Source organism: Paenibacillus sp. J31P190 (assembly GCF_059692075.1).
Window position 1 is genome coordinate 1 of record NZ_JCAUAS010000026.1, and the last position, 83,381, is coordinate 83,381.

At 45.4% G+C, this 83,381-nt stretch carries 58 protein-coding genes and 1 pseudogene; 10 read left to right on the forward strand and 49 right to left on the reverse strand.

Annotated elements, in window-relative coordinates; translation table 11 throughout:
* Positions 1-571 precede the first annotated feature (571 nt).
* The 8 genes from AC58U0_RS30760 to AC58U0_RS30795 form a co-directional block, all read right to left on the reverse strand.
* Complete coding sequence (locus tag AC58U0_RS30760) at positions 572-3,967, reverse strand: SGBP N-terminal domain-containing protein (RefSeq protein ID WP_497382614.1); 3,396 nt, start codon at positions 3,965-3,967, stop codon at positions 572-574.
* Positions 3,968-4,460: 493 nt separating this feature from the next.
* Positions 4,461-5,759: an alpha-glucosidase/alpha-galactosidase gene (locus AC58U0_RS30765; protein WP_497382615.1), complete on the reverse strand. Its 1,299-nt coding sequence runs from the start codon at positions 5,757-5,759 to the stop codon at positions 4,461-4,463.
* A 49-nt stretch (positions 5,760-5,808) separates the two neighbouring features.
* Positions 5,809-6,705, reverse strand: a complete 897-nt coding sequence (locus AC58U0_RS30770) for a carbohydrate ABC transporter permease (protein WP_497382616.1) — start codon at positions 6,703-6,705, stop codon at positions 5,809-5,811.
* A gap of 12 nt (positions 6,706-6,717) precedes the next feature.
* Entirely contained in the window at positions 6,718-7,695 is a 978-nt protein-coding gene (locus AC58U0_RS30775; protein WP_497382617.1) for an ABC transporter permease, read from the reverse strand.
* Between the two features lie 84 nt (positions 7,696-7,779).
* Complete coding sequence (locus AC58U0_RS30780; RefSeq protein ID WP_497382618.1) at positions 7,780-9,459, reverse strand: type 2 periplasmic-binding domain-containing protein; 1,680 nt, start codon at positions 9,457-9,459, stop codon at positions 7,780-7,782.
* A 331-nt stretch (positions 9,460-9,790) separates the two neighbouring features.
* The gene (locus AC58U0_RS30785) at positions 9,791-10,828 is read right to left on the reverse strand and encodes a LacI family DNA-binding transcriptional regulator (protein WP_497382619.1); all 1,038 of its coding nucleotides are present in this window, start codon (positions 10,826-10,828) and stop codon (positions 9,791-9,793) included.
* Between the two features lie 26 nt (positions 10,829-10,854).
* Positions 10,855-12,645 carry a glycoside hydrolase family 36 protein gene (locus tag AC58U0_RS30790; protein WP_497382620.1) on the reverse strand — a complete coding sequence of 597 codons (1,791 nt, stop codon included), beginning with the start codon at positions 12,643-12,645 and terminating at the stop codon, positions 10,855-10,857.
* A gap of 169 nt (positions 12,646-12,814) precedes the next feature.
* Entirely contained in the window at positions 12,815-13,840 is a 1,026-nt protein-coding gene (locus AC58U0_RS30795; RefSeq protein WP_497382621.1) for a LacI family DNA-binding transcriptional regulator, read from the reverse strand.
* Between the two features lie 303 nt (positions 13,841-14,143).
* Here AC58U0_RS30795 and AC58U0_RS30800 point away from each other — a divergent pair, with 303 nt between their 5' ends.
* Positions 14,144-16,597: a glycoside hydrolase family 27 protein gene (locus AC58U0_RS30800; RefSeq protein ID WP_497382622.1), complete on the forward strand. Its 2,454-nt coding sequence runs from the start codon at positions 14,144-14,146 to the stop codon at positions 16,595-16,597.
* A gap of 260 nt (positions 16,598-16,857) precedes the next feature.
* Here the strand turns inward: AC58U0_RS30800 and AC58U0_RS30805 are convergent, their stop codons facing one another.
* From AC58U0_RS30805 to AC58U0_RS30840, 8 genes are all read right to left on the reverse strand, one after another.
* Positions 16,858-17,826 carry an ROK family protein gene (locus tag AC58U0_RS30805; RefSeq protein ID WP_497382623.1) on the reverse strand — a complete coding sequence of 323 codons (969 nt, stop codon included), beginning with the start codon at positions 17,824-17,826 and terminating at the stop codon, positions 16,858-16,860.
* Between the two features lie 52 nt (positions 17,827-17,878).
* Positions 17,879-18,649, reverse strand: coding sequence for a GNAT family N-acetyltransferase (locus tag AC58U0_RS30810; protein WP_497382624.1), 771 nt, complete (start codon positions 18,647-18,649; stop codon positions 17,879-17,881).
* Positions 18,650-18,842: 193 nt separating this feature from the next.
* Entirely contained in the window at positions 18,843-21,224 is a 2,382-nt protein-coding gene (locus AC58U0_RS30815) for a glycoside hydrolase family 95 protein (protein WP_497382625.1), read from the reverse strand.
* Positions 21,217-21,906, reverse strand: coding sequence for an SGNH/GDSL hydrolase family protein (locus AC58U0_RS30820; protein WP_497382626.1), 690 nt, complete (start codon positions 21,904-21,906; stop codon positions 21,217-21,219). The genes AC58U0_RS30815 and AC58U0_RS30820 overlap by 8 nt, the downstream gene beginning before the upstream one ends.
* Positions 21,899-23,068 carry an SGNH/GDSL hydrolase family protein gene (locus AC58U0_RS30825; RefSeq protein ID WP_497382627.1) on the reverse strand — a complete coding sequence of 390 codons (1,170 nt, stop codon included), beginning with the start codon at positions 23,066-23,068 and terminating at the stop codon, positions 21,899-21,901. Before AC58U0_RS30825 ends, AC58U0_RS30820 begins: the two co-directional genes overlap by 8 nt.
* A gap of 21 nt (positions 23,069-23,089) precedes the next feature.
* Positions 23,090-23,920, reverse strand: a complete 831-nt coding sequence (locus AC58U0_RS30830) for a carbohydrate ABC transporter permease (protein ID WP_057302032.1) — start codon at positions 23,918-23,920, stop codon at positions 23,090-23,092.
* Complete coding sequence (locus AC58U0_RS30835) at positions 23,920-24,792, reverse strand: carbohydrate ABC transporter permease (RefSeq protein WP_497382628.1); 873 nt, start codon at positions 24,790-24,792, stop codon at positions 23,920-23,922. Before AC58U0_RS30835 ends, AC58U0_RS30830 begins: the two co-directional genes overlap by 1 nt.
* An 86-nt stretch (positions 24,793-24,878) precedes the next feature.
* Complete coding sequence (locus AC58U0_RS30840) at positions 24,879-26,213, reverse strand: ABC transporter substrate-binding protein (RefSeq protein WP_497382629.1); 1,335 nt, start codon at positions 26,211-26,213, stop codon at positions 24,879-24,881.
* 175 nt (positions 26,214-26,388) lie between these two features.
* Between AC58U0_RS30840 and AC58U0_RS30845 the strand changes: the two genes are divergently transcribed.
* Together AC58U0_RS30845 and AC58U0_RS30850 are read left to right on the forward strand one after the other, a co-directional pair.
* Positions 26,389-28,194 (forward strand): sensor histidine kinase, encoded by a 1,806-nt coding sequence (locus tag AC58U0_RS30845; RefSeq protein ID WP_497382630.1) that lies wholly within the window; start codon positions 26,389-26,391, stop codon positions 28,192-28,194.
* A 21-nt stretch (positions 28,195-28,215) separates the two neighbouring features.
* Positions 28,216-29,736: a response regulator gene (locus AC58U0_RS30850; RefSeq protein WP_497382631.1), complete on the forward strand. Its 1,521-nt coding sequence runs from the start codon at positions 28,216-28,218 to the stop codon at positions 29,734-29,736.
* Between the two features lie 79 nt (positions 29,737-29,815).
* Here the strand turns inward: AC58U0_RS30850 and AC58U0_RS30855 are convergent, their stop codons facing one another.
* The 8 genes from AC58U0_RS30855 to AC58U0_RS30890 form a co-directional block, all read right to left on the reverse strand.
* Positions 29,816-30,421, reverse strand: a complete 606-nt coding sequence (locus tag AC58U0_RS30855) for a pentapeptide repeat-containing protein (RefSeq protein ID WP_497382633.1) — start codon at positions 30,419-30,421, stop codon at positions 29,816-29,818.
* A 238-nt stretch (positions 30,422-30,659) separates the two neighbouring features.
* Positions 30,660-33,692 carry a beta-galactosidase, LacZ type gene (gene lacZ / locus AC58U0_RS30860; protein WP_497382634.1) on the reverse strand — a complete coding sequence of 1,011 codons (3,033 nt, stop codon included), beginning with the start codon at positions 33,690-33,692 and terminating at the stop codon, positions 30,660-30,662.
* Positions 33,693-33,768: 76 nt separating this feature from the next.
* Positions 33,769-34,593: a carbohydrate ABC transporter permease gene (locus tag AC58U0_RS30865; protein ID WP_057302037.1), complete on the reverse strand. Its 825-nt coding sequence runs from the start codon at positions 34,591-34,593 to the stop codon at positions 33,769-33,771.
* Positions 34,586-35,425 (reverse strand): carbohydrate ABC transporter permease, encoded by an 840-nt coding sequence (locus AC58U0_RS30870; protein WP_497382669.1) that lies wholly within the window; start codon positions 35,423-35,425, stop codon positions 34,586-34,588. The genes AC58U0_RS30865 and AC58U0_RS30870 overlap by 8 nt, the downstream gene beginning before the upstream one ends.
* A 187-nt stretch (positions 35,426-35,612) precedes the next feature.
* Complete coding sequence (locus AC58U0_RS30875; RefSeq protein WP_497382635.1) at positions 35,613-36,926, reverse strand: ABC transporter substrate-binding protein; 1,314 nt, start codon at positions 36,924-36,926, stop codon at positions 35,613-35,615.
* A gap of 189 nt (positions 36,927-37,115) precedes the next feature.
* A complete protein-coding gene (locus tag AC58U0_RS30880) occupies positions 37,116-38,891 on the reverse strand; it encodes a cache domain-containing sensor histidine kinase (protein WP_497382636.1) in 1,776 nt (591 codons plus the stop codon).
* A 3-nt stretch (positions 38,892-38,894) separates the two neighbouring features.
* Positions 38,895-40,472 carry a response regulator transcription factor gene (locus AC58U0_RS30885; protein ID WP_497382637.1) on the reverse strand — a complete coding sequence of 526 codons (1,578 nt, stop codon included), beginning with the start codon at positions 40,470-40,472 and terminating at the stop codon, positions 38,895-38,897.
* Positions 40,473-40,513: 41 nt separating this feature from the next.
* A complete protein-coding gene (locus AC58U0_RS30890; protein ID WP_497382638.1) occupies positions 40,514-41,416 on the reverse strand; it encodes an ArsR/SmtB family transcription factor in 903 nt (300 codons plus the stop codon).
* A gap of 157 nt (positions 41,417-41,573) precedes the next feature.
* Between AC58U0_RS30890 and arfA the strand changes: the two genes are divergently transcribed.
* Positions 41,574-43,085 carry an arabinosylfuranosidase ArfA gene (arfA, locus tag AC58U0_RS30895; protein WP_497382639.1) on the forward strand — a complete coding sequence of 504 codons (1,512 nt, stop codon included), beginning with the start codon at positions 41,574-41,576 and terminating at the stop codon, positions 43,083-43,085.
* Positions 43,086-43,254: 169 nt separating this feature from the next.
* On the opposite strand, the gene AC58U0_RS30900 is transcribed toward arfA, so the two are convergent.
* From AC58U0_RS30900 to AC58U0_RS30930, 7 genes are all read right to left on the reverse strand, one after another.
* Entirely contained in the window at positions 43,255-44,865 is a 1,611-nt protein-coding gene (locus AC58U0_RS30900) for a cellulase family glycosylhydrolase (RefSeq protein WP_497382640.1), read from the reverse strand.
* A 15-nt stretch (positions 44,866-44,880) separates the two neighbouring features.
* Positions 44,881-45,705, reverse strand: a complete 825-nt coding sequence (locus AC58U0_RS30905) for a carbohydrate ABC transporter permease (protein ID WP_497382641.1) — start codon at positions 45,703-45,705, stop codon at positions 44,881-44,883.
* Entirely contained in the window at positions 45,702-46,583 is an 882-nt protein-coding gene (locus tag AC58U0_RS30910) for a carbohydrate ABC transporter permease (protein WP_497382642.1), read from the reverse strand. The genes AC58U0_RS30905 and AC58U0_RS30910 overlap by 4 nt, the downstream gene beginning before the upstream one ends.
* A gap of 38 nt (positions 46,584-46,621) precedes the next feature.
* Positions 46,622-47,941, reverse strand: a complete 1,320-nt coding sequence (locus tag AC58U0_RS30915; protein WP_497382643.1) for an ABC transporter substrate-binding protein — start codon at positions 47,939-47,941, stop codon at positions 46,622-46,624.
* A gap of 114 nt (positions 47,942-48,055) precedes the next feature.
* The gene (locus tag AC58U0_RS30920; protein WP_497382644.1) at positions 48,056-49,141 is read right to left on the reverse strand and encodes a response regulator; all 1,086 of its coding nucleotides are present in this window, start codon (positions 49,139-49,141) and stop codon (positions 48,056-48,058) included.
* Entirely contained in the window at positions 49,116-50,906 is a 1,791-nt protein-coding gene (locus AC58U0_RS30925; RefSeq protein WP_497382645.1) for a sensor histidine kinase, read from the reverse strand. Before AC58U0_RS30925 ends, AC58U0_RS30920 begins: the two co-directional genes overlap by 26 nt.
* Positions 50,907-51,531: 625 nt before the next feature.
* Positions 51,532-53,505, reverse strand: coding sequence for a glycoside hydrolase family 127 protein (locus tag AC58U0_RS30930; RefSeq protein ID WP_497382646.1), 1,974 nt, complete (start codon positions 53,503-53,505; stop codon positions 51,532-51,534).
* Positions 53,506-53,652: 147 nt separating this feature from the next.
* Between AC58U0_RS30930 and AC58U0_RS30935 the strand changes: the two genes are divergently transcribed.
* Positions 53,653-54,516: a helix-turn-helix transcriptional regulator gene (locus AC58U0_RS30935; protein WP_497382647.1), complete on the forward strand. Its 864-nt coding sequence runs from the start codon at positions 53,653-53,655 to the stop codon at positions 54,514-54,516.
* A 31-nt stretch (positions 54,517-54,547) separates the two neighbouring features.
* Here the strand turns inward: AC58U0_RS30935 and AC58U0_RS30940 are convergent, their stop codons facing one another.
* The 11 genes from AC58U0_RS30940 to AC58U0_RS30990 all read right to left on the reverse strand — a co-directional run bounded on the left by AC58U0_RS30940 (position 54,548) and on the right by AC58U0_RS30990 (position 71,204).
* Positions 54,548-55,069 carry a Gfo/Idh/MocA family protein gene (locus AC58U0_RS30940; RefSeq protein ID WP_497382648.1) on the reverse strand — a complete coding sequence of 174 codons (522 nt, stop codon included), beginning with the start codon at positions 55,067-55,069 and terminating at the stop codon, positions 54,548-54,550.
* Entirely contained in the window at positions 55,023-55,370 is a 348-nt protein-coding gene (locus tag AC58U0_RS30945) for a hypothetical protein (protein WP_497382649.1), read from the reverse strand. The genes AC58U0_RS30940 and AC58U0_RS30945 overlap by 47 nt, the downstream gene beginning before the upstream one ends.
* Before the next feature lie 97 nt (positions 55,371-55,467).
* The gene (locus AC58U0_RS30950) at positions 55,468-59,280 is read right to left on the reverse strand and encodes a GH32 C-terminal domain-containing protein (protein ID WP_497382650.1); all 3,813 of its coding nucleotides are present in this window, start codon (positions 59,278-59,280) and stop codon (positions 55,468-55,470) included.
* Positions 59,281-59,374: 94 nt separating this feature from the next.
* On the reverse strand, positions 59,375-60,883 hold the full coding sequence (locus AC58U0_RS30955; protein ID WP_497382651.1) for a glycoside hydrolase family 32 protein: 1,509 nt from the start codon (positions 60,881-60,883) through the stop codon (positions 59,375-59,377).
* A gap of 29 nt (positions 60,884-60,912) precedes the next feature.
* Positions 60,913-61,881, reverse strand: a complete 969-nt coding sequence (locus AC58U0_RS30960) for a PfkB family carbohydrate kinase (RefSeq protein WP_497382652.1) — start codon at positions 61,879-61,881, stop codon at positions 60,913-60,915.
* A gap of 39 nt (positions 61,882-61,920) precedes the next feature.
* A complete protein-coding gene (locus AC58U0_RS30965) occupies positions 61,921-62,757 on the reverse strand; it encodes a carbohydrate ABC transporter permease (RefSeq protein ID WP_047687484.1) in 837 nt (278 codons plus the stop codon).
* Between the two features lie 90 nt (positions 62,758-62,847).
* The gene (locus AC58U0_RS30970) at positions 62,848-63,765 is read right to left on the reverse strand and encodes a carbohydrate ABC transporter permease (protein ID WP_497382653.1); all 918 of its coding nucleotides are present in this window, start codon (positions 63,763-63,765) and stop codon (positions 62,848-62,850) included.
* 25 nt (positions 63,766-63,790) lie between these two features.
* Positions 63,791-65,638, reverse strand: a complete 1,848-nt coding sequence (locus tag AC58U0_RS30975) for a GH32 C-terminal domain-containing protein (RefSeq protein WP_497382654.1) — start codon at positions 65,636-65,638, stop codon at positions 63,791-63,793.
* 684 nt (positions 65,639-66,322) lie between these two features.
* On the reverse strand, positions 66,323-67,942 hold the full coding sequence (locus AC58U0_RS30980; RefSeq protein WP_497382655.1) for a response regulator transcription factor: 1,620 nt from the start codon (positions 67,940-67,942) through the stop codon (positions 66,323-66,325).
* 8 nt (positions 67,943-67,950) lie between these two features.
* Entirely contained in the window at positions 67,951-69,705 is a 1,755-nt protein-coding gene (locus AC58U0_RS30985) for a sensor histidine kinase (RefSeq protein WP_497382656.1), read from the reverse strand.
* Positions 69,706-69,851: 146 nt separating this feature from the next.
* Entirely contained in the window at positions 69,852-71,204 is a 1,353-nt protein-coding gene (locus AC58U0_RS30990) for an ABC transporter substrate-binding protein (protein ID WP_497382657.1), read from the reverse strand.
* A 325-nt stretch (positions 71,205-71,529) separates the two neighbouring features.
* Here AC58U0_RS30990 and AC58U0_RS30995 point away from each other — a divergent pair, with 325 nt between their 5' ends.
* A complete protein-coding gene (locus AC58U0_RS30995; protein WP_497382658.1) occupies positions 71,530-72,639 on the forward strand; it encodes a DUF5667 domain-containing protein in 1,110 nt (369 codons plus the stop codon).
* Positions 72,640-72,795: 156 nt separating this feature from the next.
* On the opposite strand, the gene AC58U0_RS31000 is transcribed toward AC58U0_RS30995, so the two are convergent.
* The 3 genes and pseudogenes from AC58U0_RS31000 to AC58U0_RS31010 form a co-directional block, all read right to left on the reverse strand.
* Positions 72,796-73,200: a MepB family protein gene (locus AC58U0_RS31000; RefSeq protein WP_497382659.1), complete on the reverse strand. Its 405-nt coding sequence runs from the start codon at positions 73,198-73,200 to the stop codon at positions 72,796-72,798.
* Positions 73,201-73,246: 46 nt separating this feature from the next.
* Positions 73,247-73,396: pseudogene (locus AC58U0_RS31005) on the reverse strand (TetR family transcriptional regulator C-terminal domain-containing protein); the annotation flags it as partial.
* A 169-nt stretch (positions 73,397-73,565) separates the two neighbouring features.
* Positions 73,566-74,342, reverse strand: a complete 777-nt coding sequence (locus AC58U0_RS31010) for a pirin family protein (RefSeq protein ID WP_497382660.1) — start codon at positions 74,340-74,342, stop codon at positions 73,566-73,568.
* A gap of 713 nt (positions 74,343-75,055) precedes the next feature.
* Here AC58U0_RS31010 and AC58U0_RS31015 point away from each other — a divergent pair.
* The gene (locus AC58U0_RS31015) at positions 75,056-76,534 is read left to right on the forward strand and encodes a S8 family serine peptidase (protein WP_497382661.1); all 1,479 of its coding nucleotides are present in this window, start codon (positions 75,056-75,058) and stop codon (positions 76,532-76,534) included.
* An 82-nt stretch (positions 76,535-76,616) separates the two neighbouring features.
* Here the strand turns inward: AC58U0_RS31015 and AC58U0_RS31020 are convergent, their stop codons facing one another.
* Positions 76,617-77,837 carry an ABC transporter permease gene (locus tag AC58U0_RS31020; RefSeq protein WP_497382662.1) on the reverse strand — a complete coding sequence of 407 codons (1,221 nt, stop codon included), beginning with the start codon at positions 77,835-77,837 and terminating at the stop codon, positions 76,617-76,619.
* A gap of 14 nt (positions 77,838-77,851) precedes the next feature.
* Positions 77,852-78,565 (reverse strand): ABC transporter ATP-binding protein, encoded by a 714-nt coding sequence (locus AC58U0_RS31025; RefSeq protein ID WP_497382663.1) that lies wholly within the window; start codon positions 78,563-78,565, stop codon positions 77,852-77,854.
* Between the two features lie 139 nt (positions 78,566-78,704).
* Between AC58U0_RS31025 and AC58U0_RS31030 the strand changes: the two genes are divergently transcribed.
* On the forward strand, positions 78,705-80,846 hold the full coding sequence (locus tag AC58U0_RS31030; protein WP_497382664.1) for an ATP-binding cassette domain-containing protein: 2,142 nt from the start codon (positions 78,705-78,707) through the stop codon (positions 80,844-80,846).
* Here the strand turns inward: AC58U0_RS31030 and AC58U0_RS31035 are convergent.
* Entirely contained in the window at positions 80,810-81,418 is a 609-nt protein-coding gene (locus AC58U0_RS31035; protein WP_497382665.1) for an SET domain-containing protein, read from the reverse strand. The genes AC58U0_RS31030 and AC58U0_RS31035 overlap by 37 nt on opposite strands.
* Before the next feature lie 92 nt (positions 81,419-81,510).
* Entirely contained in the window at positions 81,511-82,485 is a 975-nt protein-coding gene (locus AC58U0_RS31040; protein ID WP_497382666.1) for a helix-turn-helix transcriptional regulator, read from the reverse strand.
* A gap of 185 nt (positions 82,486-82,670) precedes the next feature.
* Here AC58U0_RS31040 and AC58U0_RS31045 point away from each other — a divergent pair, with 185 nt between their 5' ends.
* Together AC58U0_RS31045 and AC58U0_RS31050 are read left to right on the forward strand one after the other, a co-directional pair.
* Positions 82,671-82,805, forward strand: a complete 135-nt coding sequence (locus AC58U0_RS31045; protein WP_497382667.1) for an SRPBCC family protein — start codon at positions 82,671-82,673, stop codon at positions 82,803-82,805.
* Positions 82,789-83,226, forward strand: coding sequence for an EVE domain-containing protein (locus AC58U0_RS31050; RefSeq protein ID WP_497382668.1), 438 nt, complete (start codon positions 82,789-82,791; stop codon positions 83,224-83,226). Before AC58U0_RS31045 ends, AC58U0_RS31050 begins: the two co-directional genes overlap by 17 nt.
* Positions 83,227-83,381 lie beyond the last annotated feature (155 nt).

Sequence of the window (83,381 nt, forward strand, 5' to 3'; positions counted from 1 at the left end):
ACGAGCGTCGAATTCATTCGAGCTTGTATGACTATTCTCCCAAAGAATTTCTCGAGAAGTTAAAGAAAAATGAAGTAAAGCCGTTTAAACTCGCAATTTAATAAGTAATCTATTGCTTTAGTCGACTAGTGTCCAGTATTAGGGGGTTATACCGAATTGTTGTACATTATGCAACAACGAAGGAAGAAAGGGGAGAACTTGGCAGCAATTGTTGCACTTTCTACAACATCAAAAATATGGATTCATTTATTTAACATCCGGCAACCTCACGTGAGAATGTATGACGATATTCCAATTAAGACACATCAATATATAACTAGATTGGATGAAGGAATCGGTGGTCTCATTATTCCAGTATTTTAGACACCTGACTGGCCTCTGTGTCTAATTCCTTAGACACTTTGTCATACTACTGATTGCACCAGCAAATAAGAAACAAGATCCCCTTCAAACGATATGCCAGCTGCATCTTGTTCATCCTCCCTATTCAAGTACACAAAAAGCTGCTGATAAACTAAATATCAGCAGCTTTCTATGCTTAAAATTTGCCTTTTACACACGCACCGCGAGTTTACTGATCATTTTGATCGTCATTTTCATGGTGCCCGCCCTTTTTATTTGAAGGTACTGCAGTTACACTATGCCCTACTGGTACTTTGACTTCTGCATAGCTAATAGTAACACCGTTAACTGTTTTGGTTTCTGCCTTTATAGCTGACCCATTCACTTGAATATAACGGTATGAACCCGCAAACTGTGCTTCCCAGTTGATCCCTTTTGTACCGGAATTGTTTCTTAAAGTACTCTTCGTCGCACCGTCGTGTCTCAAGTAGACATCGTGATCTCCCAAAGCAATATGGTTGAGTTCCAACCACTGAATGTCTTGCGGCAGACGGGATAGGGTAGACAACTTGTTTTGAGGCGCATTCGGAGTCATTCCCATCAATCCTTCAACGGTTTGGCTGATTAATGTAAATGAGACTTCCGGATAATCGCCGTTTGTTCCTTGGCTGCTTACCTCATGCGGTTCGTTTAACCTGTCGATGATATACTTCATCCACTTCCAACCGAGTTCATTTTTTCCATAAGGGAAAAAGGTATCCGGCAAGTACGTGAATGCTTCGATATTTACCGGCGCCTGTCCGGGCGTCTCACTCATACTGTCGATCAGACCAAGGAATTGATCTGTCCGCTCGCCAGCTTCGGTAATTTGCTTCATCGGCATGAACCAGCTCGCTTCTTTTCCAAAGCTGCTGTAAGCTTTGCCCCCTGCTTCATAGCCACGCACATAACCGGACTCAATTCCTTTGACTCCCCAGTCCGAGTTAAAGTATTTTTTAGACGCTTGTGCCTTTTCTTTAAACTCCTGGTACTTTTTCATGTCGCCTTTTTCTTTGGACAAATTGGCATAAGCAAGCAGCGCTTGATACTGGGATGCGATGCCATCCCCCGCTTCCACAACAGCCTCGCCGTTGCGTTCATCATAAGAAGCTGCGCCATCGAAAATGCCTTTTCCTGTTCCTTCAGCCACTCCGTTCTTTATTTGCCCGTCATGCAGCGCAATAAAATCCGTCACTGCTTTATCGTAGTAGGTCCAAAGTGTTTCATCGGTCAAATAGTTCTTGTCGCCGGTCCATAAATACATGCTGTAGGCTTTCTCAACAAGCTCGAACACAGCGGGAACTTCTCTGACAAAACTATTCGCGTTACGATAGTCCAATTTGAAAATAGAACCATCGAAATTGAGCGCCCATGCCGGGTACCATTTATGCGTTTCGTTCGCCGTTCCAGCAAATGCCTTCAACATGGAGAAATTTTCTCGATCCAGTCCCAATAAATGAGCGCCCGACATCTGATGAGCCATATCCCTGGAATAGAAGGCGTATCGGTGTGCATACCCCGCCCAGTAGGATGGCATGTAATCCTTGATTTCAGGTGAGTTTCTATAGGTTTCATCCCTATTAATCAGGCCTTGCTTACCTGTTCTTACATATGACTTTGCTTTTGGCTTAGCCCAATTGAAAGCATCTTTTATTTTCGCATTGGAGGAATCGATCGTGATTTCTTTGTCAGCTACTGAACACTCCACTGTCCACAGCTGTGTCGTGCCGTTCTTCCCTTTAATCTTATAGATCAACGGATTGGTAAAATCCTGCACTCTGCCTGTTGACGGAGTAACAGAAGCACCTTCTGAAACGGCGATTTGCGGGGCAATCGTTTTCACATTCGTTCCATAAGGCACTGTAAACGAAACCTTCTTAGCTGCTCCATCTACCCTCGAAAAGCCGATCTGATTCGGTACCGTGAGGGAGACGATATTGGCAAGTTCAGGCAGTGGATTCGTATTCCCGGAGTCATACAACAAATAAGAGTCGTCAATTTCAACCCATTTGTCGTTAGCGTTAATGCCTGTGAAATACACTTCAACAAGAGCGCCTTTTTCCAGTAATATGCCATTAACTGTCTGTGTCACAGGTAGACTGCTCTTAGTTACGTCGCCGCTTTTGATATCACTGCCCTCAGGGAACCTGATGCCGAACTTTGCACCGTTTTCATCAGCCATGTTGAATATGACCTGTAATTTATAATACCCTGTAGCAGGCACTGTTACGGTTTGGAACAAGTACGTAGCCGCCCCAGGATCCAAGTAGGCAATAACATTATCGCCTGACTTATATGTAAACGCACCATCATAAAGCCAATGTTGTTTCGCAGCATCAAAATTCGAGTTTCTGATCAAATTCTCAGCTATTGGTCCTATCGGATTGCTCATGGCTGCTTGCCCCTCCTTACCAAACAAATCTACGGGAGTTATTTCAAATCTCACATATTTCCCATTAAGTCCAACTGCTGGAACAAACGTTTTGCTTACTTGTCCATTAGTCTCCTTGTATACACCATCCCGAGTATCTGAAACCAACCATCTAAATCGGGTAGCTCCCTCCTTATGCCCATCTGGATCTGTGAAGGTATAGCTGCCAGCTAACTTCTGTTCGGTCCATGCGTTGCCTGAAACTGAAACATTTGAAGCTAGAGGAGCCGTATTAGGAAAGTTGTTAAAATCAAATTGAAAATTGAAGTTATCCGCCTCTATTCTTTTATTTGCTGATGATAAATAGATTTCGACTTCATCGTTTGCCTGAAGCTGGATACCTGTTACAACTTGCTGCTTGTACACACTTGCCGTCACCGACACGCTTTTGATATCCGTACCTTCTGTTCGTTTCACGCCAAAGCTGCCTCCACCCTCTTCAACATGGAGCATTGCTGAAAGATTATAGTTTCCTGTTAAAGGGACTTTGATTTTTTGGAAAACGGTGCTGCCCGCCTCAATGTATACAGCGTTCGATACCGTATTGTTATAGGCGATTGTCGTAATTCCTGCCTGGCCCGAATGTGCCCAATCGCCCATTCCACTTTCAAATCCGGGATTAACAGCTAGGTTCACACTTTTGGTATCATCGCGAAGAAGTTCGAATTCATCGACATTAACCCAATTCGGTTGAGCGTTACCGCCGGTTACATAAACCTCCACTTGATCGCCTGCGTTGAGAGTGATATCTGGTATCTCGTATCGCGTATAACTGGATTTACCTATTGTTGTAACACTGTTTATTTCGCTTCCGCCAACTTTTTTTACGCCTAATTTACCTCCGGGTCCCCCTGTAGAAAACCAAGCAGATAGGTTATAACTTCCTGTAACTGGGATGGTCACCTGTTGAGAAATCGTATTACTGCTGCCCGGATCTAACCAGGCTTGGTTCTTTCCAGATTTAACATTATTAGAAGCAACGCCGGCACTTCCGCTTTTTGTCCAGTCAACAATCCCCGATTCAAAACCAGCGTTTTTAATCAGATTTTCCGCGTCCGCATGTACGTTAGAAATAGGAATAAATAATTCATGAAATGTCGCAAACAAAAAAGATAGAACCACAAGTAGCGGCATAACCCTGCTGTTTTTTCTCATAACTTCCCTCCCACATGCAGCTCGAATATAGCTCCAATTATTAACCCTTCACCATTGAAATACAACAGAGCCGTAAGGACCGACCTCGTCGTCGACACCTTCCATTGCGGCAAAACTCTTCACCCTCTTATTTGTAACAAAATCCATAATGTTCCATACCATCACACAAGATAAACCTAGCCTGCGACTAGGTCCTTAAGATAGCGGATTAGGTAGAACTGAGTAAGCAAGCTCAGTTTGCTTATTCATTCTAATATCATGGCATCTTGTCATATTAAGAGCACAGCACATGCTTATTAGTTATTAAACGTTACTTTCAAGGCGTATTTGCCAACAATAAGCACGACTAGCTTGCTTATGCAAGCATAACAGGGACTATGAAGTGAAATAAGCAACTTTAGTTGCCTTACTCACTTCTTGAACCACGTGCTTACTCCATAACCCAAAACATATTAATTCTGGCTTGTAAAAAGAGGGGAATCCCCCTCCTTTTTTACTTGAACGAGGGAAGCCAACTTCCATGTGCTTCGATGAGTTCGTCGCATAGCGCAACGGTATCGTCGATAGACAGTTCAGCAGCTGTGTGCGGATCCAGTAATGCAGCATGGTAGATATGTTCTTTCTTCCCAGTCATAGCAGCCTCAATTGTAAGCAATTGCGTATTGATATTCGTTCTATTAAGTGCAGCGCATTGAGGAGGCAAATCCCCCACATAGGTCGGAGTCACGCCACTTGAGTCAACTAGGCACGGCACCTCTACGCAAGCTTCCTTCGGCAGGTTCGTAATCAAACCTGTGTTCATGACGTTTCCGCCAATTTTAAACGGATTGTTCGTTTCCATCGCTTCAAAGATGTAAGACGCATATTCTAGCGTCCTCGTATGAGTCAAGTTTTTATTGCCTACAAGCTCTTCACGCATCGTTTTCCAACGCTCGATTTGGTTTACGCAGCGGCGAGGATATTCGTCAAGCGGAATATTAAATCTGTCAACAAGTTCCGGATATTGCCGCTTGATGAAATACGGATGGTACTCAGCATTGTGCTCGGACGACTCCGTAATGTAATACCCGAAACGAAGCATCATTTCAAAACGAACCATATCATCATGCTTCTCTTTTTGTTTCTCGCGCGCACGTTGTTTGATTTCAGGGTATAAATCGACGCCATCCTTCTTCACTTCAAGAAGCCATGCCATATGATTGATGCCCGCAATTTTCCACTGCACTCCAGTGTGATCCATGCCTAAATGCTCAAATATATGCGGCACACAGACTTGAACGCTGTGACACAACCCAACCGTCTTGACTCCGCCATAGGTGTTCATAACATTGGTCAACACAGCCATCGGATTCGTATAATTCAAAAACAACGCATCCGGACACACTTCCTGTATGTCTTTAGCAAAATCAAGCATGACCGGAATCGTACGCAGGTTGCGGAAAATCCCTCCAATTCCAATCGTATCCGCGATCGTTTGCCGTAAATCGTATTTCTTAGGAATTTCAAAATCGGTAATGGTACACGGATCGTATCCACCCACCTGAATGGCATTGACAACATAAGCGGCTCCGCGTAAGGCTTCCTTACGATCGGAATAGGCTTTAACGACACACGTGCTCCCCATTGTCTGTTTCAAGTTATTGAGCATATTTTCGGAATCCTTCAATCGCTCCGCGTCGATATCAAACAGCGCCAGTTCAAATCCTTGAAGCGCTGGTGTGAGCATACAATCCCCTAAGACATTTTTTGCGAAAATGGTGCTTCCCGCACCTAAGAAAGTAATTTTTGACATGTATGGTTCCTCCAATATGATCGTTTTATCTTTTATTTATTAAGCACAACTAGCCTTTGACTGCGCCAAGCGTAAGCCCGCCGACAAAATATTTTTGCATGATCGGATAAACAAAAAAGATCGGTAATGTAACAATCATCGTTAAGGCGGCACGCAGTGTAGTTGGTGATAAATTTCTCAACTTTTCGCTCAGTGCTAGCGGATTTCTTAACTCTTCGAACGCTTCTACTTCTAGAAGCAGTCTTTTCAAGTAAATAGGCAGCGTATCCCAGTTCCCGTTTGAATTGTAGATCACCGTATCCAGCCAATAATTCCAGTGGCTTACCGAACTGAATATGGCGATTGATGCAAATACAGGTATCGAAACCGGGACCGCAATACGGACAAATATGCCAAGCTCGCTTGCACCATCAATTCTAGCCGATTCAAATAAGGAGTCAGGTATACTTTCCATATAAGAAGCCATATACAGCATCCAAGTCGCATTAAACATGGCCGGAATCCAGTAAACATTGAACGAATCCGTCAATCCGAGGCCAAGAAAAACCAGATAAGTTGGAATTAAACCGCCGCTGAAATAGATCGTTATTATGAAGATGACTTTCATCATCTTTCTTCCGGAGAAATGCTTGATCGTAACGATATAAGCCAAGAGTCCAGTTGAAAGCACACAGGTAAGCGTGCCGATAACTACTCGCATAATGGAAATCGATAAACTGGAAAGTAGTCTCTGATCCTGAAATAGAAACTGATAGGCGCTGAACGATAATTTGCGTGGCCATAAATAGATGCCGCCTTTCAATGCATCGGTTCCATCATTGAAAGAGAGTGCAAGCAAGTTTAAAAAGGGATACACTACAAGCAGGCCAAAAATTAATAAAACCATTACATTTAAGACATCGAATATTTTGCCGCCTAGCGATTGTTTTGAGAATGTAGTGACCATGTAGGCTTCCTCCTAGTAGAGTGACGTATCCATCACTTTTTTCGTAAAGCGATTGGCCCCGAATACTAAACTAATCGCAATGATTGATTTGATTAATTCAATGGCGGTTGCAAATGAATAGTTCCCCAGTTGAAGTCCATATGTGAACACATACGTGTCTATGACTTCCGAATAGTCTCTAGTTTGAGAATTTCCGATCAAGAGAGGGGCTTCCAGACCTGCCGTAAAAATACTACCCAAGCTCAGAATCCACAATACGACAATCGTGGGGCGAATAGCAGGCAGTGTAATGTGCCACATGCTTTTGAATCTGCCGAGGCCATCCACTTTTCCTGCATCGTACTGCTCAGGGTCAACACTAGTAATTGCCGACAAGTAAATGATGGAGTTCCATCCAACATTTTTCCACACGCCGAGTCCCGTGATAATCCCCCAGTAATATTTCCCGCCGTCACCCAGGAAGGATATAGGTTGATCACTGAATCCGAAACGCAGCAAAAATTCGTTAAAAATCCCTTCATTACCAAATAGGGTAAAAGTAATACTGGCAATGACTACCCATGAAAGAAAATAGGGCAAGTAAGAAGTAGATTGGATAAATTTACGAAAAGGCTTACTGCGAACTTCATTTAGCAGTAAGGCCAAAATAATTGGCGCCGGGAATCCAAACAAAATATTCAGCCCACCGATGGCCAGCGTATTCCGCATAAGCATGGGGAAATCCGGCGAAGCAAAGAACGTTTTGAAATGCAGTAAGCCTACCCACTCACTCTTGAATACAGAAGTTCCGGGATTGTAATTCATGAAGGCTGTAATTACGCCTAACATAGGTAAATACTGCATGACAGCAATAAAGATGAGAATGGGGATGCAAAGCAACCAAATTTGACGCTCTCTAACAAATCTTCTCTTAAACAATTGAAACTTTGTCTTCTTTTTCGCCATAGAACTTGTTCCATAGTCATTAAGCTCATGCACAGTGCTCTCCATAAGTACCTCCATATCCGACTGTTTTGATTCACTGAGACAATTCGGACAAAGGAAAGGAAGGAGTGACCCTTCCTTTCGTTATTGTTATTTCCACTCTTTTAATCTTCTTTGGTATTCATCGGTTTTATATTTCTCGATCTTATCCAAGCCTGCCGCATTCAGCTTTTCTTTCAGGGCTGCGTAATTGCTGCGGCTCTCTTCTTCCGTCTTGCTCATAACTGCTTTAGCCCACTGCGACTCAAGCAAATCTTTCACTTGCTTATCGGTTATTGCCAGCGGGTCATTGGCAGGAATTTTGATATCCCCAACGGTATTGTCATAAATCGTATCTTTCAAATTGTCGTTCATCATCTTTTTCCATTTCGCATTATCGTTGAAGTTTTGATCAAACCAATATGCGCTTTTACCGTCATCTTTTGTAATGCCTTGGCTAGTAACCAGATTATACATATCCATGCCGAGTAGATCACCAGCATCGTAATCAAATTTGGAATCGATAATTGCTTGTTTCTGTGATTCAACAAAACTGGCTTTCCCGTCTTTGAAGTTCCACACTGATTTGTCGGTATTCGGAACTCCCCAACCGATTAATCTTGTACCGGTATCTGTCACAGAGTAATTTAACCATTTCACAATTTCTTCCGGGTTTTTGGCTTTATTCGTTATCACCGTCATACCTGTGCTTCGCGAATTCTTCCCTGACAAGTAAGCTTTATCAGCAGTCGCAGCTTTTGCGCTCACTTGCATAAAACGCTTCTCTTCATTCCAGTTCGGATCGCTCTTCTGCCACACTTCGTGTCCTGCGTTCCAACCAATCCACCATGCGCCAATGAAGCCCATAACACGATCCGTGGACATTTTAGCTTTCATATTCTCGTACTTGTTAATAAATGTATCTGGATCGAGCAAGCCATCGCGATAAATCTTGTTCATGAAAAGCGTAAGCTCAAGACCTTCAGGCGTGTTAATCCAATGCGTAATCTTGCCGTCAGCGCTGATTTTATTCCCGTCTTTCAGTCCCCACATGCCAGCCAAAGTCGGAACGATCTTCTCCGCAACCGGTGCAAAACCAGAGAGCGCATACGTCTTTTCACCTTTATCATTCTTCGGATGCTTCTCCTGAATTTTCTTCAGCACATCATAGTATTGATCTGGCGTTTCAAACTTCGGAGTCCCAAGTTCTTTCCAGTAGTCATAACGAATATGTGCTGAGAAATCCGGGATTGGCAGTGATCCCCAATAACCTGGAAGGGCATACAATTTGCCGTTCGTTAAGTATGTTTTATACAGATCACCCAATTGTGTCTTGACGTTCGGCGCTAACTTGTCGATAGTTGGACCAAGTTCAAGCACTTTACCTTGTGCGACCCACTTGGCTACCGTCGCCTCGTCCATATTGGCAATCACTTCTGGATAATCGCCTGAAGCAAGCATCAAATTCAACTTATCTTCTTTCTTAGCATCAAAAGTAATTTTATTAATGTTGACGTTAAATTTCTCCAATAAGAATTTATGCATCAAATCGCTATTCTTTTTGGTCTTGTCAGGGTTGATCGCATCTGCATAGTAGTAACTAAACTCAATTGGCTTACTAGGCACTTCCCAGCCAAACTCGTTCGTTGCGGCTTTTGCTGTTTCTGTTTTTGTTTCAGTCGTAGCTTTTGGTGTTTCAGATGCTTTGTTGTCAACCTTCTGTGTGGAGCATCCAGCAACAACACTCATCGTTAGTGCCGCAGACAACATAACTCGCAATGTCTTTTTCAAATCCGACCCCTTCTTTCATTTAAATTAGTTTAAAATGATTGCGCTTTCAAAACCGTCCTTTAAGATTTCCTCCTGCATCCCAGCATCCCCATTCTGTGACCATACATTCTGTTGTAAGCAAGTTGTCTTTGCAAATTTGATTGGTGAATCACTCCACTTTTTTATTTTACTAATTATTTTCTAAAAATACAATAGTTTTTACTAAAATACTTTGATTTAACCCCTAGTATTTGATTATATTTACTAAACATACGCGTTATTCAAAAATTAATGTAATGAAAAATGGTAAAGCGACAGATTCACCTATTCGCTTTACCACACCTTATTCGTTCTATTTTGCGTCTGCAGTGTGCGCACCACAACTCTTTCTCACCATAAGCTTCGTTGGAATGGTTACATGCAGCGGCAGTTCTCGCCCTCTAAGGCGGTCGACCATCAACTTAACCGCTGTTTCCCCCATTTCTTCCATAAACACTTTGATACTCGTTATTGGAGGAGTCACAAACGAAGCTAGATGAATGTCGTCAATACTAACAATTGCTATATCGTCAGGCACTTTATAATCAGATTCGCTCACTGCTTTAAGTGCAGCAATCGCCATAGGATCGCTGCCAATCACGAAGGCGGTAGGCACATCTTCCGCTTCCAGCGCTTGTTTCATTAGCTCATACCCAACTTCGGCGCGCCAATCACCGACAAACACATAATTAGGATTGAATAAGTCCATTTCTTTCAAAATGACTTCAAACTCTTTTTGCCGAGCATCCGTATTGAACATTTTGCCTTCCGAGGTTCGGATATAGCTGATACCGCCAATATAACCAATTTTTCGATGACCTAGTTGAAGTAAATGATCCAAAGCTTGCCTGGTCGCTTTGGGCAAATCGAACATCACGGAATCAAATTCATCACTAAGCACATAATCGATAGAAACGATGTTTGGCGTACGGGTCGATTGGTTGATGATATCGATATGCACCTTTCCAATGACGAATAATCCATCCAACTGATCCACATCGATGTTCGTGTTAGATTCATCCATAAATCGGAACACTCTGCTAATGTTAATCCCGTACTTTACGCACTCCTTCTCGATGCCTTGCCGGATAGACAAGTAGAAGGGATCCGAATATTCCATCTGCTCGGAACACCAGATTAGTAAACCAAACTTTAGCTGCTGCATGTCACTTGGTTCCGTTTTCTGCTTCCGCTCATTTCTGCGATAGTTCAACTTACCTGCCGTCTCCATAATTCGATGCCTTGTTTCGTCAGGTACATTGAACGTCGTATCGTTGTTTAACACCCTCGAAACCGTAGCCGAAGAAACTTGAGCGATTTTGGCAATATCTTTAATCGTGGCTATCATCATCACATACTCTCAATACATTTTTGAAGCTATTCGTATACCGTTGCCACGCCGCAAGGGGGAATATCCAAACGATGAATGCCAGCATTCAGTTCCAAACGTTCCTTAGTCATCAACTGACCCTTACAATCTCGAACCTCCACCCATTTGACGCCCCAATCCTCTTCCATCTCCACATATATCCGCGAATTCAACGTTCCGTTCACGAACAGAACAAGCTCGGGATGATTGCGTCCTGGTTTGACAGTTACATCGCCATAGGCGCAAACAATCCTTTTATGCCCGTTATCCGCGATGACTAATGGATAAAGAAAATCTGGATGCTGAGGTCTCAACTGGCCGTCTAACAGCACATCGCGATGCTCCCTCCAAAATGATAACCAATAACGCACCATTTGAAGATGCTCTACCGGTAGGCGATCCAGCAGAACTGAAATTTGCGGAACGGAAAATAGCGTGTTTACGATCTGCAGCGCAGAGCTTTCAACCGGTTCTTGCGGATGCCACATTACCATATCGGAATGAACAACCGTATCTCCGCTAATTAACCGGACATCGAGTGTTCTAATTCTATTTTCGATCGCATCATTTGGACAATCCGTTGCCCTAAACATGTTTCCGTATTTTCTCATTAAAGGGCCGATGTAATTTTGACGAAATTCGATCATGACATTAGGCTTTATGAGCCTCAATCTCTCGATAATATCGCTCATTAAGCGGTCTACAGCCTCAGGGATTGAGATATAGTCCATCGAGCTGTCTTCCTTATAAATCGTCTCTTCCGTTCCAACGAAGCTATCTATAAAATCAAGCTTAAAGCCATCAAGATCCCACTCCACCAACGCTGTTTCATACAAGTTAATAATGAATTCCCGTACATCAGGATACCGCGGATCCAGCACGCCTGTTTGCAAGCTATCAATCGTCTTTAGCAATTTGTCTTTAAAGCGATCCCAATTCTTACTCCTGCATCCAACAAAAGGAACCGAATACCATAACAGATATTTCAGACCCATCTGATGTACACAGTCAACATGAGCTTTCATATTGGGAATTTTCTCTTCACATACTTCCCAGTCTCCGCAATAAGCGTAGCCGCGCGTGTTATCAGACGTTTGCCAGCCATCGTCAACAATGACGGCTTCGCAGCCTAATTGTTTAGCTAGCTTACACTCTTGCTCGATCTCTTCCGAAGTAAGTTGCTGATGGAAGCTGTACCACGTTGAATACATGGGAAGTTTAGCTGATTCAGGTACAAGTGCAGGCGTATAACCGGGAAGGGAAACCCACCACTTTTGAACATCATCCAAGCATTCATAATACGCCATCTCTCTCGTGTCCAAGCGCAAAGTCGCTTCGTAAACAGACATGGGTGCACTAGGTTCAAAAAACAGCTTGACCCCGCAGCGGAAAGTTGCTGTCTCCTCATTGACACCTGCTGACAAGGCTACGGAATTGAGCGCATCAGAGAAAGCGAACGTGAGTCGGTTGCTTCCCTGTATGTTAAATAAACTAAAGACTGGCGCAGAATACGTTGATTTGGAAACGACTCCTTCTTCCCAATCCACACGAAGTCTCTTGGAACGATAGGCGCTAGGGTACCAACTGCCCTGAATATCTATGCCCGGATGATGCCAAATTAATTCGATCGTAGGCGGTTGTTGCGGGTTCTCCCCTTCCAACTTGATGTGAATAAGTTCTACACCCTCCTGAACGTTCGCCCGAGTCATCGAGCCGCGAAACTGCTCGTTGCAGCCCGATAATTGAAAATGGTAAGGACCTACCTGTAACGTGCAATTGTTCAAAGCTTCCTCTTTCATGTTGGTTCCTCCATCACAAATACATATATTTACTAAATGTTTACTTGATTTTAGCATTTAAACGATACTTTCTCAATCGTTTTTATTCGGAATTCAGTAAATTTCACTAAAGTAAAAAAAGCCATCCCTCAAATCTATACAGATCTGAGTAGATGGCTTCTTCCTATTTTTACGATTCTATTTTTGTCCCACAACTCTCACGAATGATAAGTTTTGTTGGTATGGTCACATGGAGAGGAACATCACGGCCGTTGAAACGATCAACCAACAGCTTCACAGCCGTAACCCCCATATCTTCCGTAAGCACTCTTACGGTTGTAAGAGGAGGGGAAACGAACGAAGCTAGGGGAATGTCATCGAAGCTTACAATGGCAATCTCGTCCGGTACTTTAATGTCAGATTCCTGCAATGCTTTGAGCGCGGCTATAGCCATTGGATCACTGCCGATCAAAAAAGCAGTTGGCCGATCATCCAATTCTAAGGCTTGCTTCATCAAAAGGTAGCCCTGCTCTGTGCGCCAGTCGTCCACAAACAGGTGGGCGGGTTCGAACCATCCTTTTTCCCGCATGATCGCTTCGTATTCTTTTTGACGTACATCAATGTTATAAACTTTGCCCTCTAGTGTGCGAATATAACTGATTCCGCCAATGTAGCCGATTCTTTCGTGACCAAGCTGAAAAAGGTGATCCATAGCATGTCTAGTCGCTTTGCGCAGGTCGAACATAACGGAGTCGTATTCGTCATCTAACACATAATCGATCGAAACAATATGCGGTATCTGAGTCGATTGTCTCAGCAAATCGATATGCACTTTGCCGATGACGATTAAGCCATCCAGTTCCTCTGCGATATTCATATCGAAGTCATCCATGAACATCACCTTGTCAACGGTAATACCTTGCTTTGCACACTCTTTTCCGATCCCTTGACGAATAAACATGAAATACGGATCTGAGGACTCCAACTGTTCAGAGCCCCAGATAACTAATCCGATGTTTTGCTTTTTTTCAGCTTCTGCCTCAAGGTTCTTATTTGCACGTGATTTCGTTTTTTTATAGTCCAGTTGCTTAGCAACTTCAATTATTCGCTGCCTGGTTTCCTCTGCCACTTGCAAAGTCATGTCGTTATTTAGAACGCGTGAAACAGTAGCACTTGAAACTTGCGCTTTATTGGCTATATCCTTGATCGTTACCAAGCTATCACATTCTTTCGCCATTTAAATAAACAGATATTTACTAAACATTCTACAGACTAATGGCAGCAATGGCAATAATTTGACATTCCAAAAAAAACTGTGGGTTTCAGCATTTCGAGTACGGTCTATAGAACAAACACGGAATATTGTACGCGAAACTGCTTAAATGTACCTTGCTATAGACTTCGAAAACCCTATATGATCAGATTCGAGAAAGCGCTATCATTTCAGAAAGGAGGTAATGGCTCGGTCCGCTAGTTCATGATTTCCACGATTATCTATTATTGAAAAGGAGATGGATTTATGTTGAAATGGTTGAAAAAAACAAAATCTGTTGTGTTCGCATTTTTACTTATACTCACGGTACAATCGGGCTTTGGAGTTTCAGCGGGACAGGTCGCGCATGCCGCTAACAATGGGTTAGCACTGAAACCTTTAATGGGCTGGAGCAGCTACAGCATGCAGGTGTACTCGGGCAATTCCGGATGGATAACAGCAGCGCAACTTAAAGCACAGTCCGATGCCATGCATACAAGTTTACAATCGCACGGCTACAATTACATCAATGTAGACGCAGGATGGAACGGAGGCATCGATGGGTATGGAAGGCCCGTCCCGAGCAGCACCCTGTACCCGAACGGAATCACTGATGTTATTAACTATGTTCATGCGAACGGGCAAAAATTCGGTCTATATATGATACCCGGATTATCGCCACAAGCGTACAACGCTAATTTGCCGATCTTTGGAGCCCCCGGCTGTACGCTGCATGATATCGCCGTCCAACCGCTAACTACGGCAGATTATTGGAATTTAGGCTATAAAATCAATTTCTCCAACCCTTGCGCTCAAAGTTATATAAATTCGATTTCAGATATGTTTGCATCCTGGGGCGTCGATTTCGTGAAGTTCGACAGTGTGACCCCCGGTTCCGGGCATAACGATACATCGATCGATGCACGCGGCGACGTAGCCGCCTGGTCTCAAGCGCTGAGTTCACACAACATTTGGCTCGAGCTCTCTTGGGCTCTGGATCATAATTACGTCGATACGTGGAAGCAGTACGCAAATGGATGGCGCGTGGACTGGGACGTCGAATGTTACTGCACGAATACCGCTCTTACCACTTGGGCCAACATCGCAAGGCTTTTCCCAGATGCCGCTACATGGTGGCGCGATGCTGGACAAGGAGGTTGGAACGATTTCGATTCACTGGACGTTGGCAATGGCGCAATGGACGGCTTGACACAAGATGAACGGCAGACAGCCATGTCGTTATGGGCGATGTCTTCGGCACAATTGTATACGGGCAACGATTTAACCAATCTGGACTCCTTCGGCCTCTCTCTGCTTACGAACGACGAAGTCATCGCTGTCAATCAGGCGGGTAGACCGGCCCATCCGGTATCCACCGCCACCAATCAGCAGGTTTGGTATGCCAATAATGGAGATGGGAGTTACACTGTCGGACTTTTCAATCTCGGTAGTTCCGCTGCGACGGTTAACGTCAACTGGAACGATATTGGTCTGAACGGTGCTGCTACAGTCCGGGATTTATGGAGCCATATCGATTTGGGGACTTACAATTCCGGCTATAGCTCTGTCAATTTGCCATCGCATGCATCGCGGCTGCTCAAAGTAACAGCCACGGGAGGATCCGTGACGGCCAACGACGACGATACCGGTATCAAATACACAGGGGCCTGGCAGCGCAGCAGTAATCGGGGGCTCGGGGACTATTTAGACGACGTGCACTTCACGCAAACGAACAACGATTATTTTGAGTACACGTTTCAAGGCTCGGGAATCGACCTGATTACGGAGAAAGACAACGCTCAAGGCAATATCGACATCTATATCGACAATGTGTTCAAGCAAACGGTCAGCACTTACAACGCTACCCGGCAGCTACAGCAAACCGTCTATAGCATTAGCGGGCTTTCCAACGGTCCACACACCCTTAAAGCTGTCAAAAAAACGGGCACCTATATGTTACTGGATAAATTGCGTTTCAATGTACCGTCTCCGATTCAAGTGAATGACACGGATCCGGCTGTTACTTATACGGGTTCATGGACGCTCAGCAACGGCCGAGGATTCGGTGATTACCAGGATGATGTTCATTACACGCAGACGAACAACGACTATTTCCAATATACTTTCAATGGAACAGGGATAGAGTTCATATCGGAGAAGGATTCTTCTCAGGGCAATATCGATATTTACATCGATAATGTGTTCAAACAAACAGTAAGTACTTACAATAACTCGCGCTTGGCTCAACAAACTGTCTTTAGCATCAGCGGGTTGCCGAGCGGAACGCACACCCTCAAAGCAGTGAAAAAGTCGGGTACCTTTATGCTTTTGGATCAGTTGCGATTCAAAAGCTCCCAAATTCAATACAACAATACGGATTCCGGCATTTTGTACGCCGGGTCGTGGTCGCTTAACAGCAACCGTGGTTACGGGGATTACAACAACGACGTACATTTTACTCAAACGAATAATGATAATTTCCAATTTACATTTACTGGAACAGGCGTGGAATTGCTCACCGAAAAGGATTCGTCCCAGGGCAACGTTGATATTTACCTGGATAATGTATTCAAGGGAACGGTGAATACCTTTAACGCCACCCGATTGAGCAATCAGGTCGTATATAAGATTACGGGACTGTCCAATGCAACTCACACGCTCAAGGCTGTGAAGCAATCAGGCACCTATATGTTACTCGATTCACTCAGGGTCAGCCCATAATGTGAATGATTCTTGCCCATCTTAGTTGTACTGAGCATATTAAAAGGAGCTGCCGCGGCAGCTCTTTTCTCGTTTGTAGAGATTATTTGCGAGCCCTAACACAGCTTCAACGATAAACGTACTTGGAGATCCCAAATATCAAAGCAGGCTATTCCTGTAACTGCCCCATTAGCTCAACAGGCTGCCGATAATTCCGGCAGCCTGTTGTTATAGTGCTCTCGTTGTTCGTTAGCTCAACCTCTTTACAAATACAGGTTAGATTATGAAGGCATCTTACTGTTTGCATATGCAGCCGCCCCGATCATACCAGCCTGTCCGCCTAATTTCGCTTGTTCTATCTTACAAGCATGGGAAGAAAGCTTTAAAGCGTGATTTCGGGCGGTATCGCGTACTGAATTCAGCAAGCGGTCACCAGCTGCCGACATTCCGCCACCAACTATAATTACTTCTGGATTTAATAAGTTGATTACATTCGAAAGACCAAAACCAAGAATCTTTCCTGTTTCATGCATCACCTCAATTGCAAGTGAATCTCCCAGATCGTATGCCTCTGAAATCATCTGGGCAGTAATTGCCGTCCGATCGTCTCCCACCCATTGCAATACGGTACTTGACCGACCTTCCTCAAGCTTGTCTGTAAAGGTTTTAACCATTCCTATCGCAGACGCGTATCTCCCAAGACAGCCTGAGCTTCCACAACGACAAGGGCGACCTTCCCGGTACATATTCATATGCCCAATTTCGCCCGCGCTAGATGTTGTACCGTAGAAAACCTTTCCATCATTTACAATACCAGATCCTAGACCCGTACCTAACGTGATCAATACCAAGTTTTTGTAACCGATGCCTGCACCAAACAGCCATTCACCATACATATTTACCCGCACATCATTGTCGATAAAAACAGGAAAGTCAAAATTGCTTTTCATTTGATTCACAACATGAATGTTTTCCCAATTTGGAAAATTTGGTGAAAATATGGATAGACCTTCATCTGGATCAAGTAAACCAGGGATTCCCATACCCATGCACTTAATAGAAGTTTGATTGATTCCTACGAACGACATCATCTCTTGAACAATTTCTTTCATCTTGTTTAACACATGACTAGGTCCTTTTGCGGCTTCCGTGGGGTCACTTCTTTCGTGAATGCTTTGAAACTCCGTATTGAAAATTGCGGACTTCACATTGGTTCCACCAAGGTCAATTCCAATAACATATTTACTCATAACTATCTCCGCTCTCATATATTATCCGAATGCATATAAATCAGTGTCATTCTTAAGTTACTTTGATTTTCAATAGTCTGGTTTTCGTGACCATACCTGCACGCTCCAGAGTCCTCTTAGAAGCTTCGTTATAGTACCAACATCCACTTACAGGCTTAATACCCTGCTTCTCACACCATTTCCTTAATTGTAAAATGATGACTTTCCCGATTCCTTGCTTTCTATATGCCTCATTAGTAAACATACCTATGCTTGCTAATCCTTTGAACATCTTAGACTTCTCAACTACTCCGATTCCAAGCAACACAGAACCTCTATAGTAGGTGAAGAGTTCTCCACTTGCAATCCGCCGTTCGTATTGGTCAAGAAAATCTCCACAGATTTGTTGTATCTGCTGCAGATCTTCTAAATTAGCAGGGCGGAATGATTCATCACCAGATACATTACTCTCTATGATGTCTGCCTGATTGTCTTGGAAAAAGTAAGCTTGTTTGTTGATCGTGAAGTCCTTATCTATCGCTAGGCTTACAAATAGTTCATCGCAGGTCGGAATGAAAAGGGAGTTCACTTTATTACTTTCAAGTACTTGGCTAAACATCTTCTGAGCGTACATTTGGTAGGGGCGACTGATGTAGAATTGGGTAAGAAGTTCGTTATTGTGAATAGCATAGTAACCCACTACGTTTGATCCCTCTTGGATCATGTAAAAAGTCGATGCTAGAATATGCTCCTCCAAGAAGGAATCAAAAGGTGAAGATAGAGAGCGGATGTATTCTTCAATAAGAAATTGAATTTCATGGATAAGACATTCTTTTATAATCATCCCAAGCCATCCTTTCATGAGAGACTAACATTAATTCCATAGTAAATGATGCATTTCATAAATTAAAGGGAAAGTATTCGTTAAACGAACCTCTCGTTAGCTCTGCCCGACGAACATACTGCGTCCTCCATTAACGCCAAAAATAATAAACGTTCACCCAATAGAGTGAACGCCTACTTACTATCTGCCAACGTTAACGCTTCGCCCCAAATGACCGCAAAACGTAGATACCGCCTTCCTCTGTATCGAATTCAATCCGGTCAGCATCAATCGTACGACAATCAATGATAACGCCCTCCGACACAACGGTATCAACGGGCTGCTTGCTTCTTACTCTGCATAAACCTCCGTGTCGGGATTGCAGGCTCACTTCTGTCCATTCCCCCTGCTCCCACCGGATCTCCACCTCGAATCCACCTCTGGCCAGCAAGCCTTTCACGAACCCGTCAGCCCACGGTGCGGGTAATGCGGGAAGTAGGCTAAGTTCATCGGCATGACTTTGAAGCAGCATCTCGGCGATTCCTGCCGTACCGCCAAAATTGCCGTCAATTTGAAATGGTGGATGCGCGTCGAATAAATTCGGGTAAACGGATGTCTCCAGCAGCTGCCGTACATAGTGATAAGAAGATTCGCCTTCTTCCAACCTCGCGAACAAATTAATGATCCAAGCACAGCTCCAGCCCGTGTGCCCGCCCCCCTGCTCCAATCTTCGCCGAAGCGAGGTACGCACCGCTTCCGCCAACTGAGGATGCTCATGAAGCAAAATTTGATTCCCCGGGTAAAATCCATACAAATGAGACATATGCCGATGCCCAGGTTCATTTTCCATGAAATCCTCTATCCACTCCTGGAGTTGTCCGTACTGCCCAACCTGCAGCGGATAAAGTCGTTCCCTTGCCTGACTCAGCGCAGATTGGAAGTCCTGATCAACCTCCAAAACTTCGCAGGCCTGCATACAATTATTGAATAAATCCCAGATGAGCATGAGATCCATCGTTACCGCTTTGCTGACAGACGATACATAGCCATTGGACGAAATAAATTGATTTTCCGGCGAGGTGGACGGATTCGTAACCAGAAATCCTGAGGCGTCCTCCACCAGCCAATCAAGCGCAAACATGGCTGCTCCTTTCATCAAGGGATAAGCCTCGTTGCGTAAATAGGAAGTATCTTGGCTAAAAACATAATGATCCCATAAATGCCTGCAAAGCCAAGCTCCCGACATCGGCCAAAAAGCCCAATGGATGCCTCCATCCTGCTCGCCAACCGGATTGGATAGCTTCCAAATATCCGTATTATGATTAGCAGCCCAACCGCGGCATCCAAATGTTTCCGATGCAGTAGCCGCTCCTGTAAGGGCTAATTCTCCGATCATCTTCAGCAGAGGCTCATGGCACTCGCTCAAATTACAAATTTCAGCAAGCCAGTAATTCATTTGAACGTTAATATTGGTCGTAAAATTGGAGGACCATGGCGGTCGGAGCTCCCGATTCCAGATGCCTTGCAGATTCGCCGGCTGGGAACCCGGTCTAGAGGATGCGATCAATAAATATCTGCCGAATTGAAAGAATAGCTCCACCAAACCGTGATCTTCCGCGCCTGCCCGAAATCTTTCCAATCGCTTGTCTGTCGGTAATTCAGACTGCTCTGGGTCGCCAAGCTTTAATTCCACTCTATGAAACAAGCCTTGGTAATCTTCTATATGCCGCTCAAGCAGCTGGGCATATCCTCTGGAGCTTGCCGCTTCAATTCTGCTGAGGCAGGTGTCTCTTAGCTTCTGCTGCCGGTTCGGGTCCTCAACTGACGGATACGTCGTCGCAGCAGTGATCAGCAGAACTGCGTTCTGCGCCCCCTGCACCGTAATCTCCCCTTGATGGGTAACCGAAACCTCACCTTCATCGGCAAGCACTGCCAGATGCAGCTCGAACTCAATGCTCGGCCGTTCGTCGTAGAGAATAGGAGACTCCACTCCCACACTCCTGTAGTTCGGCTCCACGTGACTGGGGCATCTTCCCTTAAACACCAGATGGTTGTCCGTCAGCCTGATCACCCCTCCCTGCAGCATGCCCTGCAGCGAGGCTGTAAAGATCAGCTCCTGCTGCTCCGCTTCGAGCCGTACAACCATCACCTGATCTGGGCTACTGCAAAATGCCGTCTGCAACAAGCTCCGCTCACCGCTGGACGTCATAAGTACTTGTGTAACGGCGTTATCCAGTGACAGCTCCCGCTTATACGCCGAAAACTCTCCCGGAAACTCGCGCTGGATGATCAGGTTGCCCAAGGGCAAGTACGACTGCGCATACGAGCTCAATGCTTCTTGGTGGATCAACTGCTCTGCTTCTTCATAACTGCCTAGATCAATGAGACTTCTGACTTTGGACAGGCTCGGAAATGGCCGCGGCCACTGAGCATTATGCGGAGTCCCTGACCACAGCGTATCTTCGTTTAATTCAATCCGCTCCACAGTCTCTCCGCCGAACACCATGCCGCCCAATCGCCCGTTACCGATCGGAAGCGCCTCTTCCCACTGTACCGCCGGTTGCTCGTACCAGAGCTTCAATTCTTTTTCACTCACACGCTTGCCCTCCTCCTGATATTCCACTATCAGACATGAATCGTTTGCTATAAAAGTCCATCCAACGATTTTTTATTAAGGCATGGCCAGCCGGTGTCGGGTGAATCCCGTCCCAAAGCCAATAAGCCGCGGGCGCCAGCTCGCAGGCATCAGTAAAGCTTTGCTGCAAATCGATATAGTCTAGGCCATATTCATCCGTAATCTTACGAATTTGCTCCTGTTTCCGGCTCATTTCGGAATGCCAAGCTTGCCAAGCTTGCCCCGCCTGACCTGCTGGAAGCAGAAACGGCTCGCAGATCACAATCGCTGTTGAGGGCAGCAGCTCCTGCGTATCCTCAATCAATCTGCGATACGTTCGCACAAACCTGTCCTGAACCAAATCCTGCTTCCCGTTCACGTATGCGTGTACATCGTTGACCCCGATTAAAAGACTGATCAGATCAGGATGCAGCGAAAGCGCATCCTCCTCCCAGCGTCCGTACAAATCGGCGATGCGGTTCCCGCTGCAGCCGCGGTTAAGTATATGCGGCGCATGCCCGGCTGCCTGCAAGCCCAGCTCCGCAGCAAGCAGAAACACATAACCGTGACCCAAGATGTGATTCAAGTCATCATTTCTTCCGCGATTACCGTCGGTAATCGAATCACCCTGAAACAATATGGATGAAACCCCAAATTTATTCATATCTAACCTCCTTTAGATCAGCAAGGTTCCCATACCATGCTAGGAAAGCATCGGCTATAGCTAAGCCCGCCTCCCCATTAGGATGCGGGTCCGAACTTGAGGCCATATAGGCTGGATTAAGCAGATTCTCGTTTGGTGCTGCTTGGGAAAGCACCTCTGCCATATCAAACACGTAATCGGCACCAAGGATGGCATGTTGGCGTATTGAGTCATTGACCTCTCTCCAGGCTAATTCCTGCGAATCGGTGAAATTAAATGTAGGAACTGTGCATAGGATAACCGTCTTTGCAGCATTGTCCTGCTTAAGCTTGGCAACGATAGTTTGCAGGTCACCCAGTACTTGAGCCGCACTTCGGCCGGCAGTACCAATATCGTTAACGCCCAATGCAACGACAACCACATCGCATTGCTTGGCCTTGTACAGCCAGGCCCCGTCGCTTGCAGCATCATAGGCTCTTGCCCATCCTGAACCGATATTCCAGACGCTTCTTGAATCCCCTAGACCCTCCGCAATGTGTGCAGCCCAGTATTCATAAGCATCCAAACGTGTCCGCACACCTTGGGTAATCGAATCCCCCAGAAAAGCAATGCGTTTCGCACATGCACGCTCATAGCCTATAAAATCCGGCAGCACCAGGCAGTTGGCAGATCTGCCGTATAAATCGGATGACGCTTGATCAGCAGCATGTCCCGGCGCATCATAGGCAGACACCAGCAAGCCTTCCGTATTGAAGGGAATGCTGTTCCCCGCATCCATAGTCGTAATCGTCCATGTGAACGCCAAATAGTTTCCTTCCGGGATCGTAAAAGTTAAGGCATCACTCCAGAACGTTTCGCCCGATATGACAAGTTTGGAGAACGAAGAATCGTAAGTTAACGGTACTTGAGTGTCCGAAACGACACTTCCATCGGGAAGTCTCCCACCGTCAGCTATGTAAGCCGCCTCAATTTTCCATGAACCCCCTTGCAGATTTGCCCTGGAAACAGCCCCGTCCGCCCATGTGGAGTCCACGTTATTGCTGCACCAGAATTTCATCTTCAGCTTTCCGTATTCCCTCGGCTTGATGTAAGTTCTGTAAGAGTGCGTAAAGGTTGAATCGCTAGTCATGATATAATTTTTAGCCGTTGAAAGAACGGTGGCTGACCTATAGAAAGCCCACATCGCTGAAATGACATCCTTTCCTTAGCCTTTGACGGCTCCGGCTGTTAAGCCGCTGACGATATATTTCTGCGCCATTAGATATAAGACAAGAACAGGCAATGAGGTCAGTGTCAAGTCGGCGAAAACGAGATTCCAGTCCCTGCTGAATTTTCCGTAAAAGTTATATACGGATAAAGGCATCGTCCAATTGGAGCTATCCGTTAAGAAATAAATAGGGATCGTAATGTCGTTCCAGACAGACATAAACACCATAATCGCCACGGTGGCATTTACCGGAATAATTAACGGGAAAATCACTTTTATAAATACGTCGAACATATTGGCGCCTTCCAGAAAAGCTACCTCATCCAGCGCCCTTGGTATCGACCTCATGAAACCCGTGTACAGAAAAACGCTAAAAGCGCTGTTCATCGCCGCATAAATAAAAATTGCGCTCGTAATGGTGCCGTAAAGGCCCAACCATTGGACAACACGAATCGTCGTAATAATCGAGACCGGGGCAATTAGCCCCATAAAGAAAAACAGGTAGATCAGATTGGAAAGCTTTGTATCCCGGCGCACAATAATAAAAGCAGCCGCAGAAGTCGTGATAATGTTCAACACGGAAGATACACCGGAAATCAGGATGCCATTCCAGAAAGCACGAAGCAGCCCTCCCTGTTCAATCACTTCCTTGTAATTGGAAAACATCCATTTACGAGGCAGCTTTAAAGAGAAATCCAATACCTCTGAGCTTGTTTTAAAGGAACCTAACAGCATAATGAGCAACGGAGCTATTATGGCAAGCGCAAGGATCAGCATGAGAGCTTCCACAACGAACGCCTTCCAGTCGGTTTTACGCAATGAAATCATTATTCCTGTACCTCCTTGCGGCGCATATACATAAGCAGCGGAATGGAAATGAGAGTTACGGCTATAAACAGTACGGTATTCACGGCCGTTCCAAGCCCCCAGTTGCCTTCGCCGAATGCTTTTAAAATCATGGTCCCAATGACCTGAGAAGAATTCCCGGGACCTCCTCCTGTCAGAACGAACACCTCGGAGAACACCTTCAGGCCTCCGATTAAGGTCAGCATGACATTGATATTGATAGCGGGCCACAGCAGCGGAAGCGTAATGTGAAGGAAGCTCTTCCAGCCTCCCGCTCCGTCGATTCTGGCCGCTTCGTAATAATCTTTCGAGATGGATTGCAGCCCTGCCAAATAAATAGCCATTTGAAATCCGGTAAATTGCCAGATCGCTAGTCCGCTAATCGTGAACATAATAACGGAGGGATCCGTCAGCCACGCTTGCTTCAGAACACCCAACCCTACGGTATCAAGGATTTGATTAATTAAGCCCTCCGAACGAAGCATAGGAATGAACAAGAGACTGATGACCAGTACGCTTATAATGGAAGGTGTGTAAAATATGGCTCTTAGCCAATTTCTGGTTTTTAAATTCATATTCAGTGCAACTGCAAGAAGGATTGCCAGCACATTTTTGCCAATGACGGTTACAATAGCGAAGATAATCGTATTCTTGATGGCCAGAAGCAGCGTCTCATCCGTGAAAATACGTTCAAAGTTATACAGCCCGTTGAAGTGGATCTCTTCCGTGTCCAACCGCCAATCCGTAAAGGAATAAAACAAACCAATAACCGTAGGCAGCACATAAAAAACCAAATAGAGAAGCAGAGCCGGCAAAATTAAATAGTAAGAATAAAGACGTTTCGTAATTCTCATGTTATCACGCTCCATAAAAAACTTCGGCAGAATAAAGCCCTGAAGCTTCATTCTGCCTTTTGGCGAAACCTTTTGAAACCTTATGCTTAGAAGCCCGGCATTTTCTTGTCTTTCATCAGCTGAGCGAATTTTTTATCCCAGGAAACATAAACGTCTTTTGGAGTCTTACCGCCCGCATACATGTCTTGGTAGCCTTTCCATAGCTCTGAGATATCGACTGATAGGTACGCGTCCATTGTCATCGTCGTTTTATTCGTTTTCATATAGGTATCAACGATCGCCTGCTTATATGGAGGCAGTTCCGGCGTTTGGATATCTTTGAAATTGGAAATATATTTGTTCGCTGTTACAATTTTTTGCCCTACACTTTGGGATGCAAGGTAATCCAGGAATTTCTTGGTTTCTGCAAGATGCTTAGCTTTTTTAGGGACGAACAATTGGCCGCCTAGCGGGCTTATGCCCAAATCCGCTCCGTCTGCATACGGGATAGCAAAGAGTCCAAGATGAATGTTTGGATCTTTTTGATAGGCGTCATTAATGAGCCAATCCCCCATAGCCATCATAGCGACTTCCTTCTTCAGGAATTTATTGACCGCCATGTCATAGCTATCGCTTAATACGTCCTTGTTCGTATATCCTTTCTTAAACAGGTCCAGCTGCTGCTGCGTAACGGTTTCAAAAGCGGGAACTTCGGTCCATTTGCGCTTATTCGCGTTCAAATCTTCCCACAATTTAGGATCATTTTTCTTTGCATAGTCAGCTAAAGCAGCTGCAGTCCAAATATTAGTAGCCCAGGAATCTTTAAAAGGCATGAAGATCGGAGTGATACCGCTAGCCTTAATTTTGTCACTAACCGCCAGCAGTTCAGTATAATTCTTTGGAATAGACAATCCCAGTTCCTTGAATATATCCTGGTTGTAAACCATTCCCTGCTGCCCTGCGTCCTGATTCAGGTGAAACGCGTAAATATGCCCGTTAGAAGAAAGTACATCCTTGTTAAGCAATCTGGAAGCCCACGGCTCATTATCCAGCTGTTCAAAATTTTTATCCAAATTTAGTTCTCTTTCAGCACTGACGAGGTTATATAGAATCAGGTCAGGCACTTCTCCCACAGCCAGCTTCGTCTGCATGATCGTGGAGATTTGCTCGGAAGGAAGCATCTGGATGTTGACGTGAATATTCGTCTGCTTTTCAAACTCCGCCAGCATTTCTTTATTCGCATAAGCTGCGTTCTCAGAACTTTTCCCCAATGCAAATTCAATCGTTACTTTGGCAGACTGCGAGGGAGCCGCTTTATCAGTGCTGCTTGGCGTGCTGCTTCCGCCCGAATCTGGATTGCTTTTGGATCCACAGCCTGTCAGGGAGAGCGCTATCATAAGCGTAAGGGAACTAAATAATATTTTTTTATTTATTTGTTTCAAACTGAACCCCTCCATCATGTTGGTTTGATGAAACCCGTTGCAACTGGTTACAATTACGATTATAGGTATCTATTCCTGCAAAGTACATGTTCGTGGTTGACTCTTCCTGTGTAATATTATGAACCAATTTTGGGGGTATTAACGATTTCATTCCGGTGTTATAGTAGGGTTATTCATGACACTACAGGAAGGAAGGTGCGCAGAAGTGAATAACTTGATCGGCAAAAAGCCGCTCCAGATCAACCTCCAGACTAAGCTGTTTGCAACCTTTTTCATTCTGCTTATCTTCATTCTCGGCTGCTTCCTGATCTATGTGAATATGCTGGTCGTCAAGCCGCTCAAAGAAAGAACCATCCAGGACACTCTCTTGACGGCCACCAAAGTTGCTAGTCAACTGGACAGCTACATCGCTATGCAAAACCAGCTTTCGCAGCGCGTATTGTCCAATCGGGATATTTTCTCCTTTTTGTATGAGTCCTTGAGCAAAAAGTCAACTTATTCGATTGATGATTTGAATCAAAAACGTGTGCTTAGCGATATTATGTTTCGTGCCGTAGGCCCAAGCCTAAATATCCATGATATGATCATTTACAGCCTGCAAGGCGATGAGTTGGCTTCCTATATCGGATATACGGACTTGCCTTCGCTTGAGCCCGTATTAAGTGATGAGACGGCAAGAAGGAAATTGGAAAGCAGCAGCTACATTCTCTATGCGCCCAAGGGCCAGCCAATTTCCTTTATACGTTCCATCGTGGATGTGAATGGCACCGTCTTCGGCTATCTGTCCATTCAGATGGATAATCGTGAACTACAATCCTTGGCTGACGCTGGCAACACCGGAAACGTATTTGTAACAGAAGGCAACGGTGAGGCGGTTATTAAGTCCTCGGACACGGAGTACAAGACACCTGTCGGAAGCAATGATTACCTTTCCAACACGAACGGCATTTATAAAGATACTTCTGAGAACTATGTCGCCTTCCAGAAATCTTCGTTTACAGGATGGACGGTATATGTGATCACACCAAGCAAATCTGTTCTTGGTTCTGTCAATTCTGTTAAAAATATTGCGATAATCATCATTGTCTCACTAACGTTATTCTCGTTTCTGTACATCTATTTCACGTCCAAAAGTCTAGTGCTGCCGATCAGGAAGCTTCGCAGTCAAATTCTTCGCATCAACTATAGCAACCTGAGCATGAACATGGATAGTCGGCTGTATAACAATGAACTGCTGCTGCTGAACGAAGCGTTTCGCGAGCTTTTTGATCGGCTGCAAGAATCGATCGAAAGAGAGAAGATGGCGGTTCACAAAGAGGCTATGGCTCGGAACTCGGCGCTGCAAGCACAGATCGCTCCGCATTTTATTCACAATGTGCTTTATTTGATCAGCATTGCAGCTCAAGAGAACAAGGTACAAGTCGTTAGTGAAATGTGCAAGCATTTATCCGAAAATCTGAGATATGTCGTTTCTTCGCCGTATGAGCATGTCACTTTATTGGATGAAATCGAGCATACCAAGCATTACTTATCGCTGATTGGGCAGCAATACGAGGATGATCTCATGTGGGAAATAGACATCGACCATTCCTCTGAATCCATACTGCTGCCACGCCTAGTCATTCAACCATTTGTGGAGAACTGCATCGAACACGCCTTCGATCGATCTGATCCTCCGTGGAAAATCCAGATTAAAGCCAAGCTGTACAACGGGCTGTGGGCTATTGAAATCACGGATAACGGCGGGGGGTTTGCGGAATCCAAGATCAAAGAAATTCTTAGCCATATCGACGACATGAATCCCGAATCTCAGGAGCAGGAGAGTCTTGCGGCGGGAATTGGCAATATGGGGATAGTGAACACCGTAAACCGCCTCAAGCTTATGTACAGGAACCGGTTATTTTTTAATTTGTACAACAATTCCGGCAGCCAGGGCGCTACGATCCAAATTATAGCTTCGTTAACCAAAGACTTTTACTAGATTCATGCGGGAGGGACAACGATGTTTCAAGCTCTCATTGCAGAGGACAGCAAACCGATTCTACGGAACCTCAAAGCGCTCATTCAAACTTCCGGTCTTCCTATTCAAGTCGCAGCCGTCGCAACGAACGGCGAGGAAGCGCTGAAGTTTTGTCAGCATAACGCAATCGACATTCTCATTACGGATATCAGAATGCCCAAGATGGACGGTCTTACGCTGATCGATCAAGCCAAAAAAATAAACAACAAGCTGAAGGTCGTTCTCATCAGCGGGTATAACGATTTCGAGTACACACGAAAAGCCATTAATTTGCAGGTATGCGACTACTTGTTAAAGCCTGTAGAACGCAGTCAGATGATGGAGGTTATGGAACGAGTCGTCGCCCAACTCGAAGAGCAACACCATACAGAAAGCTCCGTATTCGATGGAATTCTGGATCTATCTTCCAGCCGTCTTATGAAACTGGAACCGGCTTTCTTTGAGCAATCCAAGCTGTTATGGGTGGTTCGCAAGCAAATCTTTACGCCACTTTCGGATCACTGGAATTCGGAGATTATTAAGTTGAGACTCAAGGAGGCTTTGGAGGGGCATCCCTTCTGGCTTTTTCCAACTCAAGATCCCCTGCAGCTTCTTATCCTGACGAATGCTTCTTTCATTGAGGGCCACAATTACAAGTTGAATATTATAGAAATAATACACAATTGCTTTGTTACACTGGGCCTCGATGTCTCTATAGCTTGCAGTTCCAGATCGGTAGTGCCCAAGAAGATTCCCGAGTCTTACAGGGAAATTTCACAGACACTCAATGAGCAATTAAACTTCTCCAAGCCGATCCTGCTGGATGTCAGCCTTCCTCTGCACATACAGCAAGCTTCCCAAGAGGAAATAATCCGATTAGGCGACAACTATACGGGCATGATACAGAGACTTCAGAAGGACCGCTTTCTTCTGCAGCTCTCCGAGCAGTTGAGTAAATGGCAGCAGGCTGACCTCCCCGTCGCCCTGTTGGAAAGCTTTGTATCCCGGCTTGTAGGAGCATTCGAATCCTCCGTAAACCCGCATACCGAATGGAAAAACTGGGCGGTGCTTGAACAAGCCAGGAAACTATTTGAACAATCAAGCTATGCCGATTTTTGCTCTGAACTTCTTGCATTTTCGGGCGAATGCTTCGACTTTTTGCTGACTTCTAACAAAAAAAGCGGCAATGAGTTGTTTATGAAAATCGATGAGCATCTCAGAACAAACTTGTATGCCCAGGTGTCCATGAGCGATCTTTCCACGAAATTTCATGTAAGCTCTTCCTATATAAGCCGGATTGTAAAAAAATACTCTCAAAACACGTTCGTACATCACTATTTGGATTTGAAAATTCGTGAAGCAAGAAGACTTATGGAAACAAATCCCGATATGAAAATCAAAGAATTATCGGATGCGCTCTGCTTTCACGACCAGCATTACTTTTCAAAAGTGTTCAAGGAATATGTCGGATGCAGTCCATCGGAATACAAAGCAGCAATTCCCTTTAAGCCTCAAGATGTATAATGAAGCCGGGGCAAGAATTGGTCAATTGAAACGAAAAATCCGACTTGCCTTTTGAAAGGAAAAGTCGGATTTCTCAGTCTCAATCTATCTTTGCACCGTATGAACGCAAAAAACTAACAGCTTGTTCTCTGTCCATCCGTGCTCCTTTGACAACAAGCGTTTTAAAATCGATTCCATCCATAATAGCGCCACGCAAGTCAGCCCCCTGCAACTTTGCTTTTCCAAAAATTGCACTTGTCAGGTCGCAATCTCTTAGATCAGCCTTCACCAGATTAGCATCAGAAAGATCTGCTCCATGAAAACGAACTCCTCGCATAACCTGTTTTGCTAATCTAGCTTGTCTCAAATTTGTATAGGACCAATCCCCTCGAACCAAGGTAACACCATCCATTTGCGTGCCTGCAAAGTCTGAGCCTGTCATTTTACAATGGTTAAATTCTGAAACGAAGAGATTAGCTTCAGCAAAATTGCAGTTTTCAAAAGCAGATTCTGTGTGAATCGAACCATTCAACAAAGCTCCGCGAAAATTGCATGCTATGAACCGGCATTGATTTATCGTGATTTCCTCCATCGAACTACTGGTAAATGTACAACGTTTAAAAGTGCAGCGAATGAGTTCACCATATCTTAAATCCCGCCCGCTAAAATCAACTGCCTCGTAGTGTTGATCTATATACTGAAACATATTGGCCTCCCTCAAACAAACAACAGTATTACCCCTATAGACCCTACTAGTTATTTTTTAATATATCATATGCGTGTCAAGTACCTGTCTACTCTCAATCAATAGTCAAGAATTATATTTTTATACCTTTTGGCTATTCTATAATTTGATAGGAATGAAAAATTGGTTGAGAGGGGTATTAGTCCCCACTCAACCAATTTTCTTTGTTTTCACCGATCAAAGTACGTCGAATGTGCTATCATAGCCGGTGAATATTGAATTCAAACGCTAGGTCTTGGTCGGCTTTGATCAGATACTCATCATGTACCGGCGCCCCCCAGCTGTCGTCACCGCCAACGCCCATCTGTCTGCCTGCTACCGTGACGACCGTGTAATGAACGTTCGGCAGCTCATAATGATGGTAGGCATTTTCCAGCTCGAATGCCGTAAACGGCGAAATGTTACATTCCACCGGCTGAACAGCTGGTGCGGTTATCCGAATACCGTGGCCATCGTTGTTCGTAATGTTCACACGGCGGACGCCTGTGCGGTTCCCCGACTCTTGCGGCACGACATATCCAGACACATTATCTGCAGCGACATTCTTGAACACCCCGAGCCTTGCTCCAAAGGCGCGATCGATATAGTTCTCCTCAGGTCCCATCGCGTACCAATCCAAATGGAAATAATCAGCTGGAACCTTGAACGACAACGCGAATATCGGCAGTTTCGGAAGACCGGTTGCTCCCTCGTAGCGAGATTTGACGTTCAAACTGCCGTCGGCATACACCGTGTATGCAACCGTCACTAGAACGTCCGCGCTAATGCTAAGCTTGTATTGAAACGTTACTGTTACGCTTCCCTCTTGCTTCGTTAATTCGACTCCGATACATTTGCGCGTTAAGCTGGCCGCATACCAAGCACCCGAGTCAAAGCCAAGCGAGAATCCTTTATCGTTATCCGTTGTCGCACGCCAGAATAACGGCGCTGGCGGAATGGCGATCATCTCTCGGCCGGCATAGTTCAGTGAAATCAGGCTTCCCGCCTGCTTCGAGAACATGATACTAAAATCTCGTCCATGAACCCCTATGTTTACATCGCCATCCACGACTCTGAATGATCCTTCAGGTTGTGCAGGCGCAGCCAGATCATCAACCAGAAATACGTGCTGCCCGAACGAAACTTCATATCCAGCTTCAGCCCATAGGGTACTCTCCTTCAAGTTGAGCGACGCATGTACGACATACTCACCTGGCTCATCCACAGACGGCAGCTCAAGCGGCACATAAGCCTCGCTTTGCGCCGGAACGTCGATATTCCTCTTGCCTCGGAATATCTCCTTGCCTTCTTTATGCAGAACAACTAGCAGATCATAGGCCTCAGTACCTTCGAACAGGTTCTCATTCGTCACCTTCACACTTTGGCGATCTGGCACGAGCTTGATGTTCTGGTAGAGGAACTTCACTTCCTGCATCTTTGGCGACACCTTGCGGTCCGCGTAAACAATACCGTTCGTGCAGAAATTATAGTCAGTGGCGCGGTCGCCGAAATCGCCGCCGAATGCGAGAAACTTTTTACCGTAACGGTCTTTCTTGACGATCACCTGATCGATATAATCCCAGATAAAGCCACCTTGATACATCGCATATTTCTGTTCAAGCTCTGTATATTTATGCATGCCGCCTACCGAATTGCCCATCGCGTGCATATATTCGCAGCTTATATACGGCTTCTGCGGGTTATCATTTAAATAGGCCTCGATGTCCAACGGCTTCGCATACATACGGCTCTCCATATCGCTCGTATCGTTATACTTGCGGTTATGAAAAACCCCTTCATAGTGAACTAGCCGACTAGGATCCATCTTCCTGAAATAGTTCGACACGTTTAGCAGGACTTCGCCCGCATAGGCTTCGTTACCGACCGACCAGATCAGAATAGAAGGATGGTTTTTGTCGCGCTCGACCATCGAAATTGCCCGGTCCATCACGATATCCTGCCATTCTGGCTTATTCGCCGGAATATTCCAAGACGGCTCTACTGCGCCCATCTTCTGCCATGAACCATGTGTTTCCAAATTCATCTCATCAATGACGTAGATGCCATAGATGTCACACAATTCGTACCATAACGACTGATTCGGATAATGTGACGTCCGGACGGCATTTAAGTTATTGCGTTTTAACGTAGCAATATCCCACAACATATCTTCCTTCGTAATGGCCCGTCCCCTGCGACTGTTGAATTCATGACGGTTGACACCCTTGAAGACGATTCGTTTGCCGTTAAGGTGCATAATTTTATTTATCATTTCAAACTTACGGAAGCCGAGCCTCTGAGAAATAACCTCAACAAGCTTGCCTGCTTGATCATAAACGCTGACATATAGAACATACAAATATGGCTTCTCTGCACTCCAGGGAGTAACTTGCCCCGCATCGATAGACAACGATATAGCTTCGATGGTTGACACTTCGGAGCGAGCCGTCCCAACAGTATGCCCCGCCGCATCCTTCAATTCAAGGTAAACAGCAGCTTCTTGCCGATCAGCAAGCTTAATATCCGCACGAAGGCTGCCATTCTCATATGCGGCATCCAGATCAGCATGGACAAAGAGATCGCGAACGTGAATGCTCGGTACGGTATATAAATAAACGTCACGGAAAATGCCTGAGAAACGCCAGAAATCTTGATCTTCCAGCCAACTGCCTGTGCTTCTTTGATACACTTCTACAGCAAGCTTATTCTCACCCTCCTGCAGGAACGGCGTCAGGTCGAATTCCGCTGGCGTGAAGCTATCTTCGCTATAGCCGACAAATTCACCGTTTAACCACAAGTAAAAGGCTGACTCCACACCTTGAAACGATATGTAGACGGGCCTGCCCTTCATATGATCAGGCAGTGTGAAGTACTTCACATAACTGCCGACCGGATTATCATGTTCCGGAATAGCTGGCGGACGAATATCATGATGTCCATCCCATGGATACATCGTATTTACATACTGCGGCTTTCCGTAACCCTGCAATTGAATGTGTCCTGGCACTTCAATATTGCTCCAACTGGCGCAATCGTAATCGAGCTGGTGGAACAGCTCAGGACGATCAGCAGGTTTCCCGGAATAGTTGAATTTCCAACTACCATTAAGGTCGTGCCGCAGCGCCATAGGCGCTATTGCTTCTGCTTCCTCTAATGTTTCGTAATAACGGTGATCTGAGTGTGCCGGCAGACGGTTCACCGCAAATACGCCTACATCTGTAAGCCAGCTTAGGTTTGGCTTCGTCAATTTCATTACATTTTCCCCCATAAAGTTATTTAAAAGCCAGGTGATATGCGCTCTGTGCGTAATCACCTGACTTTCTTTTTTTCTATTTCACCGAGCCTGTCATACCTGCTACAAAATGCTTCTGCATGAGGAAGAAGACAAGTGCAGTCGGAATCGTCGAAATCACGATTGCCATCATAATAATGCCATAATCAGGCGAATAGCTTGATCCCAAATTCGATATCAGCATAGGTATTGTTTTTTTCTCCGGTGATTGCAGAACGATGAGCGGCCATAAATAATTGTTCCAGCTCGACATGAACGTAATAATACCCGCTGCGGCGTATGTCGTCTTCATCGTTGGCATGAAAATACGGAAGAATAGACTTAATTCGTTCAGCCCGTCAATTCGACCAGCCTCCAAGAGCTCTCTCGGAAACATCTTCGTATTTTGACGGAAGAAGAAAATAAGAAATGCCGTGGTGAATGTCGGCAGCACAACGCCGGATACGGTATCCAGCCCGATAAATGGAATAACGCGTGAGATACCACCGAACATTTGAAACAGCGGTACCATGATAGCCGCGAACGGAATCATCATCGACAGTAACAGAATGTTAAATACGACGTCCTTCGCCTTACTTCTATAAATTTCAAAGCCGTACCCGGCTAAAGAGCCGATTAACATGGCCAGTACGGTCGTTGTAATCGATATTTTAGCGGAACTCAGTAAAGCAGGTACAAAGTCTACCTTACTAAATAAATTTGTAATATTATCCACAAGGTGGCTTCCGGGAAGTAATCTTCCCTTCGTCACATCGGCCGACTTATTGGTGGCGCTGATAATCATCCATAGAAACGGAAATATGGAAATAAACGCAGCGACACTCAGAAATATATAAATAAAGATACGTTTCCATTTATCCATTTTTATCACCTGCTGCTTTAAACTGAACAAACGCCAATATAATGATCATGATCACGATGGAATACGACACCGTTGCGGCATATCCGAAATCCGCTGAATATTTAAAGGATAAATTGTAAATATACTGGGAAATAGACATCGACGCGTTCCCCGGTCCGCCCTTCGTAATGTTAACAACTTCATCAAATAACTGCAGCGTACCAATTGTCGATGTAATGGAAGTAAATAAAATAATGGGCTTGAGCAGAGGCATCGTGATTCCAAAAAACTGTCTCGTTGAGGAAGCTCCATCAATTTTTGCAGCCTCGTAAATCGATGGATCGATATTTTGAAGCGCTGACAAGTAGAAGATCATATTATAGCCTGTCCAGCGCCATGTGATTGCAATAATAACCGTCACTTTCGCCCAAAACGGATCCGTGATCCATTGAATCGGGCCTGCAATAAGATGAATCTTGATCAGAAGTTTGTTAACCAAGCCCTCCGTGGCAAACAAATATTTAAAAATAACGGAATACGCTACAAGCGAGGTAACAGCCGGCAAGAAAATCGCCGTACGGAAAAAGCCTTTCAATTTCAACTTACTGTCGTTCAATAACACAGAGATAAACATAGCTAGAACAATCATCACTGGAACTTGGATAATCAAATAAATAAACGTATTTTTAACCGCGGTTATAAACGTTTTATCGCTAAACAGACGAGCGTAGTTATCAAAGCCGACGAAGGATAAATTCATTCCCTTACCCGATTTAAATGATAAAATAAGCGCTTGAATCATGGGATAGAAATAGAACACTGCAATCATGATGACCGCCAGGATAATAAACATCCAACCAGTCAAATTAGCTCTTGTGCGAATATTTACGCCAGGCCTCGCTGCTTTCACGTTAGCCTAACCCCTTTCTTTACGGAAATAAAACCATGGAACTTCCTCCAACTCCTGCCAGCCGAAACGTTGACTTAGGAATCAGGAGAAGGCGAAGCCCCAGGTTTTATTAATTACCGTATGATCTAAATTATTTGACTTGTGTTTCTGCTTGAGCTTGAGCGTCGCTTAACACTTTGTCGATATCCGCACCCTTTAAATAATTTTGCATTTGGACGACAAGAATATCTTCAATCGCATACGTATGCATACCATAGTTCACTTTTGGAATTTGCTCTGTCCATTTGGCGAAATCGGCAATTACTTTTTGACCGCCGAAGAATTCGTCAGCTTGTGTGTACGCAGGTCCAGATGCTGCGGCTTTTAGCGTACCGATTGCACCAATCTCCGTAACAAGCTTCTGATACAAATCAACGTCAGATCCAAATGTCTGTTTCAAGAAATCAGCCGCAGCTTCTTTTCCATCGACATTCATGACGTACCACGAGCTGCCGCCAAGGTTCGATGCATGAACGGATTTTGGGTTGTTTGTCAGTTTAGGAAACGGTACGACAGCCCATTTGCCGGACTGCGATGCTTCTTTTTTAACCGAAGCCGTAATCCAGTTACCGGTTGGAATCGTAGCTACATCGCCACTGTTGAATGCGCCAACGAATTGGCTCCAATCCGATGTTGCCTTCACAATGTCCGCTTTCATGATTTCTTTATAGGTTTCAGCCGCTTCCTTCAAGGCCGCGTTGCCTGCCAAGTTAGGCGTCGTTCCATCTTCTTTTAAATACCATGAGCCTGCGGACTGAATCATCATGCGAATAAGCCCAAGATCGTTCGGATCTTGTGTTAGCAGTTGCTTGCCTGTTTTGGCTTTCACTGCTTTACCGATCTCAATTAGCTTCTTCCAGTCGATATCCTGCAGATCCTCAACCTTGTAACCCGCTTGCTCCAAGTAATCTCTTCTTACATACAAACCAGCAACGCCGGAATCGAATGGAACCCCGTATTGTTTGCCATTTACACTTGTAGGTCCGATTTTGTAATCGGCGAAATCAGTCGGTTTAATCACATTTGTTAATTCAAAGAACGAATCCGGATAAGCTTGCAGGAAGCTTTGTGCACGATAATCTTCGATCAATACGATTGTCGGCAAGCTTTTTGTCGTGCCTGCATTCAATCCTGCGTTCAATTTCTGAATGATATCGGCTTGCGCGTTTTCCACAATGTTGATCTTCAAACCGGAATTGGGATTTTTCGCCTCGTAAGCTGCTTTTGCACGTTCCATAGCACCAACATTAAATACTTTATCCCACGCCCATACTGTAATTTCCTTCGCAGCTGCAGGCGTAGCTTCAGCGGTTTTTCCACCCGTATTCGGCACATTATTCCCTTTGCTCGAGCATGCCGTCAGTAGTACTAAGCTGGCCAATAGGATGGCGAGTACCTTTTTCACAAAAATTCAGCCCCTTTTAAATTACTAGAAAATTAATTTTGAAAGCGTTTGCTCCGCTGACAATTGTCATTATAACAATTCGTTAAAATGACCCGTTAGTAATATATTTGTGTGGATTTGTCATTCTATTGTTAGCTTTCTATTGGATCTTTATGTAAATAGTAATTAATTTGTTTATTGGTATTTTTTTTAGGTATGAAGGAGTGGAAGCTTTATTTTCACTCTCGTTCCCTCGCCGATGTTACTCACAATAGTAACGCCGTATTCTTCTCCGTAAAGCAGTGCTAAACGGTCATGCACATTTCGAATGCCAATACCGGAGAAAAAACGACTGCTGCTAAACGAGCTCTGCGAATTATTCCCATTATCAAAGCCTTTCATTCCAATACCATTATCGATGACCTCGCAGACCAGTGCATTTGCCTCGCGCGACACCAGTACATAAATGTACCCTTCGTTCCTTTCATGAAAGGCATGAAAAAATGCATTTTCGATAAAAGGCTGGATGATGAGCTTGGGAACATGATAGGACATACAATCTTCGGCTACAAAATAATCGACTTTGATCAGCTCACCGTAACGCACATGATTAATAAATACATAATTTTTCAAATTAACAAGTTCTTGCTCCACGGTTATCGTTTCACTAATGTTGCTGACGGTATTCTGGAGAAGGGAGATAAGGGAGTTGATGGTAGCGGCGGCTTTCTCCTTATTCCCCTGCTGGACCAAAATTTTCACGGATGCCAGCGTATTGTATAGAAAATGCGGGTTAATCTGCATTTGTAGAGCGGATAGCTCCGCGTTGCGCTGGTCCTTCTGTGTCTGAATCAGCTTCTTTATATAATCGTTAAGCTCGTCCAGCATGTAATTGTATGCATGTCCGAGCTCCTTGATTTCGTAGCTGCCAGTAACTGTTATATAATTATCGAAGTTATTTGCCGTAATGCCCGACATTTGTCTGGCTAGCAGGGTCAATGACTTTGTCAAACGTCTTGAAATCATAAATACAATAAGCAGAGCTGCGAACACGATAGCCATACAAATAAGCGCAACCCTTTTGACATCAACCATCTGGCTAAGCACCATTTGTTTATCAATGAGATTGACTAGATAAAAATCATACGTAGGAAGGTATTCCGAAAGCACTAGACTGTTTTTCCCCATTACACTTACATCTTTGACATTTATTTTTTTTTGTTCCATTTCTTTGGCATAGCCAAGTAAATCAGGTGCCTCTTCGCCAATTAACTCATGGCGGTTACTTGATACGACGTTGCCCGAACGATCCAATATGATAACGTCGTTGCCATCGCTGGTGAAATTCGTGAAGAATCGCTTAAAGTCACTTTCTCGTATGGCAAAATAAAGAACACCATATGGATTGCCGCTCGTTCTCTCCATAAGTGCCCTAGAAGCGACAATCACCGGGTCAGCTTCAGACGTATTGGTTATGCTTTCTTTATCTAATTGATAGATAAGCCTCTTTGGCGTGGCCAGGGTATTGACGGTTAACCTGCTGTTTCTCAGCTTTTCCAATGAGCTCGGCCAATAATAACTATCCGTCGAGTGGCTTTTCTTATTCATTCCGCTGATCGTAATTGTAACTGGGTAGGCGGCTACATTAGACTGAATCCGTTTCATCTGCTGGCTAGCCTCATACTGACTTCGCACCGTAGAAAGTGTGTCCATATCCGGATTCGTCAGAAATTCTTTGATCGTGCCGTTCTGCAGCACATTATTTGATGCCGTAACGATAGAATAATTGAACGATTCGAAATTCGCTTGAATCTGGCTAATGATTTTTGAGTTCGTGATACTGAACGTATTCATGAAGAGTCGCTCCGACATTTGAATCGTGACAACTGAAGTGAAGAGCGACACGGAAATAATACTAACCACCGTGACGATAAACATTTTAATAAAAAGACCGTGATATTTAAATTTGTCCAGAAGTCTCCTCATAACCTAGTTCCTTTTCTTGTTGAGATGAATTTTTTTGTATTGGCTCGGCGATATGCCCGTTAATTTCTTGAATACTTTTGTAAAATAACTATGGTCCGAATAGCCTACTTTTCCGCTAATTTCGGATATAGATGCGAAATCCTGCTTCAGAAGGTCCGCTGCCTTCTCGACTCTGATCTTGTTCAAATATTCGCTGAAGCCTTCTTTATTATGCGATGTGAAATAACTCGACAAATAAGAAGGATTAAAATGAAAATGCTTAGCTATTTCCGTTAGGCTGAGTGGCTCTGCGTAATGCTCGTGGATATAATCAAGAAGCATCGTCATATTCGGATTTCCGCCCGTTGACCGCTTCGTTTTTATAACAGCGTTTGTTTCCTGTATAAATGTCTCAAGAAGCCTGATCGCTTCGCTGACATGTGACGCTTCGCCTATCGATTTGAAATAAGCATATTTCGCTTCTTCCAAATTCTTCATATCCAATTCCAAACGACCAAGCACAATGGTTATATTAAAAATGATGTTTCCCAAAAAGGACTTGAACTCAAACACATCCGTTTGATAATGGTTTGACGCGGCCTGCACGTACCTGAGTAACTCCTGAAAGGCCTCTTCGAACTGTTGCCGATTCATTTGTTCGGTAAAACGCGTCATATTAAATTTAGAAACCTCTTCAGAACGTTTCGGCAGTTCCCCATAGACAATTAAATTGTTGGAGGTAGGTAAAAAAAAGCGATAAGCGTTTATTTTCAGGAACCCATCCCTAAAGTTCGTGCCGAGCTGTCTCAAATCGCTAAATGCCTCACCGACCGTCCAGCCAATTTCCGGCTGCTGATTCCTTGTCCAAGCGGCAAGCTTCCGAACGATAAATGTGAAACGATCCCACTCGCTCTTGTCCATGTTTACCAGCACAAGAACCATGTTAGGATCAGTGGGAACGGGATAATAAACCGCATGATCTAAGCCACTATCCAACTCAGCAGCAATTTTCGCCATCCATTGTGCAGCGGTATGTTGATCCTTGCTCTTGCTCGGCAATTGCTTGAGATCAGCCCCCAGCAGGATGTAGCTAGGATATGGAAAAGCAGCGGTGATATCTTTAAAATCGTCATCGACCTCATAACCGGAAATAAGCTTATCGATGACAAGCTTAATGGACAAGCTGCTATCGTCATTGGACTCTTCCAGCTTTAAAGAGGGAATCTTACGCGCGGTGCGCTTTAATATGTCGAGCAGCTGCTCAGCTTCAAGCTTTGGCTTTAATATATAATCAGCAACCCCGCTTTGAAAGGTGGACCTCACATAATCAAACTCACCAAAACTGCTTAAAATGATCACTTCTATTTCCGGGAACTTCGACTTTATCACACGAGTAAGCTCCGCTCCTCCCATAACAGGCATCACGATATCGGTAATAACGATATGCGGCTGTGTGCGCTCTATTTGTTCAAGAGCATCTTTGCCGTTGGAAGCCTCTCCTACGATCTGAAACCCCTCTTGTTCCCAGTGCAACAAGTGCTTGATACCCTGTCTGACTAAAATTTCATCATCTACAATAAGTACACGACAAGAACGAGCCATCCCTTTACCTCCGCAATGAATTTCTATGGCCTTCTTTTAAATCATTCGTAATAACTTCGAATCACAATGTCTTGATCGTAGTTGCCGAATCCCCTTCCGAATAAGGTTAATCCACCTCGACCTCGAGCCGTATCTTCAGCACTTATTCGCAATGTCCACTGTGTGCTATCCCATTGTACATCCTTGATCGTGACATCAGAAATTTGCTGACCATCTATGAATGTACCGTTTGCATTTATTCGAAGTACTTTCATTAATCCGTATTGATTGACGTCAGAATGCCACCAATCCGGTGAGAATCTGCCTCTCATTCGACCGAAATCTCCGGGACTCGTCCACATTCCCAGTAATTTATCATTGATTGTAAATTGGATGTCCGAAGGCCAGTTTTCGTTAATATGGGGAGCTTCGGAACCGATTTCCATGGAGATTTCAATTTCTTGTACGATTTGATCTTTGAAGAGATAGTTTGGTAATTTATATTCGACAAACCCTCTAGCAAACCACAAAATGCCTGCATGAACGCGTTCAGGATCCAAAAAGTAGGTCGGATTATCGTAATAACCAATCATCTTTTCCGTTGTTGCAATTCCACACGTAGGGGAAGCCGCGAAATCCGTGTATTGGCCAACAGGCATAGCAACCTCAACGAATTTTCTTTTCAAAAAAGAAGAACGAGATAATTTTATTTGTAGGTACTCCGTTGACAACGAACAAAACTTATAGGTCCCGCCGTTAACCCTTTTCATTTTATAGCTTACAAGCCCTGCTCTCTGCAGTTTGGTAACGTGCGTACTGACAATTGCACTGCTTAAGTAAAGCTCAGAAGCCAATTCTTTAATATGCATCTCTTTTGTATATAATAAATCAATAATTTGCAGCCGCACCTCGCTCGCCAATGCTTCGTAGACCCGAAGCGATTCCGAATCCGTTGATAAATACATGATTACACACCCATTCTTGAAATAGTAATTTAGTTAATCCTAGGCTTTTTCACATCCAACGCATTGAAAGTATTTATCTATTATGATAAATATTATATACAATATCAACAATTATGATTTAATCATTTCATTAATTCAACTAGGAGGATTATATGCTATGTCCATGAAATCGACTATGCTTATTGATAAGAATTTTACCATTTCTGAAGTAGATCCGCGTCTCTATGGGTCATTTATCGAACACCTAGGACGTGCCGTATATGGCGGAATTTATGAGCCAAACCATCCAACTGCAGATGAGAACGGCTTCCGACGCGACGCTCTGGAGGCTATTCGTTCACTGAATGTTCCTATCATTCGCTATCCAGGGGGAAATTTTGTATCCGGCTATAACTGGGAGGACGGTGTGGGTCCAAAGGCCGAGCGGAAGCGTCTATTGGATCTAGCGTGGTGGACAACAGAAACCAATGAGATGGGAACAAATGAATTCGCGGATTGGGCTAAATTAGTCGGTTCAGAAGTCATGATGGCCGTTAATCTTGGTACCCGCGGCGTTGACGCAGCTAGAAATCTCGTCGAATATTGTAATCATCCTTCAGGTTCTTACTGGAGTGATCTGCGAATATCCCATGGTTATAAAGATCCGCATAATTTCAAAACGTGGTGTCTCGGGAATGAAATGGATGGCCCTTGGCAAATCGGAGCAAAAACGGCTGTCGAATATGGCAGATTAGCGAATGAAACGGCCAAAGCTATGCGGTGGGTCGACCCATCCCTAGAGCTTGTGGCATGCGGCAGCTCATCAAGTGGAATGAGTACATTCGCTGATTGGGAGGCTACCGTGCTCGATCTTACCTACGATCAAGTGGATTATTTATCATTGCACACCTATTACAATAATAATGAGAGTGATTCTTCTAATTTCTTGGCAAAATCGCTTGATATGGATCAATTCATTTACAGTGTAACAGCGATTTGCGATTACATGAAAGCGAAGAAGCGGAGCAAGAAAAAGCTCATGCTTTCATTAGATGAATGGAATGTTTGGAATTCCATCGGAACTAGCCGTGCTACTGAACGCTGGCAGGTGGCACCGCCGGAATTCGAAGATGTTTATACGTTGGAAGACGCTCTTGCAGTAGGCTGCTTCCTGATTACACTGCTGAAACATGCGGATCGTGTTAAAATGGCGTGCATAGCCCAATTGATTAATGTGATTGCGCCGATTATGACTGAAAATGGGGGCCCTCTTTGGCTGCAAACCACTTACTATCCGTACCTTCATGCTTCTTTGTATGGTAGAGGAACGGTGCTTCACCCCATTACTTCATCACCTAAATACGATTCAAAGGATTTCACCGATGTCCCTTATCTAGAGGCAATCAGTGTTTTCAATGAAGAGCAAGGTGAAGTTACGATCTTCGCTGTAAATCGTCATTTATCAGAGGGTCTCGAGCTTAACATTGACGTCCGCAGCTTCGGCGAAGTCAGCATTATCGAGCATCTAGTATTGGAGAATGAAGATTTAAAAGCGACCAATACAAAAACGAAGCCCGACAATGTCGTCCCTCATAAAGGCGGTAACGCCAAAACCGACGACGGATATGTAAAGGCTGATCTCAGCAAAGCTTCATGGAACGTTATTCGACTGCAAATAAAGAACACCTAGAATAAATAATCGTAACTGATCCAAGATATCCGCGTGGGCGTACCCAGATTCAATCAAAAAGAGTCTGCCACCATACAAAAAAACGCAGCCGAGTTGACTGCGTTTTTTTGTATAGTGGAGCCTAGGGATCTAACCCCTGACCTATCCCTGCCAGTGAGGTGCTCTCCTGTCATACCGATTTCACTATACTAGTCGGAATAATTTCCAGCCATTCGAGCCGAACGGGAGCACCTTTAGCTTGAACTACAATACGATGTGTTCCTGGCTCAAGCTTGAACGGTTCTTTGATATTTGTGTTCTCGTCATCTATCGAGATTGCCAAACTTCCGTTTTCATCGAGCTCGTTAAGTTGTACGTTGATTTCAAAAACCATAGAATCCATAAATCTAGGAACATAAATTTCGTAGGCAAGCCAATCTCCTTCAGCTAAGTGTACTTCCAGGCGCTCATCTTCCTGCCATGCCTCTCCTCTACCATGTTCGAAGTTTGCTGTCTCCCTGGCGCTTGCAACAAACCGAATGTCCGTGTGGTCATGGATGCGAAAGCCAACATTCTGATTCGATGGCTGCTGGATGCCATAACTAATACCTTCTCCCCGATACCCATAGAAAATAGCAGGTAGGCGGACAGGCGGCCTGCTTAACAAGGCGTCAACAACATCGCGGTAATACATACATTGATCGAAAGCTAAATTAGTTAGATATTCCCATAGGATCCGTTGAGCTGTCATCTCATCTAGCTTCGCACCGCCTTGTAAGTACTCCGCCAGCATCTGCCAATCGCGGGGAATCTTAACGCTGCAGGGTGAATTATCCTTACCCATCTTTTTCCAAGTCCAGAAATTCCATGAGATGTTATGATCTTCAAAAAGGCGGAAAGCCCCTGCGTACCATCCTTTATTGTTCTCGCCGCCTTCACCCATATAAATGGGCACGTTCCACTCTTCACGCTTATCTAAGTAGACTCTGATGCTCTCCGTATCTGGATTATTCCAATATTTATGGAACTGCAGCATCAGATTATCATCGATTTTCTCCGTAAAAATCGACCAGTCCGTTGCCCAATGGGCACCTTCTAGAATAATCAGGTGGCGTTCGTCTACTTCTCGGATCGCCTTGACGATGTCCTGATAAAGCGGCATTACCTCACCGTTATAAGCAGAGAACCAGTTGGGCAGCGGCTCATTGAGCAGATCATAGCCTGCAACTATCCACTCATCCTTATAATGCTCTGCGAGAAAACGCCAAAGCTGAACCGTAAGTTGCCTATTATGTTCTTCTGTAAACAGCTCCGGCAAGTCGCGTTCAGAGTCGTCTATATTCGTACCCGTCTGGCCCCCAGGTGCCCCGTGCAGATCTAGAATCACATAAAGGCTGTGCTTACGACACCATCCGATAAGACGATCAATGAGTTCCAATCGATGCTCTTTCACCCGAAGAGGCTCGCCGTCTTCAATTAAAAATCTCGCGTTTATTGGCACCCTAACCGAATTGAATCCTTCAGCGGCAATCTGCTGAATATCGGCTTCCGACGTGTGAACATCATAGTAAATGTCCCAAAATCTTTCGGCCTCCCGTTCGCCGATCAGCTCTTGAATCATCTTTTCAATACGCCGCGGACGATCTCCTTGCTCTGGAAACATCCACATGTAGCCCTCTGGGAGCAGCCAGCTTCCAAAGCCGACGCCTCTCAGCAGCACCTCGCGACCTTCTCCGTTAACGAGTCTCTTTCCGTCAGCTCTAAGAAAACCGACAACTTCGTTCTCACGCTCTGAATTCATTCTTATTCGTCACTCCTATCCCTTTATCGCACCGTCTGCAATACCCTTCATAATGTATTTTTGCAGTAATAAATAGAAGAGAACGACCGGCAGCATGGCCAAAATTAATGAAGACAAGATGGCAGACCAGTCATTATTCCCGTATTGACCGAACAGCATGTTGGTGGATAATAGCAGGGTATACGTCTTATAGTTTGTTAACATTAGTAACGGCAGAAGAAAGTCGTTCCATATCCATAGCAGGTTTAAAATCGCAATCGTAGCCGTAATCGGCAGTAATAACGGAAATATGACGACAAAAAATAATCGGAACTCACCGCATCCATCGATGACAGCCGCTTCATCCAGATCGCGGGGGATCGACTTCACAAAACCATGGTACAAAAAGATCGCAAAGGCGACACCCGTGCCTATATATATCAACCCTAGACCCGTCGTTGAGCCTTGCACCGATAGCGCTTTAGAAATTTTAGTCAGCGTTATCATAATAGAGTGAAATGGAATCAACGTGGACATAACGAACAGCAGAAATATAAATGCACTTAACTTCCCGGGTGTCCTAGATAGTTTATACCCAGCCATCGACGCGCAAATGATAATGCCTAACAAGCCAACCGATGCGATATATATCGTATTTCCTAAGCTTCTAACAAAATTAGTCTTATGGAATGCGCCAATATAATTTCCTACTTCCAAATGGGTAGGCAGCGACAACATATTATTCATCATGGCGCCTTCCGTCTTAAAGGAGTTCAACAGTCCCATGTAAATCGGAAATAACGTAAATATGGCAGCAGCAATGAGGATTAGCAGAATCATAAAGGAACCGATTCGCTTCATGATTCCACCTCTCTTCTCTTCATCAACCACAGCTGAATCAAGGTGATCAAGAATACGACTAGAAACAAGATCATCGCCTTAGCATTGGCGTATCCGTATCGATTGCTTGATTTAAATGCTTCTTCGAAAATGTTCAGCGCGATGACCTGCGTTGATCTGCCTGGACCGCCGCCGGTTAACGAGTAGACGGCATCGAATGCTTTAAACGAGCCGTTAAGAGTAAGAAATACACCAATCGTCAGGGCCGGATAAATCATCGGAAGCGTCACATAACGAAACGTTTTAAAAGCATTCGCTCCATCCATCGCAGCCGCTTCTTTCAGATGCTGGGGCACACCCTGCAAGGAGGCAATATAGATCACCATCAGGTAACCGACACCGCCCCACAGGGACACGATGACGATGGCGAAGAACGAATAAGCCGGATCACCGATCCAGGATTTATCCAAAAAGGCGAATACCGAATGTTCGGCTATATACGGGAGTACTTTGGTGAAAATAAATAACCACATAAAGCCGCCTATGATTAAACTGATCATATTGGGCATGAAAAAAATCGTTCGGAACCATACCTTGCTGCGCCGTCTGGATTCCACGAGAACCGCCAAAAGCAGAGCGATCGCGTTCTGAAGCACAACCATGAACACGACATATTTAAGGGTGAAGCCTACCGACTTTAGGAAGAACGGGTCCGCCGTCAATGCCTCGATGTAATTCGCCAATCCCACCATCCGATACGTGCGATTCAGTCCGTTCCAATTCGTAAGGCTGTACCATGCGCCCCCGAATGCGGGGGCGAGTACGAATACAGCGTAGAATAATAGAGCGGGAAACACGAAGGCTAATAGGATGACCGTCTTTTTTCGTATCGTTGTCATTAGCCTATTCTCACTCCCGGTTACCATATATCGCCATGCTATTGCTGAGCCTTAATCGCGTCTGCCCATTTCTTATCCAGCGATTTGATAATCTCGTCTTTCGTTACTTGCTTCGCGTAGTAGCTTTGCAGAAGCTTCGCTTGTTCATCTGTGACGCCATTAGGAAGAGACAGATCCTGATAAGCCTTCCCTTGAGAAACGTAGCTCATCGCTTCATCGATCCAAGGGAACGATTTATACGTGTGTACCTTAGATACGGGATTGAACTTCAATTCTTGGAACAAGGCTGACGAATCCTTCGGATCAAGGATGTAGTTTAGAAGATCCATGGCAACCTCTTTGTTCTTGCTTGTTGGAGATACCGCTAGAGACGTGGACGTTGATAGGTTAATCATCGTACCTTTCGGGTTATTGCTCACTGGAAGCGGTGCGACGCCGAATTCGATTTTTGGGTTAACCTTTTGAATTGCTTCTGCTTGCCATGGACCTTGAACCCACATTGCCGCTTTTCCGTTAGCGAAATCGGTAGAGCCCTGAGCGCTGCCTACTTCGAATGGCTTATCTGTCCCATTTTGCATAACCATATCAATAATATTGAATACATCCTGTACGTCTTTGTAGGAGGCTTCACCCTTGTTCATCTTTTGGATCCAATCCGGATGCTCCGAAGTTACAATCCCGCCGAGCGACAGAGCCATAATCAGCTGCGGAATCCATGCCTCTTGGAAAGACAACTCGAAAGGTGCCACTTTGTTTGCTTTCAGCTTTTCTACAACCGCTTTCATTTCATCTATTGTTTGAGGAGCTTTCATACCTAAATCATTGAACACCTTCTTATTGTACAAATAACCCCATTCCAAGCTTTCAAGCGGTAATGCGACTATTTTTCCGTCAAAAGTTACCGTCTTTTTAACGTTATCGAACAAGCCTGCCGCAAATGGCTGATTGGATAGGTCACTCAAGTAACCGGCTTTGTAATAACTGGGGACGTCTGCTACAGCGTGCAGGGTGAACAAATCCGGCGCATCATTGGAAGAAAGGCGAGTCTGCAGGATCTGCTTGGCTTGATCAGGATTCGGCATTTCAAGATTGATGGTGACATCAATATTTTTTTCAGCTTTTTCCTTTGCCTTAAATTGCTCAAAATACTTGTCAAATTGATCCTTAAACCGCGGAAAGCCCATAAATACTTTCAATTCTACTTTCTTAGCTGGAGCAGGAGCAGATGCTGCCGGTTTTGAATCTGCCGGAGCTGGCGTTGCCTCTTTTCCGCCATTACTTGAGTTGGTGTTCGTGCCACAACCGACCATTGCGCCCAATAAGGTAACACTCAGCATTAAGTGAAGCGCTTTCTTCATTCTTCATTTCCCCCTAAAGAAGATTAGTAACTACAATTTCAGTATAGAGGAGAAGGCTTTTATGAATCATTTGATGTTATTAGCATTCGTTATTGTACTTTATTGATCTCCGAGCTAATCCTTACGCATTTCTCCTGGTGTGAGTCCGAAATGTTTCTTAAACACCCGATAAAAGTAAGCAATATCGATATAGCCAGTTAGCTCTGCTACTCGTTTGATGGCAAGTCGTTGATCCATGATTAATTCCTTAGCTTTCTCCATCCTCTTACGAACAATATAGTCGGATATATTTTCCCCGATGGAAGCCTTAAATGATCGACTTAGATGCTCCTTGCTCACAAAAAAGTGATGAGCGACCGTCTCAAGGGAAATTGCTTCTTGGTAGTGGCGGTCAATGTAAGCCTGTACGTCCTCGGGGGCCAATCGATTTTTATTTTTGCGGTACGCCTCCATGGCGTCTATGGCATCAATTAACCAATCACGCAGGATGGTATGAATTTCTCCCAAAGAGTACCCACTTAACAACGCTGCACGTTCACGTCGCTCTTCGATCCAAGCTGAATCCAAACCATAATCCGTACCAGCCGAAAACTCTTCCAGCAAGTGCAGAAAATCATGCGCAATTCTAGCCGGTAATCTCCCATCTTGCGTCTCTGTATAACCTTCAGATAAGAGGTCCTCTATCTTTTCCATTGTATGGAGCACAGCGGATCGATTAAGTTCCAAGAGATATTCATAAACCTGCTGCCGGTAATTCAAATAGGTGTCCAGCATCTTTTTATCGGTAAAAACGTGCGTATCCCATGATGCTGGTATTTGCAGTGAAGCCTGCAGCTCCTCTACACACCGAGATAGGGCAGCGTTCAATTCGACTGGATTAATCGGCTTCAATAGATATTCGATGGCACGGGAACGTATCGCCTGCTTCAAATAAACGAAATCGTCAAAGCCGCTCATCACGATAATTTTAACTTCAGGGTATCGTTCATTTAATACCTTCAGGAGCTCCACACCGTCCAGTCCCGGCATTCGCATATCGGTGATCACAATGCTCGGATGCAGCGTCTCAATCAGAACGATTCCTTCCCGCCCGCCATCTGCTTCCCCAATGATATTCAGTCCAAGCTTGTTCCAAGCTCCCAGTGATCTAACGACTTGTCTGGCCCATAGCTCGTCATCGATGATCAATACGTTCAGCATCCGTTTTGCCCCCTTCCTCTTGCGTAACAGCAGCCATTACCAATACAACCAAAGTCCCTACCCCAATCTTGCTAAATATTCGAACACCACAGCCCATGCCGTATTGCAGCTTGAGCCGTGCATGCACATTCCTTAATCCGATTCCCCTTTTCTTTCGTACATCGTTGTTCCTTGCTCGAGGCGCCAGTCGTCCATCTCTCAAATCCGATCGCAAATCGCTTAGACGCTGGTTGTCAACGCCTACCCCATCATCCTTAATGAAGATATAGACTCGTTTACCAATCAGCCTTATCCGAATCTCGATATTCCACTTGCCTTCCTTACGTTGCAGTCCGTGTTCAAACGCATTCTCCAGTATCGGTTGGAGTGTGAATTTTGGAAGCCTTGCAGGAAGTGCCCTCTCATCTGTAGATACATGCATAAAGCAACGATCTGCGAAGCGTTGTTCCTGAATATATAGGTAGTTTCGCATATGCTTAATTTCGTCTTCGAGGGGTACCAAATCACCGTCTGCACTGATGGAATAACGTAAAAGCTCCCCCATTACCCGGGTAATTTCATAAATTTCAGGCGCATCCTTCACCAAGGCCATCCCCCCCATCAAATTCAGGGTATTATTGAGAAAATGCGGGTTGATTTGCGCCTGCAGAGCCATTAATTGCGCATTCTTCAGATCGATTTCCTGTTGATATTCAACCTCGATCAATTCCTTAATTCGCTTCATCATGGAATTATAGCCGTTTTCCAGCAATCCGATTTCGTCCCTGCTTTGGACCGGAGACATTTTAAAATTATGAATATGTGTCATCTTCATCGTTTTGGCAAGCTTGACAATCGGCCTGCTAATCCGAAGCGATACGAAAATGGAAAGCAGAATAGAGGCTATAGCAAATAGAGTTCCTGTTAAAATCCCTGCTTGGATCGTCGGTTGTGCGCTTTGGTTGACTGTGCGAAGTGGAATAACCTTCACGACCGTAAGTTGACCGTCTCCGATTCGTTTCAAGAAATAGAAATCCGTCTTGGTTCTACGAAAGGCCAATTCAAAATCATTCATGTCGAGGCTTTGAAGTTGGGACTGAAGCTCTACGGCATTCATTGTCTCCGTTGAACCCGACAAAAGCTCCCCTTGATCGTTAATCAAGTAGACCGAGCTTTCTGATTCTGATTTTAAAATATCGCTGACTTCCCTCCACACTTGCTTGTTTATACGGACGGAAATACCGCCTAACAGCATACGATCCTCAAATCGGTTCATACTGTGATATGCATAGATGGCACTGCCGGATTGTTTAAAATACATATTGATAGGTGTTTGAAGCATACGTCCCCAGTTGCCTTCCTGAATGTTTAAGGAATAAATGGTTCCGCTGTTTGCATAACTAACTGAAAATGCCTTCTGGATCGGATGAATATATAAATTCAACTCGTCTATCTTTCTGGAGTTTGCATGAAAAGCAGACGTTAGTGTGTTTTTGATATAATTTTGCGTGCTAAATTGGACCCCGATGTCAGGATTGTTCATATCATTAAGTCCAGCCATGAGCGTTTGATTAATTTGTAAGGAATAAAAGAGAATATCGATTTGCTGATGGAGCTCCTCCAAATATTGATCGGCCCATAACATCCTCGAGTTGTTCGCATTAATGATTTCCTTTTCTACGGAACTCCGTGTATTATTCGTGGCAATCCATGTGACGGTTACAACCGGCAGCGTCGTTAAGCAAATCATGAGTACCATCAATCGAAGACGTAGGCTTGTTCGCATCGTAGTAGAATTCCTTTCTGAACGAAGATAGCGCTTACCTTCATGTTACTTTATCTTTTAAGGAATAGCATTCCTAATTCATAATCTTCAGGCAAAATGGAATAAGCGCAAGTATCTCTTGCGCTTATGAATCGAAAGTTCTTATTTATTAAGCTCCCATAGCTTAATTTTAGAGTTGCTACATGCCGATGTCATTCTAATTTATTGATTAACACGATTAGAACATATTGATTTCGTAAAAATAATAAGGAGCTGTCCAAAAGCAAATATAGGGACACAGAAAACAAAAAAATGAGAAGGCAAGGTTCTTACCTTCTCATTTTTTTCTGTCGACTGCCAGGGAAAGTCACCACATCTTTCATTGGCGGAACGTAGAGCCGTTATTTCGGAAATTCTGCACGTGAAATCGAATAAGAGGAACGTGAGGACGCTATTTGATCAAAAAAGAACGATTCAAAGGCAAAAACCGCGAAATAACGCTTCTACGTTCCTCTTTATCCTGATTTCGGGGTTTTTCGTCCAAATAGCGCCTCCTCGTTCCCCCTCTACAGCAAGCATGATCGCCGATTATGAAATCACCGGCTTATGCATGATTGATTTCGAAACGAGACGTTTCGAAGATCATTCAAACACGAATCCAGACCGTCATTTCGCCCGGCTGCCGGTTACCCCACAAATAATACGGTACAGCTTTAAGCTTTACCGGCTCAGACACTTGCTGCTGCGCAAGCGGACGGTACGCCGTATTCTCTTGCCAGGTAGCTCGTTCATCAGCGTGACCCTTCGCTTCAACGACGACCGCTCCACCGAGCAGTTCGGAATCGTAATACGATTGCAGCTCCGTTTCACGATCTAGAGACAAATTCGGAAGCAAGCTGCCGTTGTCCATTTCTTCCAGACAATAAACAAGCGGACCGCGTTCAATAGCAGCTTTGCCCGCATTGGCTCTGATCTCCGGATGCGAGGAGATCAACTGCGCCTCAAGCACGGGCTCCCATTCCACGATGTCTCCCTTTGCCCATTGCCTATTTACGGCTGCATATCCATTCTCAACCTCGTACTCCGAAATCTTGCCGTTAATTTTCATAACAGCTTGCCCATAGCACCAAGACGGAATGCGCAGCGCAAGCGTGAATCCGGCATCCGGAACAGCAGTTAATTCAAACCGCACATAACCTTCCCAAGGAAGACGCGATTGCTGCTTCAGCGCCACTTGACCGACAGCTAATTCGAACAGCGCTTCGCTGCCGATGAAGAGATGCGTATAAACTTTGTTATCCTTAGCAGAAGTTGTATAAATATAATCGTTCAGGGAGGTGAGAAGCCGTGCCACATTCGGTGGGCAGCAGGAGCAGCCGAACCACTTCTGCCGCACTGACTTCACGTGCCTGCGGTCCGGGTTATTTAATGATGCCTTCGGCCATACTTCCAGTGGATTGACATAAAAATAATGCTTACCGTCCTGCGACATACTGCCTAAAACATTGTTGTACAGCGCCCGCTCTAGGACATCAGCGTACTCGCTCTTCGCCTCCAATAGCAGCATGCGGCGGGCGAAAAAGATTAGACCGATGGAAGCACACGTCTCCGCATATACGGTATCGTTGGGCAAGTCGTGGTCGAAGGTAAACGCCTCACCGTGATGCGTCGAGCCGATGCCTCCTGTAATGTACATCTGTCGCTTCGTCGTATTATCCCACAAACGACGGCACGCCTCGAGCAGCTCCCGGTCATCTGTCAGGCTTGCAAGGTCGGCCATCGCCGTATACATATAGACCGCCCGTACAGAATGGCCTATTGCTACGTCCTGTTCACGAACTGGCACATGCGCCTGATTATAGGCTATTTGTTCGATGGTCGGAATTGGCAGCTCCTTCTTCGCCCAATGACTGTACCCACCTCTTTGCTTGCATTCCTCAATCAGAAAGTTCGGCGATTGGCCGCGCTCGTCGATGAAGAATTGCGCTAACTTCAAATAACGCTCCTCTCCCGTCGCATGATACAGCTTCACTAGCGCCAACTCTATTTCCTGGTGGCCGTCATAGCCTCTCAGTTTGCCCGGCTCACGACCAAATACGATGTCGATATAGTCGGCAAATTTGCACACGACATCAAGCAGCCTCCGTTTTCCCGTGGCCTCGTAATACGCAACCGCTGCCTCTATCATATGGCCCGCGCAGTAGAGCTCGTGCGCTTCATGAAGATTCGTCCACTCATTGCCCGGTTCTTTGATCGAGTAATACGTGTTCAGATAACCGTTGCCGTGTTGGGCCTTGGCAATTAGCTCGATCAACTCGTCCGCAGTTCGCTCCAGCTCGGAATCGGGTTGGCTTGCAAGTGAGTATCCGACTGCTTCAATCCACTTCGCCACATCGCTGTCCTGGAAAACCATCCCACCGAATTCGCCTTCTTCCATCCCGGCCGCAATCCGGAAATTACGAATCGCATAACTCGGCTCAGCTTCTGGAATACGGTCGTTAAGCGCCTCCCATTGATAGGGAATAACCGTCCCTCGCACCAGCTCTGTAAATTGATTCCAAAACCCGTCCTGTATGCGTACACGCCTGCTACTCTGCCGCTCGCTCATTGATATCCCCATCTGCATATCCTCCTAGAACTGTACCTGATTTATATGACATTTGATTATCACTCTCATCCAGTTTATCCTTGTATATATGGATGAACTACGAATAAATCAAACCTATTTTTTATAAAATTTCACACAACACTTCGGAGGGGATCGGGAATGAGCAAATCGGGAATCATTTGGATGGAGCTGCCGCCAGTGCCCTATTATATTACGACCGGCTTATCGACCTTAAGTCCGGGAGAGCAGCACCCGAGCCGGCGGAATATCGGCATCTTCGATCTGCTTTGGGTTGTCAAAGGGACGTTATTCATCGGAGAAGAGGATAGTCAGTGGGAGGTAACGGAAGGACAGACACTGCTGCTGCTGCCCGACCGTTATCACTATGCGGTGAAGCCCTGCGAGACGGAGACCGTTTTCTATTGGAATCACTTCGACTTTAAAGGGAGTTGGCTCCAGACGGCGGACAATGCTGCAAACCCAGCCTACCCGGTCCAGCATGCATGGGCAAACCCCTATACGATTCGGATTCGGCAATATGCCTCGCCGCCGGAGTTTACCCTTGCCGAGTGCCACCTTCGCAAAATGCTCGCGTCGTCAGGCCAACATCGCTCGGCGACCTTTTGGAACGAGCAGCAGCTGTTCATGGAGCTGCTGCGTTTATTAGAGGAAGGGTATAGTGGAAGCGACTCTTCCCCTGCCTTAAAGCTCGCGGAGAAAGCTGAAGCTTACCTTCGGCAGTACTTTCAGGCTGACGTGACGAATGAATCGCTTGCGGAGGCCCTTCATTTTCACCCGAACTATATTGTTAGGTGTATGAAAGAGATCTACCACTGTACTCCGATGGAATATCTGCACGAGTATCGACTGGAACAAGCTAAGCTGCTGCTAATCAAAACCGATTGGCCGATCGGGCTGATCGCCGAACGCGTCGGTTTTGGGTACGCCCCCTACTTCTCCAACTGCTTCAAACAGTATGCCGGCACCTCACCTCTGCGTTTCCGCAAGCAGTATTCACATTAGTTTTACTAATTGTGGACCATCGCAGTTTAATTCAAGAACGAGCTGATTTCATTTCTGCTAGAACCGTATCTTCATAGGCATGCTTTTCACCTCGAATGATGTCTTGGACATTTACAGGCTGACCCGTATGTCCGGACTCCAGGGCGGCAAACACGACTCCCAATGCTTCGAGTCCACGTTCAGCGCTGGAAATAGGCTGCTTTTGCTCAGCAATCGCTTCCCACAATTCAATGTAAGAGTGGGCAAAAGGGTTTTCTACAACTTCAGGCGCGTAACGCTGGATGATTTCGGAATGGGTAACAATTGATTTGTCTTCAAGTGTTACGTGCTGACCAGGACGCAAACATCCTTTGCTCCCATAGATCCATACCCCATCAGTCTTCTCGCCGTGGGCTGCTGTGCTGCACATCCAATGACCCAGACCTCCATTCTCAAAACGGAATACAGTGACAGATGTATCTTCTCTGGTAGGGTGAATGGTTGTTTCTCCGTTGTTTAATTCCTTTTCAAAAATTCGCGTATAGGAGAACACTTCTTGGATAGGCCCATTCACTTCCGTGAAGAAATGAGTGCGGTGAACCCCCGTGATCGTTAATCCAGCCTGCGCCCGCTCGGCCTTTCATATGACGCCAAGCAGTTCCAGCAAAAAACGAACGTCCCAGTGTGACCGTTGCGTAATCCATGATCTTATATACATGCCTCTCCACCTCTGCGGCAAAAGTCTCCGCTCTCTCTAACTTAAGATCGCAAACAGCCGTCAGCTGAAAGGTCAGCTTGTTCTCAGCTTTTAATTTCTTCAAGCCTTCCAGATGCGCACTGGAAATCACTCCGCAGCCTATGAACCCGATTTTCATCCAAATCGCCCCATTCCTTTGAACAATGATATAGATAAACTTCTTCGTATCTTAACAAAGGATTGATGCAAATGATTTCAATACACTCTGTTCCTGATTAATTCGCGATCCAGTTCACATTCTGATAATAAGCTCTGCCTCCAAAGAGATTAAGACCGAAATTACCACTGCTGAAATGCGAGTCGTTGACATCCATTAACGGCATGGAGCCACCGTCAAAGTAAATTTTGATATTCGTCCCGCTGGTCACAATTTTCACGTGATAAGTTTTACTGGACTGCAACAGCATTGGCACGCTGCCAATGATTTGCGAGCTGGTAAAGCTGCCGTTCAGCTTGTAGAGTAAACGCAGTGTTTTCAGACTTGGATCGACATTAAAGTAATAGCCGTTCGAGCCTGCAGCATCACCTCGGAAGATGATCGATCCGGCTCCTCCCAACGCATCCAGCTTCATATCAGCTTCATAAGTGAAATTGCCGCCTGTTACCGTGGACATATAGTTGCTATCCAGATCAAAATAACCTGCAATCCCGTCAGCCGTCGGAATCCAATGCGCTTGGTTGGTTAAAGTCCATCCTGTCAAATTCGTGCTGAATGCAGGACCTACCTGTACGACTGTTGTACCCACAATCGAGCCGGACTGTGTCGTTGCTGTAATTACGGCGCGTCCTGGACTAACCCCGGTGATATTGGCACTGCGTGCATCCACAGTAGATACAGTCGCAATTGCCGTATTGCTGCTGCTCCAAGTCAAATTCTTATTCGTTGCGGTACGCGGCAATACAGTCGTGTAGAACTGCTGCGTCCAACCAACGCCGATTTCCAGCTTGGGTTTATCCATCACAACTTTTTGCGGAATGGTTCCGCTAGTCGGTTCGTAGCGCCATGTATTAGCTAGCGGATACACACTCATAGAAACTACAGTCACATTACCGCCTGTCGCATAGAAATTCAAGCCGTCACGGGCCGAATCCGGTAGTATAATGTCGGAGAAGACGACCTTGCCGTCATTGCCGAATACCTCTACGGAGGATTCATCGACATAGATGTGCATTTTCACATGGTTGCTTACTGGGCTGACGACTACATCATTTCGCGAAGCAAAATTAGCTGTGAAATCAGTCCTGCCCGCATTCACACGGTCCACGAACATTTTGGAAGAAGGCGGCTGATAACCTACAACGGTTTTTTGATTGCCAAGCTCTCTAAGGCTAAGCCCAAACTCGGAGGCTGCGCCCGATGTAGGAATCAGGAAATCAGCATCGATTTCGTAAGCGTTGCCGGATAAGCCGGACAACAAATTCGTGCTCGTCGGTGTGATGGTTACGTTGTTAAATGTAGTCGCTGCGCCTCTTAGATTATTCATCTCAGTAACTGGTTTCTGGGCAAGCCGCACACCCTCCGGATACGTTACCAGTATAAGCTCGCGCGGTATCGACAATTGCCCGTGGAACGGGAACGTTGGCTCACTAAATGGATGATCCCAGTTGCTCATCCAGCCGATTTCAATTCGGCGCGCATTCGAAGGAATGTCCGAGAAGGTTATAGCCGCATACATATCTTTGCCATATTCGCTTCTAAGCACGGTGCTGGCCGGATTGTCGCTGGTAAAAGTCGACCCGTCGAAGGAACCTACAAAATATTCAGACGAGGAACCATTCGTTTGCGTCGCTGGACCTGTACTAATCGAAAGCACCCATTTCTTGTTCGTTGTTGATGCGTCTACCCCAAGCAGAAAGAAATCAGGGCATTCCCATGTACCTCCGTGCAGATAAGCGCCAAAACCAAATGAACTTGTGTATGTCCAGGTGAGCAGGTTAGTGGACGTGTAGAAACGGATATTATCCCCGCCGGATACCACCATGACCCATTCATTGTGGTCGCTGTCCCAAACAACCTTAGGGTCACGGAAGTCCCATCCGCCGTTCACGCCGCCGGGATTTTGCACAATTGGATTGCCTGAATACTGCAGCCACGTTCTCCCTTTGTCGGTGCTGTAGGCGAGACTGATTTTCTGATTGCCGCCGACTTTGTCGGGATCATAATTCGTGTAGTAAGCAACGAGTCCAGAGCCGCCGCCAAACAATCCTGTCACATTGTTCGTATCCACGACCGCCGAACCTGACCAGGCATTGCCCAAATCATTGAAGGGAAGCGCGATAGGGAGACGTTTCCAATGCGTAAGGTCCGTGCTGACCGCATGCCCCCATCGGCCTTCGTCCTGATGAAACAGATGATATTCACCCGCATAATAGACAAGTCCATTGGGATCGCTTGCCTTGCTTGCTTCCTGCGTATAGTGATACCCAGGACGGTACATTTCATTCGAATATGCGCTTAAATCGGTCAAAGTCACATTCTGAAAGTAAGCTGTTCCATTATACGTATTCAGTCCAATTTTACCTGTGGAATAGGTGCTGTCAGTCGCATTAATCGCCAAAGTTGCATAGCCATCTACATATACTTTGATGGATGATCCGCTTGCGATGATCTCAACATGGTACGTTTTTCCTGTATCAATCGTACGTGTTGAGGTGGCGATCGTCGTTCCGACGCCCACTTTAATTAAGCGGATTTGATCCAGGTTAGGATCAATGTTGAGTACATAACCGCTGGCAGCGCTTGCATTCGCACGGAAAAGAAGCCCTGCTGTTGCGAAAGGTGTACCGGCATCCACTTTCAAGTCGCCTTCAAGCACGAAATCGGACGCTGTGTTCGCTGCGATTCGGAACGCGTCCGCCGCCCCGGTGCTAATGGCTTTTACACCGTCCAGATGCGGAGTCCAATTTCCATTGATGGCCGTCCATCCAGCTAAATTCGTATTCGCGTCACTGATCAGAATTTTTTGGAATTTTGCGCTTCCGTTATAGACATTGAGCCCGACAAAGCCTGACGAATAAGCTGAATTCGTAACCGTCATAATCGGATCATAGCCATCCGCCTGCAAGTAATTGGTTTGCAAATAGACCCTCATCACATTGCCTTCAGCTTTCACCTTTATATGATAAACTTTGCCGGTATCCAGGGTGACTGTTTGCGTACCGAGCGTTACATCGCCGCTGATATTGAACAGACGAAGCCTGTCCAGATTCGGGTCTATCTGCAGGCCGTATCCCTGTGTTGCGCTGGAATTCGTACGAAAAAGCAGCGTGGATACCGCGTAAGTGTCTTCAATAAGCACATCCGCCTCATACGTAAAATTATCCGAGCTCGTAGATGAGATTGCATATGCATTTTGCCCGCTGGAAGCCGTCCCTCTCCAGCCTTGTGTCGTAGGCGTCCATGTCCCTGATGTCACATTCCAGCCTGTTACATTCGTCGTTGTTTCGTACTGATAAACATTCTGGAAATAAGCCGTTCCGTTATACACGTGGTAGCCCAAGTTCCCTGTGGAATACTTCGTATCACTGACAGAAATCGCCAGCACGTTTCCTAGATATACTTTGATTTGCGCTCCATCAGCCGTGACCTTCAAATGATAAGCAGTACCTGTATTAATCGTTGTTGCGTACAGTGTCCCCACATCGGAGCCAGTAGCATAGTCGAAAAGCCTTACACGATCGAGATTCGGGTCTATGCTGACCACGTACCCTTTGGTACCGTCTTCGCTGGCTCGGAAGACTAGGGAACCTACGCCGAATGCAGAGGCGCTGTCTACCGTCACATCGGCTTCGTAAACAAAATTAGTCCCTGCTGTTGTTGTCGACATGGCAAAAGCATTCGTATTCGCTGCGCTTACTCCCTTAACTCCGCTGCCTGACTGGATAGACCAGGTTCCGGATATCGGTGTATAGCCTGGCATATTTGAATTGAAGCTTGAAGCGTAAGCTGTCGTAACGCCTAATGACGCCGTACATGCAACGAAAAGAATTAGAAGTGCTTTCAACATCCATTTAAACCGTATTTTCATAGATACTCATCTCCTATTCATTGTACATGTAAGCGCTTTCTGTTTAGTAATGAGAAAAGCGCTTCACGCGCTCATCTTTCTATCCATGACCTGCTTACCCTTGCATTGTTAACTTCCATGCGTCCAAGCTTTCCAGAGATACTTCCCCATTCCTCGCGAACAGCTTGATTCCCAGGCTGTCAGGTTTCGGGTAAATGCGGTTCGTTACGGTTTTCAGCCCGTTATTAGCAAACAGCTCAACAGAAGAGCGATCAATGAATATCTGCAGCTTAATGCAGCCATCCTCCAGTGGATTCAGATCCACTTCACACACACCTTTTTCGCCCGAACCAGAGTGATTACGATCCACTCTAAGCTTCCGGTCAGCAGCCGAATAGCTCACTTCCGTGTACTCGGAACCATCCTCTGAACAGCGAAGAAGCAGACCGAACTCAGCATCGCCAGCTGATTGATTCGTGTTAAAAACGGCGATAAGTTCAAGCGCATCTCCATGAATTTCTGGCAAAGGTACTTCCGTATCCGCACAGATGGACAGATTGCTGACACGCTGATGAGTCCCGCGCATGGCTCTCACTTCCTCCACAGGCAGTATCCGCAGCGTTCCGTCGTCATCAGAAAGTTTCAGCTCGCGAGGCAGGGTAAAAGCCCCCATCCAGCCATGCTCCTGCTCCGGCATTTGAGCGCCCCAAATATTCATCCAGCCAATGAGAATACGCCTTCCCTGTCCGTCCACGAACGTTTGCGGAGCATAGAAATCGAAGCCATAGTCTAGCCGCTCTGAGTAACGGTAGTCGAATATTCCGGTCTCATAGCTAAGCCTGCCGATTAGATACATCGTCTTGGTCATTCCCATATTCATAGGGGAAATCACCAGCACGTGATCATCCCCGTTCCCTAGCGGAAACAAATCAGGGCATTCCCACATATCCCCCATCGTGCCATCGCTTTCAGCTGCGACTCCGATATAGCTCCAATCCCGCAGATCAGAAGACTTATACAGCAGCGCTTTGCCTAAACCGTCTTTCCCGTATCCAATAACCATGTACCATACATCATTATGCTGCCAAACCTTCGGATCCCGAAATCCGAAGCCACCTTCCTCTGGCGCGCCAGCAATAACTGGGTTATAGGCAGCTTTGTTGAAAGTAACCCCATCTGTGCTTGTTGCAATGCACTGAACCTCAGTGGGAGTGCGTCCATCAACATGCCCCGAGTAGATCAACGTCAGCACACCGTTATCGTCCACAGCGCTGCCCGACCAGCAGCCGTATCCACCGCTTTCTCCCATATCGTAAATTTCTGATGGAGCCAACGCTACGGGCAGATGCTCCCAGTTCACCAAGTCTTTACTTTTGGCATGCCCCCAGTGCATCGGCCCATTCTTTGGCTCATAAGGATTGTGTTGATAAAACACATGATATTCATGATTAAAATAAATCAGGCCATTCGGATCATTCATCCAGCCCGATGGAGGCATCAAATGATAGTAAAGCCTGTAGTTCCCCTCTGCCACTGCTGCAGTAGCTTGCTCCAACGCCTTATTGGCTAGATCGACTCTTTCCTTATGAACTCTGTTCCGTTCCATATCTACTTGATGACTCATCCTATCTCACCCTCGTTCCTAATCTCTTATTACACATTTCCTACTTTGATTAACGTATGAATTTCTTCTATTGTACCAAGGGAAGGAATGGCGCCTTTTCGAGTTGTTGCTAAAGCACCCGCTGCATTCGCGAAGCTAAGTGCGTTACATAATTCTGTTTCGCTCCAAGCCTGCAAAGGTTTTCCCAGCTTTAACACTTCATGTAGAAAGGCTCCGAGAAAGCCATCCCCTGCCCCTGTTGTATCAACGGTATGAACAGAATAGCTATCCACCTTCCCCCACCAATCGTTCATTCGATAAAATGAGCCTTTGGGTCCCGCTGTTACTAATAGCAGCCCAATTGAATACCGCTCCATTAACTGTTTGGACGCAATTTCTATATCCTGCTGCCCTGTCAAGAAAATGATCTCTTCTTCGGATACTTTCACGAGGTCAGCCAATCTCAAGCCCGCATGAATAGCCTCCCTAGCATGCTGTTCGTCCTCCCACAAAGAAGGACGCCAGTTGGGATCATAAGAAATAAGCGCACCTTTCTCCTTGGCCTTCTGCGCGGACTTTATTGTGGCTGAGTAGGAAGGCTCCGCCGTCATCGAGATGGATCCAAAGTGAAAAATCCGCGTTCCCTCCAGCATGGCCAGATTCACTTCATCCTCTCTCAACAGCTGGTCAGCACCAGGCTTTCGTGAGAAATGAAAGGATCTCTCGCCTTGCGAATCCAAATGAATGAAGGCCATTGTCGTATGGGCCTCGTCAGATGTGATAAGCCCGCTATCTGACACACCCTGCTGCAGTAAAGCTTGCCGCAAATACCTACCAAAGGGATCATTGCCCACCTTCCCAATGAACCCGGTCTTCAGGCCGAGCTTAGCTATAGCGGCCACAACGTTCACAGGAGCTCCTCCCGGATTGCGCTCAAACATAGGCTGCCCGGCGTCTGATAAACCTTGAGGTGTAAAATCAATTAAGTACTCCCCTAGTGCAACCGCATCATAATTCATCTTAAGTTTCCTTTCTCCTCATTATGCAAGCTCCTTGGATCAACCCTTAATACCTGACATCGTGATCCCCTGAATATAGTAGCGCTGTAAGAATAAAAACAGCAGCAGAATCGGCACTGTCGATAACGTGTTCGCCGCTAACACTTTTGACCAATCCGTCCCTTCGTTAGAGGAAAACGTGGAAATACCTACTTGGATCATTTGCATCTTCTGATCATTGATGACAATGAGCGGCCAGAGGTAGGAATCCCAATTGCCCAGGAATGTCATAAGGCCGAGTGTAATTAATGCAGGAACTGCTGCCGGAAGCACGATGGATACGAAAGTGCGCGGTAGACTAGCTCCATCTATGCGTGCCGCTTCCATCATTTCATTCGGAACCTCTGCGAAAAATTGCCGCAGCATAAAAATGCCAAACACGGATAACATCGAAGGTACGATCAGCGCTTTATAAGAATTAAGCCAGCCCAGATCATGCATGAGCAAATAGTTTGGCACGAGCGTAACTTCACCCGGTATAATCATCGCGGACATAAACAGAGCGAAAACGACTGTTTTAAAGCGAAACCTGAGTTTAGCAAACGCAAAAGCCGCCATCGAATTAATGATTAGCACTAGCGCAGTTACGATCGAAGCCACGAATAGAGTATTCCAGATATAACGAAGAAACGGATTGCGTGCATTGAAAATGACATTATGAAAATTACGTCCCGTCCATTCCACAGGGATCAGCAGATGAATATTCAGAGACGTATATTTAAAAAGCTCCTGGTACGGACGAAATGAGCCGGCGACCATCCATAGGATCGGAGCGACAGAAATCAGAGCGATCACAATCATGATGATCATTCTTACGATGTTGGTTACCCTCTTCACAGCGATTCCCTCCTAATATAGGGATCTTTGAGCGGTGCTCAAAGTCTCTCCTCTTTGGGATCTTTGAGCGGTGCTCAAAGTCTCTCCTCTTTAATCAGTATCTTTGTTAAAAAGCTTCATTTGGATAAGTGAAATGGTCAACACAATCGCAAAGAGCACAAAAGCCGCCGCTGTCGCATACCCCATTCTCATTTGCGTAAAAGCCTGCTTATAAATATAGAAAACAACCGTCTCCGTCGAGCTGTTAGGTCCTCCATTCGTCAACACGAATACGAGCCCAGAAAGTTTGATCGCATCTATTGTGGTCATAATGACAACGAAGGCCATGGTCCGATTCAACAACGGAAGCGTAATCTTGAAAAATTGCTGAAATCTCGATGCGCCATCCACTCTGGCAGCTTCGTAAAGATCGGGGGAAATATTGTTCAGACCTGCCAGGAAGATAATCATAAAAAATCCGGCGCCTTTCCAGATCCCGAGCACAATAATGCCATTCATCGCCGTGTCCGGATCAGAGAGAAAGCTCGTAACCGGCAGGTGCAGAGCCTTGAGAATACTGTTCAAGAGCCCAAACTCTTTGTTGTAAATCAGCTTAAATACCGTTGCAGCCACCGCTGTCGAAATAATAACCGGGATAAAATAAAGCGTCCGGAACAGTCCTGCCGCCGCTGTTTTCTTCTGGATCAATAATGCTAACCCCAGAGCGATGCTCGTTTGAATCGGAATCACGATAATTGCAAAATAAAACGAATGCTTCAGACTGTTAAAGAAGGCGCGGTCCTTCATCAGATGAGCATAATTATCCATTCCGACAAATACATCGCCTGCGCCTACTAACGAATAGTTTTTAAAGCTGATGATGAAGGCTTGCAGCATTGGGTAGAACACGAAGACAAGCAATAAGGCTATCGCCGGTAAAATAAACCAGAATGCAGTAGCTTGCTCATGTCTTCGGAAGCTTTGCGATTTTTTTGTGGTTTCTACCACTGTTTGTATCGCAGTATCCATGGTACATCTCTCCATTCCACTTCTATCAATTTGTATCGTAAACAAAAACCTTGAAGCTCGAAACCACACCGCCATCTGGGCTAATCGCTTTGATCTCCGCCTGTCCGGCCTGAACGCCCTTCACCATAACTCCTCCGTCAACAGCTGAAACTGTAGCTATCGCATCGCTGCTAGACTGCCATTTCAACAGCTGCGGAGCGCTTAAAGGAATGACCGAAGCTTCGACCAGCTGACTGCCATTCACTGGCATATCGAGTGTACTCTTACTTAGCACAATCCGCTGCGGCTTGGCAGCATCCACATCTTCATTGCGCCATACCGTTTGCATCGGATAATACTGCGTACTCTCCAGCGTGACGCTGCCTTCCAAAGCAGTTAGCTCCAGTCGGTTACTCGTCGGATCCGGGAATATCAGGCTGGAGATGACAACCTCGCCATCGTTCCCAAACACCTCAAGACTAGATTCATCTACGAAAAATCGGAGCTTAAGCTTGCCGTCCTTCAGCTTCAGCGGCGCCGAAACTTTCTCAGCGAAGCCCTTCTCGAACGAGGTGATGCCAGAGTGTGTTCGATCTACCGTCAACTGCTCCGTCTTGGCATCATAGCTAACGCCTGTTTCTTGGTCGCTTCCTTTTCTTAGCTTGAACGCCAATTTCGCATTCGGCTGAACAGATAGTTCGGTAACCAACTCATAGGATGTTCCTTTGATGACGTCGAACGGATTATGTCCTGCAGATAACGCCTGCTTGGACACAATTACTTCCTTACCGCGCAAAGTCTGAAGTTCCTTAATCGGCTCCTGAATCAGCCGCAAACCTAGATCAGGGATATTCCTCAGCCTAAGCTCGCGGGGGATGGACATGTTCCCCTTCCAGCTGCCCGTTGGCATCGCGAATGGATAACGCCAATTCGACATCCAGCCCAGCCAGATGCGGCGTCCATCTTTGGCCGGGATATCTGAGTAGGACACAGCCGCATAGAAATCTTTACCGTAATCCGTCCAAAGCACATCCGATGGCTTATTATCATTCTTGAACGTTAGCCCGTCGAACGTACCGACGAAGTATTGCGCAGTGGAACCCTTCGTTGTGTTGTTACTGCCGATACTTACCGCCAGTACCCACTTCTTTGCTTTGGAGCCCTCTACCGGCAGTTCGAACAAGTCCGGGCATTCCCATACGGCCGCGTGCGAGCCTTGATCGCTTCCGAATTCGCTGGTCATTTTCCACGATTTGAGGTCGGGTGATGTATAGAAACGAACACGGTTATCCACAGACACTACCATCACCCAAGAATGGGTAGGCGCGTGCCAGATGACCTTCGGATCTCGAAAATCCTTCAATCCCTGATTCGGAATCACTGGGTTTCCTTCATATTTGGTCCAAGTCCGGCCTTTATCCGAGCTGTAGGCAATGCTTTGCGACTGAACGCCGCCTTTGAAATGGGTAAAAATCGCGACCAATCCCGCCTTGCCGCCAAAAAATCCGCTTGTATCCTTGCTATCTACCACCGCGCTACCAGACCAAATTTCTCCCAAGGCATCCCGAGCCAGAGCTACCGGGAGATGCTCCCAGTGGATCAGATCTTTACTTACCGCATGTCCCCATTGGCCACTGTTTTGATAAAACTGGTGATACTCACCTTCGAAATAAACCATCCCATTCGGATCACTCATATTCCCGGATTCCGGTGATAAGTGATACTGCGGACGGAACTTTTCTGTATAATAATTCGGATCACTCGCATACGTAAAAGCTGAGCTTTCTGCAGCATCCGACGACCTACCATACTCTTTAACCAGAACAGCCACCCCCAATCCTAGAAGTACGACCGCGGCAGCACCAACTGCCCATAACCCTAATTTCTTCCGCATACTTCCTCCTTGTGCATGTCGCCATCATTTTCTGTATGGCTATTGTACCGAGTCCGAACGAAGAAAGATTTCAAAATCATCGGGAGTTGCCTTTCAATTTTATTTGCAGTAGTTAAATACTTTCAGGTAGCTAGCTTTTCATCCTACCAACGACAAATAAGAGCCTCTAAAGGCTCTTATTCCGCTCCATTTGCCACTTTCCGCGCAAATAGAAGCTCCCAAAGGCTCTTATTTCTCCAAGAAGCCAGCTTTTCATCATGTCAGCGACAAATAAGAGCCTCTAAAGACTCTTATTCCGCTCCATTTGCCACTTTCCACGCAAATAGAAGCTCCCAAAGACTCTTATTTCTCTCAGTAGCTTGCTTCCCACCATACCAACGACAAATAAGAGCCTTTAAAGGCTCTTATTCCGCTCTTTTAACCACTTTCCAAGCAGATAGAAGCTCCCAAAGACTCCTATCTCTCTCAGTAGCTTGCTTCCCACCATACCAACGAAAAATAAGAGCCTCTAAAGACTCTTATTCCGCTCTTTTTGCCACTTTCCACGCAAATAGAAGCTCCCAAAGGCTCTTATTTCTCCAAGTAGCTAGCTTTTCCCTTATGCGACAAACGCATATAGGACTGCTCTCAAGGTCTAATTGATCTTTTGGAACAGCCCTATTTCAAATCTGCATCTGTTAGCTGCTACACTTTCTTACTTAGTAGTTCTTCCCGATACTCCTTTGGTCCTTTGCCATAATACTTCTTAAAAGCGGTGCTAAAGTAACTCGAGCTGGAATAGCCAACCAGCGTAGCAATATCCGTAAGCTTCAGTTCATTTTCTTTCAGTAGCACCGCGGCCTTACTTAGACGCAATTTCGTGACATAGTCACTAAAAGTAAGGCCCACGCTCGTCTTAAACAAGCCGGACAAGTAGGTCTCGTTAAGATGAAACATGTCCGCAAGAGAAGCCAGCGTGAGCTCATAGGAGAAGTTCTCATCCACATAATTGCGAATCGCTTCAATCATCTGCTGACCACTGGAGAACCTCGTTTTCCTCACTTCATTCATCACCAATTGCGCCATTTCATGAAGCTGTTCCAACACTTGCTCTCTAGAGGAATAGTCTCTTACCGTCATTTGACAGTTCCATAAATAGCTTTGCAGCGATGCGTCACCAAGTTCGAATTTCTTGGCTATCGCATTAAACAGCAGAATAATCCTGAGCGTCAAAAAGGTAAATACAAACATCGGCGTGTCTCGATCAGCGGAGAAAATGGTATGCAGCTGCTTAGTAAATGCAGGCATATCCAGACTTTCAATGGTTTGCATCAGCTTTCGCTCTACTTCCGGCGAGAAAGTATGTGTCATGGCCAGCATATTTCGGTTGGGCTCAGCCTTGTCGGATTGGATCGTACCTTGGCTCCAGGCCAACATGCTGGATGCATAACCGTCCTTCAACTGCCTTAACCCATGAATTGGCTCACCAATGCCGACTACACTCTCGACTCTCAAGTAGCTTTTGATATTCCGCTTGAGCTTGCGCACGAAGTCATCCATGAAACGACTATGCTGCACAGGATCTTGAATAAGAATCAGAAAATGCATCATGGCTGGATGACTAATGGGATAAAAGGGATACACCTGCTCCCAATTTTCAGCAGACTCCCGGCAAAGCATCTGGAATGCCAGATAGAGTAAATCTTTCCGCTCACTCCAGTCGTCCAAACGTCCTTGTGGAATTCTCATCTCCACCGTCACAAACTGCGCATGTACATCATCTATGGTCAAAGAAGACAGCTGTAATTGCTGCATCCGTTCTTTCACGGTTGACACACTAAACCATTCATCCTTCACCAGCTGCCAAATTAATTGCTCCTGCATCAGTTGAAGCTGTTGATGATTCTTCATTTCCTCTTGGTCTTGTTCTCGTATTCGATTGCGGTCATCTTCCAATTCACCAGACAGCTTGGCAAGGAGTGCCGTTAATTCACTGCGCACCACAGGCTTTAGCAAATAATCTTTCACACCCAACTGGATGGCCGCCTTCATATATTCAAAATCCGAGTAGCCCGAAAGCACGATGATACGAAGTTGGGGGAACTTCTCCTTACTAGCTTTGATGAACGCTATACCGTCCATTTGCGGCATTCGGACATCCGTAATCACAACATCGGGCAGCGGCTGCTCACTAAGTATCTGCATAGCCTCCAGACCATTAGCTGCTTCGAATTCAATTTGGAATCCGGCGGATTTCCAATCGATTTTAGCTTTAATACTGTTTCGTACACCGACTTCGTCATCAATCAGCATGATTCTGTACATCTATGTTGTCAGCTCCTTAACAGAGGAAGGTACAAAATGATTTCCGTCCCTTCTCCCAATTTGGAATGTAAGCCTAAGTGAAATTGCTCCCCATAATTCAACCGACATCGTGATAAAACATTGCGAAGTCCGATACTTTGCCCCTCGCTGCTGAGAATGGCAACGGAATCACCCATCTTAATCTCTGCCAGTAAATCTTGTACCAACTCGGGGGACATGCCAATTCCGTTATCTTTGACGCAGATTAGCAATCTTTCGTCTTGTACCAGAGTCCGCAATGTAACCTGTGCGACGCCAGCCTTCTCCAGACTATACTTCACTGCATTCTCCACCAGGGGCTGAATAATGAACTTGGCAATCATGACATCATCTGCCACGGGATCATCCTCGATTACGACTTGTAATCGCTCTTCATGTCTCAAATGGAGAATGAACAGATAATCACGAATATAGCTCATTTCCTCGGCTACTCGGACCAGATCGCTGTTCAGGTTCAGCGAATACCTCATCATTTTGCCTAATGCCTCTGTGGCGTCCATCACTAAGTCTTCCCGCTTCATGGCAGCGAGACCGCTAATAATTTCAAGCGTATTATTATAGAAATGCGGATTAATTTGCAGCAGCAGCGCCTTATATTCGGCATTCTTTCTACGTAAATTTGTTTCGAATTCAGTTTCGATCAAAAATCTAAGCCTGTGCGTCATTTGCTCGAAAACGCCCGTCACATAGCCTACTTCACTATGTCCTTCCCTGACTTTCGGCATCACACGCAGAGCCTGATTAAATTCGCCGCGCTGCACATGCTTCATCGCTTTGCCCATCACACTTAGCGGTTTGGTAATACCTGCGGACAACCAGAAAGCCGCCAGCATGGCGAGAATCAGCAAAAGGGCGGTAACCAAAAGCATCGTTTGCCTGATATGAGTGATCTTCTCATACAATTCTCCTTCAGGAACGGTGCCTACAATGGTCCAATTTTGAGCAGGCAATTTGCGGAAAAAGAGCAAATTCGTACTCCCTTTATTCTCTATTGGAAAAATCCCGCTAGTCTCCTCCTCGAATCGTTTATCGATTTGCTCAAGACCGCTCCTTAGAATGTCCCGATGCTCTGAAATATTTTGATCCAACACACTATTGCCTTCACTCGTGAGCAAAATCACTTTCCCAGTCTTCCCGACCCGAATCTTCTCAATCGCATTTCGAAGCAAAGTTGTGGGGTAATTGACTTTAATGAACCCGACATTCTTTAACGATTGCAGCTGCACCAGTGGAAAAAGAAAACTGTTAATCGATCTTGCTCTCATGAATTCGTCCGATTGATCGATATCTTTATGCGCTGTCGTCCAGCGCTTGCCCTCTGTCATAAATGCCTTAAACCACTCGCTATTTTTATAGGTTCTATCCTGCGTCCACAATCCCCCGGCATCCTCGGCAAAAGCGCTAATCGATATGCCGTTAGAATTGTTAACTGCATATGAAGAAAAATACTCCCGCATTCTCTGCTTCGTAAGAACTCGCTCCTGAATCGTATTATCCGGATTCAAGTGAACGGTAAGCCATTCCTGCGTCGTTCGGCTGCTCACAACCTGATTGCCCGTATCTTCAACCTGAGTAAGCAAAGTCACAACATGCGATGCAAATTGTTCGATGGTTTGAGCGGTGGAAGATTCAATCGATGCTTTAATCGTTTTCGTCGCTTCCTCACTAAGAATATAAGCGAGTGCGGCAAAAGGGAGGATTAGCAGAATAGAGAAAACAGCCATCAGACGGCTCCTCAATGAAAAAAACATGAAATCCCCCGTTTCTTATCCCGTCATCACACTCTATTTATCATACACGTCAACCTTCATAGGAAACAACGACAAAGAGACGATCATCGAAATGATTCGTCTCTTTGATCTTCACAACCCTACTTTTTCTGCTGCGCCTGCACATCCGCATAAGCCTTATCGATCGTCGTGATGGCTTCTGCAATGGATGCATCAATATTCCGTTTGCCGATGGTGACATCTTCAAACATTTTATTCACAGCATCAGACATTTGCGGGAAGATCGGCGTAATCGGACGCGGTCTGCCGTACTTTTGATTTTGGATGACGAAGATGTTCTTCGGATATTCATTCAATTCCGGGAAAGTCTTCGCTGAAGAGTAACGGGATGGAATATCTTTGGTCATTCCGGCATACGATTTTTGCCCTTCCTCTCCAGTTACCCAGTTGACGAACTTCCAAGCTTCATCCGGATGCTTGCTTTTTGATGATATGCCCAGCGCCCAGCTGCCGTTTGCTACCGCTTGTGCAGTCCCCTTAGGCAGAGGAGCAATGTCATAGTCTTCGCCCAGCTTGAAATTCGGGAATTTCTCTTTCAGATTAGCCAGAGACCAGGAGCCATCAATTGTAATGCCCAATTTACCGTTCGGGAATGGATCCGGCGGATACTCCAGAGCAGATACTTTATCTTTGTTATACAGATCCGAGAAGAATTGAACGGCTTTCTTCGTTTGCGGTGAATCCAAGTAACCTTTCGATGTTTTACCGTCAGGACTCATAATTTCCCCGCCAAGCTGCCAGATAATCGGATACTTGAAGTAAGCCGTACCACCCGCGTTCCCGAAGCCTTGCGCAGGATCTATACCAAAGATGCCACTCGCTGGATCATTGATTTTCTTCGCAGCATCGAGCACCTGATCCCATGTCCACGGCTCATCCGGATTTTTGGAAGGAAGTGGAATACCCTTCGCTTGAAACATCTTTTTGTTATAAAACATGGCAATCGAAGATTCCGTTAATGGCGCCATGTAGATTTCATTTTGATACGTGTAGGTCGCAAGTGTTGATTTAGGAACATCATCGATATTCCCGTCCGTCTTGAAGTATGTGGTTAAAGGCTTCAGAGCACCGGCATTTGCGTACGATCCTACCGTAGGAGCATCTAACGCCATAACATCCGGCGGGCTACCCGAAGCGATGGATACTCGTAGTTTCGTGTCATAATCCGAATATGGAATCGGTGTCATTTCGACAGAGATGTTCGGATACTTTTGCATGAAGGAAGCAACAAGCTTGTCATAGGCTGCGTTCTCCGTATCGTTCCCCGAGTTTCTCCAGAACGTAAGCTTTACTTTCTCTTCTTTTTTAACAGCATTATCCGTTTGTTTGGGTACGGCTGACGACGTATTTCCACCATCACTTTGCGTTGAACATCCCGCCAATAAACCACCGACTACGAGAGCGCTTACTACTGTTTGGCTTAGCTTTTTCAAAATGTGAATGCCCCTTTCATTTATCTGTTGTTGTTGTTCTTGTCATCATCATATCAAAGGGGCCGGGATATTAAATTCAATATTCTCTGCTTAGAACTTATAAAATTATCATGATCCTGGTTATTGTACAAGCGTGTAACAAGCTTCATCGCAACATATTATCTACGTCAAAGCTATATTGTACACCAACAAAAAGTGTTCATTGAGCTTCTGGGAAAAACGTTGTTCCCACGTTCGTAATCCTACCTGCCCCCAGAAAATACGTTTAGGTCTCGTATAACTTAGTATCAGCTGCAGCTAGAATATTTCAAAGGTGGTCATAACCATGATAGTAAAGTTAACAAAAGAACCCAAACGCTCCTACCTTCTTGCCAAAAGCTTCATGATCAGCATACTCGTTTTTAGCGTGGGTGCCGGTAGCGTTTTAGCTTCGGAGATTACAACAACAACACCGTCGTCCAATCCCGTATCTGTGAGCGTCACCCAGAATAGTGCTTCCTCCTCACAAGCAGGTACGACTTCGAATGAATCCAAAACAGAGACTCCAGATCTTTTGCCAGGAGACTTCTTCTACTTTGTAAAAACAATGTACGAAAACATTCGATTGGCCCTAACTGTCAATGACGTGAAAGAGGCGCGACTGCTTACCGCATTTGCCCAAGAGCGACTTGTGGAAGCGAACGTCTTATTGGCTCAAGGAAAAACGAAAGAGGCAAATCTATCTCTCCAGAAGTCACTGGAAACTCAGCAAAGTGCTGTTCAAAAAACAGATCAAGCTTCTGGAATATCAACAACTGTTAAGACTACACAAGTAGAGACTATTGCACAAGCGGCTACTAAAGATGAGGATTCAACACAAAAAGAAACTGCAACAACAGCCGCAGCGAAGCAGGGCAGTGAGCAAACAGGAGATCCCGAGCAAACGGAAGCCGAAGATGTGATCAATCCTGTAAAAGAAGTGAAAAATCCGGAGCAGGTATTGAAGGTAAAGGCAGATTTACAACATAATATTGTAGCCTTGTCCTCCGCATTGGAAAAGGTGGGAAATCCGAACGCCCAACTGGCTTTAATGAAAAATATAGAAAAGGCGTTTGCTCATCTGGATAAAAAACTGTCCAAAATCGAGAAAAAAGAGAAGCTGGCGCAGATGAATGAGAATGTAACAGCTAAGGAAGAGCAGCCCCCAGTTGCTTCACCGGTTCCATCTCAAGTTCCCACACCTGCTTCAACACCAGCTTCAAACGAGTCTGTCTCGGACCAAGAGAAACAGGAAAGCTCAGTAACAAAATCAGATCAAACGAAGAAGGACGAAGACAACCAGCATATGAATAAATCTGATAGAGCAAAAGAGAAAAAGAACGATAGCCCACACAAAGGTGGCGAAAAAGGGAACGGCAACGGACACGATAAAAATAAAGGTAGCAAACAAGAATAAACCCGCTACTCTCTCCCTTTCGATATATAAATACTTAAGACTCGCAACCTATGTTGTGGGTCTCTTTTATTATTCCACTGTTGGCTTACATGAATGATTCGAGGCCGTATAGCATTCGAGCACGATCATAATTTATTCGATCATTTATAGGTATCTCTAGGAAATAGTCCAACTGCCATTTCTGTGTTTTTTGAGCCTGGCAAATTGGCCAAAGTTATTCCCATTGCGGGTACTAATTACGAAGAAATCGACTTGATCTGATAGGTCATACGGTTGGATCGTTCCATCTCCAATTCTATGCCATAGTGTCACAAACTGCCCCACCTTTGTAGGCGTGATTTTAGCGACACGAAATCTAATGGCGAGAGAATTTAAATGAAATATATTAGCCCCATACTCAGCATTTTGAGCTTCTAAAAGCGGTTGAGAGCAATCAAACCCGCACACGTTATAGACGAGATTTTTGGTAGCAAGCAGGTCACTATGAATGATGTCTGAGGAACACCAGGAATTTTGATCATTAGGGCATGCTTCTAATAAATTATTATTTTTCTTATCCATCTGTTCTAATCTCCTATGCCCATTATTAGGCTTATTTCATGACCCTTCAGCGTAAGCATACCGCTTTTAAATAAGCGGAAAAGCTCTCGATATTCATCCGGATATGCCGATTGTCACCTTCCAGCTTGCTCATCATCACTCCGCCTTCCATAACCGAAAGAGTGAAGGTAGCTAAAGCATCGATATCAAGATCAGCTTTGAATTCAAGCTTTCGACTTCAACATATGAAAGCCTCTGCCTAAGTAATAGGACAGAGGCTTTTGCCTTGAATTTAGAGCTCATCAACGGGCGGTTAAATCATCTCCTATTAGTTTTAATTCAATAATCTTTGATTACAAACATTTGACGTAAAACGAAAGCCACAATTATCTTTTACGATAAAGTGGATAAGGCACCGTTGTTGGAACCTTGATGAGAATCAACCGCATGATCTCTTCATCCAAGTTCGTAATTGTTACCTCTGTCTCTGACTCAGCAGCTGCAAGGACGAAATCTTTATGATGAAACTGTACAGGTTGCTTCGACGCACCTGACTCGCCCCATGTTCCCTGCCCGCGTATGGCTAAAGCTGTTAATGTATAACCAGCATGAATCTTATGTTGATAATGTGCGCCGCTATTTACTTCAACATCCCACATTTCAATATCAGCAACCAACTGTACGGGAGCATCTGTACCAATTACCGTTTTCACTTTATACCCTGATGCATGGCTTACTTGTGGAAATTCTTCGTGCTCATACTGGCGATAGGTTGGCTTTCTCCGAACCGCTTCCGTCAATTCAGGTTCAAACCAAATTTGAAAAAGCTCCGCATCAGCACTTAGCTTTTCTTGATGACTAACGCCAGAACCTGTTTGCATGACCTGCGCCCCGCCTGCTCCCACTGTGCTGTCATTACCCAAGGTATCCCCGTGAAAGGCACTGCCTTTTACCACATAAGTCATAATCTCAAATCCTTCATGTGGATGCAGACCGATCATGGCTTCAGTACTTGAAGTGGCCCATGCCCAATAAAATAAAGGACCCACTCGCTTAATAACCGATCCTTCACCTGGAAAGCCGATCGGCTTTTGTTCTTTGATTTTCCCACCGTCAAATTCACCAATTCCCTGCATGGCAGGTGTGTACACTCGTGCTTGCATATTTGAACAACCTCCTAAATTTTGATTATTCTATCTCATTCGGCCAGCCTATCCCTCCAGCACTCCATGAGCATCATCTAGTTGAATGGGAATTAAAATCAAACTTCATATATATCTTTGATTTAAGTATCTTTAATTTAAGATAAATGTACACCTTAATCCAATTCATGTCAACATGTTTGTGAAAAAAGAACAGGAACTGCTCTTTTTTCGTCGTACCCCTATTATAGAATATCATCCTCTATAGGGAGCAAATGAGATGAATGATGGGAAGCACCTGATGATACTAAAAAATATAAAAATCAGATTATTGCGAAGTGGATTCGTGAGTTCATTCATAGTTATCCTGAGTATGACAGAAACGTTCTGAAAAATGATGCAGATGTCTTCTATACATTTATGTTTTACCAAAAAATCAACTCCTATCTGGATACGATTGAAAGTGAACTTCTGAGCATTCAAATGCAGATCGCAGGATTCCTCTGTTTTTCAAAAAAGGATACCATTGAAGAAAGTTTTGAAGAGGTATCTTCTACATCTATCACCGAAGTTTCAAGCAAAGGTGAGCTCAAATAAATTAAATTGACCATTCGTCAAAAAAAGAATGGAATCGACATCACATTTGGTTCGTCCAACCCATGTTATTCTTGTATTCTGTCACTTACAATTTATTAGAACAGCAATTTTTCTTATTTTGAAGGAGGAGGGCTACTATGAAGCGTAAGTGGACAACCCTGGTGGTATCCAGTATTTTGGCTGTCTCCACAGTAATGGGCGGCGGTATATCTGCAATGGCAGCATCGAAGAACAGCACAGGTGGAACAACAGTTCCAGGCAAAACCTATGTAATTGCATTCTCGAGCCAACTTCCGACGGGTTATGCAGCAATGATTCAAGCCGCAGGCGGGCAAGTTGTTCGGGCTATTCCTGAGATTGGCGGATTGGAGGTGCGTTCGTCCAGCACCGAATTTATGACAAAACTGCAGTCATTCAAGGATATTGCAGCTGCCAACGTTCAGATGGTACATAAACTAAGCGATGGTACCGTAGATCCCTCCGCAGCTGACGGTCAGCCAGTTACAGATATTCCCCAGCCGGAAGCAACGAGCAGCTACTGGGATTATCAGTGGGACATTAAGAAAGTGACGAAGGACGGAGCTTCGTTTGCGATTGAAACCGGCGGCAAAGGCGGCACGCATAAAGCCGTTGTAGGTATTATCGACAGCGGTATTGATGCCAATCATCCCGACTTAAAAGCTAACTTCCTCGGTGGCATGAACTTTGTACCCGCAGGAATAGATACCAGTGAGACCGGTGATCCTAACGATCTACTGGACCGCGAAGGACACGGAACGCATGTGGCAGGATCGATTGCCGGGAACGGCAAAGTCAGAGGGGTCGGCCCGAATCTTGGCATCCGCTCCTACCGCGTATTTCCCGGCGGACAAGGTGCGCCTACGGCCTGGATTGTAGCTGCAATCATTCAAGCGGCGAACGATAAGGTTGATGTCATTAACATGTCGATCGGCGGTTTTGACTCCCAAAAGTATTATGTCGATGGAACCAAATATTCAGATGTTGCTGACATTTTGCTTTGGAGACGTGCCATTCAATATGCTGTGAACCATAATGTAACGGTGGTAACTGCAGCTGGTAATGAAGGTCTCAACCTACGTGATAACAAGGCAATGACCGATTATCTAAACGCTACATACGGTTCCCCAGGCGTTGTATTTAAAGGGAAAACAACAGAAACACCTGGACAAATCAATGGTGTCATCAATGTTTCATCCTCGAACAAGTGGTCGACGAACAGTATCGCATTTTACTCCAATTATGGGTTAAATCAAATTGACGTAGCAGCACCAGGCGGCGATAATGGGCCTGTATATGCTTCAACTCTGGATTTGAACCAACGGGATTTCCACTATCGCGCGTTAAGCACATGGCCTACCTATTTGCCATCGTATTTCACTTCTAACCTGCATAGCTACGCGCTGCTCCACGGTACATCCATGGCAGCTCCGAAAGTGGCTGGTATTGCCGGCGTCATTAAAGCGGCTCATCCGGAGTTGAACCCTGCACAAGTAGCCGCGTTAATCGAAAAAACGGCGATCGATTACGGCCCAACCGGTAATGATGCTTTATACGGCGCTGGTGAAGCGAATGTGTACAATGCTCTAGTCAAATAAGTTCATGATAAATCAAGCCCAGTGCCGTGTTGGCACTGGGCTTGTTTGATTTCTTACCTGCCTTAAAGTAAAATTCGCCTGCTCAATACCAACTTGTAAAAACAGAGGAAGTCCCATAGGCTAACGGAATTGCAGCTCCGATCATCAGTACTGGCCCCCACCAGGTGAAGAAGGAGATCCCCACACATAGGCTGATTAAGATCAGCGCCGGCAGTACAAGGATTGGAATTGCAGATTGGAGAGCCTGATGTTTAGATGTGTCCTGTATAGGAAAAAGAGTCAGAAACGGATCTTTTAATTCATCTTTACAGAATGACTTTCTCCAAAATACCAATAGGCATGCAGCAAGAATCCAGACCGTAATTTTAAGGACACCCGGCAAAATAAACATCGCTCCACTGATCACAACGACGAACTGTATCGTTTGCTTCCACTGTGTGCCATTTCTAAAAAAGGATTTCGTCAATAAATCAGCGATTCCGTTGCTGGCACCTTTCCCTTTGAACAAGCGCTGCGATTTCCCGAATAATAGGGGATACTTCCGTGTCGGTTTTCTTTTCCGCTCGATAATACGAATTAACATCAGAGAGACAATTCGCATCCGTGCCTCTCTTTCTCTGGCGATATCAGCGAAGAAAGCCCCTTTCTCCTGCAGCCGTATTCTGCTTAAGAAAACAACCAGCACTAGAAAAAGAAGAATAGCCGTCCAACTATAATAAGTGTTATGACTAAGCTCCGTAACTAACACTTGATACAAGAAGAACAGACCTACGAAAACCACAATCCGCAACAACCAAAGCACAATTCCATTGAAACGAAGTGTAAGCAGTTGACGAAGCAAGCCTACGTTAATTTTCAACAAATAAGTAAGCAACCATATGCAAATAACTTGCAACAAGCTATAAGAATATGTTTGTACTAATAAAGGAAGAAATACGAGCATCAACACTAATGTAGTGATTCCCTGCAACACAAGAGAGTATCTATAGCCGAGTTGCATGAGATGCCGAAACCATTTCTGGTTCTGTCGGAGGAAAAGCTGGTCCCCCTCCTCAACAAAGAATCGAAGGGTTCCGAGCCAAGTGAATACATAGAAGACCGCTGTAATCATAAACATCGATATCCAATTAAACCAAGAAGGCTGAGTCCCCCACCAAGAGTAATATTGATAGCCAGCCACAATCATCAGTGGAATGACAAAATAAATGGCAATGACCCAATCCACAGCCATTCGCAAGGCCCGATACTGGAAATGCCAGTCCGAACGAACTCGTCGTGTGAAAACCTGAAAGCTGCTCTTCAACCCATTGTCCCCCTTCATAGTAACGAATGGAAGCAGTCGAACAATGGCGCGTCAGGCATGCCGCATTGCTGCTGAATGTCCTGCAGTGTTCCATTTGCTACCAATCTGCCACCTGAAAGAAGTACAAACGAACTGCAAATCCGTTCTGCTGTATCTAACACATGGGTACTCATCAAAATACCTGCACCGCGCTTGCGTTCCTCATCCAACATCCCTAAGAAATCTTTAATCGCTTTCGGATCCAATCCAATGAAAGGCTCGTCTACAATATACACATCTGGTTTATTCAAAAAGCCGAGGATGAGCATAATTTTCTGCTGCATCCCTTTGGAAAATTTCCCGGGCAGTTGATGTTTTTCATCCATCAGTCGGAACCGATGCAAAAGATCATCTGCACGCTCTAGGAATACCGTTCGATCTAAATCGTAGACGGAAGCAGCAAATTCCATATGCTCCCATAACGTCAACTCATCATACAGAATCGGATGCTCCGGAATATAAGCATAGCTTTTTCGCTCACCCATAAAAGAGATTTTACCCTTGAAATCCTTCAATAAACCAAGGATGCTCTTAATTGTCGTGCTCTTGCCAGCTCCATTTGGACCTAGCAGTCCAACCAGTTCACCTTGCCCTACATCAAAATGAATCTTTTTGATAATATCTGGAACTTCATCATATCCAGCTTGATCGATTTGTACTTCTAATACAGCTAATCGTTCTTCTGACATTCTCGGTCACGATCCCTTCTACCTTCATCATATATCAGGCATCTGCAGATTTCCAACATCGTATCTGGATTGCTATACACCAAATTCAAACCTGATGTTAAAATAAAGGAAATGGTTCTTTAGTCCTGGGAGGTTATTCATGTTTTCCTTTGTCCGTCTGCTCTGTTCCTCTTTCCTTCAGTACAAACTGCAGACTGCGCTTCTGCTTGCTGCTCTCTTGGTAGAGCTGGCCTTCGAAACATTCATGCCTCTCAGCTATAAATTCATTATTGATTTGGCCATCGTTCCGCAGCAGTATAACCTGCTTCTGCTTATTCTGTCCTTGATGATTTCCGGCGCTCTTGCTTCAGTCGTGGTGGGCATGTACCGCGATCGCATGTTTGCAGGTCTCGGCTCCCGCATCGTAACGAATTACTATAAGCAGCTTTTTGAGAAGCTGCAGAGCCTCTCTACCGACTTCTTCCATCGAATTAACGGTGGCGACATCGTCTCTAGGTTCAATAATGATCTGATTTCCATTGATACGTTTATCAAGCTCATCCCCTACGCGCTTTTATCCATATTGGGGCTTATTTTGAATGTAGCGGTGCTATTTGTCCTGCAATGGCAGCTTGCGCTGCTTGCGGTGATTGGATTGCCACTCTGTCTAATTGGCCCGAAATTATTCGGTCAGAAGGCTTATGATGCCAGTTATCAGTTAAAAGAAGAGCAGGCCAGCATCGCCACTGCCGTACAGGAAAATGTGAGTGCACAACCTGTCATTAAAGCGTTCGGGCTTCAGCCGTTAATGATTGGACGCTTTGCCGATCGTATGCTGCAGTACGGAAAGTTATCGACCCGATCCAGCTTCTTAAGCTTCCTGATTGACCGTACGACCAATTTGGGCACGATGATTTTGAACTTGATGACGATTTCCGTGGGATCGCTGCTAGCTTACTTCGGCATCCTCTCTATCGGTTCACTGCTCGCCTTCAGCGCGATTCTACTGAGCCTGAGCTACTTGGTTGCAGCTATAACCTGGCTGGCACCTCAATTTATTGAAGCGACATCCGGTATGCAGCGGGTCCGTGAGCTGCTCGATGAGCAGCCTAGCGTTCCCAGCAACGAACAAGCCTCTCATCTGCCGCATTTTGAACGCGACATTGAATTTCGCAACGTCATGTTTGCTTATAGCCCGGAGCAGCGCAGTTTGAACGGCATCAGCCTGACGATTCCCAAAGGCACCTTTGCTGCATTCGTTGGAGCCAGCGGCTCTGGTAAAAGCACGATCATTAACTTGCTGATGCGCTTCTATGATCCGCAGATAGGCTCCGTGCTCTACGATGGAACCGACATCCGCCAAATTGCGCTGCCATCGCTGCGCTCTCAAATCGGCATCGTGTTTCAGGAAAGCTTCCTCTTCCGATCCTCGATACGTGAAAATATTCGTCTCGGCAAACCCGAAGCTAGCGACGAGGAAGTGATGGAGGCAGCACGCTTAGCCGAAATCCACGATTTCATCATGAGCCTTCCAGATGGGTACGAAACAGATGTCGGCGAGCGGGGTGGACGTCTGTCCGGCGGTCAGCGGCAGCGCGTCGCGATCGCCCGTGCTATCATTCGCAACCCGGCCATTCTTATCCTGGATGAAGCGACCTCGGCGCTTGACCCGTCCACAGAGGCAGCAATCAACAAAACGTTACAACAAATAACGGCCACCCGAACCGTCATATCCGTTACCCACCGTCTCGCATCGGCTGAGCATGCCGATTGTATCTATGTGCTGAATCAAGGCGAAATTGCCGAACAAGGCAGTCACCAGGAATTACTCAAGCTGCCGGAAGGACGTTATAAGCAATCGTGGACGAAGCAGACTGGCTTCGACATTAGCGAGGACGGCTATCATGTAGAGGTTAGTTCGGGACGGCTGAAGCTATTCCCGATTTTTTCAGAAATGGATGAATCGTTATTACGGGACATCTCTCACTTTTTCGTGACGGAATCCTATGCCAAAGAGCGGATGATCATCCACGAAGGCGATTTGGGGGATAAATTTTACATTATTGTGAGGGGCAAGGTCGAAGTGTTGAAAAAGAACAGCACCGGAAGCAATGATCGGCTTGCCGTGCTGTCCGACGGCGATTTCTTTGGGGAAGTGGCGTTACTTCGCAACATTCCCCGAACGGCTACAATTCACACACTTACACCAGTCGTCTTTATCACGCTGCAGCGTGAATTTTTCCAAGACTTAATGAAGCGTGCTCCTCATTTGACAACATTCCTGGAATCACGATCAAAATGAATGGCTCGAATGGAATCCACCAATCGCTGCTCTCTAGCAGCGATTTCTACTTTATCTTGAAATTCTGGGCGAATGAGATGCGCCAGTGGCTGTACGACCTCATAATAGTGCTGGAAAGCGTCTAACGCCTGAGCATCCCATACATCAGCATATAGCTGCAAATCGCCGGGCATCACTCGCGTTCGATCCGTCCCTTCCTCAGGGAAGCATTCAAACGGTTCATCCACATTCAGCGAGCCGTAATCGTCGGTTAGCTGCTCCCCAGGGTGAATATCACGGACTGCGATTTCAATCTCGTACGCCGTTCCAATACAGTTGGCATGGAAGCTGTGGTTCACATAACGGCCATTATCCCAGCACAGGATATACTTCCCATCCTGATTGCGGTAGGAGTACTTTAGAACTAGCTTCTTCCTATCTTCTTCGAGCGCCTGAACCGCTTCTGGCTCCAGAATTTGGTCCAAATCATCGAGCGCCCAAGTAATCGTCCCTTTGGGAATGAGCCTGGTAGCGAAAACCCCGAAACCGATCTTGTCATCAATGTATCGCAGTTCCGTATGCGGATGCATCATGTTCGTAACACTCCTTGTCGAAAATGGTCGGTAATTGTCTCTTTATATTATATTATCGATGAACTCTTCGATTCCTGCTTTTTCCAAGGAATTCATGATTCCCGATAAGCATCGACAAGAAACGCTGCGTGAACTTTGATGCTCTCGCGCAACGATTGTGGTTGTAACACCCGTGCGTACCGCCCCCAACTGAGTACCCATTGCAGAATATCTTGTTCATTTCGACAATGCAGCGTCGCAAGGACATCGTCCTCTCGTTCTTCCAAATTTGTTAAATAAAAAGAGGGGTTTTCTCGAATCCAAGGAAGTGCCTCCTTCGCAAACGATACGGTCACTTCTTGTTGAAAGTTTTGTTCTGGCTCATATTCGCGCATCCGAAATTCAGAGGGACGCTCAAAAGTGTCTGACAACAGATTAACAGACTCCATACGCTCCAAACGAAATTGACGCAGTTCATTGCGCTTGGTGCAATGACCCACGAAGTACCAAATTCCTCTGAGATGAATGAGTCCGTAGGGATGAACGCTACGAATGCCCGAGGGTTCTTCGGATGCATAAGGGGAAGATTTACGGCTTCTATACGTAAAGGAAAGCACACGTTGTTCCAAAACGGCTCTTCGTACAAGCCCCAATATGTCTTGGGCGGATTCTGTTGTGTTTGGAGCATGAAAAGCTTCGTCCAAGTTCAGGAGATGAATACTGTCACGAAGCTGTTGAACCTGTTTCCGCTGCTGCTCAGGCATAATTGCCTCTATTTTCTCCTGTGCGGCATGCGCTGCTTCACAATATGTGCTATCAAAAGTATTAGCTACATAGTCGCTCCCGAGTAACAACATGGACGCTTCTAGAGCTGTAAATTGAATCGGCGGTAGGAAGAACCCTTCCATGAGCTCATACCCAATACCTGGTGTAGATCGCAGTGGTATGCCGGATATGGAGAGGGCCTCCATATCCCGGTACACCGTACGGACGCTCATTTCGAAGCGGCTTGCCAAATCTTCGGCACGCACTACCCCTTTTCTCTGTAGTTCCAGAAGAATTGCAAGCATACGATCAGAACGTTTCATGAAAAAAAGCCTCCGTCTTACTCCTGACAATACGTTGTCAACAGCAGGTTGTTATAGTGAATATATTCTCACTTCAAGTAGGAGAATCCTACATCAGTTAAGGAGAAATTTCTCATAACAATCAAAATGGGTGCCGTTTGCCGAGAATTTACAGCTGACTAACCATAAAAAGAGGAGCAATTTAAATGTGGAAATTTGAACACAGCGTTACAATCGATGCGAAAGCGGAAACCATTTGGGGTCTTTACAGCAACATCGACACATGGAAAGAATGGGATGAAAAATTGAACTCGAGGCTGTGTGATGGATATGGAAAATAATCATCTTCGTTATTGGATCGGAGTCGTCTCTAAATCGCATGTCATGAGAGGAGTAGAAGGTGGATTTGCCCAATTGTGTCACGGAAAAGCCGCTCCCTTAAAACGAATGAGACAGGGAGATTGGCTAATTTATTACTCCCCAAAAACGGATTTTAACGGCGGTGAACCTATACAGGCATTTACAGCAATTGGACAAGTGAGAGATGACGAAGTGTACGAATATCCTATGAGTGAATCCTTCATTCCATTTCGGCGCAACATAGATTATTATGATTGTTCTGAGGCTCCCGCCCATCCCCTCTTGGACAGAATGAGTTTCACCAAGGGAAACCGAAATTGGGGATATCGCTTTCGCATGGGACACTTTGAGATTGATCTAACGGATTTCACAGTTATTTCAGAAGCTATGAGAAAGCAATGAGTTTTCTACAATTGAATGCACAAATGAATACATAAGCGCAGAAATGGACTTAGAATAAAAAGTGGACACCTCTTAGATTCAGGCAGATAATAAATCTAATAAATCGAAGAGGTGCCGGCGCCATGAGTGTGAAGAGACAACATTACAATGAGACG

Bases quoted from the DNA above. Each gene is read 5' to 3' on its own strand.
- AC58U0_RS30830 (WP_057302032.1), bottom strand. From the start codon at position 23,920: ATGATTTCATTGCGTAAAACCGACTGGAAGGCGTTCGTTGTGGAAGCT.
- AC58U0_RS30905 (WP_497382641.1), bottom strand. From the start codon at position 45,705: ATGAAGCGAATCGGTTCCTTTATGATTCTGCTAATCCTCATTGCTGCT.
- AC58U0_RS31025 (WP_497382663.1), bottom strand. From the start codon at position 78,565: ATGTCAGAAGAACGATTAGCTGTATTAGAAGTACAAATCGATCAAGCT.
- AC58U0_RS30925 (WP_497382645.1), bottom strand. From the start codon at position 50,906: ATGCGAACAAGCCTACGTCTTCGATTGATGGTACTCATGATTTGCTTA.
- AC58U0_RS30935 (WP_497382647.1), top strand. From the start codon at position 53,653: ATGAGCAAATCGGGAATCATTTGGATGGAGCTGCCGCCAGTGCCCTAT.
- AC58U0_RS30885 (WP_497382637.1), bottom strand. From the start codon at position 40,472: ATGGCTCGTTCTTGTCGTGTACTTATTGTAGATGATGAAATTTTAGTC.
- AC58U0_RS30975 (WP_497382654.1), bottom strand. From the start codon at position 65,638: ATGCGGAAGAAATTAGGGTTATGGGCAGTTGGTGCTGCCGCGGTCGTA.
- AC58U0_RS31050 (WP_497382668.1), top strand. From the start codon at position 82,789: ATGGATATGGAAAATAATCATCTTCGTTATTGGATCGGAGTCGTCTCT.
- AC58U0_RS30825 (WP_497382627.1), bottom strand. From the start codon at position 23,068: ATGTGGGCTTTCTATAGGTCAGCCACCGTTCTTTCAACGGCTAAAAAT.
- AC58U0_RS30890 (WP_497382638.1), bottom strand. From the start codon at position 41,416: ATGTATTTATCAACGGATTCGGAATCGCTTCGGGTCTACGAAGCATTG.
- AC58U0_RS30970 (WP_497382653.1), bottom strand. From the start codon at position 63,765: ATGGATACTGCGATACAAACAGTGGTAGAAACCACAAAAAAATCGCAA.
- arfA (WP_497382639.1), top strand. From the start codon at position 41,574: ATGTCCATGAAATCGACTATGCTTATTGATAAGAATTTTACCATTTCT.
- AC58U0_RS30765 (WP_497382615.1), bottom strand. From the start codon at position 5,759: ATGTCAAAAATTACTTTCTTAGGTGCGGGAAGCACCATTTTCGCAAAA.
- AC58U0_RS31030 (WP_497382664.1), top strand. From the start codon at position 78,705: ATGTTTTCCTTTGTCCGTCTGCTCTGTTCCTCTTTCCTTCAGTACAAA.
- AC58U0_RS30985 (WP_497382656.1), bottom strand. From the start codon at position 69,705: ATGGCTGTTTTCTCTATTCTGCTAATCCTCCCTTTTGCCGCACTCGCT.
- AC58U0_RS30865 (WP_057302037.1), bottom strand. From the start codon at position 34,593: ATGGATAAATGGAAACGTATCTTTATTTATATATTTCTGAGTGTCGCT.
- AC58U0_RS30775 (WP_497382617.1), bottom strand. From the start codon at position 7,695: ATGGAGAGCACTGTGCATGAGCTTAATGACTATGGAACAAGTTCTATG.
- AC58U0_RS30760 (WP_497382614.1), bottom strand. From the start codon at position 3,967: ATGAGAAAAAACAGCAGGGTTATGCCGCTACTTGTGGTTCTATCTTTT.
- AC58U0_RS30790 (WP_497382620.1), bottom strand. From the start codon at position 12,645: ATGAAAGAGGAAGCTTTGAACAATTGCACGTTACAGGTAGGTCCTTAC.
- AC58U0_RS30805 (WP_497382623.1), bottom strand. From the start codon at position 17,826: ATGAGTAAATATGTTATTGGAATTGACCTTGGTGGAACCAATGTGAAG.
- AC58U0_RS30950 (WP_497382650.1), bottom strand. From the start codon at position 59,280: ATGAAAATACGGTTTAAATGGATGTTGAAAGCACTTCTAATTCTTTTC.
- AC58U0_RS31010 (WP_497382660.1), bottom strand. From the start codon at position 74,342: ATGCAAGCACGAGTGTACACACCTGCCATGCAGGGAATTGGTGAATTT.
- AC58U0_RS30915 (WP_497382643.1), bottom strand. From the start codon at position 47,941: ATGAAGAAAGCGCTTCACTTAATGCTGAGTGTTACCTTATTGGGCGCA.
- AC58U0_RS31040 (WP_497382666.1), bottom strand. From the start codon at position 82,485: ATGAAACGTTCTGATCGTATGCTTGCAATTCTTCTGGAACTACAGAGA.
- AC58U0_RS30945 (WP_497382649.1), bottom strand. From the start codon at position 55,370: ATGAAAATCGGGTTCATAGGCTGCGGAGTGATTTCCAGTGCGCATCTG.
- AC58U0_RS31000 (WP_497382659.1), bottom strand. From the start codon at position 73,200: ATGGATAAGAAAAATAATAATTTATTAGAAGCATGCCCTAATGATCAA.
- AC58U0_RS30820 (WP_497382626.1), bottom strand. From the start codon at position 21,906: ATGAATAAATTTGGGGTTTCATCCATATTGTTTCAGGGTGATTCGATT.
- AC58U0_RS30920 (WP_497382644.1), bottom strand. From the start codon at position 49,141: ATGCTGAACGTATTGATCATCGATGACGAGCTATGGGCCAGACAAGTC.
- AC58U0_RS30930 (WP_497382646.1), bottom strand. From the start codon at position 53,505: ATGGGGATATCAATGAGCGAGCGGCAGAGTAGCAGGCGTGTACGCATA.
- lacZ (WP_497382634.1), bottom strand. From the start codon at position 33,692: ATGAAATTGACGAAGCCAAACCTAAGCTGGCTTACAGATGTAGGCGTA.
- AC58U0_RS30800 (WP_497382622.1), top strand. From the start codon at position 14,144: ATGTTGAAATGGTTGAAAAAAACAAAATCTGTTGTGTTCGCATTTTTA.
- AC58U0_RS31015 (WP_497382661.1), top strand. From the start codon at position 75,056: ATGAAGCGTAAGTGGACAACCCTGGTGGTATCCAGTATTTTGGCTGTC.
- AC58U0_RS30845 (WP_497382630.1), top strand. From the start codon at position 26,389: ATGACACTACAGGAAGGAAGGTGCGCAGAAGTGAATAACTTGATCGGC.
- AC58U0_RS30785 (WP_497382619.1), bottom strand. From the start codon at position 10,828: ATGATGATAGCCACGATTAAAGATATTGCCAAAATCGCTCAAGTTTCT.
- AC58U0_RS30910 (WP_497382642.1), bottom strand. From the start codon at position 46,583: ATGACAACGATACGAAAAAAGACGGTCATCCTATTAGCCTTCGTGTTT.
- AC58U0_RS30810 (WP_497382624.1), bottom strand. From the start codon at position 18,649: ATGATTATAAAAGAATGTCTTATCCATGAAATTCAATTTCTTATTGAA.
- AC58U0_RS31035 (WP_497382665.1), bottom strand. From the start codon at position 81,418: ATGATGCATCCGCATACGGAACTGCGATACATTGATGACAAGATCGGT.
- AC58U0_RS30980 (WP_497382655.1), bottom strand. From the start codon at position 67,942: ATGTACAGAATCATGCTGATTGATGACGAAGTCGGTGTACGAAACAGT.
- AC58U0_RS30880 (WP_497382636.1), bottom strand. From the start codon at position 38,891: ATGAGGAGACTTCTGGACAAATTTAAATATCACGGTCTTTTTATTAAA.
- AC58U0_RS30960 (WP_497382652.1), bottom strand. From the start codon at position 61,881: ATGAATTATGATGCGGTTGCACTAGGGGAGTACTTAATTGATTTTACA.
- AC58U0_RS30900 (WP_497382640.1), bottom strand. From the start codon at position 44,865: ATGAATTCAGAGCGTGAGAACGAAGTTGTCGGTTTTCTTAGAGCTGAC.
- AC58U0_RS30995 (WP_497382658.1), top strand. From the start codon at position 71,530: ATGATAGTAAAGTTAACAAAAGAACCCAAACGCTCCTACCTTCTTGCC.
- AC58U0_RS30855 (WP_497382633.1), bottom strand. From the start codon at position 30,421: ATGTTTCAGTATATAGATCAACACTACGAGGCAGTTGATTTTAGCGGG.
- AC58U0_RS30870 (WP_497382669.1), bottom strand. From the start codon at position 35,425: ATGTTTATTATCCTGGCGGTCATCATGATTGCAGTGTTCTATTTCTAT.
- AC58U0_RS30770 (WP_497382616.1), bottom strand. From the start codon at position 6,705: ATGGTCACTACATTCTCAAAACAATCGCTAGGCGGCAAAATATTCGAT.
- AC58U0_RS30955 (WP_497382651.1), bottom strand. From the start codon at position 60,883: ATGAGTCATCAAGTAGATATGGAACGGAACAGAGTTCATAAGGAAAGA.
- AC58U0_RS30835 (WP_497382628.1), bottom strand. From the start codon at position 24,792: ATGAGAATTACGAAACGTCTTTATTCTTACTATTTAATTTTGCCGGCT.
- AC58U0_RS31045 (WP_497382667.1), top strand. From the start codon at position 82,671: ATGTGGAAATTTGAACACAGCGTTACAATCGATGCGAAAGCGGAAACC.
- AC58U0_RS30850 (WP_497382631.1), top strand. From the start codon at position 28,216: ATGTTTCAAGCTCTCATTGCAGAGGACAGCAAACCGATTCTACGGAAC.